General features: G+C 56.7%; 100 protein-coding genes and 5 tRNA genes (2 of these 105 cut by a window edge). 48 read left to right on the top strand and 57 right to left on the bottom strand.

Translation table 11 applies throughout. The features are described from left to right. Together dgcN and AACZ86_RS05725 are read right to left on the bottom strand one after the other, a co-directional pair. Window positions 1–807, bottom strand: partial view of an N-acetyltransferase DgcN gene (gene dgcN / locus AACZ86_RS05730; protein ID WP_339690181.1) — the 5' portion only. 231 nt of this gene lie to the left of the window's left edge; the window shows 807 of its 1,038 coding nt (coding positions 1–807); the start codon lies at window positions 805–807; the stop codon falls past the left edge of the window. Between the two features lie 302 nt (window positions 808–1,109). After that, window positions 1,110–1,186 (bottom strand) — tRNA-Met (locus AACZ86_RS05725). A gap of 177 nt (window positions 1,187–1,363) precedes the next feature. On the opposite strand from AACZ86_RS05725, the gene AACZ86_RS05720 reads away from it, so the two are divergent. Further along, window positions 1,364–2,599 carry an FAD-dependent oxidoreductase gene (locus AACZ86_RS05720; protein ID WP_339690178.1) on the top strand — a complete coding sequence of 412 codons (1,236 nt, stop codon included), beginning with the start codon at window positions 1,364–1,366 and terminating at the stop codon, window positions 2,597–2,599. Here AACZ86_RS05720 and AACZ86_RS05715 read toward each other — a convergent pair. Further along, window positions 2,596–3,087, bottom strand: coding sequence for a 2'-5' RNA ligase family protein (locus AACZ86_RS05715; protein WP_339690175.1), 492 nt, complete (start codon window positions 3,085–3,087; stop codon window positions 2,596–2,598). The genes AACZ86_RS05720 and AACZ86_RS05715 overlap by 4 nt on opposite strands. A gap of 102 nt (window positions 3,088–3,189) precedes the next feature. After that, the gene (locus tag AACZ86_RS05710) at window positions 3,190–3,741 is read right to left on the bottom strand and encodes a peroxiredoxin (RefSeq protein WP_339690174.1); all 552 of its coding nucleotides are present in this window, start codon (window positions 3,739–3,741) and stop codon (window positions 3,190–3,192) included. Window positions 3,742–3,911: 170 nt separating this feature from the next. Between AACZ86_RS05710 and AACZ86_RS05705 the strand changes: the two genes are divergently transcribed. Continuing rightward, complete coding sequence (locus AACZ86_RS05705; RefSeq protein WP_339690172.1) at window positions 3,912–4,343, top strand: sugar transporter; 432 nt, start codon at window positions 3,912–3,914, stop codon at window positions 4,341–4,343. A gap of 12 nt (window positions 4,344–4,355) precedes the next feature. Here AACZ86_RS05705 and AACZ86_RS05700 read toward each other — a convergent pair whose 3' ends face one another. Continuing rightward, on the bottom strand, window positions 4,356–5,087 hold the full coding sequence (locus tag AACZ86_RS05700) for a queuosine precursor transporter (RefSeq protein ID WP_339690170.1): 732 nt from the start codon (window positions 5,085–5,087) through the stop codon (window positions 4,356–4,358). Window positions 5,088–5,191: 104 nt separating this feature from the next. On the opposite strand from AACZ86_RS05700, the gene AACZ86_RS05695 reads away from it, so the two are divergent. After that, window positions 5,192–5,268, top strand: a tRNA-Arg gene (locus AACZ86_RS05695). Between the two features lie 163 nt (window positions 5,269–5,431). Here AACZ86_RS05695 and AACZ86_RS05690 read toward each other — a convergent pair. From AACZ86_RS05690 to AACZ86_RS05675, 4 genes are all read right to left on the bottom strand, one after another. After that, the gene (locus AACZ86_RS05690; protein ID WP_339690167.1) at window positions 5,432–7,375 is read right to left on the bottom strand and encodes a GtrA family protein; all 1,944 of its coding nucleotides are present in this window, start codon (window positions 7,373–7,375) and stop codon (window positions 5,432–5,434) included. A gap of 17 nt (window positions 7,376–7,392) precedes the next feature. Next, the gene (locus tag AACZ86_RS05685) at window positions 7,393–8,085 is read right to left on the bottom strand and encodes a class I SAM-dependent methyltransferase (protein WP_339690165.1); all 693 of its coding nucleotides are present in this window, start codon (window positions 8,083–8,085) and stop codon (window positions 7,393–7,395) included. Next, window positions 8,078–9,097 carry a glycosyltransferase gene (locus AACZ86_RS05680; RefSeq protein WP_339690164.1) on the bottom strand — a complete coding sequence of 340 codons (1,020 nt, stop codon included), beginning with the start codon at window positions 9,095–9,097 and terminating at the stop codon, window positions 8,078–8,080. Before AACZ86_RS05680 ends, AACZ86_RS05685 begins: the two co-directional genes overlap by 8 nt. 123 nt (window positions 9,098–9,220) lie before the next feature. Next, entirely contained in the window at window positions 9,221–10,045 is an 825-nt protein-coding gene (locus tag AACZ86_RS05675) for an NUDIX domain-containing protein (RefSeq protein ID WP_339690162.1), read from the bottom strand. Window positions 10,046–10,148: 103 nt separating this feature from the next. Between AACZ86_RS05675 and AACZ86_RS05670 the strand changes: the two genes are divergently transcribed. Beyond that, the gene (locus tag AACZ86_RS05670) at window positions 10,149–10,736 is read left to right on the top strand and encodes a DUF4126 domain-containing protein (protein WP_339690273.1); all 588 of its coding nucleotides are present in this window, start codon (window positions 10,149–10,151) and stop codon (window positions 10,734–10,736) included. Window positions 10,737–10,793: 57 nt separating this feature from the next. On the opposite strand, the gene AACZ86_RS05665 is transcribed toward AACZ86_RS05670, so the two are convergent. The 4 genes from AACZ86_RS05665 to AACZ86_RS05650 all read right to left on the bottom strand — a co-directional run bounded on the left by AACZ86_RS05665 (window position 10,794) and on the right by AACZ86_RS05650 (window position 13,904). Then, window positions 10,794–10,870 (bottom strand) — tRNA-Pro (locus AACZ86_RS05665). A gap of 105 nt (window positions 10,871–10,975) precedes the next feature. Beyond that, window positions 10,976–11,052: transfer RNA gene (locus tag AACZ86_RS05660), tRNA-Ile, on the bottom strand. A 112-nt stretch (window positions 11,053–11,164) separates the two neighbouring features. Next, complete coding sequence (locus tag AACZ86_RS05655; protein ID WP_339690160.1) at window positions 11,165–12,151, bottom strand: polysaccharide deacetylase family protein; 987 nt, start codon at window positions 12,149–12,151, stop codon at window positions 11,165–11,167. A 79-nt stretch (window positions 12,152–12,230) separates the two neighbouring features. After that, window positions 12,231–13,904 (bottom strand): histidine kinase dimerization/phospho-acceptor domain-containing protein, encoded by a 1,674-nt coding sequence (locus AACZ86_RS05650; RefSeq protein WP_339690157.1) that lies wholly within the window; start codon window positions 13,902–13,904, stop codon window positions 12,231–12,233. A gap of 180 nt (window positions 13,905–14,084) precedes the next feature. On the opposite strand from AACZ86_RS05650, the gene AACZ86_RS05645 reads away from it, so the two are divergent. Further along, window positions 14,085–14,558 (top strand): Lrp/AsnC family transcriptional regulator, encoded by a 474-nt coding sequence (locus AACZ86_RS05645; protein ID WP_339690155.1) that lies wholly within the window; start codon window positions 14,085–14,087, stop codon window positions 14,556–14,558. 47 nt (window positions 14,559–14,605) lie between these two features. Here the strand turns inward: AACZ86_RS05645 and AACZ86_RS05640 are convergent, their stop codons facing one another. Next, window positions 14,606–15,904: a hypothetical protein gene (locus tag AACZ86_RS05640; protein WP_339690154.1), complete on the bottom strand. Its 1,299-nt coding sequence runs from the start codon at window positions 15,902–15,904 to the stop codon at window positions 14,606–14,608. A gap of 187 nt (window positions 15,905–16,091) precedes the next feature. On the opposite strand from AACZ86_RS05640, the gene AACZ86_RS05635 reads away from it, so the two are divergent. The 4 genes from AACZ86_RS05635 (at window position 16,092) to AACZ86_RS05620 (ending at window position 21,341) form a co-directional block, all read left to right on the top strand. Continuing rightward, complete coding sequence (locus AACZ86_RS05635; protein WP_339690152.1) at window positions 16,092–16,850, top strand: YaaA family protein; 759 nt, start codon at window positions 16,092–16,094, stop codon at window positions 16,848–16,850. Next, the gene (locus AACZ86_RS05630; RefSeq protein WP_339690150.1) at window positions 16,847–17,551 is read left to right on the top strand and encodes an SDR family NAD(P)-dependent oxidoreductase; all 705 of its coding nucleotides are present in this window, start codon (window positions 16,847–16,849) and stop codon (window positions 17,549–17,551) included. The genes AACZ86_RS05635 and AACZ86_RS05630 overlap by 4 nt, the downstream gene beginning before the upstream one ends. A gap of 106 nt (window positions 17,552–17,657) precedes the next feature. Continuing rightward, window positions 17,658–20,408 (top strand): DNA gyrase subunit A, encoded by a 2,751-nt coding sequence (gene gyrA / locus AACZ86_RS05625; RefSeq protein WP_339690149.1) that lies wholly within the window; start codon window positions 17,658–17,660, stop codon window positions 20,406–20,408. 96 nt (window positions 20,409–20,504) lie between these two features. Beyond that, complete coding sequence (locus AACZ86_RS05620) at window positions 20,505–21,341, top strand: TauD/TfdA family dioxygenase (protein ID WP_339690147.1); 837 nt, start codon at window positions 20,505–20,507, stop codon at window positions 21,339–21,341. Here the strand turns inward: AACZ86_RS05620 and AACZ86_RS05615 are convergent. Next, complete coding sequence (locus AACZ86_RS05615) at window positions 21,332–22,012, bottom strand: lysoplasmalogenase family protein (RefSeq protein WP_339690145.1); 681 nt, start codon at window positions 22,010–22,012, stop codon at window positions 21,332–21,334. The genes AACZ86_RS05620 and AACZ86_RS05615 overlap by 10 nt on opposite strands. A gap of 97 nt (window positions 22,013–22,109) precedes the next feature. Between AACZ86_RS05615 and trmFO the strand changes: the two genes are divergently transcribed. Continuing rightward, window positions 22,110–23,462 carry a methylenetetrahydrofolate--tRNA-(uracil(54)-C(5))-methyltransferase (FADH(2)-oxidizing) TrmFO gene (gene trmFO / locus AACZ86_RS05610; protein WP_339690143.1) on the top strand — a complete coding sequence of 451 codons (1,353 nt, stop codon included), beginning with the start codon at window positions 22,110–22,112 and terminating at the stop codon, window positions 23,460–23,462. On the opposite strand, the gene AACZ86_RS05605 is transcribed toward trmFO, so the two are convergent. Both AACZ86_RS05605 and AACZ86_RS05600 read right to left on the bottom strand, forming a co-directional pair. Then, on the bottom strand, window positions 23,459–23,917 hold the full coding sequence (locus AACZ86_RS05605) for a hypothetical protein (RefSeq protein WP_339690141.1): 459 nt from the start codon (window positions 23,915–23,917) through the stop codon (window positions 23,459–23,461). The two genes, trmFO and AACZ86_RS05605, sit on opposite strands and share 4 nt — an antisense overlap. Before the next feature lie 29 nt (window positions 23,918–23,946). Continuing rightward, a complete protein-coding gene (locus AACZ86_RS05600) occupies window positions 23,947–24,618 on the bottom strand; it encodes a hypothetical protein (RefSeq protein WP_339690138.1) in 672 nt (223 codons plus the stop codon). A gap of 194 nt (window positions 24,619–24,812) precedes the next feature. Between AACZ86_RS05600 and AACZ86_RS05595 the strand changes: the two genes are divergently transcribed. From AACZ86_RS05595 to AACZ86_RS05585, 3 genes are read left to right on the top strand one after another with little or no spacing between them, the layout of a single operon-like run. Beyond that, window positions 24,813–26,834, top strand: coding sequence for a TadE/TadG family type IV pilus assembly protein (locus AACZ86_RS05595; RefSeq protein WP_339690135.1), 2,022 nt, complete (start codon window positions 24,813–24,815; stop codon window positions 26,832–26,834). Then, window positions 26,834–27,442, top strand: a complete 609-nt coding sequence (locus tag AACZ86_RS05590; RefSeq protein ID WP_339690133.1) for a TadE family protein — start codon at window positions 26,834–26,836, stop codon at window positions 27,440–27,442. The genes AACZ86_RS05595 and AACZ86_RS05590 overlap by 1 nt, the downstream gene beginning before the upstream one ends. Further along, complete coding sequence (locus AACZ86_RS05585; RefSeq protein WP_339690132.1) at window positions 27,433–28,137, top strand: TadE family protein; 705 nt, start codon at window positions 27,433–27,435, stop codon at window positions 28,135–28,137. Before AACZ86_RS05590 ends, AACZ86_RS05585 begins: the two co-directional genes overlap by 10 nt. A gap of 22 nt (window positions 28,138–28,159) precedes the next feature. Here the strand turns inward: AACZ86_RS05585 and AACZ86_RS05580 are convergent, their stop codons facing one another. From AACZ86_RS05580 to eno, 4 genes are all read right to left on the bottom strand, one after another. Then, window positions 28,160–29,542: a pyruvate dehydrogenase complex E1 component subunit beta gene (locus AACZ86_RS05580; RefSeq protein WP_339690131.1), complete on the bottom strand. Its 1,383-nt coding sequence runs from the start codon at window positions 29,540–29,542 to the stop codon at window positions 28,160–28,162. Further along, window positions 29,542–30,639, bottom strand: a complete 1,098-nt coding sequence (pdhA, locus tag AACZ86_RS05575; protein ID WP_339690130.1) for a pyruvate dehydrogenase (acetyl-transferring) E1 component subunit alpha — start codon at window positions 30,637–30,639, stop codon at window positions 29,542–29,544. Before pdhA ends, AACZ86_RS05580 begins: the two co-directional genes overlap by 1 nt. Window positions 30,640–30,757: 118 nt before the next feature. After that, a complete protein-coding gene (locus AACZ86_RS05570) occupies window positions 30,758–31,069 on the bottom strand; it encodes a septum formation initiator family protein (protein ID WP_339690129.1) in 312 nt (103 codons plus the stop codon). A gap of 101 nt (window positions 31,070–31,170) precedes the next feature. Then, window positions 31,171–32,445 carry a phosphopyruvate hydratase gene (gene eno, locus AACZ86_RS05565; RefSeq protein ID WP_339690126.1) on the bottom strand — a complete coding sequence of 425 codons (1,275 nt, stop codon included), beginning with the start codon at window positions 32,443–32,445 and terminating at the stop codon, window positions 31,171–31,173. Between the two features lie 205 nt (window positions 32,446–32,650). Between eno and AACZ86_RS05560 the strand changes: the two genes are divergently transcribed. Genes AACZ86_RS05560 through AACZ86_RS05540 form a run of 5 tightly spaced genes read left to right on the top strand, consistent with a single transcriptional unit; the run spans window position 32,651 to window position 34,732 of the window. Continuing rightward, the gene (locus AACZ86_RS05560; RefSeq protein ID WP_339690124.1) at window positions 32,651–33,187 is read left to right on the top strand and encodes a hypothetical protein; all 537 of its coding nucleotides are present in this window, start codon (window positions 32,651–32,653) and stop codon (window positions 33,185–33,187) included. A gap of 35 nt (window positions 33,188–33,222) precedes the next feature. Next, window positions 33,223–33,633 carry a phage holin family protein gene (locus AACZ86_RS05555; RefSeq protein WP_339690122.1) on the top strand — a complete coding sequence of 137 codons (411 nt, stop codon included), beginning with the start codon at window positions 33,223–33,225 and terminating at the stop codon, window positions 33,631–33,633. Between the two features lie 8 nt (window positions 33,634–33,641). Further along, entirely contained in the window at window positions 33,642–33,956 is a 315-nt protein-coding gene (locus AACZ86_RS05550) for a hypothetical protein (RefSeq protein WP_339690121.1), read from the top strand. A gap of 3 nt (window positions 33,957–33,959) precedes the next feature. Further along, window positions 33,960–34,499 carry a hypothetical protein gene (locus AACZ86_RS05545; RefSeq protein ID WP_339690119.1) on the top strand — a complete coding sequence of 180 codons (540 nt, stop codon included), beginning with the start codon at window positions 33,960–33,962 and terminating at the stop codon, window positions 34,497–34,499. Beyond that, window positions 34,496–34,732: a DUF4170 domain-containing protein gene (locus AACZ86_RS05540; RefSeq protein ID WP_339690117.1), complete on the top strand. Its 237-nt coding sequence runs from the start codon at window positions 34,496–34,498 to the stop codon at window positions 34,730–34,732. The genes AACZ86_RS05545 and AACZ86_RS05540 overlap by 4 nt, the downstream gene beginning before the upstream one ends. Here AACZ86_RS05540 and AACZ86_RS05535 read toward each other — a convergent pair. The 6 genes from AACZ86_RS05535 to carA form a co-directional block, all read right to left on the bottom strand. Further along, window positions 34,729–35,364: a rhomboid family intramembrane serine protease gene (locus tag AACZ86_RS05535; RefSeq protein ID WP_339690116.1), complete on the bottom strand. Its 636-nt coding sequence runs from the start codon at window positions 35,362–35,364 to the stop codon at window positions 34,729–34,731. The genes AACZ86_RS05540 and AACZ86_RS05535 overlap by 4 nt on opposite strands. An 11-nt stretch (window positions 35,365–35,375) precedes the next feature. Then, entirely contained in the window at window positions 35,376–35,849 is a 474-nt protein-coding gene (greA, locus tag AACZ86_RS05530) for a transcription elongation factor GreA (RefSeq protein ID WP_339690113.1), read from the bottom strand. A gap of 114 nt (window positions 35,850–35,963) precedes the next feature. After that, entirely contained in the window at window positions 35,964–39,299 is a 3,336-nt protein-coding gene (carB, locus tag AACZ86_RS05525) for a carbamoyl-phosphate synthase large subunit (protein WP_339690111.1), read from the bottom strand. Continuing rightward, a complete protein-coding gene (locus AACZ86_RS05520) occupies window positions 39,300–39,548 on the bottom strand; it encodes a hypothetical protein (protein ID WP_339690110.1) in 249 nt (82 codons plus the stop codon). After that, window positions 39,548–39,925 (bottom strand): ribonuclease E inhibitor RraB, encoded by a 378-nt coding sequence (locus AACZ86_RS05515; protein ID WP_339690108.1) that lies wholly within the window; start codon window positions 39,923–39,925, stop codon window positions 39,548–39,550. Before AACZ86_RS05515 ends, AACZ86_RS05520 begins: the two co-directional genes overlap by 1 nt. Then, window positions 39,925–41,118 (bottom strand): glutamine-hydrolyzing carbamoyl-phosphate synthase small subunit, encoded by a 1,194-nt coding sequence (gene carA / locus AACZ86_RS05510; RefSeq protein ID WP_339690106.1) that lies wholly within the window; start codon window positions 41,116–41,118, stop codon window positions 39,925–39,927. The genes AACZ86_RS05515 and carA overlap by 1 nt, the downstream gene beginning before the upstream one ends. Before the next feature lie 133 nt (window positions 41,119–41,251). Here carA and AACZ86_RS05505 point away from each other — a divergent pair, with 133 nt between their 5' ends. The 7 genes from AACZ86_RS05505 to AACZ86_RS05475 all read left to right on the top strand — a co-directional run bounded on the left by AACZ86_RS05505 (window position 41,252) and on the right by AACZ86_RS05475 (window position 49,066). Beyond that, window positions 41,252–41,704 (top strand): GatB/YqeY domain-containing protein, encoded by a 453-nt coding sequence (locus tag AACZ86_RS05505; RefSeq protein WP_339690104.1) that lies wholly within the window; start codon window positions 41,252–41,254, stop codon window positions 41,702–41,704. Window positions 41,705–41,809: 105 nt separating this feature from the next. Then, complete coding sequence (locus AACZ86_RS05500; protein ID WP_339690101.1) at window positions 41,810–42,217, top strand: DUF559 domain-containing protein; 408 nt, start codon at window positions 41,810–41,812, stop codon at window positions 42,215–42,217. Further along, window positions 42,214–44,082: a DNA primase gene (dnaG, locus tag AACZ86_RS05495; protein WP_339690098.1), complete on the top strand. Its 1,869-nt coding sequence runs from the start codon at window positions 42,214–42,216 to the stop codon at window positions 44,080–44,082. The genes AACZ86_RS05500 and dnaG overlap by 4 nt, the downstream gene beginning before the upstream one ends. Window positions 44,083–44,105: 23 nt before the next feature. Beyond that, window positions 44,106–46,115 carry an RNA polymerase sigma factor RpoD gene (gene rpoD, locus AACZ86_RS05490; RefSeq protein ID WP_339690095.1) on the top strand — a complete coding sequence of 670 codons (2,010 nt, stop codon included), beginning with the start codon at window positions 44,106–44,108 and terminating at the stop codon, window positions 46,113–46,115. A gap of 143 nt (window positions 46,116–46,258) precedes the next feature. Beyond that, window positions 46,259–46,918, top strand: coding sequence for a hypothetical protein (locus AACZ86_RS05485; RefSeq protein ID WP_339690092.1), 660 nt, complete (start codon window positions 46,259–46,261; stop codon window positions 46,916–46,918). A gap of 105 nt (window positions 46,919–47,023) precedes the next feature. Beyond that, on the top strand, window positions 47,024–47,869 hold the full coding sequence (locus AACZ86_RS05480; protein ID WP_339690089.1) for a MoxR family ATPase: 846 nt from the start codon (window positions 47,024–47,026) through the stop codon (window positions 47,867–47,869). Window positions 47,870–47,884: 15 nt separating this feature from the next. Beyond that, a complete protein-coding gene (locus AACZ86_RS05475) occupies window positions 47,885–49,066 on the top strand; it encodes a VWA domain-containing protein (protein ID WP_339690087.1) in 1,182 nt (393 codons plus the stop codon). Here AACZ86_RS05475 and AACZ86_RS05470 read toward each other — a convergent pair. Genes AACZ86_RS05470 through AACZ86_RS05460 form a run of 3 tightly spaced genes read right to left on the bottom strand, consistent with a single transcriptional unit; the run spans window position 49,063 to window position 51,138 of the window. Continuing rightward, the gene (locus AACZ86_RS05470) at window positions 49,063–49,365 is read right to left on the bottom strand and encodes a hypothetical protein (RefSeq protein WP_339690084.1); all 303 of its coding nucleotides are present in this window, start codon (window positions 49,363–49,365) and stop codon (window positions 49,063–49,065) included. The genes AACZ86_RS05475 and AACZ86_RS05470 overlap by 4 nt on opposite strands. Window positions 49,366–49,423: 58 nt before the next feature. Beyond that, window positions 49,424–50,620, bottom strand: a complete 1,197-nt coding sequence (locus tag AACZ86_RS05465) for a DUF1343 domain-containing protein (protein WP_339690082.1) — start codon at window positions 50,618–50,620, stop codon at window positions 49,424–49,426. Then, window positions 50,620–51,138: a DOMON-like domain-containing protein gene (locus AACZ86_RS05460; RefSeq protein WP_339690079.1), complete on the bottom strand. Its 519-nt coding sequence runs from the start codon at window positions 51,136–51,138 to the stop codon at window positions 50,620–50,622. Before AACZ86_RS05460 ends, AACZ86_RS05465 begins: the two co-directional genes overlap by 1 nt. Window positions 51,139–51,203: 65 nt before the next feature. On the opposite strand from AACZ86_RS05460, the gene tyrS reads away from it, so the two are divergent. Together tyrS and AACZ86_RS05450 are read left to right on the top strand one after the other, a co-directional pair. After that, a complete protein-coding gene (tyrS, locus tag AACZ86_RS05455) occupies window positions 51,204–52,433 on the top strand; it encodes a tyrosine--tRNA ligase (protein ID WP_339690077.1) in 1,230 nt (409 codons plus the stop codon). A 92-nt stretch (window positions 52,434–52,525) separates the two neighbouring features. Further along, window positions 52,526–52,843 (top strand): PilZ domain-containing protein, encoded by a 318-nt coding sequence (locus tag AACZ86_RS05450; RefSeq protein WP_339690075.1) that lies wholly within the window; start codon window positions 52,526–52,528, stop codon window positions 52,841–52,843. A 3-nt stretch (window positions 52,844–52,846) separates the two neighbouring features. On the opposite strand, the gene recG is transcribed toward AACZ86_RS05450, so the two are convergent. Then, window positions 52,847–54,904, bottom strand: a complete 2,058-nt coding sequence (recG, locus tag AACZ86_RS05445) for an ATP-dependent DNA helicase RecG (RefSeq protein ID WP_339690073.1) — start codon at window positions 54,902–54,904, stop codon at window positions 52,847–52,849. A gap of 59 nt (window positions 54,905–54,963) precedes the next feature. Between recG and AACZ86_RS05440 the strand changes: the two genes are divergently transcribed. After that, window positions 54,964–55,230, top strand: a complete 267-nt coding sequence (locus AACZ86_RS05440) for a succinate dehydrogenase assembly factor 2 (protein ID WP_339690071.1) — start codon at window positions 54,964–54,966, stop codon at window positions 55,228–55,230. 33 nt (window positions 55,231–55,263) lie between these two features. Further along, on the top strand, window positions 55,264–58,734 hold the full coding sequence (gene mfd / locus AACZ86_RS05435) for a transcription-repair coupling factor (RefSeq protein WP_339690069.1): 3,471 nt from the start codon (window positions 55,264–55,266) through the stop codon (window positions 58,732–58,734). On the opposite strand, the gene AACZ86_RS05430 is transcribed toward mfd, so the two are convergent. Beyond that, window positions 58,731–60,737, bottom strand: a complete 2,007-nt coding sequence (locus tag AACZ86_RS05430; protein WP_339690067.1) for a GGDEF domain-containing phosphodiesterase — start codon at window positions 60,735–60,737, stop codon at window positions 58,731–58,733. The genes mfd and AACZ86_RS05430 overlap by 4 nt on opposite strands. Before the next feature lie 164 nt (window positions 60,738–60,901). Between AACZ86_RS05430 and moaA the strand changes: the two genes are divergently transcribed. From moaA to AACZ86_RS05415, 3 genes are all read left to right on the top strand, one after another. Then, window positions 60,902–61,900: a GTP 3',8-cyclase MoaA gene (gene moaA / locus AACZ86_RS05425; protein WP_339690065.1), complete on the top strand. Its 999-nt coding sequence runs from the start codon at window positions 60,902–60,904 to the stop codon at window positions 61,898–61,900. Continuing rightward, window positions 61,897–62,670, top strand: coding sequence for an NAD kinase (locus AACZ86_RS05420; protein WP_339690063.1), 774 nt, complete (start codon window positions 61,897–61,899; stop codon window positions 62,668–62,670). Before moaA ends, AACZ86_RS05420 begins: the two co-directional genes overlap by 4 nt. Before the next feature lie 74 nt (window positions 62,671–62,744). Beyond that, a tRNA-Asn gene (locus tag AACZ86_RS05415) sits at window positions 62,745–62,819 on the top strand. 328 nt (window positions 62,820–63,147) lie between these two features. Here the strand turns inward: AACZ86_RS05415 and AACZ86_RS05410 are convergent. The 6 genes from AACZ86_RS05410 to AACZ86_RS05385 form a co-directional block, all read right to left on the bottom strand. Next, on the bottom strand, window positions 63,148–64,260 hold the full coding sequence (locus AACZ86_RS05410) for a GGDEF domain-containing protein (RefSeq protein ID WP_339690061.1): 1,113 nt from the start codon (window positions 64,258–64,260) through the stop codon (window positions 63,148–63,150). A gap of 482 nt (window positions 64,261–64,742) precedes the next feature. Further along, on the bottom strand, window positions 64,743–65,090 hold the full coding sequence (locus AACZ86_RS05405) for a sulfite exporter TauE/SafE family protein (RefSeq protein ID WP_339690271.1): 348 nt from the start codon (window positions 65,088–65,090) through the stop codon (window positions 64,743–64,745). A 599-nt stretch (window positions 65,091–65,689) separates the two neighbouring features. After that, window positions 65,690–65,965 (bottom strand): hypothetical protein, encoded by a 276-nt coding sequence (locus AACZ86_RS05400; RefSeq protein WP_339690059.1) that lies wholly within the window; start codon window positions 65,963–65,965, stop codon window positions 65,690–65,692. A gap of 57 nt (window positions 65,966–66,022) precedes the next feature. Beyond that, the gene (locus AACZ86_RS05395; RefSeq protein ID WP_339690058.1) at window positions 66,023–66,784 is read right to left on the bottom strand and encodes a sulfite exporter TauE/SafE family protein; all 762 of its coding nucleotides are present in this window, start codon (window positions 66,782–66,784) and stop codon (window positions 66,023–66,025) included. Window positions 66,785–66,816: 32 nt separating this feature from the next. After that, entirely contained in the window at window positions 66,817–69,549 is a 2,733-nt protein-coding gene (gene secA, locus AACZ86_RS05390) for a preprotein translocase subunit SecA (RefSeq protein ID WP_339690269.1), read from the bottom strand. A 105-nt stretch (window positions 69,550–69,654) separates the two neighbouring features. Further along, window positions 69,655–69,981 (bottom strand): hypothetical protein, encoded by a 327-nt coding sequence (locus AACZ86_RS05385; RefSeq protein WP_339690055.1) that lies wholly within the window; start codon window positions 69,979–69,981, stop codon window positions 69,655–69,657. A 59-nt stretch (window positions 69,982–70,040) separates the two neighbouring features. Here AACZ86_RS05385 and argJ point away from each other — a divergent pair, with 59 nt between their 5' ends. Together argJ and AACZ86_RS05375 are read left to right on the top strand one after the other, a co-directional pair. Beyond that, window positions 70,041–71,270 carry a bifunctional glutamate N-acetyltransferase/amino-acid acetyltransferase ArgJ gene (argJ, locus tag AACZ86_RS05380; RefSeq protein ID WP_339690052.1) on the top strand — a complete coding sequence of 410 codons (1,230 nt, stop codon included), beginning with the start codon at window positions 70,041–70,043 and terminating at the stop codon, window positions 71,268–71,270. Window positions 71,271–71,274: 4 nt separating this feature from the next. After that, entirely contained in the window at window positions 71,275–72,081 is an 807-nt protein-coding gene (locus tag AACZ86_RS05375; RefSeq protein ID WP_339690050.1) for an inositol monophosphatase, read from the top strand. On the opposite strand, the gene trxA is transcribed toward AACZ86_RS05375, so the two are convergent. The 7 genes from trxA to AACZ86_RS05340 form a co-directional block, all read right to left on the bottom strand. Beyond that, window positions 72,078–72,404 (bottom strand): thioredoxin TrxA, encoded by a 327-nt coding sequence (gene trxA, locus AACZ86_RS05370; RefSeq protein ID WP_339690048.1) that lies wholly within the window; start codon window positions 72,402–72,404, stop codon window positions 72,078–72,080. The genes AACZ86_RS05375 and trxA overlap by 4 nt on opposite strands. A gap of 75 nt (window positions 72,405–72,479) precedes the next feature. After that, on the bottom strand, window positions 72,480–75,932 hold the full coding sequence (addA, locus tag AACZ86_RS05365; protein ID WP_339690046.1) for a double-strand break repair helicase AddA: 3,453 nt from the start codon (window positions 75,930–75,932) through the stop codon (window positions 72,480–72,482). Next, entirely contained in the window at window positions 75,925–78,924 is a 3,000-nt protein-coding gene (addB, locus tag AACZ86_RS05360; protein WP_339690043.1) for a double-strand break repair protein AddB, read from the bottom strand. Before addB ends, addA begins: the two co-directional genes overlap by 8 nt. After that, window positions 78,917–79,633 carry a nucleotidyltransferase family protein gene (locus tag AACZ86_RS05355; RefSeq protein ID WP_339690040.1) on the bottom strand — a complete coding sequence of 239 codons (717 nt, stop codon included), beginning with the start codon at window positions 79,631–79,633 and terminating at the stop codon, window positions 78,917–78,919. The genes addB and AACZ86_RS05355 overlap by 8 nt, the downstream gene beginning before the upstream one ends. Continuing rightward, on the bottom strand, window positions 79,630–80,616 hold the full coding sequence (locus tag AACZ86_RS05350) for a phosphotransferase (RefSeq protein ID WP_339690037.1): 987 nt from the start codon (window positions 80,614–80,616) through the stop codon (window positions 79,630–79,632). Before AACZ86_RS05350 ends, AACZ86_RS05355 begins: the two co-directional genes overlap by 4 nt. Further along, complete coding sequence (gene tsaE, locus AACZ86_RS05345) at window positions 80,613–81,056, bottom strand: tRNA (adenosine(37)-N6)-threonylcarbamoyltransferase complex ATPase subunit type 1 TsaE (protein WP_339690267.1); 444 nt, start codon at window positions 81,054–81,056, stop codon at window positions 80,613–80,615. Before tsaE ends, AACZ86_RS05350 begins: the two co-directional genes overlap by 4 nt. 7 nt (window positions 81,057–81,063) lie before the next feature. Beyond that, window positions 81,064–83,415: an ATP-binding protein gene (locus AACZ86_RS05340; RefSeq protein ID WP_339690035.1), complete on the bottom strand. Its 2,352-nt coding sequence runs from the start codon at window positions 83,413–83,415 to the stop codon at window positions 81,064–81,066. 112 nt (window positions 83,416–83,527) lie between these two features. On the opposite strand from AACZ86_RS05340, the gene moaB reads away from it, so the two are divergent. Together moaB and AACZ86_RS05330 are read left to right on the top strand one after the other, a co-directional pair. Further along, entirely contained in the window at window positions 83,528–84,055 is a 528-nt protein-coding gene (moaB, locus tag AACZ86_RS05335) for a molybdenum cofactor biosynthesis protein B (RefSeq protein ID WP_339690032.1), read from the top strand. Window positions 84,056–84,103: 48 nt separating this feature from the next. Beyond that, window positions 84,104–85,201 (top strand): PA0069 family radical SAM protein, encoded by a 1,098-nt coding sequence (locus AACZ86_RS05330; RefSeq protein ID WP_339690030.1) that lies wholly within the window; start codon window positions 84,104–84,106, stop codon window positions 85,199–85,201. Here the strand turns inward: AACZ86_RS05330 and AACZ86_RS05325 are convergent. From AACZ86_RS05325 to AACZ86_RS05305, 5 genes are all read right to left on the bottom strand, one after another. Continuing rightward, the gene (locus AACZ86_RS05325; protein ID WP_339690027.1) at window positions 85,198–86,805 is read right to left on the bottom strand and encodes a long-chain fatty acid--CoA ligase; all 1,608 of its coding nucleotides are present in this window, start codon (window positions 86,803–86,805) and stop codon (window positions 85,198–85,200) included. The genes AACZ86_RS05330 and AACZ86_RS05325 overlap by 4 nt on opposite strands. A gap of 50 nt (window positions 86,806–86,855) precedes the next feature. Continuing rightward, complete coding sequence (dnaE, locus tag AACZ86_RS05320; RefSeq protein WP_339690024.1) at window positions 86,856–90,359, bottom strand: DNA polymerase III subunit alpha; 3,504 nt, start codon at window positions 90,357–90,359, stop codon at window positions 86,856–86,858. Between the two features lie 112 nt (window positions 90,360–90,471). Further along, a complete protein-coding gene (locus AACZ86_RS05315; protein WP_339690023.1) occupies window positions 90,472–90,945 on the bottom strand; it encodes a glutathione peroxidase in 474 nt (157 codons plus the stop codon). Window positions 90,946–91,043: 98 nt separating this feature from the next. Further along, window positions 91,044–91,730 (bottom strand): ABC transporter ATP-binding protein, encoded by a 687-nt coding sequence (locus tag AACZ86_RS05310; protein WP_339690020.1) that lies wholly within the window; start codon window positions 91,728–91,730, stop codon window positions 91,044–91,046. Next, entirely contained in the window at window positions 91,723–92,973 is a 1,251-nt protein-coding gene (locus AACZ86_RS05305; RefSeq protein WP_339690017.1) for a lipoprotein-releasing ABC transporter permease subunit, read from the bottom strand. The genes AACZ86_RS05310 and AACZ86_RS05305 overlap by 8 nt, the downstream gene beginning before the upstream one ends. Window positions 92,974–93,480: 507 nt before the next feature. Here AACZ86_RS05305 and AACZ86_RS05300 point away from each other — a divergent pair. Further along, window positions 93,481–93,960: an Hsp20 family protein gene (locus AACZ86_RS05300; protein ID WP_339690014.1), complete on the top strand. Its 480-nt coding sequence runs from the start codon at window positions 93,481–93,483 to the stop codon at window positions 93,958–93,960. Between the two features lie 168 nt (window positions 93,961–94,128). Here AACZ86_RS05300 and AACZ86_RS05295 read toward each other — a convergent pair whose 3' ends face one another. The 4 genes from AACZ86_RS05295 to tpiA form a co-directional block, all read right to left on the bottom strand. Then, complete coding sequence (locus AACZ86_RS05295; RefSeq protein ID WP_339690012.1) at window positions 94,129–94,788, bottom strand: Crp/Fnr family transcriptional regulator; 660 nt, start codon at window positions 94,786–94,788, stop codon at window positions 94,129–94,131. A gap of 168 nt (window positions 94,789–94,956) precedes the next feature. Further along, window positions 94,957–96,588 carry a CTP synthase gene (locus AACZ86_RS05290; RefSeq protein WP_339690010.1) on the bottom strand — a complete coding sequence of 544 codons (1,632 nt, stop codon included), beginning with the start codon at window positions 96,586–96,588 and terminating at the stop codon, window positions 94,957–94,959. Between the two features lie 177 nt (window positions 96,589–96,765). Then, window positions 96,766–97,164, bottom strand: coding sequence for a preprotein translocase subunit SecG (secG, locus tag AACZ86_RS05285; RefSeq protein ID WP_339690008.1), 399 nt, complete (start codon window positions 97,162–97,164; stop codon window positions 96,766–96,768). 200 nt (window positions 97,165–97,364) lie between these two features. Further along, window positions 97,365–98,111 (bottom strand): triose-phosphate isomerase, encoded by a 747-nt coding sequence (gene tpiA / locus AACZ86_RS05280; RefSeq protein ID WP_339690264.1) that lies wholly within the window; start codon window positions 98,109–98,111, stop codon window positions 97,365–97,367. 153 nt (window positions 98,112–98,264) lie between these two features. On the opposite strand from tpiA, the gene AACZ86_RS05275 reads away from it, so the two are divergent. The 3 genes from AACZ86_RS05275 (at window position 98,265) to AACZ86_RS05265 (ending at window position 102,699) form a co-directional block, all read left to right on the top strand. Beyond that, entirely contained in the window at window positions 98,265–100,208 is a 1,944-nt protein-coding gene (locus AACZ86_RS05275; RefSeq protein ID WP_339690005.1) for a SurA N-terminal domain-containing protein, read from the top strand. A 7-nt stretch (window positions 100,209–100,215) separates the two neighbouring features. Then, entirely contained in the window at window positions 100,216–101,766 is a 1,551-nt protein-coding gene (gene trpE / locus AACZ86_RS05270; protein WP_339690004.1) for an anthranilate synthase component I, read from the top strand. Window positions 101,767–102,006: 240 nt separating this feature from the next. Continuing rightward, window positions 102,007–102,699 carry a sulfotransferase family protein gene (locus tag AACZ86_RS05265; protein ID WP_339690001.1) on the top strand — a complete coding sequence of 231 codons (693 nt, stop codon included), beginning with the start codon at window positions 102,007–102,009 and terminating at the stop codon, window positions 102,697–102,699. Between the two features lie 95 nt (window positions 102,700–102,794). On the opposite strand, the gene AACZ86_RS05260 is transcribed toward AACZ86_RS05265, so the two are convergent. Together AACZ86_RS05260 and AACZ86_RS05255 are read right to left on the bottom strand one after the other, a co-directional pair. Next, on the bottom strand, window positions 102,795–103,097 hold the full coding sequence (locus tag AACZ86_RS05260; RefSeq protein WP_339689998.1) for a polyhydroxyalkanoic acid system family protein: 303 nt from the start codon (window positions 103,095–103,097) through the stop codon (window positions 102,795–102,797). 8 nt (window positions 103,098–103,105) lie between these two features. Then, window positions 103,106–105,187, bottom strand: a complete 2,082-nt coding sequence (locus AACZ86_RS05255) for a M13 family metallopeptidase (RefSeq protein ID WP_339689996.1) — start codon at window positions 105,185–105,187, stop codon at window positions 103,106–103,108. Between the two features lie 168 nt (window positions 105,188–105,355). Between AACZ86_RS05255 and AACZ86_RS05250 the strand changes: the two genes are divergently transcribed. The 7 genes from AACZ86_RS05250 to lexA all read left to right on the top strand — a co-directional run bounded on the left by AACZ86_RS05250 (window position 105,356) and on the right by lexA (window position 111,855). Next, window positions 105,356–105,940 carry an aminodeoxychorismate/anthranilate synthase component II gene (locus AACZ86_RS05250; protein WP_339689995.1) on the top strand — a complete coding sequence of 195 codons (585 nt, stop codon included), beginning with the start codon at window positions 105,356–105,358 and terminating at the stop codon, window positions 105,938–105,940. After that, window positions 105,937–106,923, top strand: coding sequence for an anthranilate phosphoribosyltransferase (gene trpD, locus AACZ86_RS05245; RefSeq protein WP_339689994.1), 987 nt, complete (start codon window positions 105,937–105,939; stop codon window positions 106,921–106,923). The genes AACZ86_RS05250 and trpD overlap by 4 nt, the downstream gene beginning before the upstream one ends. After that, window positions 106,920–107,711: an indole-3-glycerol phosphate synthase TrpC gene (gene trpC / locus AACZ86_RS05240; RefSeq protein WP_339689992.1), complete on the top strand. Its 792-nt coding sequence runs from the start codon at window positions 106,920–106,922 to the stop codon at window positions 107,709–107,711. Before trpD ends, trpC begins: the two co-directional genes overlap by 4 nt. Further along, window positions 107,708–108,178, top strand: coding sequence for a cyclic pyranopterin monophosphate synthase MoaC (gene moaC / locus AACZ86_RS05235; protein WP_339689990.1), 471 nt, complete (start codon window positions 107,708–107,710; stop codon window positions 108,176–108,178). Before trpC ends, moaC begins: the two co-directional genes overlap by 4 nt. Further along, complete coding sequence (locus AACZ86_RS05230) at window positions 108,175–109,359, top strand: molybdopterin molybdotransferase MoeA (RefSeq protein WP_339689988.1); 1,185 nt, start codon at window positions 108,175–108,177, stop codon at window positions 109,357–109,359. Before moaC ends, AACZ86_RS05230 begins: the two co-directional genes overlap by 4 nt. A 334-nt stretch (window positions 109,360–109,693) precedes the next feature. Continuing rightward, window positions 109,694–110,884: a GGDEF domain-containing protein gene (locus AACZ86_RS05225; protein WP_339689987.1), complete on the top strand. Its 1,191-nt coding sequence runs from the start codon at window positions 109,694–109,696 to the stop codon at window positions 110,882–110,884. Between the two features lie 278 nt (window positions 110,885–111,162). Further along, window positions 111,163–111,855 carry a transcriptional repressor LexA gene (lexA, locus tag AACZ86_RS05220; RefSeq protein WP_339689985.1) on the top strand — a complete coding sequence of 231 codons (693 nt, stop codon included), beginning with the start codon at window positions 111,163–111,165 and terminating at the stop codon, window positions 111,853–111,855. On the opposite strand, the gene AACZ86_RS05215 is transcribed toward lexA, so the two are convergent. Beyond that, window positions 111,852–114,074, bottom strand: coding sequence for a ComEC/Rec2 family competence protein (locus tag AACZ86_RS05215; RefSeq protein WP_339689983.1), 2,223 nt, complete (start codon window positions 114,072–114,074; stop codon window positions 111,852–111,854). The genes lexA and AACZ86_RS05215 overlap by 4 nt on opposite strands. 81 nt (window positions 114,075–114,155) lie before the next feature. On the opposite strand from AACZ86_RS05215, the gene gltX reads away from it, so the two are divergent. Then, a protein-coding gene (gene gltX / locus AACZ86_RS05210; RefSeq protein WP_339690261.1) for a glutamate--tRNA ligase crosses the window boundary here: on the top strand, window positions 114,156–115,343 show its 5' portion. The gene runs 216 nt beyond the window's last position; the window shows 1,188 of its 1,404 coding nt (coding positions 1–1,188); the start codon lies at window positions 114,156–114,158; its stop codon lies off the right edge, out of view.

Raw genomic sequence — 115,343 nt, 5'->3', positions numbered from 1 at the left:
GATAGTGCGCTCAAGGGAAGGCATCGGATAGTGCGGAAGTCCGCGCATATGCGGCCGCGTTGGTTCATGGCAGATAACGATCGCACTCGGCTGAGCGCCATGCAGAAGCCCCGTGGATACGCCGGCGAAAGACGGGTGGAAAAGTGACCCCTGCCCTTCAATCAAATCCCATCCCCCGTCGCTTCTTGCTGGCGCGAGCTGCTCTATCGCGCCGGAAATAAAATCGGCAATAACCGCGTCGACCGGCACGCCGGATCCGGCGATCATTATGCCGGTCTGCCCCGTGGCACGAAAGTCTGCAAGGTAGCCGCGCGCCTGCATCGCTTGTTCGATACAAAGCGTCGCCACCATCTTCCCAACCGAACAATCGGTACCGACGGTAAGCAGACGCAGCCCTCGGCGCGGCAATCCGTTTCCAACCTTCAAATTCGCGGCGGGATCGCGCACATCGATAAGCGTGCGTCCTTTCTGCACGGCCAGTTCAGCAAGTTTGGGAATATCGCGCAATCGGTTGTGCAGTCCAGACGCAATGTCCAGCCCAGCGTTCAGCGCGGCTTCTGTATCTGCTATAAGTTCGTCCGTGAGCAGGCCGCCTGCACTTGCGACCCCCAGGATAAGCGTCTTGGCCCCGGCTTGTACCGCTTGTGCGAAGCCCATTTGCGGTAAACCAAGGGTCAGAGTACTGCCCTCATGAACGAACTCGCCTACGCAATCGTCAGGGCGAAACATCGCGATGCCACGCGAAGTTTTGATCGACAAAGGATCTGATGTGGATCCGAGATATAGTAAATATGGAGTTTGTATCATAGCGCCGACCGTTGTTAGAGTTCGACCCTTGGTAGGCGATTGGGCTCCAGCGGTAATATCATATGCAGCACGAAAGGTATAACCGCAGCTTATAGTCGAGGAGGTAACACCCATCCCAAACTCGCCTTTCTATTCGGGGATGAGTATGGCCGTGTAGCCAGTGCCTGCACGGTCATGGCTTTGCTTGGCGATAAAACCGGAGAGCCGAGCCGCCTGAAACCAATCTACCACGATCGCGATGCCGCCTGCGTTTCAAACCGGTATGCCCGGTATATTCGCGACAACCCGCAATCGGGAATATTTGGTAGCGGAGGAGGGACTCGAACCCCCGACACATGGATTATGATTCCACTGCTCTAACCACCTGAGCTACTCCGCCATCGGGTCCCGGCGATTGTTTTAATCGCCACGAAACTCTCTCTGGACGGCGGCGCTATAGTCACAGCGTTCGGTCCGGTCAACAAGCTGAAGCGAGAAATACGCTAAAACTTGCACGGCCGATACAATCCGCGCTAACAGCGCCATCCAAGCCGGTAAGTGGCATCAAGGGGCAGGTATGAAAGCATTTTACGACATTTTGATTGTGGGCGCGGGCCACGCAGGTGCGCAAGCGGCCATTGCTTTGCGCCAGAAGAAATTTGAAGGCTCCATCGGCCTTGTCGGAAACGAGAAATATCCGCCCTACGAACGACCTCCCCTGTCCAAGGAATATCTCGCCGGAGAAAAGCCGTTCGAGCGCATTTTGTTGCGACCCGAAAGCTTCTGGGGCGAACGCGAAATCGACCTGTTGACCGGTCGCCGGGTATCGAAACTCGATCCGGTCGCCAAAAAGGTCATGCTCACCTCCGATGACGAAATCGGCTATAACAAGCTGATCTGGGCAACCGGCGGATCTCCGCGCATGCTCGATTGTCCGGGAAGCCAGGCACGCAATATTCACGCCGTCCGGTCGCGCGCAGACGTCGACAAGATCATGGCAGCATTGCCGACCGTCGACAAAGTCGTTGTCGTCGGCGGCGGCTATATCGGGCTGGAAGCAGCCGCTGTGCTCACGAAACTTGGCAAACATGTGACGATCGTCGAATCGCTTGATCGGGTCCTATCGCGCGTAGCCGGCGAACCGCTGTCGCGATTCTATGAGGCCGAGCATCGCCGTCAGGGCGTGACCATAGAATTGGAAGCAACTGTCGCCGGCTTCGAAACCGGTGAAGACGGAATTGCAACAGCCGTGACGCTCGCCGACGGACGCGTGCTGGAGGCCGACATGTTCGTAGTCGGCATCGGCATCATTCCCGAAACCGGCCCGCTGGTGGCGGCTGGCGCAGCGACCGGAAATGGCGTCGACGTTGATTCCCATTGCCGGACCAGTCTCGACGATATTTACGCGATCGGCGATTGCGCCGCGCACAGCAATGCCTATGCCGACGGCGCGATGATCAGACTGGAATCGGTGCAGAACGCCAATGACCAGGCGAAAGTGGCTGCCCTCGATATACTCGGCGAGGAAGCCGAATATGACAGTGTGCCCTGGTTCTGGTCGAACCAATATGATCTGCGGTTGCAAACCGTCGGACTGTCAACCGGCCATGACAGCCATGTCGTTCGCGGCGATCCGGATTCGCGCAGTTTTTCGATAATCTATTATCGCGACGGCAAGGTCGTGGCGCTCGATTGCGTCAATGCCACCAAAGATTATGTGCAGGGCCGCAAAGCCGTCGTCGAGGGATTGAATCTCGACAAGGACGAGCTCGCCAATACCGAGATTCCGATCAAGGAAGTCGGAGTCTACTAGCGCCCCCGGAAAGACCATGCGCCGATGTCCTGCCACAGGCCATCGGCATAATAATGCAGACCGATCCCGCGGATCGTGAACGGCCGCGGTTCGAATTCCCCGGATAGCTGTTCGAAAAGCAATTGCGCTTCTCCGGGGTTCACCTTGTTCTGGACGGTGATATGCAACCGGGGTGTTTGCTGGTCCTGCGCCACCAGCAGTCCGGCGAAACGGTCGGCTAGTTCCATCCGCAGATCAAGCAGTTCGGGCGCGTGCAGCCGATAGGCGACGCCATTGCCAAGATGGATCAAACCGGACAGCATCGCTTCCGGTTTCGGCATGATAGCGGTCAGCGTGACGACAGCGGATTTGATTTCATCCAGCGCTTGCGGCGGCAGATGGTGGAACAAGGTGATATGGGCGCCGATCCTGTTCCTGTCCGGCGGATAATGGCGACGGCGCAATCCGTCCGCCCAGGCCAGATCCTGCTTGCCCATAAGCGCCGTCATGATGATGGGTTTGTTGAGGCGCTCCATATGGTCAATCTATCGCACATAAAAAAACCGCGAGCAATTTCTTGCTCGCGGTTTCGTTGGGGGATGGGATCGGGCTTAAGCCGCTTTCTTTGCTGCTTCGCTGCTATCCAGCCAGTTCAGCAACTTTTCAGGGGTCGATTCGACATAAGGATCGGCATCGACGCCATCATCGTTGATGCCGGGCTCTTCGAACCAGGCGCTGACGACGCCATCATCGGCGATCATCGAATAGCGCCAGCTACGATCACCAAAACCGAGATGGTTTTTCTTGATCAACATGCCCATGCGGCGAGTGAAGTCACCCGAGCCGTCTGGCAGCAATTTGACTTTTTCGAGTCCGAGGGACTTGCCCCACTGGTACATCACGAATGCATCATTGACCGAGATACAATAGACCTCGTCAACGCCGCGCGCCTTGAACTCGTCATAGAGACGTTCGAAAGCCGGGCACTGCTCGTTTGAGCAAGTGGGGGTAAATGCACCCGGCAGGGAGAAGACAGCGATACGTTTGCCAGCGAACAGGTCCTTGGTGTTCACATCGAGCCAGCTAAAGGGATTTTCGCCGTCGACTGATTCGTCACGAACGCGGGTTTTCAGGGTAACTTCAGGGATATTTCTACCGATCATTATGGACTCCGTTTGTTTCAATGACCGCTCGCTAGCAGCCAAATATATATCGGCTAAATTGATTTAATCTTCCTGACTGATTTACATAATCAATCACCGGCCGGTTTCACTTGAAAGTCCGCCGTCAAAATATCACCATGGCGATCAATTTTCGGGGATGGGGATAGAATATGACGGAAACAACAAAAGCGCCGCTTTGGTTCTGGGTCATCGGCGTGATCGCCCTCCTCTGGAACATGATGGGTCTCGCCGCCTATTTTCAGCAGTTCATGATGAGCCCGGAGGCTTTCGCAACGCTCCGTCCGGAACAGCAAAACCTGCTGCTCGATCAACCGGTCTGGCTGACCTCCGCATTTGCAGTCGCGGTGTTCGCCGGATTTGTCGGCTCCATCCTGCTGCTTGCGCGCAAACGTCTGGCGGTAAGGATGTTCCTGCTGTCGCTGATCGCTGTCTTCATCCAGTTTGGCGGCCTGTTTCTGCTAAAGGGATATGCAGACGTGCTGACCGGTGGCGAATGGATAATGCCGATCCTGATTCCGGTTTTTGCAGCCGGACTTTACCTCTACGCGCGCAAGACGGAAAAAGACGGCATCCTGGCCTAGGTTCCGATCTCGCTAGGTTGAGGTGCTAAACGGCGTGAAATCGGTATCTTCGTCATAGATATCGACACCCTCGCGCCGCTTGAGCCAGCCGACCACCAGATAGGTCACCGGCGTCAGCACAGCCTCCCACAGCACTTTCAGCGCCCAGTTTGTCACCATCACGGCAAACACCACCGAAGGCTCCCACAGCCCCCAGAATGCCAGCGGATAGAAGATAAGACTATCGACACCCTGCCCCACCACCGTCGAACCGATGGTCCGGCTCCACAAGGCCTTGCCTTGCGTCCAGACCTTCATCCGGGCCATCACATAGCTGTTCACAAATTCACCGGCCCAGAAAGCAACGATAGATGCCGCAACGATGCGCGGAACCTGTCCGAAGACGCTCTCGTAAGCAGCCTGCCCTTCCCAGCCCTCGGCCGGCGGCAGCGACACCACCACCCAGCTCATGAAGGCCATGAACAGCAGCGCGGCAAAACCGGCCCAGATCACCCGCCTCGCCCGCGCATAGCCATAGACCTCGGTCAGTACGTCGCCGATCACATAGCCAAGCGGAAAGAATAATATCCCCGCGCCATATATCCACTGCTCGCCGCTGATCATGATGAAGGTCGGCTTGGCCGCACCGATGACATTGGACAGCAGCAGCACCGTGACAAAGGCCGCCATCACAAAGTCATAATAATGAAAACGGCGGCCGGACTGGCTGGAGGCGGAGGTCCGCTGGATCGAGCTGTTGGTCATAAACCGTTCTTACCCCACATCCGCGACAATTCAACATTTATGGCGGTCGATGCACAACACGGTTTGCAGCCGGTCAAAAGACGGCTAAAGCCCATCGAAATGACGCGCCCGTAGCTCATCTGGATAGAGCGCGAGACTTCTAATCTTGAGGCAGCAGGTTCGAGTCCTGCCGGGCGCACCATTTCCCCATATTTTGAAACCGCTATTGTTGCGCAGGCAACGCGATTACAATGGCGACGAATAAGGCAGCTTCACCTGTTCGCGTGTCAAACGAGCGATCGGAAAACTGCCATCACCATATTGATGCGGCTTATTCCGGGCTGATATCGCGCTACAGCGAATTGTTAGCCAAATTTGTCTTTCCCACGCGGCACTTTCCGGCGAGCCACGCAACCGTTTAACTCCAGCAGGAGCCTGGGAAATTCTGCTTGCAGAGCGGAAGTGAGCGAGGGATCGCAAGTGGCCACGATCGTGTTCGGAGATACTGACGCCACGCGGCTGACATCGCCGGTCTCTTCGACGCTCCGCCCGTTTTCGCGGGCGACCATGGCGTGGAAACGCAGTTCGGGCGCATAATGGCGATCGATGGAAATGGCTGTGCCCTTGTCCACCAGCAATATCGGTGCGCGCTCGGCTGCCAGGCCATCGAGCAGGACGCCATAGCGCGCGCCCGGATAATCCAGCCGTGGGTCGATCAAATTGAGGCGCATCTGCACGGACTGGGCCATCGCGATTGCTAGCAATATCACGGGAGCGATGCGCACGATTGAGGCGCGGCGAGAAGACATCGCGCCGGTTGCAGCAAGCGCCTTTATGTGGGTCAGGCAAGCATGGACCGCTAGCGCTGCGGCGATGGCGAGAAACGGATATGCCGGAAGATAATAATGTTGCAGCTTCGTGGCACTGATCGATACGATGACAAGCAAGCCGAACGCGATGCAGAGCGCATAGATTAGCGCAAATCGTGTTCTGCCGCGGGCGATCGTCAGTGCGAATGGCGCCAGTAAGGCTGCGGTGCCGAGGCTGAACAAACCGTTGACGAACGTAACCTGGAGATAAGCCCAGGGAGGTCCCGAATGATTGCCCAACGCTTCGCTGAAGCGGCCGGCGACATCATTATAGAGCGTCGCGCTCAGATATCCCGGCGCCGCATATTCGCGTAAAGCGAGGAAAAGAATTAGCGGCGCAAGCGCGAGCAGCCCGGCTAGGAAATAATTAGGCGTCGTAAATGGCCTACGCCAGCGTCCTGTTACCAAGATGTAGAGAAAAACGCCGGCAACCGGCGCGCCGCCGGCTACGCTCTTGGTCATCAAGGCGGCAGCTGCAAACAGGCCGGCGAGCAATATCCAGCGAAGTGGCGGGCTTTGCCGGTGCAGCGCAAAAAACAACAGCATCAGGTAACCGGTGGTTAAGAAGCAGAGCAATGCGTCATAATCACCCGTCCGCGCGCCATGTTCTCCGAAAAATCCGCCGCTGATCGCAAGCACCAGCCCGCCAAATGTCGCGATCCCAACCGAGCGCGTTATCCGGCGCAGGAAAAGCATGACGAGCAGGACTGTTCCGAGCGCGCTAATCAGCGACGGTAACCGAAGCGCGAATTCTGTTGGGCCGAATAGCGCCATGCTGCCCGTCATCAACCAGATGAGCAGCGGCGGCTTGGTATTCCAGAGATCGGGGGCAAAATTATAGGTCGTAACGAGACTGAGCCCGGTTTGCCGCATCTCCATGGCGTTGACTATGATCCGGCCCTCATCCCAGATAACAACCGGAATCGTTTTCCCGGTAAATAGAAGCAGAATGGCAAAGGTCGCGATTACGGCCAATATAAAGACCAGATGTCTGTCGACCAGCACGGTCGCGTTACTCCGCAACAGAATCAAGTCGGCTCTGCGGCGATGAAAGAATGATTGCGGATCCAGCGTAAAGCGACGTCCGTCGCCAAAAACGACGTAACGCGACAACAGATAGAATAGCGCAGAATAGACTATCAATCCTGAAAGATGGGCCAGAGGCTGATCTATATAGCCGGCGGCACGGAATGATGTCAGGACGAGTAAGTTCGCCGAATAGGCGACAGCAAATGCGCTGCCAAATAGCATCAATTCATTCAGTGATCGTGTGCCGTGGACAGAGAATGTCCAATAGCGATTCAAGCTATAGGATATTATCAGACCAAGGCCGTAGCCGAGCGCGTTGGCAGCATAGTCATTCAAGCCCGCGGATAGCGCGGCCAGAATGATGGCGAACCCGATGGCTGTGTTTAACAGTCCGACCAAACCAAATTTCACTACGGTCATCGTAACGACTATGAATTTGCTGTCAGCGAATATTGCGCACCAAATGGCACGCGAACAAGCGCTGGCTCCAGGGCTCTCAGCGCTCTGAGCGGGCCAGGGAAAAAAATCCGGAAATTCGTCTTTATCTGCGCAAAGCCTGCCGCAAGCATCCGCCTGCGCATTTCGCTCGCGCTGATCAGCACTGCATTTTCATCAAAAGGGCAATTGTTCACCGCATGGACCGTCAGCGGATTCCAGGGATTATGTTCAAACAGTATGAAAAGTCCGTCCGGGGCCAGGCGTTTGCGAATTTGGGAAAGCAGCGAGATGTGCAATTCTGCCGGGATATGATGAAACACGCAGGCGGTGAATATAAGATCATAATTACCGAGTTCATCGGGAATATGCTCACCATCATAGCTATGAAAGTCCACACGCTGCGATAATTGCTTGCGGCATAGATCGAGCGAACGCGTCGAAACGTCGAGGCAGCTGATATGGGCGTCTGGAAACTGCGTGCGGAGCGGCTTTAACGAATTGCCGATGCCTGCGCCAAAATCCATGATGCGATTGACATTCAGCTTCCGCCTGTCTGCTATTTTACGCATATCCTCAATCTTGTAGCGCGCGAAATATCCGACATCCTCACCGCTCAAGCGGATGGAGCGGGCGTGCTGCGCTTCATATTGCGAGGCTATTGCATCAAATTCTGCCTCAACCATTAACCGTCTTCCTGATTTGTCGCTGGATACGATGAACCGGATTTTCCATATCAGCCCCGTTTCGGCGGGAGCGGACTTCCTGCACAATGAACAGCGGCCGATGCTTTGATTCCATATACATGCGACCAAGATATTCGCCGAAAATACCGAGCATCAGCAGTTGCAGGCTTCCCAGGATTAGCACGAGGGCAGCGATACTGGCCCAGCCCCCTACCGTGTCGCCGGTAAGATAGGAAATGAACACCCAGCCCAGCGTCAACAGCCCGATCATCCCCGCTAGCAGGCCAAGATGGGCCGTGAACCGCAAAGGAATGGTCGAAAAACTCGTGACAGCATCAATGGCAAAAGAAATCATTTTCTTGAGCGGGTAGTTGCTTTCCCCCGCATGGCGCGCCTCTCGTTCATAAGGAAAGGCGGCTTGCGCGAAGCCGACCCAGCTCACCATCCCCCTGATGAAACGATAGCGTTCCGGCATGGCGTTGAGCTCTTCAACGACCCGTCTGCTCATAAGCCGGAAATCACCGGTATCGCGAGGAATTTGAACATCGACCAGCTTCTGCAGCGTGCGGTAGAATATGCTTGCTGACGCCCGCTTGAACATTGTCTCTCCGGCCCGGCTAAGCCGCTGACCATAGACAACGTCATAGCCTTCTTCCATCTTGTCCAGCATCGCGCCCAATAATTCTGGCGGATCCTGCAAATCAGCATCCATGACCATGACAATATCGCCACGGCATATCTGCAAGCCAGCGCTGAGCGCGAGTTGATGACCATAATTGCGTGCCAGATTGACCGCGACTATATGCTGAGAATTATCTGCAAAAGCTGCAATCATCGACCAGGTCTGATCCTTCGACCCGTCATTGACCAGAACAATTTCAAAACTGCCCGGAGCCACACCGGCGCAGGCCGCTTCGACGCGCTCAACGAGGTTTTTTACGTTATCTTGCTCGTTAAAGCATGGAATAACGACCGAGATCGCGGGAGTATGTTCGCCCTGGTGCTGATGCATTACACTCAATCCTTTGCAGGACCGTCTAATGGGACCAATTTAAGAAGTTATTAATGCTGTTTTGTAAGCTTTGAATAACACAACAGCTTGAACTTCTCCGGGGCGGCCACAGGCTCCAGTTTCCTATTTCTGAAAACCGCGCTGAACCGCATCCATGGGTTCCGAAGTGACCGGATAGCCAATGCCTTCCGGTATGCACAAATGGACCTGTCCGTTGCGTTTCTCGATACTCGGGGACACCATCACCGAGGGATGCGCCTTGCTATGGGCCAAAGCCTCGTCAAACGATCCGAATTGCGCCAGCCGTTCGAGATTGCGCTTGGTCGGGAAGATGATCTTCACCTCGCCCGCTTCGGCGCGATCGAGCACCGATTGCGCATTGCCCCAGAACAGATTGTAATTCTCGGTTTCGTCGACCGTCGCCTGCGCCTTGTGGTCATCATGCGAGATCATATAGAATCTTGTGTCGAACACGCGCTTTTCGGCGAAGGGCGGACACCAGCGCGAAAAGGGTATCAATTTCTCCAGTTCCAACTGCCAGTCGAACTGGTTGCAGATATCGGCCAGAACCGTCCCTTCGTGCAACGCATTTCTCGCCTCCAGAACCCGCTTGGCATCGAGATTTCCTTCCACCGCCACAGCGATCCCGGTTTCTTCGATCGATTCCCGGACGGCTGCGATGCGCGCGCCATATTCGTCAAAATCATCATGGCCGAGCGCCTTGGCATATTCAAAATCCGCGTCATCGATCCGGCCGCCCGGAAAAACCGCGGCACCGGCAGCAAATACCATTTTGGCGGAGCGCTCCACCATCAACAACTCCGGAGCATCGCTGCCCGGCTGGTCGCGGAATATCACCAATGTTGATGCAGGAATCGGTTTGGGCATCGCTTTGCCCGTAATCGCGTCCACGGCGGGCGCTGCGTTGTCGGTCTGTTTTTCGGTCATATTTCATATGAACAGCTAGCGACGGCTTTGCCAAGCCTTTTGATTGGCGATGACCGGCGCAAACGGATTTGCCAAAATTCCATCGCCGTGGCAGGATCATGTCATGGGAATAATCGAGCTATTGGGATTGGCCGGTAGCGTCAGCCTGATATCGGGCTGGCGGCTTTATCTGACGGTGTTTGTAACCGGCCTCGCCATGCGCCTCCAATGGATCAGCCTGCCGGAAAATCTGCAGGTTCTCGATGCCTTTGCCAACCCCTGGGTATTGGCAATTAGCGCGCTCGGTGCGGTAGCCGAATTTTTCGCCGACAAGATTCTCTGGCTCGATTCGATCTGGGACACCATCCACACCGCGATCCGGCCGCTGGGCGGTGCGCTGCTTGCGCTGGCCGTCGTCGATGCCAGCGATCCCGCCTGGCAGGTCATCGTCTTTCTCCTCGGCGGTGGCGCTGCCCTGATGAGCCACGGCGCCAAGGCCGGCGCCCGCGCGCTCGTCAACACCAGCCCCGAGCCGGTCAGCAACGCGGTCGTCTCTACCGGTGAAGATATCGCCACCGGCGGACTGCTCTTCCTCGCCTTCGCCAATCCGGTCGCGGCACTGATCATCGCATCGGTGATGCTGATCCTGTGCATCTTCCTGGTCTACAAAGGCTTCAGGCTGTGGCGGCAAATGGTGTCTGGCGGCAGCTAGCAAATAGACTGGCCGAAGCCAGTCTGAATATGAAGCGCAGGATACAGAGGGAAAAAATGGTCGGGGAGACAGGATTTGAACCTGCGACCCCCTGTACCCAAAACAGGTGCGCTACCAGGCTGCGCCACTCCCCGACGCGCGCTTCCCCTAGGCGGTGCTTTTGGGAAAAGCAAAGGGTTTTTACGCTTCTTTTTGCCGTTGCTCATCAAGTGAGCGATTTACGGCTTTGGAAAAAAATATGGTGGGCCCGGAGGGATTCGAACCCCCGACCTAGCCGTTATGAGCGGCCAGCTCTAACCAACTGAGCTACAGGCCCATATGAGCAGCTTTTTACAGGCAAGTCTCAATGGAAGGGTGCGATAGCGGAAGCGATAATGATTTGGCAAGACCGATCATCGCAATTCGTCAGACTGACGGTCAATGAGCGGCTATGAACCTGACGCAGCCCGCAACAATTCATCGATATCGACCGGCTTCACATTTCGGGCCTCGAGATGATCCAGCACCTCCCGCCACCAGTCGTAAAAGCCGTCGAGCTCATTCTGGTCGCGCACATAAGGCGTGTGGCCGGGTGACAGTGAAGGCGAATGAAAAGAGAAAACCAGCAACCGCAAATCATCGTCGAGCGCCACATCGATCGCCTCTTTGGTTTCGCGTGCGGAGATCCCTTCCGGTGTCAGCGGAATGCGTTCGAGCATTTTGCTGCGGGACAATAATGCGTTGGCCAAGGGTGATTTTTCCATGATCGTCGCCGCAAGACGATGTTGCTTGCGGAAAATACCCGAATAGACGGTCGTCAGTGGCACTTCGAGCAGTCGCTCGTCCTTCCCCCACCAATAGGGCCGGGAATCAACCGACAAGAAGTCCGGGCCGCCCTCGCCGCTATAATCAAAGCGCGGCCGGATACTGCTGTCCAGCGCGAAGCCGTGTTTCAGCAATAGCTCCACCGTATTCGGGCCGATGCCATATCGTCCGGCGCGATATGTATTCGGCGTGACACCAATTCTGTCCCGAATGGCATCGCGCAGCTTCACCAGCTTCTCTTCTTCCAGCTCTTTCGGCAAATTGCCGGCAAAGCTGTTGTGATCATTCACCCGCTCATCGAAAGGCGGATTGACCCAAGGGTGCAGATGCACGCCGATCGTGGCGCTTTGCTGTTCTGTCACCGTTCTCAGAAACGCGGTGGCCTTAGGGTCTTGAATGATTGCATAATCGACAAAATAGACCGGCTTGATCCCGTATTTCTCGACAAATTCCTGATATTTTTCCAGCATCGGCACCGTGATCGTCGTGTGACCTCGGCGCTCGAAAGGGGCATCCCAGTCAAATTCTTCTTCGGTGTCGATGGAAATCAGAAAACGCCTGCCGAATTCTTCCGGCCACAACACATGACTATCCGGTTTGTGGATTTTCATGAGCGAGGTCCCTGAACAATAATTTCCGACAGCTCCCTAATGCACATTATCTGGGAAAACTGCCTGGCGAGCCAGACGTCTATTCTGATTCCGTTTCCCGAATGTTAATTTTGCTAGTCGCCGCTGCGGGAAGGGTCAAGGCAATGTTGTCTTGGTTTATGGTGAGCGAGCCGCCCGCCGCTTGCGCGAGATTCCGCACCAGACGGAGGGAGAAGCCGAGCCCCAATAAAGATGATTCACCGACATCTCCGTCGATTCCCTGCGATGGATCGAGCAGCACGCTTTCGGCAATATCCTTGATCCGCGAGGGCCGGGAAAGAGTGAACTGGTTGGTTGGCTGCACTCCGATGCGTGTCCGCAACTCGCCCTTCAGCGTTTCGCCATTCTCGCAGGAGATGATTGCCGCCGACAATAATCGGGCAAAAATACGCTCGACGGATTCGCCGTCCAGCGCGAACGGCCGGACCGGTTCGGCCTTGCTGATGTTGAGATCAACCACCTTGCTATGAGTCAGTCCCTGGAGCCGCTGCGTCATCCGTTCAAATAGCCAGTCCGCTTTCGTGGTCCCGCTTGATTCCGGCAGTTGCCCGGAATCAACCTTCACGGCGATATCCAGATCCTCGAACCCCGCTAGCAGTCGCCGCGCTTCATCCATGATGTTGCGCGCCAAAGCGCGATATTCGAACGAAGCCGGTCCGAACAGTTGCTGCTCGATAATTTCGCTAAACCCGATGACAGCATTCAGCGGCGTGCGCAGCTCGTGGATCAGTTGCTGGAGCTGTTCGCGACGTTCGAGATCAAGGCTGCTATGCCCCGCATCCTCGGCAATATTCGGTCGCCTCATGATACCGCGATAACCTTCGAACCGTCCGGTTTCATCGCTGAAAAAGGGGATAGCACTCATTCGCCAGTCGCCGACGATGATCGATGCACCGCATAGCCGCATCCGGGCATTTTCCATCGGCATGCGCTGACGAAAGGCCGCTGCGCCATAAGCATCGGGGCCAGGCCCTTCATCAAAGGCCGGATGCGCGACCGTGACCCCGACAATAGCCCCAATCGGTGGCCCTTCGGTCCAGACTATGGTGCCGGATTCATCGGTTTCGAAGCGGATCGCTTCAAGCGGTTCGCCGAAAAAGCGTGTTCCCGAACCCTCGCCCGTTGCCGGGCGCGGTGATTCGGCCGTACGATTCTTCTGATAGTCGGCAATTTTTTCTACCAGCGCGCTGATCTGCGATCCTTCATCCTGTTCGACAGGCACGCCAGAAGCATCATTTGATATGCCGTCTTCCAGCCCGCCGACCGGACTGTCGCTGGCAGGAAGTGCCTCGCTGCCGTTTGACGAAGCCGCTTCCTCCGGCGTTCTATCGGCAATCTTGAAATCTTGCGATTGCAATCGCTGCTGCGCGCGTTCGGAAAGCCGCGGGTAAGCATCCGCGTAAATTTCCGGCGTCAGATCCGCAGCCGCCATCGCGGCATCGCAAACGGGATCACTGTCGGCGCTCAAATAGACTAGCAAAGGAGCCGAACGCAATCTACCGTTCAACGCCTGCACCGCTGCAACGCGGTCCGGTTCGGCCACCCGGTCGTGCAGATCGCGCAATCGGGTTAACCCTGCTTGTACATCCTGATTGGCCAGATTTCCGGGTTTTTGCGCCAACAGATCAATCACCTGCCGCCATTGCGTGGCAGCGGCTGGGCCTTCCGGCAGGCTCCCCTTGAGCACGGTGGTCAGGCGGTCATCGAAGCGCAAATTTTTTGATCCCGATAATCTTTGTTATTCACAACTGTTAACCGGGCAATAACCCTTTCCCGAGGCAACGGGAAGCTATGAAAAACTCACGTCACAATGTGGGACAACGGAGAAAGCATTGCTTGGCTGACTTATTATATTATACAGATCAAATGATTCTCGAACGGAAATTACATCACCATGGCTGATACAAACCTTGATGACATCGATCTGAAAATCTTGCAGCGGTTGCAAACCGATGGCCGGATTACCAATGTTGAACTCGCTAACAGTGTCGGTTTAACAGCTCCCCCCTGTCTTCGTCGTATGCGCGCACTGGAAGATGAAGGCGTCATCAAATCCTATCACGCAGCAATTGATCCTGCCAAAATGGGCTATACGATCACTGTCTTTGCGATGGTCAGCCTGAAAAGTCAGGCAGAAATCGATTTGCAAGCCTTCGAAGATCATGTGCAAAAACTGCCCGAAGTACGCGAATGCTACATGCTGAACGGCGAAATCGATTTCATGTTGAAAGTCGTCGCCAAAGATCTTCAGCAATTTCAAAGCTTTTTGACCAGCCAGCTAACCGCAGCTCCCAATGTAGCCAGCGTGAAGACATCGCTCACCATCCGGTCTGCCAAACATCAGCCTGGCGTTCCGATCGAACGCTAAAAAAAGGGCGCCAATGGCGCCCTTTCAATTTATCTATCAACCCCGAATCAGGTCGCTGGTTCAACCGGAGCAGCTGGCGCTGCCGGTGCTGCCGGAGCGGTTTGCTGATCAATCCACGTCTGCCACATATGCGCCAACGGAGCCCGGGTTCCGGAAACTTTCGCAAAAGCCTGACCTGCAGCGGCAAAATCACCCGCATAGGCTTCGGCTGTACCTATTCCCATGTACCCGCGATCCGTTTCGGCTCCAGGCTTGGAAAGACCAGCTTCATAAAAAGCCACGGCCTTGTCATAATCCTTGTAACCCAGCCATACGTCGGCAAAGTTCATCATTACCGAGCTGCTCCCGGATCCGCGCACACCGGATGGTGCGGAGGGCAGCGATTTCTGGTCAGCGCTCACTTCCCGCCGTGCCGGTGCAAGCACTTCGGCAATCAACGGACTGGTAGAGCTGACAATGCCCTTCTGCTGTCCTTCTTCCAGAATGGAAACGACTTCACCAAACAGGTTTTTGCGCTGCGCCTCTTCGGCAAATTCCTTATAATCACGAGATGTCTTGAGCGCGCCAGTCGCTTTCATAAACCGCAATACCTCGAGATTCTGGACGCTGTCAGCTTGCGATGTACGGCGACTTGCTGCGATAGCATCACCCCAAGAATCTCCGGACGGATATGCAGAAGCCCATTTTGCCGCCCACGCTGAATAGAGGCCTAAATCCTTGCTCGCCAGTGCGCGGTCACGGGCCAGCCGGTACCAGGATTCCGGCGCTTTGGTCTCGGAAGCATTGGCATTGTCGAGAATTTCAGTCCATTTCGCCAAGCCTTCTGGATACATGTTCCGCTTGAAGAAAGTCTCGGCCAGCAAAGGCTCGATGTTATTCGCGCGATAGCCAAGATCATAGGCAGCCTGGAACCTTTGAGCCGCGTCTGCCCAGCGTTCAGCGCCATAAGCGAAATTACCGGCGAAGAAGTTAAACGCGGGCAATTGCTCGGCTCCGGTCTTCCCGCTGTCGAGCGAGGCAATGATACCTTTTTCCTGCAAGGCGGTATCTTTCAACGCGCCGCCAAGCTGAATGGCCAACTGCCCTGCAATATAGCGATCATCGGGGATCTGGGTCTCAGCGAGCAGCGCTTCCACCAGCGGCTTCCCTGTAGCGGGAGTTTCTGACGCCATCGCCGCCTGAATTGCCGCGACTTGCGGAGCAATTTCTTTGCTAATTTTGACGCCGGAATCTTTTTCTTTTTTCTTCTTTTTCGCCGCCTGGGCGTCCTGCGGCAAAGCGGTTATCGCCAGTGTGCCGGCAGTCGCCAAAGCAACGGCCATCGAGAAATGAGATAAAAAACGCATGAATATCCTCCGGATGATTATTATTTGGGAGAAACGAGTTCCCCGGAATATGGTTGCACCACTCAGTCGTGGCCCTATTACCAAGCTTTCTTCGCTTTTCTAGAGTGAATCCGCTGAATAGAGGTTGAACGGCTGCCGTTTCGCGCCGTCGTGAAGCAATTCATATAGTATAATGAGGTAAAATCGCGTGCTTGCAATTATATCCCCCGCCAAATCTCTGGACTTCGATTCCGCCATTCCGCCGGTCTCGCCATCCGGAAACCGCTTTCCGGACGAAACCGAACGGCTGGCAAAGGCAATCGGAAATCTGACGACGAAAAAGCTGAAGGCGATCATGCCGGTTTCGGACAATCTCATCGCTTTGAACCGGCAGCGGTATAGCGATTTTTTCGCTCAACCCGAACGGCCAGCGATCTATGCCTATAATGGCGACGTCTATACCGGGTTCGAAGCGGGTAGTATCAGCGAGGAAGCGATGACCTTTGCCCAGGGTCACCTGCGAATCCTTTCCGGCCTATACGGATTGCTCCGCCCTCTCGACCCCATTCGACCCCATCGTCTGGAAATGGGTACGAGATGGGCGCCGCGCTACAATAAGCTGACCGATTTCTGGAAGGACAAGATTGCCGGCGCGCTGGCGGCGGATCTTGAACAGACTGGGAGCAAAACCATCGTCAATCTGGCGAGCAACGAATATTGGGCCTCGGTCAAACCATATGCTGCAAAACTGCCGGGTCGAATCATCGAGGTGGATTTTCGCAAGGACAGCCCCGACGGGCCCAAGTTCATCAGCTTCGAGGCCAAGCGCGCGCGCGGGATGATGGCGCGCTATATTTGCGAAAACCATCTGGCCGATCCGGAAGCGCTCAAGGGCTTCGACTATGACGGCTACCGCTATGATGCCGACGGCAGCACAGAAAGCAGCCTTCGCTTCCTTCGCACGTGACCGGAAAATCCGCCGTCATTTTTGGAGCGAGCGGCGGGATTGGCGTCGCGGTTTCCGATGCGCTGGAAGCAGACAGCCGTTTTGACCGGATCGTCCGCTTTTCCCGCTCCGCCGACAGCCCTGTATGCGTCGACCTGACGTCAGAGGCCAGCATCGCAGAAGCGGCTGCATGGGTGAAGGCCCAGGACATTTCACCATCGATGGTGTTCGTCGCCACCGGCCTGCTCCACGATGACGACAGAGGACCGGAGAAGAGCCTCCGCCAGCTCGATGCGGACTGGCTGATGAAAAATTACCAGATCAATGCGGTGGGCCCGGCTCTGGTCGCCAAATATTTTCTGCCGCTCATGGACCGGAAAGATATCATCAGATTCGCGGCGCTGTCGGCGCGCGTCGGCAGCATTTCGGACAATCGGCTCGGCGGCTGGTACGGCTACCGCGCATCGAAGGCCGCGCTCAACATGATGATCCGCAACCTCTCGATAGAATGGTCGCGCAAGAATGACCGCTCGATAATCGTCGCGCTGCACCCGGGTACGGTCGACACCGCGCTGAGCCGCCCGTTCCAGAGCAATGTAGCCGAAGGGAAGTTGTTCGACTCCGGTCGCGCCGCACGTCATCTGCTCGACGTTCTCGACGGGCTGGAACCGGCTGACAGCGGTAAAATTTTCGCATGGGACGGAGCGGAAATCCAACCCTGATTTCAGCACTGTATTATTATTGTAAAACTGGCCCGAAAGGCTGGCTTTTACCGGCCCGATCCCCTAGGAGAATCGACAAGAAAAAACCCATAAAAAAGGCCTGTTTGTGAACGAACAAACCACTCCACCGTCGCCATCCAATATCGAACCGATAGACATCGTCGACGAGATGAAAACCAGCTACATGGATTATGCCATGTCGGTCATCGTCAGCCGTGCGCTGCCCGATGTCCGCGACGGTCTGAAGCCGGTCCATCGTCGTATATTATATGCTGCACAAGAAGGCGGGATGGTCGCCGGACGTCCCTATCGCAAATGCGCGAAAATCGTCGGTGACGTGATGGGCAACTATCACCCCCATGGCGACAGCGCGATATACATGGCGCTGGCCCGGATGACCCAGGACTGGTCGATGCGGGTACCATTGATTGATGGTCAGGGTAATTTCGGCTCGATGGATCCGGATATGCCGGCATCCATGCGTTACACCGAAGCGCGGCTGAACAAGGTTGCCAATTTCCTGCTCAACGATCTCGACAAGGATACCGTCGATTTCGTACCCAATTATGACGGCAGCCTGCAGGAGCCAAGCGTGCTCCCTGCCCGCTTCCCCAATTTGCTGGTCAACGGCGCTGGCGGCATCGCGGTCGGCATGGCGACCAACATCCCGCCGCATAATCTAGGCGAAGTGATCAACGCCAGCCTCGCCTATATCGAAAATCCGGGAATCACTATCGACGAGTTGATCGAAATCGTCCCCGGCCCCGATTTCCCGACAGCACCGCTGATATTGGGGCAATCCGGCGCACGCGCTGCTTATAAGGATGGTCGCGGATCGATCATGATGCGCGCGCGCCATGTGATCGAGGAAGGACGCGGCGACAAACGCTCGATCGTCCTGACGTCGATCCCCTTCCAGGTCGGCAAATCCGGTCTGGTCGAAAAAATTGCCGAAGCGGCCAAGGACAAACGGATTGAGGGTGTCTCCGATATCCGCGATGAATCCAGCCGCGCCGGCGTTCGCGTGGTTATCGAGCTGAAACGCGATGCCACGGCAGATGTCGTGCTCAACCAGATCTGGCGCTTCACCCCTGCGCAATCGAGTTTCCCGGCAAACATGCTCGCCATTCGTGGCGGTCGGCCGGAAGTGCTCACTCTGCGCGACATCATCGAATCCTTCATCACCTTCCGCGAAGAGGTGATCACCCGGCGGACCAAGTTTGAACTGAACAAGGCGCGCGAACGGGCGCATATCTTGCTTGGCCTGGTTGTTGCGGTCACCAATATGGACGAAGTCGTTCGAATCATCCGTGGTTCCTCGACCCCGGCAGAAGCGCGCGAATCATTGCTGCGACGAGAATGGCCGATCGCCGAGATTGCCGCCTATATCCGGCTGGTCGAAGCGACCGAAACCGATGTCGAGGGCGACGTCTACAAATTGTCCCAGGTGCAGGTGAAGGCGATTCTGGATCTGCGTTTGCAGAAGCTGACCGCGCTCGGCCGCGAAGAAATCGGCGACGAGCTCAAGGAACTGGCTACCGCGATCGAGGAATATCTCTCGATCCTGGCAGACCGCGAAAAGCTTTATGCCGTGATGCGCGAAGAGCTCGAACAGGTGCGTGACGAATTCGCCACCCCGCGCATCTCGGAAATCACAGCAGCATGGGACGGTCTCGAAGACGAAGATCTGATGGAACGCTCCGAAATGGTCGTGACCGTCACCCATGGTGGCTATATCAAGCGGACACCGCTCGATACGTTCCGGGCCCAGCGCCGCGGCGGCAAGGGCCGCGCCGGCATGGCGACCAAGGATGAAGACGCGATCACCGAATTGTTCGTAACTTCGACTCATACGCCGGTCCTGTTCTTCTCGACCCACGGCAAGGTCTACCGGCTCAAGGTCTGGAAACTGCCGGAAGGCGGACCGCAGACCAAGGGCCGTCCTATGATCAACCTGCTGCCGCTGGCAGACGGGGAAGTAATTTCGACCGTTTTGCCATTGCCGGAAGACGAAGCGGAATGGGCAGCGCTGCATGTCATGTTTGCAACCGCCAAAGGCGGCGTCCGGCGTAACAGCATGGACAGCTTCACCAACGTGCCGTCGAACGGCAAATTTGCGATGAAATTTGACGAAGGCAGCGAAGATCGCCTGATCGGCGTGGAACTGCTGACCGACAATGACGACGTTCTGCTCGCGACCAGAAACGGCAAGGCGATTCGTTTCGCCGGCGATGCGGTCCGCTCCTTCCAGAGTCGGACTTCTACCGGTGTCCGCGGTATCGCGCTGAAGGGCGATGACGAGGTTATTTCGCTATCCGTCCTGCGCGGTTTTGAAGCGTCGACCGAGGAACGCGATCAATATCTGAAAGCCGCTCCATGGAAAGATAACGAGAACGCTCCCGAACTTTCCGCCGAACGCATGGCCGAATTCAGCGAGACCGAAGATTTCATCCTGACTGTCTGTGCCAACGGCTATGGCAAACGCTCGAGCGCTTATGAATACCGCCAGTCAGGCCGCGGCGGTCAGGGCATTCTCAATATCGACAATATCAAGCGCAACGGCACGGTTGTCGCCAGCTTCCGAGCTTCCGACGACGAGCAGGTCATGCTGGTCACCGACCAGGCCAAACTGATCCGCATGAAAGTTGCGGATATGCGGGTGATCGGACGGAATAGCTCGGGCGTCAAATTGTTCGACGTCGGCAAGGGCGAGCAGGTCGTCGGTGCTGCCAAGATTGACGAGGAAGAAGAACCGGAAAACGAAGCGGAAGAAGCCGTGGTCGAGGAAATGGTCGATCAGGGCGTCTCCGATGGTGATGTCGCGGTGCCTGAAGAACCTGAAGATTCAGTCGAATAAACCGAATGCATTCATACTGAGCCTGTCGATGGACATCTTGCAAAAAGATGCCGCGACAGGAACGGCGCAAACGGAATAAATCTTGGGAGAGAGCCAATGAAGATCAATCCATCCGGGCAAGCCTGCGGTGCCGAAGTGACGGGCATCGATCTGACGCAACCACTTTCTCCTGACAATATTGCCGCTATCCGGTCGGCATGGCTGGAACATCATGTTCTGTCCTTTCCCGATCAGGCGATGACCGATGACGATCTCGAGCGATTCACCCGCTATTTCGGCGACTTCGGCCATGATCCGTTTTTCGATCCGATCGAGGGCCGCAAACATATTGCCGCGATCCGCCGCGATGCCGACGAGAAATCGCCTTTATTCGCCGAAAACTGGCACAGCGACTGGAGCTTTCAGGCGCAACCACCGGCCGGCACCTGCCTGTTGGGGATCACCATTCCTCCGGTCGGCGGCGACACATTATTCGCCAATCAACATGCCGCGCTCGACGCGATGGCACCCGAAATGCGCGCGCAATATGAAGGCCTGACCGCGGTCCACAGCGCTGGACTCGCCTACGCCCCCGACGGCGCTTATGGCGAGAAGGACGAAGGCCGCAGCATGGCGATCCGTCCCGACGAATCAGCGCGCGCGGTCCAGACCCACTCGCTAATCCGCGAACATCCCGAGACCGGACGCCAGGGGCTGTTCAGCTGCATGGGCTATATCATCGGTTTTGAAAGCATTTCCCAGGAAGAAGCCCTGCCCTTGCTCCAGCAATTATACGTCTGGCAAAGCCGCGACGAATTTGTCTATCGCCACCAATGGCAGAAAAATATGCTGATCATGTGGGACAACCGCTCGGTGCTGCACTGCGCGACCGGTGGCTATGACGGCCACGACCGGTTGCTGCACCGCACGACGATTGCCGCTTATCAGGCGTGAACCGGATCGGCGCTGTCTGCAGCCATTTCGTGCCGCAGCGTCGCCACGATACCGGTCGCGATCATGAATTGGCCGAAATAATATAGGGGCCAGACCAGGAGATCGGGAATGGCACTGGTTTCCAATGGTCCCATCCGGGCAAATATCAGCAAGTCGGAAACCAGAAACAGCACCGCACCGATACCGACCTGATAGCGCGAGAATCGACTCGTCCAGGCCATTGCGGCCATCGCAGCGACGGACAGGCAATAGACTCCTATACCCGCTGCGGCAGACCGGTCCTCAGGCAGAGCCCAGGCGATCAGCACCGACAGCGGCACCAATATGATCGCAAAGGCTTTCTGGCTGAACCCCAGTTGATGGCGGCGGAACCGCGAATAGAAAGCGATCGCTAGCAAATGACCGGCCATGAACGCTACCGCTCCCATTATCAGGTCATATTCCAGAACCATGTCGCCAATCGCACCAAGAGCCATGATCCCGCCGACAATTTTGCCATCGAGGCGATGCAGGCGGACCAGCGCATAGATTGCGAGAAATCCGACGCCCGCTCCCTTCCAGGCCATCAGATATAAACCCGGAATATTGCTATCTTTAACAAAGAAATAGCTGATGCCGAACAGCAGGCTGAGCAACAGAAATGGTCTGGATTCGGCAAATGCGCTTTTCATCGGAATGACATGGTCCCCTCTTCTTGATTGTCTGTATCACGCAACAAGCGTTACTGCCAGATTGACATTAGAGTCTTACCACAACACTAAGGCGCCCATGACAGATGTACATATTATTGGTGGCGGACTCGCCGGGTCGGAAGCAGCATGGCAACTCGCGGAACAGGGCATAAAAGTCCGTCTTTCCGAGATGCGGGGGAGCGGGGAAATGACGCCCGCCCATCAGACCGAGGGGCTTGCCGAACTGGTTTGCTCGAACAGCTTCCGCTCCGATGATGCGGAAAAAAATGCCGTGGGGCTTTTGCATCAGGAAATGCGCGATCTGAACTCGATCATCATCGGCGAAGGCGACAAGCACCGGCTGCCCGCCGGATCGGCGCTCGCCGTCGACCGCGATCATTTCTCCGAAGGCGTAACCAAGCGACTGAGCGAACATCCCAATATCGAGATTGTCCGCGAACGGATCGATAAACTGCCCGAGAGCGGCCTGACAATTGTTGCCACCGGCCCCCTTACCGCAATGACCCTCGCAGAGAGCATCGGCGCCGCCACCGGCGAGGACTCGCTGGCCTTTTTCGATGCGATCGCTCCGATCGTCTATAAAGACAGCATCAATATGGACATCGCCTGGATGCAGTCGCGCTGGGACAAGGTCGGACCGGAAGGTGACGGCAAAGACTATATCAACTGTCCGATGGATCAGGAGCAATATGGGGCCTTCATCGAGGGCCTGCTCAACGGCGAAAAAACCGACTTCAAACAGTGGGAAAAAGACACGCCCTATTTCGAAGGCTGTATGCCGATCGAAGTCATGGCTTCGCGCGGTCCCGAGACCTTGCGCTTTGGACCAATGAAGCCGGTCGGCCTGACCAACAGCCACACTGGCGGCAAAGCCTATGCGGTCGTCCAGCTTCGGCAGGATAATGCGCTTGGCACATTATGGAATATGGTCGGTTTCCAGACCAAGCTGAAATATGGCGCTCAGGCCGATCTGCTCAAAACCATTCCCGGTCTCGAAAATGCCGAATTCGCCCGGATGGGCGGCCTCCACCGCAACACGTTCATCAATTCACCAAAGCTGCTCGACAAGCAACTGCGGCTCAAGAAAGCGCCGCATATCCGCTTCGCCGGCCAGATCACCGGTTGCGAAGGCTATGTCGAGAGCTCGGCAGTCGGATTGATGGTCGGCCGGATGGTCGCTGCCGAAATCCGCGGCGAACCCTTCACCCTGCCCCCGCAGACCACCGCTTTCGGCGCATTGCTGTCGCACATCACCGGCGGCGCCGATGCTCGCGACTATCAACCGATGAACGTCAATTTCGGTCTCTTCCCGCCGTTTGAACAGCGCGTGAAGAAGAAGGAACGCAAGGAAGCCTATACCGCTCGCGCACGGGAAGACTTTGCCCAATGGTTGCGACCCTTGTCAGCGCAAGGTCTGCAACTCGCCTAGCATTTGCACTTGGGCGCAGAGCGCTTGGGGCGCGTGCTTCTGAATTCGGTTCGGGTCAGCTGACTGTTGCCGTCCCGGTCTGCGCCCGCAAAGCGGTCGCTGGTCGAGACGGCCCACTCCTCGAAGGTCAAAAGATTATTGCCGTCCTTGTCGAGCTTCCGGAAAGCATCGGTTCGGCTGCTCATCATCTCCAGACGGGTAATAATTTCATCGCCATTGCGGTCATAACGATTGAACCGCATTTCTTCGCGAGAAGGCTTGTAAGCTTTCGGCGGTGCCGGCCCGATCGTTTCCGAATCAAGTTCCGCCTCCGGCAAAATCTCCGGATCGATCTTCTCGGGCGGCGGCGGCGCAGCGGGTAGCGGCACATCCTGCCCCTCCGCACCGATCCAGAGGAACAGACCTGCGGTCAACATCAGCATCATCCCGGCTGCACCGGCGGCAAATTTCTTCATAAGCGGATCCCGTGGATCAGCGGCTCGATCTAGCGACCAGCAATTCCATGCCAGATAATGCGCGCGGCGCTGGCCGGATTATATAGATCGGGAGCCAGTTGGCCCTTCCTAACATCACGCAACATCAGTTGGCAGAGGATTGAAAGCGGCCGTCCGCTTCTGTCAAAATCCACGCGCCGCTGCGATTTCAAGATTTGCCCGCAGCGGTCGAAAGCGGAAGCCCGCATATTCGCGTCCGAACAATGGCGGGCAAAATCCCAGAGCGCCCAAGCCTCGGCCTGTGCCGCCCGCTCCTCGGTCAATGCCGTTGTATCTGCCAAACCAAATTCGAAAAATCCACGACCGCGCGCGGCGGCATAATTTTCAAACTGACGGTCATCCCATGGAAAGTCATCGAGCATCGCCTCCCACCCATCAAGCAAGACCAAGAGCGGTGCCAGCTCTTCTCCTTTGGCTTCGATCAGATTGATCTGCTGGATCAGTGGTTCGCCCGTCGGCCGGGCCTCTGCGGGTTTGGTTAAAATGTCCCGCCACCAGGTTAACCGCATCTGTCCTATCAATATTTCCGAAGTAGAGCGGATAGTGTCCGCGAATCGCGCGTCGAGCGCAAATAATAGCGCATAGCGGTCACGATCCCCTGATTTTGCATAGGCAATGATCAATCTTTGTAATGGTTCGAGCTCGTTCTGCGCATAATTCATGTTGCTGCGGTCGCGAGTTTTCCGTGCGAAATCAAGGTAAAGATCGCTTTAACCACGCCTATTGCACCGCCGCTAACCCTTTTCTCCCTATCAGACATGCAGAAATGAAAATTGAACGGCGCAAGAATTCGCGCACAGATCATGGGGCCAGGGGCATGTTTGACCGGAACAGGACGAAATCAGCGAGATCATTCTTGCAAGAATTGCGCACCAATACCGCTGGTAATACTCTTGCGATGGCCGGAATGGCGCTCTTCCCGATGGCCGCCATGATCGGTGGCGGAGTTGATGTCAGCCGCATCTATCTGGTGCAGACACGTTTGCAACAGGCATGCGACGCCGGTGCTCTCGCAGGGCGCCGCCAAATGGGCGGTGGCAGCTGGACCGCGAATAGCAATGCGGCCCGCACGTCGGCCAATAATATGTTCCGGGCAAATTTCGACACCGATGCCTATGGGTCTTATCAGGGAACATCCACCTTTACCGAAAATGCCGGGACCGTCACCGGCGTTGCAACGGTAAAACTGGATATGGCCGTGATGCAGATGTTCGGCTACGGCACGAAAAGCATCACCGTCGAATGCGATGCCTCGATGAGCATTCCCAATACCGACGTCATGTTCGTTCTGGATACGACCGGGTCGATGAACTGCCCCGACACCGGATCCTCATATTGTAGCAATAACGGCAATAACGAAGCATCAAATGCCCGTATCCGCGGACTGCGCTCTGCGGTTAAATGTTTCTATGAAACATTGGCAAAACGTAACAGTGACGAAGATTGCGGATCAACGCCGTCGCCGGGCAGCGCAAATACCGCTCACCTGCGCTTCGGCTTCGTGCCCTATAGTACGAATGTGAACGTCGGCAAACTTCTGCCGAACGATTTTCTGGCCGACAACTGGACCTACCAGTCCCGCGAAGCCGTCACCAGATTGGAAAATGTGATTGTCGATTATACGCCAGGCACGCCATATCTCTATAACACCAACTATTATTATGACGGTAACTGGACCGGCACATCAACTATCGATACACATTATAATGTCCGCAACAGCAATGCGTGCGATGACCTCAAGCCCAATGACTATGACGATATGTCGGGTAACGAAGGGCCAAAATATAATGAATATACCTGGACCTCTGGCGGTCAGCAGATCACCCGCTGGTATGTCGATATATCCGGAACCAGATATGACTATAGCACCAGTTACAACAGCGGGCAGGACCGTTGCCGCATCCAGTTACGGACGCGGGGTCTTACCGAGCGACGGGAATATCGACAGGTAAACCAGCCGGTATACCAACAGCAACAAGTCTTTTCCCACTATGACTATAAGCCGGTGACGTTCAACGTCAGTGGCCTGAAAGCCGGCGGATCGACGTGGAACAATTCGATTGACCTTCCGGTCGGGAACCAGGGCCTGGATACAGGCGTGCGTTGGGATGGCTGTATCGAAGAACGCCAAACTGTAAGAACCAGCAATTTCGATCCGATACCTGCGGCCGCATATGACCTTGATATCGATCGGGTGCCGACCATCGGTGACCCGGCCACGCAATGGGGACCGCTACTCGATGAAGCCGTCTGGGGCCGGTATAATTCCAGCGGCAACCGGACGAGCTCGACGGTTTCATCCTCCAATAATCTAAGTCGGAACTATAGCTATACCTGCGCCAACGAAGCGAGCAAATTGCGGCGTTGGGACAATCCTGACAATTTTGACGACTATCTCGACAATCTCGATGCGATCGGCAGTACCTATCACGATATCGGATTGATCTGGGGCGCTCGCTTGCTGTCGCCAACAGGAATTTTCGCGTCAGAAAATGCTACAACGTCTACCGGCGGTGCCATTGACCGCCATCTGATCTTCATGACGGATGGCGACACCGTGACCAGCAGCTCGCAATATACTTCTTATGGCGTGGAATGGTATGATCGTCGCAGGACTTCATCCGGCAGTTCGCCATCAGACGGTGATCTCGAAACGCAGGTCAATAAACGCTTCCTGGCGATGTGCGGGGCGATCAAGAACCAGAATATCACCTTATGGGTCGTGTCATTCGGTAACGGCGTGAGCGCCAGCTCGATTACCAATCTGCAGAATTGCGCGACTTCCGGAAAATTCTACAACGCAAGCAACAGCGCGCAATTGCTGGAAAATTTCCGCACCATCGCGAATGATATCTCGCAACTGAGATTGACGAACTGATGCTGGGATTTATCAACAAACTCCGCTCGCTCAAAAGAGATGATGCCGGCGCAGCCCTCGTGGAATTCGCATTCGTCGCGCCGGTCCTCATCCTTTTGATCATGGGTATATTGGATGTCGGTCATCGCATTTATGCGACATCGATTCTGCAGGGTTCCGTGCAAAAGGCCGCGCGCGATGCCAGTCTCGACGATGGTGCCAGCAACGCCGGCGCAATCGATGCTCGGGTGAAGAACCTGATGCTGCCTGTACTTCAGCCGGAACCGATTTCGACATTTGATTTTACACGCCGGAATTACAGCAATTTCACGGATGTCTCGCAACCTGAAGATTTCACTGACACCAATAATGACGGTGATTGCAACAATGGCGAACCTTATGACGACCTCAACGGCAATGACAGCTGGGATGCTGACCGGGGCGCTACCGGGCAAGGTAATGCGAAAGACGCGGTATTATATACGGTCCGGGTTACCTATCCTCGGCTGTTTCCCATGGCGGGCCTGATTGGACTGCCGCAAGAGGAATCGATTGAAGCCAGCACGGTCGTCCGGAACCAGCCATTTGGCGAACAATCCGCACGCGGAGGGATAAAAAATTGTACCTGAGACAAAAGCCTAGCGGGCGCAAGCCTTTCGCATCGATCAAACGGATCTTGTCGGCACTCGCCGTCAATACGAGCGGCCTTGCACTTATCGAATTTGCCTATTCTTTGCCGTTGGTAATGGGCGTCGGAATGTATGGCGCCGAGATAGCAAATGTTGCGATGGTAAGAATGCGGGTCAACCAGGTTTCCATGCATGCTGCCGACAATGCTGCGCGCATCGGTGAAGGCGCTTTGTTGACTCAAAAGACGATTTACGAAGCTGACATTAACGACCTGTTCGTCGGCGCGGATCTTCAGGCCGGTCGATATGTCGACATATTCGAAAATGGTCGCATCATCATAAGCAGCCTCCAAAAGCATAGCGACGGTGATCAATATATCCATTGGCAGCGATGCAAAGGCAAAAAAATCTATGACTCAAGCTACGGAACCGAAGGTGAAAATGCTCCGGACCGGCCCGTCAACGGCATGGGTCCATCGGGCACCCGGGTATCGGCACCTGACGATGGGGCAGTGATTTTTGTCGAGGTTTCCTACGACTACAAGCCTTTGATTTCGAACACGTTTACGGATACCCGGACGATAACCACGCGAAGCGCCTTCAACGTACGCGACCGTCGTGATCTGACGCAAATCTACGACCGGACCGGAAGTGATCCAGTCGCCGATTGCGGTACATATGATGGTATCAGCTAGATCCTGCTAGACCAGCGAAACGCTATTTATAACAGACCTTCTGTACCGCCGCGATAATCCGGGGCACATCGATCAGAGCCGCTTTCTCCAGATTAGCCGCATAAGGCAACGGGACATCTTCGTTGGTCACCCGGGTCACCGGCGCGTCAAGATCGTCAAATCCGTGTTCCATGCACAAGGCAATAATCTCGCTCGCAATCGAACAGACCGGCCAGCCTTCCTCGGCCACAACCATCCGGTTTGTTTTGGAGAGGCTTTTCAGCACCGTTTCGGTATCCAGCGGTCGCAATGTCCGGAGATCGATAACCTCCGCTTCAATCCCCTCGCCTGCCAGCGTGTCCGCGGCTTCAAGCGCCATACCGACACCGATGGAATAGCTGACGATGGTGACGTCGCTGCCTTCGCGCATGATCCGCGCCTTGCCGATCGGAAGCGTATAATCCTCGATCTGCGGTATTTCGAAAGACCGTCCGTAGAGCAGTTCGTTTTCCAGAAACACAACGGGATCGGGCGACTGGATCGCCGCTTTAAGAAGACCTTTGGCATCTGCCGCATCATAAGGCGCGATCACGATCAGACCGGGAACGGCCGCATACCATGGCGCATAATTCTGGCTATGCTGCGCGCCCACTCTGGATGCCGCACCATTGGGGCCGCGGAATACAATCGGGCAGCGCATCTGGCCGCCGGACATATAATTGGTCTTGGCTGCCGAGTTGATGATCTGGTCGATCGCCTGCATCGCGAAGTTGAAGGTCATGAATTCGACGACCGGTTTCAACCCGCCCATCGCCGCACCGGCACCGATGCCGGCGAAACCATGTTCGGTAATCGGCGTGTCGATCACCCGCTTCGGACCGAATTCTTCGAGCAGTCCCTGGGTGACCTTGTAGGCGCCCTGATATTCGGCGACCTCTTCGCCCATCACAAAGATCGTCCCGTCCTTGCGCATTTCCTCTGCCATCGCGTCGCGCAAGGCTTCCCGGACCGTGATCGAGACCAGCTCGGTTCCCTCTGGCACGGATGGATCATTGGCCCGCGATATCGGAGCCGGCGGTGCGACTTCCGTGATATCGGGCGCCGCTTCCTTTTCCGGTTCCGCCTTGGCTTCTTCCTGCACGGCGCTGACCGGTTCCGCTTCAGTCGCAGGACTGGCCTCTTCGTCTTCGCCTGCCATTTCGGCAATAACGGTTCCGACAGCAACCTCGTCGGTCCCGGCTGCGATCAATATTTTCGTGATCACGCCTTCGTCAATCGCTTCAAATTCCATTGTCGCCTTGTCGGTTTCAATCTCGGCGAGAATATCGCCGGAGCTGACTTCGTCGCCTTCCTTGACAAACCATTTGGCCAATGTGCCTTCTTCCATCGTCGGAGAAAGGGCGGGCATTTTCAGTTGGATCGCCATCAATATTGCTCCACCAGCACGTTGGTATAGAGTTCGGACAGTTCCGGTTCGGGTGATGCTTCAGCAAAGTCGGCCGCTTCAACCACAATTTTGCGAACTTTCTTGTCCAGCGCTTTCAAATCTTCTTCCTTCACACCCTGTTTCAGCAAGGCCACTTTCAAACGCTCGATCGGATCGGATTTCTCGCGCACATCCTGGACTTCGTCACGGCTGCGATATTTGGCCGGATCGGACATCGAGTGGCCGCGATAGCGATAGGTTTTAAGCTCCATCAATACAGGACCGCCACCGCTGCGCACGTCTTTCAGGACTTCTTCCACCGCACCGCGAACAGCCAGAACATCCATGCCGTCCACCTGCACGCCGGGAATGCGAAAGCTTTCGCCGCGCCGGTACAGCTGGTCTTCGGCGGACGAACGGTTGACGCTCGTGCCCATTGCATATTGGTTATTCTCGATCACGAAAATCACCGGCAATTGCCAGAGTTCCGCCATGTTGAAACTCTCGTAGACCTGTCCCTGGTTGGAAGCCCCGTCACCGAAATAGGCCAGACAGACACCGCCATCCTCTTTATATTTATGGGCAAAGGCCAGACCGGTGCCGAGCGAGACCTGGGCCCCGACGATACCATGGCCGCCATAAAAGCCATGCTCGACCGAGAACATGTGCATCGAGCCGCCCTTGCCTTTCGAAATGCCGGAAGCGCGACCGGTCAGCTCCGCCATCACGATCTTCGGGTCAATCCCGCAGGCCAGCATATGGCCGTGATCGCGATAGCCGGTAATGACACTGTCCTTGCCCGGGCTGATCGCCGTTTGCAGGCCGGTTACGACCGCTTCCTGACCAATATAGAGATGGCAGAATCCGCCAATCAGGCCGAGACCATAAAGCTGACCCGCCTTTTCCTCGAAACGCCGGATGAGCAGCATTTGCTCATAGAAATCCATCATTTCCGCTTTTGTTGCGTTATAAATGGGTGCGGTCAGCCCGCCCGTCGAATGGACGGTAGCTTTTGCTTTTGCCGGGGCTTTGGCTGGCGCACGCTTGGGCGCCGCAGGTTTCTTGACGGGAGTGGTTTTCCGGGGAGATTTTGCCACGCGAGCGGGATCCTTTTTTTGACGAAGGATCAGCATAGCCAAAACTTTTGCGTTACCCAAGTATTTAGACTCAGTGACCGGTTAAATAAACGAGATCACGGATAGAAACGGCTGACCGCTATTTCAGCGGAACGATTATCTCGTCGGGATGGACAACATTCACCTTCTTGCGCAGCAGCTCGCCGATCAGATCCGGGTCAGCGCCACGGGGGTCAAGCAACCGCACCCGGTTGTCGAGAGCAGCCCGTTCGGCTTGCAGTTTTGCCAGTTCGATTCCGCGTGTTTCCAGCTTGGCCTGATATTCGCCCCAGGCCAATACGCCGGTCGGTCCGAGCACGGCATAGCCGGCGATGGCAAGCAGAGTCATCAACGCGAATCCCGGCCCGAGGGCCGCTCTGATCAGATCCGTAATTTTTTCGCGTTGCGCCATAGAACAGTCTTGAATCAGAAAAGTGATTCGCTGGCAAGAGCATTAATATTTAAATCGGACAAACAGCGCCCAGCCGCCTCATAATAACGAGGAAACAGGAGTCAGTTGAAAATGGAACGCCCCGCGTAACGGGCGACGCTTCCCAGTTCTTCCTCGATCCGGATCAGCTGATTATATTTGGCCAGCCGGTCCGACCGCGCCAGGCTGCCGGTCTTGATCTGACCGCAATTGGTCGCAACCGCCAGATCGGCAATGGTGCTGTCTTCCGTCTCGCCGGATCGGTGCGACATGACCGCGGTATAAGACGCATTTTGGGCCATCCGGACGGCGGCCAATGTTTCCGACAAGGTCCCGATCTGGTTGACCTTGACCAGCAGCGAATTTGCGAGGCCATCGGCAATGCCCATCGACAGGCGCTCCGGATTGGTCACAAACAGATCGTCACCGACCAGTTGCACCGTATCGCCCACCGCATCGGTGATCAGCTTCCAGCCTTCAAAATCATCTTCCGACATGCCGTCCTCGATCGACTTGATCGGATAGTCTTTGCAAAGCGCGGCGAGATAGTCCGACATTTCTGCCGGGCTGAGCACTTTGCCCTCGCCGGAAATATGATATTTACCGTCCCGGAAAAATTCGGTCGCGGCGCAATCCAGCGCCAGCACCACTTCGTCACCGATCTTGAACCCGGCCTTTTCGACCGATGCCATGATGAAATCGAGCGCTTCGCGGGTCGAGCCGAGATTCGGCGCGAAACCGCCTTCGTCACCCACGGCTGTTGCCAGTCCTTTTTCGGACAGACCCTTTTTCAACGTGTGAAAGATTTCGGAACCCCAGCGCACCGCTTCGGAAAGACTGTCAGCGCCAACCGGCATGACCATGAATTCCTGAAAATCGATCGGGTTGTCGGCATGTTCACCACCATTGATGATGTTCATCATCGGCACCGGAAGAACATGGGCCGAAACCCCGCCGACATAGCGGTAGAGCGGCAGACCGCGAGCGTCCGCTGCAGCTTTTGCAGCAGCCAGGCTGACGCCCAATATCGCGTTTGCGCCCAGTCGCGCTTTATTCGGCGTGCCATCCAGCGCGATCATCGCCGCGTCCAGTTCTTCCTGGTCTTCGGCGTCAAAGTCGGTCAGCGCATCCTTGATCTCTCCGTTGACCGCTTCGATCGCCTTGAGAACGCCCTTGCCGAGATATTTGCTTTGGTCGCCATCGCGCAATTCAACCGCTTCATAAGCACCGGTGGAAGCGCCCGAAGGCACCGCCGCGCGACCGAAACTGCCGTCTTCAAGCAGGATATCGACCTCTACCGTAGGGTTGCCGCGGCTATCCAGAATCTGGCGGGCATGAAGGTCGATTATTGCGGTCATTGATAGGGCTCCGATTGAAGGGAAATAATGACCGCGACCTTATCGCGATGGCAGGCTTCTGGCAATCCATTGCCACTCTTTAATCGTTGCTTTGCCCCTTGATTCATAAGCAAATGATACCATGTCGATAGTAAGGGAACCGCAAATGGAACGCTTTCGGTTTGCGGAGTGTTGATAAGGGACAAGTCAGGAAGGAATATTCATCATGGTAGAAGCCAAGAAAACGGCCGCGAAGCCGGCGACAAAAGCGACGGCAAAGAAGCCCGCCGCCAAGAAAGCCACAGCCGGAAAAGCCGCTCCGAAAAAAGATACATCGGAAAAGCGGACCGCAAAGGCGCAAAAAGCTGCTCCGCTGAAAGCCGGAGCCACCAAGGCAGCGGCATCGAAAACCGATACGACCAGCGATTTCAAGGAACGCGCGATGACCAAAGCCAAATCGGCAGCCACGCAAGGCAAGGAACGGACCGGCAATGCAATCGAGAATCTGAGCAAGATGATCGAGGACAGCGCCAAAACGCTAGACAGTAATGTCGGTGAAAAATATGGCGACTATGCGCGTTCGGCTGCAGACGCCGTTTCCTCCTTCGCCGAAAAACTGAACGGCAAGGAAATCGACGACATGGTCGAGGACGCCCGCGGTTTCGTGCGGAAAAGCCCGGCCGTCGCCATTGGCGCAGCCGCAGTGGTCGGATTTCTTGTATCCCGTCTGATCAAATCAGGGATGGATGATCGCGACGCATGAGTGTAGCGTTGCGCCACCATATCGACGGGTGACGGATGCTGCAGAACAAGGATATCCCAGTTTTGGATGACGAGCGACCACCCGAAGAGACCGCGTCTGCCGTCGGCGACGAAGCTGAATCCAGAACTCTGGCGGCACAGCTGACCGGTCTGGTCGAAGATGTTCGGATATTGGCCCATGCCGAAGTCGAATATTATCGCACCAAATTGTCGGTCAATCTGGCGGCGACCAAGCGTGTCTTGCTGCTGTTCGGCATCGGACTGGTGGTTGGCATCATGGCAATTATCGCTCTTATCTTGGGGCTTTTGCTGGTCCTTTCGCAGCATGTCGGTCCTGTGGCGGCTACCGGCATCGTGACCGGATCGGCGCTGCTAATCGCTAGTGTCGCGATGGGAATGGCGATAAAACGGGCCAGGAAACTGCCGCTTGATGAAAATGATTCGTGAGAATATTGATGGCAAGAAATAACGACGAGATATTCAGCCTGCGAAGCCTGTCGATGGACCGGGATCAGGCGCGGGAAAATCTGAAGCAGGATACGGCCGCCACCAGAGAGCGGTTGAAACCGTCCAACCTGATGGCAGAAGCGAAAAGCAAAGCCGCGACGCGCGTCCGCAAGGCAGGCGAAAGCGCCATTAGCGGAGTCAGGGCCCACCCGGGCATTACCGCAACCGTTGCCGCAACCGCGACCCTGATCGCGATGCGCAGACCCATTGCCAGACTGATCGCCAACCAGAAGAAATCCGCGCCGGATCAAACCGAGGAATAGACTATGAACAAACTGACCGACAATATCGACAAAGCCCGCGCAGCGTCGCGGGAACGGCTTGAAACGGCAAAGGAAATCGCGGCCGAAAGCTCGATCGTCGCGCGCGAGAAAATGTCCGAAAGCAAGGCGCGGGCTGCGGCTCTGCTCGGCGAAGGACGCGAGAAAGCGGCCGAGAGCGTTGCGGCAACCAGAGACGCGGCGAAAAAGGCCGTGGCGAAATCCGAAGAAACAATATCCAGCAGCCCGCTCGCAATTGTCGCCGGTGGTGCCGCTCTGGGCATATTGATCGGGGCGCTGCTGCCGAAAAGCAAAGCCGAAGGCAAATATGTCGGTGGCGCAGGACGCAGGATCAACGAGACCGCGAGGACCGCCTATCAGGCAGCCAAGGAAGCAAGCCGCGACCAGATCGGCGAGATGGGACTGAGCAACGACAATATGCGCGCGCAGTTTAAAGATCTCTTTGGCAAAGCCATCGAGGCTGCTAAGACCGCGATGGCCGCAGCGCAGGATGCGGTGAAAGAAGAAAATCAGGGCAAAAAATGAACGAAGAACGCAGTAAAATTCATCTGGTCATGGGCGGACGGGTCAAGGATCCGCGCGGCATGGAATTTGTCAATCTCGACAAGATGGATCTCGTCGGAGTCTATCCCGACTATGAGGCAGCAGAGGACGCCTGGCGTTCAAAGGCCCAGATGACGGTTGACGATGCCGAAATGAAATATGTTGTCGTCCATCTGCACAAGCTGCTCGAACCGGACGTTCCGCTCGAAGCCTAGGCGCTTCGGAACCGCCATTCGAGCAAGGGTCTGGTCAGCACCAGACCGGCAACAAATCCGCCGATATGCGCAAAGATCGCGATGCCCTGAAGGTTGCCGCTGGTCGCCAGTCCGACCATCAGCTGGATGCCGATCCACGCCAGCGTCAGCCAGACGATGCGGACGACATAGCCGGGAACCGGGCCGACCGGATTGACCTTGTTTCGCGCGAACAGCAGCGCATAAGATCCCAATACCGCCGAAATAGCGCCGCTCGCGCCGATCATCGGAACCATCGAATCGCTCTCGACCGCATATTGCGCGAAAGCCGCCGCATAGGCGCCGACCACATAGAGGATCGCCATCAACTGTGGCCCCAGCGCCTGCTCGACAAAGCGGCCGCAGAACAGCAGCATTACCATGTTGAAGCCGAGATGCAGCAGGCCACTGTGCAGAAAGGCCGACGACAAAGGCGTCAGCCAGGCCGGTACCAGCCAGCCATAAGCGGACACATCAACAAGCTCTCCGCTCAGCCGGATCGGGAACATCCCGCCGCGCAGCAACGCATCCTGCTGCCAGCCAAAAATCCAGATCACCAGATAGATCAACACATTGGCGATGATCAGGCCATTGGTCAGTTTTCCGGCGGGCATGTTCATCTGGTTTAGATGAACTCGATCTTTTCGAGCAGAAAATATTTGTCGCCCGACGGCACCGTCACTTCGATATCGTCGCCGACGCTGCGGCCGATCAAGGCGCGGCCAATCGGTGAATTATAGCTGATCTTGCCAGCCTTGGCATCGGCTTCCGCCTGTCCGACCAGCTGATATTTTACCGGCTTGTCATTCTCGTCGAGCAAGGTCAGCGTCGCACCGAACACAGCCTTGTCACCGGACAGGGTCTTCGGATCGATGACCTGGGCGCGCGACAACTTGTCCTCGAGATCGCCAATCGTCGCCTCGACCTGGCCCTGGCGTTCCTTGGCCGCGTGATATTCGGCATTTTCCGACAGATCGCCGTGGGCACGCGCGGTTTCGATCGCGTCGACGATGATCGGACGCTCCAATTTCAGCGCCTTGAGTTCGGCCTCCATTTTAACATGGCCTTCGGCGAGCATTGGTACTTTTTCAACAGCCATTAGATTGGCCTTTCCTTACTGATACGCTGCCGATTTCTGCCGTGCAGCGTCTAAAACAGTTTTCCGGCGCCCCGCTTGGAAGGAACGCCCGCAGTGTGACAAAATGTCGGAAAATTAAGTCTGCGAAGCCTTATAATAGGACTGTAGCGCACGAACTTCAAGAGTCTGATCGCGCATCGCCTCAATCGCCTGCATTACCGCATTGCTGGCGGTGGCCGTCGTATAGATCGGAATCTTCCCGACCAGCGCCGCCGCCCGGATCGATTTGGAGTCCTTGAGCGACTGCCAGCCCTCGGTCGTGTTGAAGATCAGATTGACTTCACCGTCCTTGATCCGGTCGACAATATGCGGACGCCCCTCGGCGACCTTGTTGACTTTCTCGACCTTGATACCCTTCTCGGCCAGATAGTTTGCGGTTCCCGAGGTAGCGATGAGTTTGAAGCCCAGCTTCTCCGCCAGACGCGCCGCCGGTTCGATCACTTTCTTGTCGGTTTCCTTGACCGAGATGAAGATCGTCCCGCTGTCGGGCAATATCGCGCTGGCACCCAGTTGCGATTTGGCAAAGGCAATCGGGAAGCCCTGGTCGATGCCCATGACTTCGCCGGTGGATTTCATTTCCGGCGACAGGATCGGATCGACACCGGGGAAACGGTTGAACGGGAACACCGCCTCCTTGACCGCGGTATAATCGATATGCCGGTTGATCACGGGCAGGTCCTTCAGTTTCTCGCCGGCCATCACGCGGGACGCGATCTTGGCAATCGGCACGCCAATCGCCTTGGCGACGAAAGGAACCGTCCGGCTGGCGCGGGGATTGACCTCGATCAGATAGACTTCATTATTCTTGACCGCGAACTGGATGTTCATCAGCCCGCGAACCTTCAGGCCGAAAGCCAGCGCCTCGGTCTGCCGTTCCATTTCCGCAATAATCTCGTCGCTCAGACTGTATGGCGGGATCGAGCAGGCGCTGTCACCCGAATGGACGCCGGCTTCCTCGATATGCTGCAGCAAGCCGCAGACCACGACTTCGTCGCCGTCGCAAATCGCATCGACATCGACTTCGACCGCATCGCGCAGATATTGGTCGACCAGCACCGGACTGTCGCCCGACACCTGCACCGCCGTATTGATATAATTTTCCAGCTGGGCCGGTCCGTCGACGATTTCCATCGCCCGGCCACCGAGCACGAAGCTCGGCCGCAGCAGCACCGGATAGCCGATCCGGTCGGCGATTTTCACCGCTTCGTCGCGGGTCCGCGCCATGCCGTTTTCCGGCTGCTTGAGTTTCAGCTTGTGGACCAGCTTGGCAAAGCGCTCGCGGTCTTCGGCGAGATCGATCGCATCCGGCGAGGTGCCGAGGATCGGAATACCCGCGTCTTCCAGCGCCTGCGCCAATTTCAGCGGTGTCTGTCCGCCAAATTGCACAACCACACCGACCAGTTCGCCCGACTGCTGTTCGACGTGCAGGATTTCCAGCACATCTTCAGCGGTCAGCGGCTCGAAATAGAGCCGGTCGGACGTATCATAATCGGTCGAGACGGTTTCCGGGTTGCAGTTGACCATGATCGTTTCATAGCCCGCTTCGGACAGGGCGAAACAGGCGTGGCAGCAGCAATAGTCGAATTCGATCCCCTGCCCGATGCGGTTCGGTCCACCGCCGAGAATGACGATTTTCTTGCGTTCGGTCGGCTGCGATTCGCATTCCGGCGCGCCGAAGATCGGCGCTTCATAGGTCGAATACATATAAGGCGTCTTGGCTTCAAATTCCGCCGCGCAGGTATCAATCCGCTTGAACACCGGCCGCACGCCGAGCTTGTGGCGAAGGGCCCGCACATCGGCTTCGGTTGTCGCGCCCGCCATGGCGGCAAGCGCGTCATGAACCAGCCCGTGGCCACCGGCGACCGCGCGCCCTGCTCCACCGGCGACATGAACCGAATCGATCGCCAGCTTGGCCAGCCTTTGGTCGGAAAAGCCCATGGACTTCAGCTTGCGCAAAGGCTCCGCCTCGTTCGGCAGGCCATTGTCGAGTATGTCCTGCTCGACGTCGATAATCTCGCGAATTCTGGCGAGGAACCAGAGATCAAAACCGGCAATGTCGTGGATTTCCGCGTCGGTGAAGCCTTCGCGCATTGCCTGCGCCGCGACCAGCAGCCGGTCGGGCGTCGCCCGCGCCAGTTCTGCGGAGATATCTTCACGTGATGCACCGATCAGCGCCTCGACCCGGTTGAAGCCGTCGAGACCGGTTTCCAGACCGCGCAGCGCTTTCTGCATCGACTCGTGGATATTGCGGCCGATTGCCATGACTTCACCAACCGACTTCATTGCGGTCGAGAGCAAAGGCTCTGCGCCCTTGAATTTTTCAAAGGCAAAGCGCGGGATCTTGGTGACGATATAGTCGATGGTCGGCTCGAACGACGCCGGGGTCGCGCCGGTGATGTCGTTGACGATCTCGTCGAGCGTATAGCCGACCGCCAGTTTCGCGGCGACGCTGGCAATCGGGAAGCCGGTCGCCTTGGACGCCAGAGCGGAAGACCGCGAAACCCGCGGGTTCATCTCGATGACCACCAGTCGCCCGTCCTTCGGATTGACTGCGAACTGTACGTTCGAACCACCTGTTTCCACGCCGATTTCGCGCAGCACCGCGATGCTGGCGTTGCGCATGATCTGATATTCCTTGTCGGTCAGGGTCAGCGCCGGAGCGACCGTAATACTGTCGCCGGTATGCACGCCCATCGGATCGACATTCTCGATCGAGCAGATGATGATGCAATTGTCCTTTTTGTCGCGGACAACCTCCATCTCATATTCTTTCCAGCCGATCAGCGATTCATCGATCAGCACCTCGTTGGTCGGCGAAGCGTCGAGCGAGGTCCGGACATAATGGATGAATTCTTCGCGATTATAAGCGACGCCGCCGCCGGTGCCGCCCATCGTGAAGCTGGGCCGCATGATCGCCGGCAGTCCGATTTCCTCAAGAATTTCGAGCGCCTGCGCCTCGCTGTGCGCCACCGCGCTGCGCGGGCTTTCCAGACCGATCTTGTCCATCGCCCGCTTGAACTTCTCGCGGTCCTCGGCCTTGTCTATCGCCTCTGCGTCGGCGCCGATCATCTGAACCCCATATTTCTCGAGCACGCCCCGCTTGTTCAGCGTCAGCGCTGTATTCAGCGCCGTCTGCCCGCCCATCGTCGGCAGAATCGCATCGGGACGTTCTTTCTCGATGATCTTTTCGACAATTTCCGGTGTGATCGGCTCGACATAGGTCGCATCCGCCATTTCCGGATCGGTCATGATCGTCGCCGGGTTGGAATTGACCAGGATGATCCGGTAACCCTCCTCCTTCAACGCCTTGCACGCCTGCGTGCCGGAGTAATCAAACTCGCAGGCCTGTCCGATAACGATCGGGCCAGCGCCAATGATGAGGATGGATTTTATGTCAGTTCTTTTGGGCATTTAGGAAAAAAGTCCTCGACTTGAGCGTTCAAGATAATCGACTACTGCCATCTTTGCTGGTTCATCCAGCATCACTGGATCCAGATTCTTCAGTTCCCGACGAATGCCGTCAAGAATTTCTCCGCCAGTAGATCCGGCAGCTTTTGTTTCTTCAAGCGACCGAATTGCGGCTTTTAAATTCAAACGACTCAACTGACTCAGCACCGGTTCCAAATCAGACAGGTAATCACCGTCGAAATTCCACGCCATCACGCTGGATTCTCGTCAGAAATTTCGCCATTCTCGTTGCAGGCGAAGCAGCCCCAACCATCATGGTCGATGTCATATTCACTTTCGATCTCGAGGCATTTGCGGGTCAGTTCGCGGATCGTTTCGCGTTTGGTGTCGAGGTCAATCTGCAGTTCGACCACCCACTCGTCATCCTCGTTGGTGACCAGCGCCGAGCGAAAGCCCCATTTGGCCGCATCGTTCTTCAGTTTGTTGAGATCGGAGACCGCGCCGACAAATTGCACGTTAATTTCGCGCACAACATGCGACAAATCGCCGCCCGCTGCCATATTCTGCAGGATTTCGTCATCAATTGCCCATTCTTCGGCAAGGTGTGCTGGATCAATTGGGCCGCTCATTAGCTGAGACCTCCGACAAATTTCTCGAACAGATAGAAACTGTCCTGCGGGCCGGGGCTGGCTTCGGGGTGATATTGCACGCCGAAGGCGCGCTTGCCGATGATTTCGATGCCGCAATTGCTGCCGTCAAACAGGCTCTTGTGGGTTTCGTGAATATTGTCGGGCAGACTGTCACCGTCGACCGCAAAGCCGTGGTTCATGCTGGTGATCTCGACCAGACCTTCGGTCTTGGCCCAGCCGCCGCCGATCCGCTGCACCGGATGATTGGCACCGCGATGGCCCTGGTGCATCTTGACGGTCTTGGCACCTGCCGCCAGCGCCAGCATCTGGTGACCGAGGCAGATACCGAACATCGGCATATCCGCTTCCAGCAGCTGTTGGATCACCGGAACCGCATAGACGCCGGTCGCGGCCGGATCGCCGGGTCCATTGGACAGAAACACGCCTGCCGGCTTCAACGCCATAATTTCTTCATAAGAAGTTTCAGCAGGAACTACAGTAACTTTTGTGCCAGCCTTCACAAGGTTTCTGAAGATATTCCGCTTCGCACCATAATCGATCGCCACCACATGCGGGCGGCTAAAAGATGCTTCCAAATCTTCCAATGGTGCATAGCCATGGCCCAGTCGCCACATGCCACCCTTGTCCCAAAGCTGCGTCTGGTGCCCGGTCACTTCCTTGGCCAGATCCATGCCTTCCAGACCCGCCCAGGCCCGCGCCTGACCAAGCAATTCGTCGATATCGAACTTGCCCTCGGGATCATGAGCGATCACCGCATTGGGAGCGCCAGCTTCCCTGATCCGCCGGGTCAAAGCCCGCGTATCAACGCCGCTGATCCCGATCCGGCCCTGTTCGGCCATCCACTGGTCAAACGGCTTCTGGTCGCGGAAATTGGACGGTGCGGTAATATCCTCGCGGACGATACAGCCCAGAGCATGCGGGCTGTCCGCCTCGACATCCTCGTCATTTGTGCCGGTATTGCCGATATGGGGAAAGGTGAAGGTCACGATCTGCCCGGCATAACTGGGATCGGTCATCACTTCCTGATAGCCGGTCATCGCGGTGTTGAAGCAGACTTCACCAACCGCAGAACCGGTGGCACCAAAGCCCCTGCCCCAGATTATCGTGCCGTCGGCCAATACCAATATCCCTGTTGCACCCTCTGGAGCGGCGGGATTATGGTCATGGGTCATGGGCTGTTCCTTTGGGTCCGTCTTAGGCGCAAAATTTCATGGGACCTAGAACCAGATTTCTGGCGCCACAATCTATGAAAAATATTATCTTCCCGCTATAGTGGTCGCTTATTCCAAAAATATGAGGAACGCCATGATTCGCGATACCGTGAAAGCCGCGCAAATTGCCGCCATGAAGGCCGGTGACAAGGATCGCACCGCCGCGACCCGCAGCATATTGGCGAAGATCAAGGACAAGGACATCGAACTGCGCACCAAGGAAGATGGTCGCGACGACAATACTATCCTGATCGACGTGCTGCAAAAGATGGCCAAGCAACGCCGCGAATCGATAGACATGTTCGAATCCGGCGGCCGCACCGAGCTGGCCGCAGCGGAAAAAATGGAACTGGCAGTGATCGAGGAGTTCCTCCCCGCGCAGTTGAGCGACGAAGAAACCGCTGCGCTGATCGACGGCATCAAGACCGAACTCGGCGCCGACGGCATGAAAGACATGGGCCGGGTGATGGGCGAACTGAAAAAACGCCACGGCACCGAAATCGACATGAGCAAAGCCAGCGCGCTGGTGAAGGCAGCTTTGAGCTGAACTAAAAATCCCCCTCCCGCCTGCGGGAGGGGAGTTTGGTGGCCCTCGGCTTAATCCGGGGGATTAAGCTGCCAACAAACTGGGTGGGACTGAAAAGAAATAGAAGTGCCAGTTTTCAAACCAAGAAATACCAATCGCGCAAAATCCCTGCGCAACGCAGCCACACCGGCTGAACGAGAGCTTTGGAAATATTTATCGAGACGGCAGGTCGGCGGGCGCAAATTCAGCCGACAATTGCCCGTTGGGCCTTATTATGCTGACTTCCTGTGCCGCGAGCTGGGATTGATTATTGAAATTGATGGATATTCGCATGAAACGCAGCAAGACTATGAAACGCAGCAAGACTATGATGCGAAGCGAACAGGTGATCTTGTCGAGCATGGGTATAAGGTTATTCGATTCACAAATGATGATGTTTTGAGCAATATTGCGGGTGTAGTCGGGGAGATCGAGCGTGTGCTCGCTGATATCCCCACCCCTAACCCCTCCCGCAAGCGGGAGGGGGACCAATGACCCTCACCCCGCAATGGCTGGAAGAACTGCGATCGCGCGTCACCCTTTCCACGCTGATCGGGCGCACCGTCAAAATCCAGAAAGCGGGTCGCGAATATAAAGCCTGCTGCCCGTTCCATAACGAAAAATCGCCCAGCTTCACGATCAACGACGAAAAGGGCTTCTACCACTGCTTCGGCTGCGGAGCGCACGGCGACGCGATCAGCTGGATGACCGAACAGCGCGGTCTTGGCTTCATGGACGCGGTCAAGGACCTCGCCGCAGAAGCGCAGATGGAAGTCCCTGCCCCCGATCCCCGCGCGGCACAGCGTCAGGAGACCCGGGCAACCCTGCATGACGTCATGGCGGCAGCACAGGACTGGTTTGTCGCGCAATTCCAGGGAAGCGACGGCGCTGCAGCACGGGATTACCTGAAAAATCGCGGCATATCGGAAAGCACGATCCGCGAGTTCGGCTTCGGCTTTGCCCCCGATTCCCGCGGACGGCTAAAGGAGGCCCTTTCTGTCCATGGCGTGGACCAGCTGATCGAGGCCGGCCTACTAATCAAGGTCGACGGCAAAGATCCCTATGACCGGTTCCGCGGTCGCCTGATGATCCCGATCCGCGATCCGCGCGGCCGGGTGATTGCCTTCGGTGGCCGGATATTGGGCGATGGCGAGCCAAAATATCTCAACTCCCCCGACACGCCCTTGTTCGACAAAGGTCGCACGCTCTACAATCTCGACAAGGCATCCCCCGCCTCTCGCCAGACTGGCCGGATTTTGGTCGTCGAAGGCTATATGGACGCTATCGCTTTGGCCCAGGCCGGTTTTGCCGATGTCGTCGCTCCGCTCGGCACGGCGCTGACCGAGCATCAGATCGAACGCATCTGGAAGATGGTCGAGGCGCCAATCCTCTGCTTCGACGGTGACAATGCCGGACAGAAAGCCGCGATGCGCGCCGCCCTGCGCGCCTTGCCGATATTGCGGCCTTCGCACAGCCTGCACTTCATTTCCCTCCCCGCCGGTCAGGACCCCGATGATCTGATCCGTTCCGACGGTGCCCATGCTTTCGCCTCCCTGATCGCCAAGCCGCAGACGCTGGACGATAAAATCTGGCAGGTGGAATATGACGCCGAACCGCTCAACACCCCGGAAACCAAGGCGGGCCTGAAAAAACGCCTCTCCGATCATGTCCGCGATATTGCCGATCAGGATATTGCCCAGCATTATCGCCAGGAATTTCACGAACGCTATCAGGCCGCCTTTTTCGCCCAGAAAGACAATCGGTCCGAAGGGCGGTTCACCCCGAATAAAGGCCGCAAGTTCCCGTCCAAATTTGTCTCGTACAAACCGCTGGAGGAAACAAAGAGCTTTTTGATCGAAGGTTATGACCTGCAGATTGCCAAGGGCATATTGGGTGGTTTAATCCGTCATCCGTGCCGGATTTCCAGCCATTTCGAAGAGTTGAACGCAATCAAACTTGCCGATTCGCAGCTGCAGATGTTGCTCGGCGAATTAATCAATGTCGCAATGCGCAAAGAAACGCTTGATATGCAGGGCCTTCTTACCATATTGGAAAAGACAGATTGTTATAATGTCGCAAAAGGGCTGTTACGGGCCGACGCGCTGAATTTCACTTTCAACCGCAAAATGCCAGACGATGCCCCTTCGCTTTTGATCGAACGGGCGCATAAGGATCTGGCAGAAGCGATAAAAGTGGTGACAGCGCGCCCCGGACTGGAAGCAGCTCTGGCAGAGGCAACGCGGCGGTATATGGATGAACTCACGGAAGAGAGCCAGGCCGAGCAGCAGCGCCTCCGGGAAGCGAAGCAGTTATTTCACGAGCGATTGGTCGAGCTGACCCAGATCGACGACGCAGTATAGTTTTAAATTAGGGGCCTGAGCCATTGGCAAGTAAAGCGAAAAATTCCAAAGCCGAAGACGAACCGTTGATTGACCTCAACGATAGCGCCATCAAGAAACTGATCGCCCAGGGCAAGAAGCGCGGCTATCTGACGATTGACGAGCTGAACGAAGCTTTGCCCCAGGACCAGAACGAGCAGATCGAGGACGTCATGTCCGCCATCTCCGAAATGGGCGTCCGGATTGTTGAAAATGACGAAGAAGTTGCCGAAGAACTGGGCGGCGATGAAGTTGAATCGATTGACGGCAAGGACAAAGAGAAGAAATCCTCTGCCGCCGTTCCGAAAAAAGCGGCAGCCGACCGCACCGATGATCCGGTGCGCATGTATCTGCGCGAAATGGGCGCCGTGGAATTGCTCAGCCGCGAAGGCGAGATTGCCATTGCCAAGCGTATCGAAGCTGGCCGCGACACCATGATCTGGGGCCTGTGCGAAAGCCCGACAACATTTAACGCCATCATCGAATGGTCGACAGCGCTCAACGACGGCGAAATGCAGTTGCGCGAAATTCTCGATCTCGACGCCATGCTCTCCAAGGATCCTGTCCCGGAAAACCTGGAAGAAGACGACGATGATGACGGCGAAATCAGCGAGAAGACCGCTGGCCCGTCGTTCAAGGATGATGATGAAGTCGAGGACGAAGAATCGGCCGACGGCGAAAATGATGACGAAGCCGAACTGACCGAACGCCGCACCAAGCGCGTGGTCGAAGAGGAGGAAGAAGACAACACCCTCTCACTCGCGCAGATGGAAGAAGCTCTGAAACCGGACGCGCTGGAAAAATTCGCGCTGATCACTTCAGTGTTCAAGAAATTTTCCAAATTGCAGACGACCCGGCTGGACTCGCTGGCTGCGGGCAAGGATTTCCCGACAGCTTCCGAGAATAAATATCACGATTTGCGCGAAGAATTGACCGCGCTGGTCGAAAGCGTGCAATTTCACGCCAACAAGATCGAATTTCTCGTCGACCAGCTTTACTCGTTCAATCGCCGGCTGACCACATTGGGCGGGCAGATGCTCCGTCTGGCCGAGCGGCACAAGGTTCCACGCCGTGCATTTCTGGAAAGCTATGTCGGCAACGAACTCGACGACGGCTGGCTCACCGGCATGGCCAAGACCGACAAGAAATGGGCGGCCTTCGTCGAAAAAGAAGCCGAAGCGGTTGACCGCATCCGCGCAGAGATTTCCGACATCGCCAATGCTACCGGCACCTCGCTGGTCGAATTCCGCCGCATTGTGAACATGGTCCAGAAAGGCGAACGCGAAGCGCGTATTGCCAAGAAGGAAATGGTCGAGGCCAATCTCCGTCTCGTAATTTCGATCGCCAAAAAATATACCAACCGCGGCCTGCAGTTTCTCGATCTGATCCAGGAAGGCAATATTGGCCTGATGAAAGCGGTCGACAAGTTCGAATATCGTCGCGGCTACAAGTTCAGCACCTATGCGACATGGTGGATTCGCCAGGCGATCACGCGGTCCATCGCCGATCAGGCGCGGACCATCCGTATCCCGGTTCATATGATCGAAACGATCAACAAGCTGGTCCGCACAAGCCGTCAGTTCCTCCATGAGCAGGGCCGCGAGCCGACTCCGGAAGAAATGGCCGAACGGCTCTCCATGCCGCTGGAAAAAGTGCGCAAGGTGATGAAAATTGCCAAGGAACCGATTTCGCTCGAAACCCCAATTGGCGACGAAGAAGATTCGCATCTCGGTGATTTCATCGAAGATAAAAATGCGATCATTCCTGTCGATGCGGCAATTCAGGCGAACCTGAAGGAAACCGTGACTCGCGTTTTGGCCAGCCTGACCCCTCGGGAAGAACGCGTGCTGCGCATGCGCTTCGGAATCGGCATGAATACCGATCACACGCTCGAAGAAGTTGGCCAGCAGTTCAGTGTTACGCGCGAACGTATCCGGCAGATTGAAGCCAAGGCATTGAGAAAGCTGAAACATCCTAGCCGCAGCCGTAAAATGCGCAGTTTCCTGGATCAATAGCCATAGGTTTTGGCGCTGATCATCATGGTTTGTAATTCCCTAACGGCCAATAAACCGGCTCTTTAGGAATAGCCTGTATACCCGAAATCTGACGAAGGTGCCCAACGCATATTCGTGACAATTCTGGGGATATCGGACACACGATGCTAGGACATAAAGCACATTCTACAACAGCGCACAGCTTCGCTGAGCATGTTGGCGCTAATGGCAGTGACACAACACCCTATGTCCGGTTGATCGCCGAAGATTTCTCGATTCTATCCGGTGCCGATATTGCCGATATTGCCCATTTTCTATGCGTTTTGCACGGGCGCCATCCGGGTGTAATCGATCAAGCTGCCACCAAAACGGCTGACGATGCCGCTCGCTCATGGCTGATTCAGGCAACGGATGGATTTGCGGCCGAGCGATCATTTCTGACCAAATTGACGGTAGCTGCCGGACCGATTTCGGGCGTTAGCGCGACCGACCAGAGCAACGCGGCAGTCTTTGGTCAACGCAAAGCGCTGGATATGCTTTCCCAATCCGATCGCAACGGATGCGCGATCGGAGCAGCCATTGCACTGGTTTCCGACTGGCATTCGATAAGGAAGATTCTGGAACGGATCGCGCTGCGTGTCGGCGTTGAAGCCCGTTCGTCCTCACTGCCGGATCTAACCATGACTTCAATTCTCAAAGACCAGTTATCGGAATCTCCGGCAGTCGAGCGGGCTTTGAATTTCGGAGCCGAACAGTTGTTCAACCAGCACCGCGGCCTTTGGCAACTGCTGGAAGCACGCCGAAACACACGCCTTTCCCAATAATCACGTGCAATTTTTCTCTGTTCTTAACTAAATGATTAACTTGCCTACATTCCGGCTTTTCCCTATCGCCTGTGCTTTGACGTTCACGGCAAGGAATAGAAAATCATGCGTTTTGACGGTACCAAGGACTATGTTGCAACCGATGATCTGAAGGTTGCTGTCAATGCTGCCATGACCCTCCGCCGCCCGCTGCTCGTCAAAGGCGAGCCTGGCACCGGCAAAACGGTACTGGCCTACGAGATTGCCAAAGCAATGGGGACGCCACTCATCGAGTGGAATGTAAAATCCACCACAAAAGCGCATCAGGGCCTGTATGAATATGATGCGGTGGCCCGTCTTCGTGATGGCCAGCTGGGCGATGAACGCGTGCATGACATTTCCAACTATATCCGCAAGGGCAAGCTGTGGGAGGCCTTTACCGCTCCCGAACTGCCCGTGCTGTTGATCGACGAAATCGACAAAGCGGACATCGAGTTTCCAAATGATCTCCTTCAGGAACTCGACCGCATGGAATTCCATGTTTACGAAACCAAAGAGACGATCAAGGCGGTCGAACGGCCAATTGTGATCATCACCTCGAATAACGAGAAGGAACTGCCCGACGCATTCCTGCGCCGTTGTTTCTTCCACTATATCAAATTCCCGGATCGCGAGACGATGCAGGAAATCATCAACGTCCATTTCCCCGACATCCAGGGCATATTGGTCAAAAAGGCGATGGATATCTTTTACGATGTCCGTGACGTCCCCGGCCTCAAGAAGAAACCGAGCACCAGCGAATTGCTGGACTGGCTGAAGTTGATCCTCAACGAGGATATGCCGCTCGAAGTGCTCCAATCGAAGGATAGCAGCAAGGCGATCCCGCCGTTGCACGGTGCGCTGCTGAAGAACGAGCAGGATGTGATGCTGTTCGAACGCCTGGCATTTATGGCAAAACGCGAAGCGCGCTAGGCAAAGGCACAGAAGATGTTCTTTAACTTCATGGACGAACTCAGAGCCGCCGGCATTTCGGCTTCGCTCAAGGAACATCTGGTGCTGCTCGAGGCGCTTGAAAAAGACGTGATCCGGCGCAGTCCGGAGGAATTCTATTATCTGTCCCGCGCTACCTTCGTGAAGGACGAAGGTCTGCTCGATCGCTTCGATCAGGTTTTTTCAAAAGTCTTCAAAGGCATAGAAACTTCCTACGGCACGCAGGAAGAAGATATTCCGCTCGACTGGCTGAAAGCGGTCGCCGAGAAATATCTGTCCGAAGAGGAAATGGAAAAGATCAAGTCTCTCGGCAGCTGGGACGAGATCATGGAGACGCTGAAAGAGCGGCTCGAAGAACAGGAAAAGCGGCACGAAGGCGGTAGCAAGTGGATCGGCACGGGCGGTACCTCTCCCTATGGCAATTCGGGTTATAATCCAGAAGGCGTCCGGATCGGCGGCGAAGGCGGGCAGAAAAAGGCAATCAAGGTCTGGGACAAGCGCGAATTCCAGAATCTCGACAACACCAAGCTGCTCGGTACGCGCAATATCAAGGTTGCACTCCGCCGCCTGCGGAAATTTGCCCGCGAAGGCGCCGCTGACGAGCTGGACATTGACCGGACGATCAACGGTACCGCCAAACAGGGCTGGCTCGACATCCATATGCGGCCAGAACGGCACAATGCGGTAAAATTACTACTTTTTCTGGATGTGGGTGGCTCGATGGATCCGTTCATCAAGCTCTGTGAGGAATTGTTCAGCGCGGCGACCACCGAGTTCAAAAATCTCGAATTTTTCTATTTCCACAATTGTCCTTATGAAGGGCTGTGGAAGGATAACCGTCGGCGCTTTTCCGAACGCACCAACACGTGGGATGTCCTCCACAAATATGGTCATGACTATAAGCTGATCTTCGTCGGGGACGCGTCGATGAGTCCCTATGAAATCACCCACCCGGGCGGTTCTGTCGAACATTTCAATGAAGAAGCCGGGGTGACGTGGATGCAGCGGCTGACCAACACCTACCCTGCGGCAGCGTGGCTCAATCCGGTGCCGGAAAAGCAATGGGGCTATTCACAGAGCGTCAAAATCATTCGCGAACTGATGAACGACCGGATGTACCCGCTGACGGTTGATGGTCTGAGCGATGCGATGAAGGAATTGACCCGGAAGCAGGGTTAGGCTTCTACCGCCAATAATGTCGTGCCGTCATATTTTTCGGCGGCCGGTTCGAAGATTTCGGACTTTTCGAAATGCAGGTCTTCCACGCGAACATCTTTCAAACCCGAAAGTTTGAACGTTCCGATCTTGATCTCTTTCGGCGGCAGCCCGTCTTTCTCTAGCGGCACAGCATCGACGTACATTTCGTCATGCCGGGTATAGAGAATATGCGGCGCCAGCTTGAACGTCGTATTATTATAGGTCGCGGCCACACATTTTTTCAGTGCGACGCCTTCGAAGATTTCTTTGCTCGGTAACATTGTGGCAAATTACCAGATTTTCGGTCAAATGCAATAATTATGTTGCAGTGCAGCATTATTAATAGAGGAGGAAATCTCCCAGCATCTGCACCCAAGCGCGTTCATCAGGCGCGGCGATGGCATCAAGATCATTGGCGATTGCCGATGGATTTTCGATCCACTCGCGCAACGCCGTTCCCCCGTTTATCACGTCGAATGCCAGCCTGCCTTCTTCATATTCATAAGGAAAGTCCCGCCATAATTCATATCCGGGATAGAGTTTCCCAATTACTTTCAGAGCCAGCGCCTGAAGCCGCCAGGGACGAAAAGATCCATGGTCATAAAATGGGCCCTCGGCGTGAATCTGGACCCCGTTGCACAACTTTGCCTGATGCTTGTGGAATGTCGGTTCAAACCAGATTTCCCGCAGCGCACAGCCTTTCAGCCATTGTGGTGCTTTCCGCTGCATCTCGGCAATGACCGCGCGGGCGTCGATATCCGGCGCGCCAAATAGCTCCAGCGGTCGGGTGGTGCCGCGCCCCTCGGAGAGATTGGTCCCTTCCAGCATCACGGTTCCTGCATAGGCTCTCGCCATATTGACGTTCGGTGCATTGGGGCTGGGATTGATCCAGATACGATCAACCGGCCAGCCGTAACCAGGGCCTCCCGGCTGCCACCCCTGCATCTCGATAACCTGATAATCGACATTGAGGTTAAAATGACTGATCATCCAACGCCCCATTTCGCCCATAGTCAGTCCGTGCCGCATCGGCATCGGCCCTGCCCCGACAAAACTTTCCCATCCCTCCTCGAGGAGCGTGCCTTCGATAGGCCTTCCCGCCGGATTGGGCCTGTCCAGCACCCATACCGTCTTGCCGTGCTCCGCTGCCGCTTCCAGCATATATCGCAGAGTGGTGATGAAAGTGTAGATTCGGCAACCGAGATCCTGAAGATCAATCAGGATGACATCGAAAGTGCCCATTGACTGACCTGTCGGTCGCCGGACTTCGCCGTAGAGACTGAAGACCGGAATGTCGTGAACCGGATCATTATAGTCGGGCGATTCGATCATATTATCCTGCTTGTCGCCGCGCAGGCCGTGTTGCGGACCGAAAGCCGCCGTCACGTTAATGCCGTCAATCGCCGATAATGCATCGAGGCTATGAACAAGATCCTGTGTCACCGAAGCCGGATGCGCAAGCAACGCAACCCGCTTGCCGGCCAATGGCCGTCGCAGATCCGCGTCTTCAATCAGCCTGTCTATTCCAAATTTCATCAACGTTCCGCTGCCTCCATTTTGAGCGTAAAACCATTCCGGTGATGGAAATCCGGATTAGCGGCAGGATGCGCCAAAGCCCAGAGTGATTTCTCGCCATTTTGCATTTCGATAACCGCAGACAGGCCCGCATCGAATTCTTGGCCCACCCGCATATCGGGCAATCCGAAGGTTACTTCGAGAGCCATATGTGTGTCGCTGAAATCCATATATATTTCGGGTGGTTGAGCCAGTGCGAGCGGATTCATTCCGTCTCGGTAATGATCAAAGCCGTAAGCCGCCCAATTGCCGGACGGAGAAAAATTGAACTCGCTGTAGCGCTCGGTTCCCGGCTCACCGAGGAAGAGTTCGAAACAGGTATTTTGCCACAAATCATCCATTCGTCCGGACTGATCCAGATCGTCTGGCAAGCGGACTTCCCCGACATTCCCGTCGGCGTGATATCTCAGCCATATGACACCAGTCTCGGACATCGACCATTCAACCGTGATTTGGTCGATCGCCGATTGCGGAGTCATCGGATGGCATTGCAAGTTCAAACGCATATTGCGACTTTCGTTGTCCCCATGTAACGCACCATTCCATGACCAATTATCAATCTGATCTGCTGCGTCTACTGAATGATCGCGGCTATATCCACCAGTTAACCGATGCCAAGGCATTGGACACTCTTGCCAACAAGAGCATCATTCCCGGCTATATCGGATTTGATGTCACGGCAGACTCCCTTCACGTCGGTAATCTGGTCCAGATCATGCTCCTCCGTCGATTGCAGCAGTCGGGACACAAGCCCATTGTTGTGATGGGTGGCGGTACCACCAAAATTGGTGATCCGTCCGGCAAAGACGAGATGCGTAAAATACTCGATGATGAGGGAATCGCATCGAATTTTGCAAAAATTCGCGGCTGTTTCGAGAATTTCCTGACATTCGGCGATGGCCCGACCGACGCGATAATGGTCAATAATGACGACTGGCTCGGCGAACTCGAATATATCCCGTTTTTGCGCGATATCGGTCGCCATTTCACCATCAACCGCATGCTGACTTTTGATTCTGTCAAACTCCGGCTGGAACGCGAGCAACCGCTGACCTTCCTCGAATTCAACTATATGATCCTGCAGGCCTATGACTTTGTAGAGTTATCCCGCCAACATGGTTGCAAATTACAGCTTGGCGGTTCCGATCAATGGGGCAATATCGTCAACGGGATTGAACTTGGCCGCCGGATTGATGGAGCCGAACTGTTCGGCGTCACCACGCCCCTGATCACCAAGGCGGATGGTTCGAAAATGGGCAAATCCGTTGATGGCGCCATCTGGTTAAACGCCGAACGCCTCTCGCCATATGATTACTGGCAATTCTGGCGCAATACCGACGACCGGGATGTCGGCAAGTTCATGCGCCTGTTCACCGATATCGATCTGGACGAGATTGCCCGCCTGGAATCGATGCAAGGATCCGATATCAACGAGGCCAAAAAGGTCCTGGCCGATGCAGCCACCAGCATGGCTCACGGTGAGAAAGCGGCGAAAGAAGCCGCCGCCACGGCTCAGCAGGTGTTCGAACAAGGCGGGGCCGGCGGCGATTTACCGGTCCATCTTGTTGAATCGGACGAGATATCCATACTTGATGCTCTGGTTGGCATCGGTTTTTGTGCATCCAAAGGCGAAGCAAAGCGGATGGTCGCTGGCGGCGGTGCCCGTATAGGAGATGAACCGGTCAAGGACGCGGGATATATGATCGCCGTTTCCGATCAGGATATAAAAATATCGGCAGGGAAAAAGAAACACGGTCTGCTTCGAAGACCTTGATTTTCGGCCGTTCCTGAAGGTTTACCAACGTTTACCTTTTATTCTTAGTCACCGGTTATAGTTGCGAGGAAGTATTTTGGAGCTCGCAGGACATGACCAGTGTACCATATCAGACAACGCCCGACCCGCGCCGTGCGACGCGTTTCCCTGTCGATTTTGAAACCATTTGCGAATTTCATCCCGACCAAGAAATCCGGATCCGGATTACCAATATTTCGGCTCATGGCATAATGGTGGGTGACGTACTGGATATGGCAAAAGGTGACAGAGTGACTGTCCGCTTGCCCGTCACCGGTCGTATCGAAGCCTATCTCGTCTGGTCCCATCAGGGGCGCTGCGGTTTTGAATTCGAGCGCGTTATCCGGGAGCCCGATTTCGTCGCCATGCTCGACAAGATCAACAACCTTTAGGCGCTATCCGCTGCGCAACAGGCTGACGCCCCAGTCACGCTCGAACAGATAGAGCGCTACCCGCGCTGCCTGCCCTCTTTCGCTGTCCAGCCCGCCGTCGCGGTCGAGCAACAACCGCGCATCATCGGTGGCTGGCCCGATCAGTTCATTGACCTGCGCAGGCGTGGCAACGCGAAAGCCCGCATCTCCCGATTGGCGCGTACCCAATAGCTCCCCGGCACCGCGCAAACGAAGATCTTCCTCGGCGATACGAAAGCCGTCATTAGTCTCGCGCATCAGCGTGAGCCGGGCACGCGCCGTCTCGCTCAGCGTGTCGCCGCGAATCAGCAGGCAATTGGATTTGACGCTCCCCCGGCCGACCCGGCCCCGCAGCTGGTGTAACTGGGCAAGACCGAAACGATCAGCCGCTTCGATGATCATCAGGCTGGCGTTGGGAACATCGACACCGACTTCTATGACCGTGGTAGCCACGAGAACCTTGATTTCGTCCCGCTGGAACCGCCCCATCACGAGATCCTTCTCGGGCCCTTTCATCCGGCCGTGGACCAGGCCTACCTGGTCACCAAATCGCGCTTGCAAGCCATCGGCCCGTTCTTCCGCCGCAGCAAGGTCACTTTTCTCGCTTTCTTCGACCAGGGGACAAACCCAATAGGCTTGACCCCCAGCAGCGATATGACGCGCAAGACCGTCAACTATGTCTGACATACGCGCTCCGGAGACCACACTGGTATCAATAGTCTGCCGTCCCGGGGGAAGTTCATCGATGCGCGACACATCCATTTCCCCATATTGGCTGAGCGTCAGGGTCCTCGGTATCGGCGTTGCGGTCATGGCCAGAAGATGCGGGGTTCTCTCGGCTTTTTGTGTCAGCATGAGCCGCTGGGAAACCCCGAATTTATGCTGCTCGTCGATGACCGCGACAGCGAGATTCTTGTACCGCACCTGCTCCTGAAAAATTGCATGGGTCCCGATCAGGATATCGATCGAACCATCCATCAGCCCCATCAGCGTCGCTTCGCGAATCTTGCCCTTGTCACGCCCGGTCAGGATCGCGAGGTTGACCGGCAAGCCGGCCAGAAGTTTCTGCAGACCTTCAAAATGCTGACGCGCCAGAATTTCCGTCGGAGCCAGAAAGGCACCTTGATATCCCGCTTCCACGGCAGAGAGCAGCGCCATCAACGCTACCAGCGTCTTGCCGGAGCCGACATCACCCTGAAGCAGCCTCAGCATCGGCGCAGTCTGCGCAAGATCACCGTCAATCTCGCCGATACAGCGTCTCTGGGCATTGGTAAGCTCAAACGGCAACTTCAACTGATCGCGAAGCCTTCCATCACCCTCTATGGGGATACCCCGCTTGCTGCGGTTGCTGGCACGGACCAGCATGAACGCAAGCTGGTTGGCAAAAACCTCGTCATAGGCCAACCGGTCATTGGCACTCTCACCTTCAGCGCTATGAAGAGCGGTGATACTATCCTTCCAATTCTTCCATTTCTTAGCTGCAAGCTGACTTGGCTCTATCCATTCAGGCAATTCCGGTGCGAGCGCGAGCGCTTGGGCAGTCAATTGCCGCATCCGCACATTCCCCAATCCGTCCGACAAAGGATAAATGGGCTCCAACAGCGCAATGCTGTCGGCTTGTTCCGGTTCAAGTATCTGATCAGGGTGGACGATCTGCAGTTCGTCACCATATCGCTCGAGCTTGCCGGAAATGACTTTGGGTTCGCCAAGCGGCAATAATTTTTTCGGCCAACCCGGGTTCCGCCCGAAAAAGGTCAGGCTGATATAATTTCCGGCCTGATCCGTTGCGTGCACCCGCAGCGGGCTGCGCGGACCGCCGCTGCGATAGTCGACCGGCGTTACCTGAACAATGATGGTCTCGCCGACATCAATTTCATCCAGTTCTTCGACCCGTTTCCGCTGCATCCAGTAGCTCGGCTGATGATAGAGCAAATCCTTGATCCGCGTCAGCCGCAACTTCTCGAGCGGCTTGGCCAATGCCTTGCCGACGCCCTTGAGCGACTGGGTTTCGCCAAATAATGGATTGAGTATCTCGGGCCGCATGTCTATCCGCCTTTATACCGTCGCTGGTACATTATACCAGCCAAGTTGGAGCAGCAATTATGGATCGCGAAACAAAGCTGAAAAGGCTGCAATTTCGCGCATGGCATCGCGGAACCCGGGAAGCCGATTTTTTGATTGGTGGTTTTTTTGATCGCTACAGTCAAGGCTGGTCAGACGAAGAGATCGGCTGGTTTGAAAACCTGCTCATCGAAGATGATGTGGATGTCATGGCCTGGGCCATCGGAACATTGCCCGTTCCGGACGTTTTTTCCGGCCCGCAAATGGATGTCATGCAGCGACTCGATTATATTGACGCGACAAAATAGTCCCCCTCTCCCATTTCCAAAAGCCCATTGAACATGTCTTATCTAGATAGATTATCATCCTCAGAAAAAGGCATGACGCTCGCAGGTATACCCGCTGGCTATCGCCCGTTGTTCCTGTCCGAAATTGCAGCCAATTCGGGACAGCGGACGATGTTCATCGCGACCGATGACGCAGCGATGAGCGCAGTGGCCGAAGCGGCCCGCTTTTTCGAACCCGGTCTGGAAATCATCGAGTTCCCGGCCTGGGACTGCCTCCCTTACGACCGCGCCTCTCCAGCCCTGCACACAACGTCAGACCGGCTCGCCGCTCTGGCGAAACTGGCGCTGCCCGGCTCGAACGGGCAACTGGTTGTCACGACGGTCAACGCCGTAACCCAGCGGGTTTTGACGCCCACGCGGATCAAGGAATTTGTCACCCATCTTGCGCCCGGCACGATCGTCGAGCAGGAAAAGCTGATCTCCTTCCTCTATGCCAATGGATTTGTTCGGGTCGACACGGTCGCGGACAGCGGCGAATTTGCGGCCCGTGGCGGTCTGATCGATCTGTTCCCGCCGGGCGCCGAAATGCCGATCCGGATCGACCTTTTCGGCGACGAGATTGAAACCTTGCGCCAGTTCGATCCCGCTGACCAGCGCACCGTCGGAAATATTGAATCGCTCGATCTACTCCCGGTTTCCGAATTTTTGCTCGATCCGGACAGTATCACCCGCTTCCGTACCCGCTATCGCGATCTTTTCGGCGCGGTCTCAACCGGTGATGCACTCTATCAATCGATTTCGGACGGGCGGCGCTTGGCCGGTATGGAGCATTGGTTGCCGCTACTCGAAGAGCGGCTGGCGACTATTTTCGATTATGTCGGAGATGACTGCATCATTCTACAGGACTCTGCCGGTTCCGCTGCAGCAGAAGCGCAATTTGCTTCGATCACAGATTACCACAAGAACCGGCTTGAAGCCGACAAGGCCAATCTGTCGAGCTACCGCCCGCTAGAGCCGTCATCGCTTTATCTCACGCCCGAAGAATGGCGGTCACGCGAGCAAGATGCGCCGGTCCATATTCTGTCCGAATTTGACGAGCCCGAATCCGCAACGGTGATTTCGATGTCGGCGTCTTCGCCCCGCGATTTTGCGCCGGAACGAGCGCGCAACGAGAATATCTATCAGGCCCTGGGTGCCCATCTAAACAATCTGGCCAAGTCCGGAACCACCGCGATTGTCGCGAGCTATAGCAAGGGATCGCGGGCCCGCATCTTTGACTTGCTCAAGGATCATGGCGTCGAGACGCCGGTGCTCTGCGATGACTGGAACTCCTGCATGGCAACCGGTGCAGCGGTGGCCTTGACGATATTGCCATTATCTTCGGGTTTCCGGACTGAAAGCCTGTCGCTGCTCACCGAACAGGATATTTTCGGCGACCGTCTGGTCCGAAAATCCAAACGCCGCAAAAGCAGCGATGCATTTATCGAAGAGCTGTCCGCACTCAGCCAGGGCGATCTTGTTGTCCATCTTGAACATGGCATTGGCTTATACGAAGGCATCGTCTCGATCCCGGTCGGCGAAAGCCCGCATGACTGCGTCCATTTGAAATATGCCGGTGGTGACAAGCTTTATGTCCCGGTCGAAAATATTGATGTTCTCAGTCGTTATGGCGAAGGCGGCGAAAGCGTTGTGCTCGACCGGCTCGGCGGCGAAGGTTGGCAACGACGCAAATCCAAACTGAAAGAACGCATCCGCGCAATTGCGCATGAATTGCTCCGAACAGCCGCGGCGCGGGCATTGCAACCGGCAACCCCTGCCCGCGTCGAAGCCACGGAAATGGCGGGTTTCGTGGATCGTTTTCCCTATCAGGAAACCGATGATCAGCAGCAGGCAATCGAGGAAGTGCTCGCCGATATGGCTTCGGGTAAAGCGATGGATCGTCTGGTCTGTGGTGACGTTGGCTTCGGCAAGACCGAAGTCGCGATGCGGGCCGCTTTTGCCGCCGCCATGGCCGGCATGCAGGTAGCGATCATCGCGCCAACGACCTTGCTCGCCCGTCAGCATTTTAACAATTTCGAAGAGCGCTTTCGGCCGTTCCCGATCAAAATCGGCCGGCTATCGCGGCTAGTTCCGCCAGCAGAAGCCAAAAAAACCAAAGAAGGCTTGGCCAGCGGCGAGGTCGACATCGTCATCGGAACCCACGCCATTCTCGCCAAGTCCATCGAATTTCAACGGCTCGGCCTGATCATTATCGATGAAGAACAACGTTTCGGCGTGACCCACAAGGAACGGCTCAAGGCAATGAAGGCGGATGTGCATGTCTTGACACTGACCGCCACGCCGATTCCGCGGACCCTGCAGATGGCGATGACCGGGATGCGCGAATTATCCGTGATCCAGACTCCTCCGGTAGATCGCCTGGCCGTGCGCACTTACGTCATGCCGTGGGATCCGATCCCGTTGCGTGAAGCGCTGCTGCGGGAACATTATCGCGGGGGCCAGTCGTTCGCCGTCGTGCCACGCATCGCGGATCTCCCCGACATCGAAGATTTTTTAAAAAAACATGCACCCGAATTGACCTATGTTGTTGCCCACGGCCAAATGGCACCGGCGACGGTGGAAGAGCGGATGTCCGCTTTTTATGATCGAAATTATGACGTGCTGCTCTCAACCACGATTGTCGAAAGCGGTCTGGATATCCCCAGCGCGAACACCCTGATCATATACCGCGCAGATCGCTTCGGTCTGGCCCAGCTATATCAACTCAGAGGCAGGGTCGGTCGATCGAAAACGCGCGCTTACGCCTATATGGTCACGCCAAAAGACCGTGTCATCACCGAAAAGGCCGAGAAACGCCTCAAAATTCTCGGCGATCTGGACAGTCTCGGTGCCGGTTTTGAACTCGCCAGCCACGATCTGGACATTCGTGGTGCCGGCAATCTTCTTGGCGACGAACAATCGGGACATATCAAGGAAGTCGGTTTCGAACTTTACCAATCGATGCTGGAAGACGCGATTTTGGAAGCGAAAGCCAAAGGCTCTGGTCTGCAAACCAGCACCGACAGTTTCTCTCCGCAGATCACAGTCGATGCCCCGATCCTCATACCGGAAGCCTATGTCCCCGACCTTTCACTCCGAATGGGTCTCTACCGCCGCATGAACGGACTCAAGACGCTTCCCGAGATAGAATCCTTTGCGGCGGAAATGATCGACAGGTTCGGAGACCTGCCGATCCAGACAGACAATCTGCTCAAGCTCATGCATATCAAAATGAACTGCGTGAACGCGCAGATTGCAAAAATCGAGATGGGACCGCGCGGTGCGTTGGTTACCTTTCACAACGACAGTTTTCCGAACGTTCAGGGCCTGCTCGATTATGTAGACCGGCTCAAGGGAACCGCCAAAATCCGGCCTGACAACAAGCTGTTCATCGAACGCAAATGGCGCGATCCCAAGTCCCGTCTGCACGGCCTGACGCAACTGACAACGGGACTTTCGAAACTGGCACAACGCGTTGCCGCTTAGTTGCTTCGCAAGGAGAATGCTTCGAACTCGTCTGGCGAAAGTGGTCCCGAACGCACGAAACCCTGGAAATATTCGCAGCCGAGTTCCGCCAAGGCCTCGAGCTGCCCTTCCGTTTCAACGCCTTCGGCAATCACGCTGAGATCAAGGCTATGCGCCATATCGATGATTGACCGGACCACGACCTGATCTTTGGCTGATCCGCTGATATCGCCCGTCAGCCCGCTGTCGATCTTCAAATAGTCGACCGGCAACTTCTTGAGATAAGACAGGCTGCTGTAACCGGTACCAAAATCGTCAATTGCGATACGAACGCCGGCCGCCCTCAATCTCTGCAACATGGCCGCCGATGCCGTTAAATTGCCGATCAATTCTGATTCCGTTATTTCGAGAGTCAGCCGATGCGGTTCAAAACCGGCATTCGCGACCTGTTTTTTCATCTTGTCATCAAATGCGGAAAAAGCCAAATCTCCGGCCGTAACGTTGATCGACAAACGCAAAAATCCAAGGCTTTTTGGCCAACCGGCAGCGAGCGTCAATGCCTGTTTGTGAATTTGCGCCGAAAGCGATTCCATCACCCCGGCCCGCTCCGCCACGGCGAAGAGAGTTGAAGCACCCAACAGCCCATATTCGGGATGTTCCCATCTAGCCAAGGCTTCAGCACCCACGAGCTGCCCCGTATCGACTTTGATTTGCGGCTGGAATGCGATGACGATTTCTCCCCGACCCATCGCCCCGGTCAATTGATCCTCCAACATTTCTTCCAGATGTACATCAGCTTCAGTAACAGTGCTAAAATTGATCGGCAGAGCATCTGCAGCGGTTGCTTCTGCCAGCGCCAGAACGGCCTTTCTGATCAATGTCTTTTCACTGGAATCCTCACTCCCGATGGCGATCCCGGCGCGAGCAACGGGGTTGATCGGCCGTCCCTCCAGTTGCAGGCCAAGAAAAACGCTGTCGATCAGATCATTCGCAAAATCCGAAATCTTGCTACTCTCCAGATCGGCTAGCGCGATTAGAAAATTCTGCCCATCCAGGCGTGCGACCAGCTGGGACCCAGCATATTGACGCTGCGTCTGATCCATCAGCCGGTGACCGACAATGCGCAGCAGCTGATCCCCGGCATGGCGTCCGAAAGCGGCATTGATCATCCGGAAGTTCTTGATGCCGATCGCAATGAGGGTCGGCTTACTTCCCGCTTCCAGTTTTTTCCGAACCCAGGAACGCGCGGCTCCAGCATTTCTCAATCCCGAAAGCAAATCCCTTCCCGTCCAGTCGTCAACGTCCTCGCTGCTGGCGAGATATTCGATCCTGCCGAAAATCCGGCCAGCCTCTTCGTGCAGGTGATGAAGCACCGCACGCCCGTTGAGCTGATGCGGAACCGCTGCCTGTCGGGCACCGTCACGCAAACGCCCCATAGCGCCGCGAACGCGCTTGCGTTCTTCGTCTGAAAGTTGGCGGTAGATTCCGGTGGCGGGATATCGTTTAAAATCAATCTGCCCGGCCACTTCCGAGAGACTGTCGCTAACCCAGGATTCGTCGACGGAGTCCAACGCCATCGACCATTGTAAATCCGCGCTGATCAACATCGATTGTTCGTGACTCGCGCGTTCGGCGCCTCCCCGAAAATTCTCGACATAACGATAGGCATATTTGATCGACAATGCGAGATTCGCTCCTGGATCTGCGAAATCTAGATAATGGGTCGCACCCGAATCATAGCATTGCTCAACTATCCAAGAGTTCTCGCTGCTATCAATCAAAGCCAGTATCGCTATTCCACCCTCGGTCGCGGAAGTTGAAAGTTGGACAATGGCTTTCAAAGCCTCATTTGCGGCCCCGCGAACATCAATAACGGCGATCATCGCCCCGGCTGAGAAAAACCGGGCGCTCAGATTATCCGATCTCCGGGCGGAATGGACCCGCCAACCGAAGGACGCAATTTCTGCGGCCAGAGGATCGCGTTCTTGGAACGAAAGCAGAAACAGATTTCTGAATTCAGCCAAATGCGCAGTCGAGATGGATATTTCGGAAACCTCAAAACTCCTTAAACGGGACCAGCGGAACGCCAATTTACCAGCGACCGACTATCTTTTTCCGTAGCAGCAAAACCTTTATATGGCGTTGCCTGCCTATCCGGAAAGCGCTAGCTCTATAGCATTGAATCAACATGAGGCGCCCTATGCAAGACGGTTTCGGACGCAAAATTGATTATTTACGGATATCGGTCACCGACCGATGCAATTTCCGCTGCCAATATTGCATGTCGGAGAAAATGACCTTCATGCCGAAGTCCGAGCTACTGACGCTCGAAGAAATCACCCTGATCGCGGAACGGTTCATCGGGCATGGCATCCGGAAAATCCGGCTTACCGGCGGTGAACCATTGGTCAGAAGGGATATGAAAGACGTTATCCAGCGGCTCGGCAGAAAAGTGGCCTCTGGTGAACTGGAAGAATTGACCCTGACCACCAACGGATCGTTGCTGACCGAATATGCCGATCATCTCGCTGCCCACGGTATGCGGCGGATCAATGTCAGCATGGATACGCTGGACCCCGCCCGCTTTTCCGAGATCACCCGCGGCGCCGATTTGAATGTTGTACTGGATGGTATCAAGGCCGCCAAGGAAGCTGGCATCCGGGTCAAGATCAATATGGTTGCGGTTCGCGACTTCAACGAAGCCGATCTTCTTCCAATAGCCGAATATTGCGCTGAAAATGGCCATGATCTGACGATCATCGAGAGCATGCCTTTGGGTGATGTCGGTGCGGATCGCAAACTCGCCCATATTTCCGCCGATGAATTTCTGGCTCCGTTGCGAGACCATTATACTATCCTTCCTATTCCCCATCGCAGCTCCGGGCCGGCGCGCTATGTTTCGGTCGAACCGCTCGGCCTCCGGCTGGGCCTGATCACGCCGCTCAGCAATAATTTTTGCGATGATTGCAACCGCTTGCGTCTGACCACCGACGGCAAGATATATATGTGCCTTGGCCACAACGCGCATGTCGATCTGCGCGCAGCCGTTCGCAAGGATGGCATCGCTTCCGTTGACCAACTGCTCCAACAGGCTCTAAAGCTCAAACCGCTGCGCCATGATTTCAATGCGCAGCTCGATGGGTCCGCAGAGATATTGGAGCGTCATATGAACGTCACGGGCGGATGAGCGATAAAAAATGGGCACTGATCGTGTCACCTACGCAACCGGCGCAGGAAGCAGCCGAAAAGCTGAAACCACTGATCGACTGGGTGCCGGTTGAAGAAGCCGACCAGGCCGTTGTACTTGGCGGTGACGGCTTCATGCTGCAAACGCTGCACCAGATGCTCAATCGCCGGAAAATCATGCCGGTCTATGGCATGAATCTCGGCACTGTCGGCTTCCTGATGAACAATTGGCATATGGAAGACTTGGAAAAACGCCTGCGCAAGGCCCGGGCGTTCAAGGTCAAGCCGCTCAAGATGGAGGTGGAAACCATCTCCGGAGCCAAGTTCACGCTGCCCGCCATCAACGAGGTCTCGCTTCTGCGCGAAACCCGCCAGACGGCAAAGCTCGAGATCGAAATCAACGGTCGGATCATGATGGAGGAGCTGGTCTGCGACGGCGTGCTGATTGCGACGCCCGCTGGCTCCACTGCCTATAATCTTTCTGCCAATGGTCCGATCCTGCCGCTAACCTGCAATCTCCTGGCGCTGACACCGATCAGCCCATTCCGGCCGAGACGCTGGAAAGGCGCGATTTTGCCAGACAAGATGGAAATCACCATCCGGGTGCTGAACCCCGAAAAACGGCCCGTCAGCGCCGTTGGCGACCAACAGGAAGTTCGAGATGTCAGCTGCGTCAAAGTCGCGATAGACCGCGCTCAGGCGCTGACAATGCTGTTTGATCCCGAGCATGCGCTCGACGATCGTATCGCTATGGAACAATTTGTCGTTTGATGGCTTGCGGCCCTCAAATGTCGTTGCTATAGGCGCGCTTCACTACAAACATCTCGGTCCAGAATCGAGGTTGTTCCCCGATAGCTCAGCGGTAGAGCGTTCGACTGTTAATCGAAATGTCGTAGGTTCGAATCCTACTCGGGGAGCCATTTTTCATGGCTCTATTTTCCACCAGATCCGGCAGTTTCGTAAAAGATGCTGACCATTGGTGCATTTCTCGAGATATATCCGTTCAGATAAGTCTCCTTTTTCCTGATAAACTTTACAACCTTTACAGGGTTATAAAATATAATCTTCTCGGCCCTGTAACAGGCGGAAACGGGATATTATTCCATGCGCGTAATGCCCTGGGAGCGTGCTGCACGCAAATGCGAGACTATATGGGCCCTGATCCATCATGAAATGAATCTATCACGCGAGAGCAGCTGTAGGAAAGCCACCCGATAAGGGCGGCCCTGTACCAGCTCGTAAAGCTGTTCAGGCGGCTTTGGCCAATGCGACCTGGTTGCGCCCGTTTTGCTTGGCGTGATACAAGGCCTTGTCAGCCCGATCCATCCCGGCGTGCAACGAATCGGTGTCGCTCAATATCGCCAGTCCGAAACTCGCGGTCACCTGGTGATTGGAATCCAGTTCCGGGTGCACGACGAAGCGCAATGAATCGCAAATATTCTGGGCTAGAAATTGCGCAGTTTCGACCGGCATCCACTTGGTCAATACGGCGAACTCCTCACCGCCGGTTCGCGCTACCTGACCATATTCCTGACACAGGTCCATCGCCGTATCCGCGATTCTTTGCAGCACCTTGTCGCCAACAGCATGGCCATATTGGTCATTGATCTGCTTGAAATGATCGATATCGAACAGGATGATCGTCCGGACAAAAATAGCCCCCTGTTTTTCGTCAGTGCGCGCGGCGAACAATCCTTTCAGACCGCGCCGGTTCAGCAGGTCCGTCAACGGATCGCGATGGGACTGGGCGTGAAAATGCAAAACCATGTCATGACCGGCAGCGACCAGCAGCACGATCGCCAGCGCCAGAGCCGCGATGCCGTTTGTCAGCTGGAACAGCCAGACATAGGTCGACTCCGTATAGCTCTGTTCGGTGAGAGGATGGCCGAGCACGATATTGATGGCTACAACCCGGATGACGAACGTGGCAGCTACGGTCGCGACGACACCGAATAATGCCCCGTCAATCAGCTTGGTGCCCGCCTTCCACAGCGGCCACAGCGACAAAGACAGCAAAAGCCCTGCTCCGCCATTGACCAGCAATGTTCGTGCGTAAATATCCGGCGCGACAAAGCTTAGCCAAATCAGGTAGACAGCCGCAATCGCGAGGCCGAACCCGACCAGCTTTACCGGGAAGGTGGCGTTGCACCGGATGTAAATCGCCCTGGAAATCGCCAGACTGAATATCCAGAACATGCCGGTCGAGAGAAAGATGAGCCCCATCGGCGTCGAGGGCGTTCGCGTACTGGCGAGCATATAGGCGATGAAAGCCGCAACATAGGCAAGCCCGACCCATCCGGAAAATTTCTGGCTCTTGACCGAAAAATGGAGGACCCCGAAAACAAGTGCAAATAAAGCCAATATTATGGCTGTTAATATATGAAAATCAGAATTTCCGGACATTAACCGCTGTCTAGCAGGCAACCTTCAATTAAGAGTTAACCGGACCGCTGAGGTAGAGAATCCATATCTGGAATAACAGGCCAAACTTGGCGGCTTTTGCCTTTGCGGGAGCCCGACTGTTTCGGTGCCGCGCCCAAACTTTACACAAACAGAATGTTTTATTTTCTGTAACCTTTGCCCGAAACACGCGAAATTCCTGCCTTTATCGAACACTCCCCTACCGTCGAGTGTAACCTTTCAGATTACCTGCCAAAACGGTCGGGTGAAATATGCGGACAACAGCCAGCGGCGTTATTTATCCAGATTATCAAAGAGCATGTCCCGCGTGTATTGCAAGAGCGGTAGTAACAATAAGCAAGCGGAACGGGTGTAGGACAGGGTTTTATTCATTCTTGCTCAAGGGCGTAGGAAAGCGAGGATGCTGCAACTGGCACCTCTATTCAAACCCACAAAATCCGCACCGCCACATAGAGTATCAGCAACGCCGTCAGCCGCCTGATCCATATCTCCGGCAGGGCCTTGCTCGCCAATATACTGCCTATCTGCCCGCCCAGCAGCACGCCGAGGAATACAGGCCAATAGGCAAGGATCGCCTCTCCGCCGCTACTCCATCCCGACTTCATCAGCTGTCCAGCCAGACCGGCGATCGAGTTTACCAGAATGAAGACGCTGGCGGTCGCCGCGATGCGGCGACTGTCGGCCCAACGGGTGAGCAGCAGGATCGGCGCAAGGAAGATGCCCCCGCCGATGCCGACCATGCCGGACAGGAAGCCGATGCCGGGGCGCAGAACGGCGAGCGCGTGGCTGGGTGTGAAGCGGCATTGTCATGGGAACAGTTTATCAGATCGGGGATGCTGTAGGAAAGAGCGGATCGGGTCATATTACAGGCTGAGGCATCTTCTCCCGTGCGGGAGAAGGATATGAAATCTTACCGCCGAAGCGTCAGCGCCGACGGCTAGATGGAGTTGGAAAAGGGTGTTCCGAGAGTGGGTTGCTGAGCCACTCAGGTCCAGCCACCCTCACCCAGCTGCGGCTGGCAGCAAGCTGTCAAGTCTGCACATCCCTCTCCTTCACGGGAGAGGAAAAGCACAGATGCTGCAACCGGAGCGATCATATATCCAACGGACTCACGCGAAGCCGCGAAGGCGCAAAGTGAATGCGCACTGTCTTCAGGCCTTGGTGACTTCGTGTCTTCGTGCGAGCCGGAGCTTTGCCGCGCTGGGTCACATGGTGCGGGATATCAGGCAGGACAACAGGGGCAAGGCGGGCCATAGGATGTGGATATGACAGGAGCAGTGCGTGGTAACTGGCGGGAGCTTGTCAGTTTCAGTCAGGAAATTAGTGCACTGTCACCGTAATTACGTAATTAGTAAATTGTCACTGTGATTCAAACACCTTTCTCCTCTTTCATCCTCTCCCATTGAGCGGATGAGGAGTATATTTTATTTGCTACGTTGAGATCAAAATCCTCGATAATTCGGACGGCTATTATCCCAATATTGACACTCTTTAGGAGGCCCAAGTCAGAAACTTCCCCTTCTTCAAACTGAATTAAAAAATTCAATTGTTCAATCAGAGTTGATTTATGATTATCATATGACGATGGAATATTCAGACTATTTACTGCCTGCAACGCATCTTGAAAAACCTCTATTCTGTTCATTGTCCTAGAACTCTCACAATGTAGAAATTACGCCGACAGCACCCCAATCCAACCACCTCAAACCCACAAAATCCTGACCGCCACATAGAGTATCAGCAACGCTGTCAACCGCCTGATCCAGATCTCCGGCAAAGCCTTGCTCGCCAATATACTGCCTATCTGCCCGCCCAGCAGCACGCCGAGGAATAAAGGCCAATAGGCAAGGATCGCCTCTCCGCCGCTACTCCACCCCGACTTCATCAGCTGCCCGGCAAGGCCGGCGATCGAGTTGACCAGAATGAACACGCTGGCCGTCGCCGCGATACGGCGGCTGTCGGCCCAGCGGGTGAGTAGCAGGATCGGCGCGAGGAAGATGCCGCCGCCGATGCCGACCATGCCGGACAGAAAACCGATACCGGTACCGGTCGCGGGAGCGAACAGCCGGTGACCGGTCCATTGCCCTCTGGGAGCCCCTGCCCGCTTGATAAATGGTTCGATGATCAGCAATATACCCGCGGCGGCCAGCGACAGGCCGAGCAGCAGCATGAAACTGTCCTGCTCCAGAACCATGCGCCCGCCCAGCCATGCAGCCGGTACGGACAGCAGCAAGATCGGCCAGATTTTGTGCCAGTCGATCAGGCCGCGCGACTGGAAGCGGACAGTTCCGCCGGTCACTACGATGATATTGCACAGCAACGCGATTACCGGCAGCGCCCGGTAATCGAGCGCGGCCAGTGCCAGCAGGGCGATATAGGTGGAACCACCGCCGAAACCGACGCTGGCGTAGAGCGCGGCGGTTACCGCGAACAGCAGCGCCAGGCCGAGAATTGAAAAATCCATCTCAGTTCCCGCCTGGCCCGCTGCGTTTCAGATCAGAACTTGCCGTGGCAATGCTTGTATTTGCGTCCCGAACCGCAAGGGCATGGAGCATTGCGGCTGACAGTGGCGCCCTCTGCAAGATTTTCCAGCTGTCCCGATTGCCGTGGCGGCAAGGACGTGGAAACCGTTCCCAGCGTGCCGCCATCGATATCATTGCTATTATCTTCGCCGGTTAACGGATCGATATGCGTGGTCAGGAAATCCGGCAATTCGGGCAAGTCCGGCACCGTAAGTTCATCCTGCCGGTGGAATTCGCTGACCGCGATGGTCTTGGTCACGCCTTCGCGGATAATTTCCAGCATCCGTTCGAACAGGCCAAAAGCTTCCTGCTTATATTCGTCGAGCGGCTTTTTCTGGGCATAGGCGCGCAGGAAAACCACCTGCCGCAGCGCATCGAGGGTGGCCAGATGTTCTTTCCAGTGATGGTCGAGCAATTCGAGCAGGATCGATTTTTCGATTTGCGCCCAGACACCGGGTTTGTCGCCTTCGACCTGTGCCACCTTGGCTTCAAATTCGGCATCGGCCATATCGGAGAGACGGGTTTCGATGATTTCCGGCTCGAGCGCATCTTCCTGCATCCAGCTGGCAAAATCAGGCTTGAGATTCAGCACTTCCTCGACGCGGGTTTTCAGACCCTCGATATCCCATTGTTCCGGATAAGTGCCCGGCGGGCAGGCATCGGCAACAATCGCATTGACGGTTTCATGCCGCATATCCTCGACGACATCACCGACCGTGTCGGCATCCATGATTTCCGAGCGCTGTTCGTAGATCACCTTGCGCTGGTCGTTCATCACGTCATCATATTCGACAACCTGCTTGCGCGCTTCATAGTTGCGCGCTTCAACCTTTTTCTGTGCGGTTTCAATGGCCTTGGACAGCCATTTGCCGCCGATTGCTTCACCATCTTCGAGATTTTTGTTCATCATCTTGGCGAACATCGTTTCGGTGCCGAAAATGCGCAGCAGATCGTCCTCGAGACAGAGATAGAAGCGGCTCAGTCCGGGATCGCCCTGACGACCGGAGCGGCCGCGCAGCTGGTTATCGATCCGGCGGCTTTCGTGCCGTTCGGTGCCGAGAACGAACAGACCGCCGGCCTCTCTCACCGTTGCGCGCAGTGCCCGCACTTCTTCCTCGATCTTGGCAATGGCCTTGTCTCGTTCCGGCCCCTCTTCCACGTCGGCAAGTTCTTCCTCGATTCGAAAATCGATATTGCCACCAAGCTGGATATCGGTACCGCGGCCAGCCATGTTGGTCGCGATTGTGACGGCGCCGGGAGAACCGGCCTGGGCCACGATATGCGCTTCCTGTTCATGGAAACGGGCATTGAGAACATTATGCACCACGCCTTCCTTGTTCAGGAAGTCCGAGAGCAGTTCGGATTTCTCGATCGAGACGGTGCCGACCAATACTGGCTGCCCCTTGTCGCTATGCTCCTTGACGGTTTTTGCAATGGCGGCAAATTTGTCGAGCGTATTTTTGTAAAACTCGTCATTTTCGTCGATCCGCAGCACCGGCTTGTTGGTCGGAATGGTGACGACATTCATTTTGTAGATTTCGAAAAATTCTGCCGCTTCGGTTTCGGCGGTGCCGGTCATGCCGGACAATTTGGGATACATGCGGAAATAATTCTGGAAAGTGATCGAAGCCATGGTCTGGTTTTCGGGCTCGATCTGGACGCCTTCTTTGGCTTCAACCGCCTGGTGCAGGCCGTTGGACCAGCGTCGTCCTTCCATCATCCGGCCGGTAAATTCATCGATGATGATGACCTTCCCTTCCTTGACGATATAATCGGTATCACGCTTGCGCATGACATTGGCCATCAGAGCCTGGTTCAGATGGTGGACTACCTGGGTATTCTCGAAATCATAGAGATTGTCGCCAACCAGCAGACCGGCTTCCTCGAGCAGACGTTCCGCCTTTTCCGTGCCCTCTTCTGTCAGCGAGATATTGCGCGTCTTCTCGTCTTTTTCATAATCGTCTTCGGTGATATTCTGAACCACTGCGTTGACCTGCAAATAGAGGTCGGACTTGTCATCGGTCGGTCCTGAAATAATCAGTGGTGTCCGGGCTTCGTCGATCAGGATGGAGTCGACTTCATCGACAATCGCGAAGTTGAACGGACGCTGGACCATCTGGGCGCGCTCGTGCTTCATATTGTCGCGCAGATAGTCGAACCCGAATTCATTGTTGGTGCCGTAGGTAATGTCGGCCGCATAAGCTGCCCGGCGTTTGTCCTCGCCAAGGTTGGGGACGATCACGCCGACTTCCAGGCCGAGGAAATTATAGACCTGACTCATCCATTCCGCATCGCGGCGGGCCAGATAGTCATTGACGGTGACAACGTGCACGCCCTTGCCGCCGATTGCATTGAGATAACAGGCGAGCGTCGCGACCAGGGTCTTGCCTTCACCGGTCCGCATTTCGGCGATTTCGCCGCGATGGAGCACGATACCGCCGATCAGCTGCACATCATAATGGCGCTGTCCCAATGTCCGTTTGGCCGCTTCGCGTACGACCGCGAAAGCTTCCGGCAATATGTCGTCGAGCGATTCACCGCCAGCGGCCCTTTCCTTGAAAGACAGGGTTTTTGCAGCAAGCTCTTCGTCGGAAAGGGGTTCGATTGCCGGCTCGAACGCGTTGACCGCGTCGACCACTTTTTGCATCGATTTTACATATCGGTCATTGGCTGAACCGAAGAGAGATTTGGCAATACCGCCGAGCATGATGTTTTCCAATTTGTATATTTTTCCGGCCGATAGACGGCCGCGAACAGGATGAATTTGGGAAGAATTTCTTGCCGTTCAATAGCGGCAAGGCCGGAAATGGCGCTAGGGCGCGCCTTCTTCATGTTCCAGCTTGTCGCCATCTTCGGCACGCATCGTGGCGACGGTCCAGACTGGCGTCTTGCTGCCGGCTTTGACGATGGTGAGTGGCGCCGTAACGCAGGCTGCCGCCACCGCGCAGGATTGATGATCCGGTGAGACAAATCCTGCAACTTCGATGACCGACGATGAATCGACGATCGCCGCTTCCGACAGGTTGGCGGCGCTGCCCAATTCCGGCACCATGCGTTCTGCAGCCGCAGCCGACGCAGGCACGGCCAGGCCGACAGCGTTGAATAGCAGCAACATAAAACTTGCAAAATATGCGTTCATGGACAAGGCCTCGTCAATATCAGCGCGTTCTATCAAAACATTGTATAAAGGCAAGTTAAGTGTCAGACAAACTTTCGCCTCTGGCCCCAGCAATATCCCCCGCATTACCCGATATTGCGGGCGTAACCACCCGCATAGCCCGCGCTCGTTACAAGGATTGGGATCGCTGCGATCTGACCTTTGTCGAACTGGCAGCGGGAACATCGGTCGCCGGGGTGCTGACGCAAAGCAAATGTCCCTCGCCCGAAGTCGAATATTGCCGGGAAGCGCTCAAGGGCGGCAATGCACGCGGTCTGGTCGTCAACGCCGGCAATGCCAACGCTTTTACCGGCGCGCGGGGCAAGGCAGCGGTCCAGAAAATATTGTCGCTGGCCTCGGCCCATCTCGGGTGCGAGGAACATGAGATATTCGTGTCCTCGACCGGCGTGATCGGCGTGCCGCTGCCGCAGGACAAGGCCGAAGCGGGCCTGAAAGCGGTGTTTGAAGCTGCCCCATGCAGCTGGGAAGACGCGGCGGCAACGATCATGACCACCGATACGTTCCCCAAGATGGCGACCACGAGCGCTATCGTCGGCGGTCAGACAGTCCATCTCAACGGCATCATCAAGGGTTCGGGCATGATTGCCCCGGATATGGCGACGATGCTCGGTTATATTTTCACCGATGCAACGGTGGACGCGGGCCTGCTGCAGCAAATGCTGAGCGCGGCAACCGGCAAGAGCTTCAACTGCATCACTGTCGACAGCGACACATCGACCAGCGATACGGTGCTGGCCTTTGCCACGGGGCAGAATTCAGCCCCTGCCCTGAGCTCGTTCGATGATGATGGCGCCGATGCCTTTCAGGCCGCGCTGAGCGATCTTTGCATGCAACTGGCGCATCTGGTCGTCCGCGACGGCGAAGGCGCGAGCAAATTTATCGAAATTGCGGTGACCGGAGCGGAAAATGACGACAGCGCCAAGCGCATTGCTCTTTCGATCGCCAATTCTCCTCTGGTCAAGACCGCGATAGCCGGCGAGGACGCCAATTGGGGCCGTGTCGTCATGGCGGTCGGCAAGGCGGGCGAACCGGCGGATCGCGACAAGCTGGCAATCGGATTTGGTGGCGTCACCGTCGCCCGCGACGGTCTGGTCGTACCGGATTATGACGAAGCACCGGTGGTGTTGCACCTACAAGGCAAAGAGATCGATATTGCCGTCGATATCGGCCTTGGCACCGGCAAGGCAACGGTCTGGACCTGCGACCTTACGCACGGCTATATCGAAATCAACGCCGACTACAGGAGCTAAACCCATGCATCGCCTCTATCAGCCCGTTCTCGACATCATCGAAAACGCGTCGCGCGATATCGTGATGCCTTATTACCAGAATCTGAAATCGCACCAGATCGATGAAAAAACACCCGGCGATCTGGTCACCGTCGCCGACAAGCTCAGCGAGGAATATATCGCCGGGGCGCTGTCGGCATTGCTGCCGGAAACCAAGATTGTCGGCGAGGAAGCCTTCGCCGCCGATGAATCGGTGCTGGACCAGCTGGCCGACGGCCAGGTCTGTATCATTGATCCGATCGACGGGACCGGCAATTATGCCGCCGGACGGGGCCCGTTCGGGATCATGATTGCATTGGTCGAGGAGAATGAAACCGTTGCTGGCTGGCTATACGATCCGCTGACCGGGCGCGTTTGCCATGCCGACAAGAATGGCGGTGCCTTTATAAACGGGGAACGGGTCACCGTTCCCGAAGATCATCCGGAAAGACCCGTTGCTGCGCTGGCGACCGGGTTCATGACACCGGAAGAGCGGGACACTCTGCTCGCTTCAGCAGAGCCTTTTTACGAGATTGTCGATATCCCCCGATGCGCCGCCGAACAATATCCGCGGCTGGTGGAGGGAACTAACCATATTTCGGTATTCCAGCGCACCCTGCCGTGGGACCATGCTTCGGGAGTGTTATTCCTAAACGAAGCCGGTGGAAAATGTGCGCGCTGGGATGGTTCGGACTATCGTCCGGCGGACCGCAGGAAAGGGCTACTCGGCGCTTCGTCACCGAAACTCTGGGACGAAGCAGCCGAGCGGCTCGGGGATATTTTCAAGACTTAAGCAGGCAGGCTGGACTCGAGCCAGGATTTAAGCTGGCTTTTCGGAGCCGCGCCGACCTTGGTTTCGACCGCGACACCGTTGTTGAACAATATCATGGTCGGAATGCCGCGCACGCCATATTTCGCAGGTGCATCAGGGCTGTCATCGATGTTGAGCTTGGCAATGGTCACCTTGCCGACCAGTTCATCGCTGATTTCTTCCAGCGCGGGGCCGATCATTTTGCAGGGGCCGCACCATTCTGCCCAGAAATCGACGAGCACGGGGCCGTCAGCCTTCAGGACATCGCCTTCAAAACTTGCGTCGGTAATTGCTTTGGTAGCCATAACGAATCTCCAATTGTTCAGAACCTATTTAGGTATGGTCGGGCCTCGGCTCAAGCGCGGTAGCGGAAAGCTTTTTCATATCGGCTCAAAGCCGGGCTTGTGCCGCTCGATCAGATCCGGGGCAAGCTCCAGCATTTGCGGCCCGTGCGAATAGAGCAGACCGACCTTGATCGGACGATCCGGGAAAATTTTCTCCAGCGCGGCGACATAGGCCGCCATCTGACGGAGATAGGCAACGGGCGCCTGGTCGGCATTGTCGGGCACCCGCCGTCCGGTCTTGAAATCGACGACATAGATATGATCGTCGGTGATCAGCAGGCGGTCGACCGTACCGGAAATGACATGTTCGCCGACGACCGCCGCTATTGGTGCCTCCGCGAGACTTTTCGGTGCGAATAAAGCCGACCATATCGGATTGTCCATGACCGCCAGAACCGTCTTGATAATCTCTGCACGGCGGGCCGGGTCGGCGATCTGCTTCTGCTTTTCCAGCCAGCGGTCGGCGACATCTGTACGGCGTTCCGGCTCGATATTCGGCAGGCGCTGGAACAGGCTGTGCAGCAATATGCCGCGTTCGGCGGCATCGCGCATGGTCAGGTCCGGCGGCGGGTTGCTGGCATCGTCGGGACCGAGATGCGAGGGGGTCAAGGGCCGCGGCGGGCGCGATTCTTCCGGTGCCGACCGGAATAGCCAATCCGGCGGCGGCGCTTTGCCGACATCCTGACTGCTACCAGCGTCGACAGCAGACGCTATCGCAGGTTGGTTCTGGCTCTCCGTCCGATATTCCCGTACCGCATGCCAGTCCGGGTCTTCCCGCCAGTCGCTGCCCAGAGCGATCAGGCCGCGTTCCATCGCGCCATACCAGCTCAGTTCCGGCACTTCGCCTTTCGCTCTTGGCCCGAGAACGCCAGCTACCACGAGATGTTCTTCCGCCCGGGTCATGGCGACATAGAGCAGCCGCCAATGTTCTTCCATCGCGACCTTGTCGGCATAAGCGGCATGTTCGGCCAATATGCCGACACGCTCGGCCTTGCGGACCGGCACCACCGGATATTCCAGTTCGCGATCTGTCCCTTCACCCAGTTTGATGCTGAAACCCCCGCTTTTCTTGCTTGCCGGATCAAAGGTCGCATTGGCGAGAATCACCAGCGGTGCCTGCAATCCCTTTGCGCCATGGACAGTCATCAGCCGCACTTCATTGCCGCCCTCGACCTGCTCCCGCTTGATTTCGACATCACCGCGGTCGAACCAGTCGAGAAAACCCTGCAAGGTCGGGATATGGTCTCGCTCGAAAGCCAGGGCGGTCGCTAGCAGCTCGTCCAGCGGATCGACCGCCGCATGGCTGAGCCGCGCCAGCAATTTGCGCCGCCCCTGCATCGGCCCAGACAGAATTGTCTCGAGAAACTGGTACGGCGTGTTGAAATCGGCCATCGCCAGCAATTGCTGCAACGGCTTTATCTGCTCGCCCAGCCCGTCCTGCCGGCGCAAAAATTCCCAAAGGCTCTTCTCGCCATTGGCCTCGCCGCGATGACCGCGCGCCAGCAAATCCTCTTGCGTCCAGCCGAGCAAAGGCGAAACCAGCAGGCTGGCGAGATTGAGATCGTCATTTGGCTGCAGCACGAAGCGGATGGCGGCCAGCAGATCCTGCACAACCAGCGGCTGGTTCAGACGGATACGGTCAATACCGGCAACGGGAACCTTCTCGGCAAACAGACGGGCGACGATCAGCGCGCTCAACTCGTCGCGCTTGCTCACCAATATCAGGATGTCCTTGGGTTGCAGCGCCCGGTTTTGCCGGTCCAGCCAGAGCGGATTTTCCGGCGACAGCCATTGCTTGATCTGCACCGCAAGCCGCTGGGCAAAAACCCTTTTCTCTTCACTGGCCCAGGATTCCTCATCCTCGTCATCACCGTCGCTCGTATTGGCAATCGGCTTCCACAAAGTCACGCTGCCGCTGGAATCGAGATAATTGCTGCGATGTTCGGGGATTTTCTGGTCGAGCCCCAATTGTTCGTGGCTAAGCTGTTCCAGCGTCGCGTCGACAACCTTCAATATCGGCGGCGTCGAGCGGAAACTACGGTCCAGCGACAGGTCTCCGAACGGCTTTTCCGATGCCTCTGCCAGAGCGAAAAATTCGGTTCGCGCATTGGCATAATTATGCGGGCTGGTGCCCTGAAAGCCGAAGATCGCCTGTTTGAAGTCGCCCACCGTGAACAGGGTCCGGTGCCGCTCGGGTTCCACGCCCATGCCGGCAAAAAACTCGCCGGCCAGCGCCCGGACAATATCCCATTGCGCGACATTGGTATCCTGCGCCTCGTCGATCAAAATATGATCGGTACGCTGGTCGAGCTTGTAACGGATCCACGCCGCCATATCGCTTTTCTGCAACAGCCGGGCGGTCATCCGGATCATGTCGTCAAAATCGACGACGCCGTGCAGCCTTTTGGCGTCGGCATAGCGATGATAGAAAGCGCGACCCGCTTCCAACGCGCCCGCGAACAGATCGGCATATTCGAACAGCACCGCTTTTTCGAGCAGGCCGTTGCTCCACTCAAACAACGAACCGGCAATGAAATCATAGTCCGGCAGAGCTTTTAACAGGCCTTTTGTAGGCTTTGGCGGTGCGCCGGTGGTCTTGGTCGCCCAGGCCAGGTGGACATCGGCCAAACCAGCAGCGCGCTCCTGCGGATTGAGGGTCAGCCAGAGGCGGATCGCCAATTGCCGTTCCTGCTCCTTCTTGCCACCAGATTCCGCCATTGCATCGCGCAACAGGGTGATCGAGCGAAGGTCGATCGCTTCATCGCTGCAGCGATCCGCCAGCCACGACTGCGCATCGCCGTCAATCGGCAGGCCCAGAAGCCCGCGGACGAACGGCAATATACCAGAGGCCAGTCCCTCCATCGCATCCGCCTTGGCCGCGCAGGCCATCAAAAATTGTTCGGTCGCCTCTTCGCCCATCCGGACGCTCAGGCGCTGGATTGCCTCGATGATCTGCGGACGCCCGGCCTGCTCTTCCTCGAGCAGCAGTTCGCCGAGAGCCTCACGCGCCAAAATTTTCTGGTCGCGCGCCTCAATCGGCTTGAACATCGAAGCGATGCCGGCCTCTTCAGGGAATGAAGCTAACAAGGACTGGCAGAAGCCGTGGATTGTCATGATCCTGAGGCCGCCGCCCTGCGCATCGAGTACGCGGGCAAACAAAGTCCGCGCGCGATCTCTGGTTTCCGGCGCGGTCGATGCGCCGATGGCAGCCAGATCGCTGGCCAGTCTGACATCATCCATCCGCACCCAGGCGGCCAGTTGCCGGTTGATCCGTTCCGCCATTTCGGCGGCACCCGCCTTGGTGAAGGTCAGGCAGAGAATATGCTCGGGGTCGACTTTTTCCGTCAACAGCAGGCGAAACACCCGCGCTGTCAGGACCTGGGTTTTGCCGGTACCAGCCGAAGCGCTGAGCCAGATATTGGTCTCGGGCTCGACCGCATCGATCTGCCGGTCTTTCAGCGGAAAGATTTTTGACTTTTCGCTACTCATGATCCGGAGCCTCCGCCGGTGCGCGACCGTACCATTCCTCGAGCCGCATCAGCTGGTCATAGTCGGCATAGCGGGCATATTCCGGATGCAGCTTGGCAGTCATCGGCTCGGTGCCCTTGAGATATTGGTCGGCCGCCTCGTTGAACCGGGCCACCGCGTGGTCGACCATCGCGTCCGCCGGGATGATATTGTCGCCGCGCCCTTTTGTAGGTGAGCGGACATAGCCGAAATCGTCGGTGCCGCCCTTTTTCGCCAGCGCCCAATATTCGAACGCAACCGCCTCGCCTTCAATATCCTTGAAGCCGCCCAGTTCGGCGATGGCAGCGAGCAGGCCAAGCTGCAGATTATAGCCTTCGGCCACCGCCTTGTTGCTCGGCGCGCCTCCGGTCTTGTAATCGACAATACCGATACCGCCATCGAGCATCCGGTCGATGCGGTCGGCGATGCCGGACAGTTCTATACCGGCAATCTCGGCCTTGCCGTATATTTCCGAGACCAGCGGTTCACGGCCACTCTTGCGGCCCTCCGCCAGCGTCGCGGCAATCCAGTCCAGCCCTTCCAGCAAGCGCGGCGCCCAGAGACTGCGCATCAGCGGGTGCAGGCCGGGGTCATCCAGAAACGCCTGCGCTCTTTCCCGCAACGCAGCCGGGGCATAATCGTCCTGCTTGGCCCATTGTTCGAGAATATCGTGGATGATGGTCCCGCGCCAGGCCGCGCTCGGATCGGCGTCGATCATGTCGAGCGCGGCAAAGCCCATGATCTTTTTCGCGTAAAAGGAATATGGATCGGCGATCAGGCTGTCGACCTGGGTGACCGAAATCGGGATATGGCGCTGCTCTTTGCTCGGCAACGGAGCGGGGCGTGCATATGGCGCGGGTTCGCTTTCCGGCTGGTCGATCGCCGAGAGCCACGCGCGGGCCTGCGGATGTTCTTTCAGGTTATCGCCGCACATGCCCTTTAGCCGCAGCAGAAAGCGCGAGGCAATGGCCGGGCCGGAATCATCGCGGTGCGCACGGGAGAGAATGACTTTCTTTGCTCCCATCGCGCCGACCAGATCATGTGCTGACAGGCCGATCTGCCGTTCCTGCGCCGGCAGACCAAGCGATTTGCGGATCATCGGCGCGAGCCACGGATCGGGCGTTATCGCCTGCGGCCAGCTGCCCTCGTTGAGGCCGCAGCAGATCACCAGTTCGGACTGTTGCAGACGCGCTTCCAGCAAGCCGTATAGCGCGATGCGCGGGTGGCCGCCGTAGGGCGGGCGCACGGAAATATCGGCCATCAGAGTCTCGAAATAGCCGGGCAGTTCATTTGCCTTGATGCGGATCGGTCCCATTTCCGCGCGGATTTGCAACTTGGCCAACAAATCAGCGAGTTCCCGGCCGCCCGGACCGGCCCAGATCGCGCCATCGGTCAAAGTCTCGGCCAATTGCCGCAACTGATCGAGGAGTTTCGGCCAGTCGAGCGGCGATGCAAAAAGCGTCGCGATCGGCTCGAACGTTGTGCGGGTTGATTTCCACCACGGAATGATCGCTTCCCGCAGCTTCTTCGTCCGGTAATTGTCCGCCTTGAGCAGCGCGTCGATGCCCGTGAGCCCTGGCGCCGGGCGCGGGCCGCGGAGCAGCAGGTCGAGCCTGCGGACATGTTCGAGCCATTGCAGCCGCCCCTCGCCGCGCTGCACCAGCGGATGCTTGAGCAAAGCGAGAAATTCGGCCGGCGGAAAACCGTCGGCAACGGCCGCCAGCAGGTTCAGAAAGAATACGCCCTCCGGCAGCTTCGCCAAAGGTTGGCCTGCGGTATCATCGACCTGGATATCCCAACGTTTCAAATGGGCGGAAATCCGCGTGGCCAGAGACCGGTCCGGCGTGACAATCGCCACCCGCTGATCCGGGTCTTCCAGCGCTTCGCGCGCCAGCAGCGCGATGACCTGTGCTTCCTCGGCGCTGTTACGCGCCTCGACCGTCTGCACCCCGGCGAGGCTGCGCTCGCTGCTGTCCAGCGTCTGCCAGCGCACCGTCAGTTTCGGGATCGCGAAGGCATTGCTCAGCGCCCGGCTGCGTTTGGCTGCCGCGCCGCTTTCGCCGGTGCGCGGCCAGCGCAATATTTCGCCGCGCGCGATCGACATGCGGTCGAGCAGTAATTTCATATGATATTGCGGATGGGTTTCCTGCGCGCGCTTGGCGTAACCGCTGTCCGGGTCGGGCTGGAACGGGCCGAGCAGGTCCCATTCCTCGTCCGGCATGATCAGGTCGAGGTCGGGCAGAACCACCAGCCCTTGAGGCATGAACGATATCGTTTCCAGAAAACGGGCAATGGCCGGAGCGGAGGTTGTGATGCCCGCGGCAACGACGAAATGATCGGGTGGCGATGTCTTCCAGCTCTTGGCAATATGGCCGAACAAGGCGTTGCGGCGGACCGCCTGATCCACCCGCTGCCATTTTTCCAGCTGCTGCCGCCACTTCTCGGCGATGATCAGGAAGAAGCGATAGGAATCCTGCCAGTGGCTGGACAGGTCGAGGCTCTCCGGCTCCGTCTTCATCAGGTCGGCCAGCGAGATTTCCTCGACATTCAGCTGGTCAAGCGTGCTGGCGAACTCGCGCGCCAGCCGCAGCGCGTCCTTGGCCAATATGGTGTCGTCACGCAGCCGGATTTCTTTCTGGATCAGTTGCGCCAAGGTGAGCAGCCGGTCCATCGGATCGACGGCGGCCGGAATATCCAGCGCCAGTTCGCCGGAATCGAGCGCCACGCCGATGGATTCATCCAGATCGAGATCGCCGATCACCGCCATTTGCGGGAGCAACAGCCCGTCTTCACTCAGCCGCACGAAGGCTTCCTGCAAGCCCCGCTGGGCGCGGTTGTTGGGCAGGATAACGAGGCCGCGGGCTAGCCCGAAGGCGTCCTTGGCAAAGCGGTCGATCAGTCCTTGGGCAAGTGCATCGGCGAAGCCGCCATGCGCGGCGATATTGTAAATGGATGGCCGGCGGCGGTCAGACATTCGCCAGCGCGGCTTCTGTCGGCGCTATCGCTTGCGGCGAGCCGACCTCGAACCATTGGCCTTCGTGAACCGCGCCGAACAGGCGCCCCTCGCCGATGGCGCGCTCCCAGAAAATATTGGTCGAGAAAGGACCGGTGGGCGCATCACGCAGCAGCCGTTTTGAAATCAGCTGGATGCCGGAGTAAATCAATGGCGCTTTCTGGTCCGGAAGTTTGCGCGAAATCCGATTCTCGTCATCAAGATGGAAGTCGCCATCACCTTTGTAATTGTGAGCCGCTTCCCTCGGTATCAGCAGCAGCAGAGCGTCCATCCTGTCTCCGTCCCATGCTTGCGCCAGTTGCTGCAGGCTGTTTGTCGGCCCGTCGGTCCAGAGATTATCGCTGTTGATGCAGAAGAAAATATCTTCATCGATCAGCGGCTCTGCCTGCACCAGGCCGCCGCCGGTCTCTAACAACTCAGACCGTTCGTCGGAGACCCGGATATCGATCGGGTAGGGCAAGGCCGCGAGATGCGCTTCCATCATGTCGGCGAGATAATGAACATTGACGACAGCCTTGCCGATTCCGGCTTCTACGAGCTTCTCGAAACAATGATCGATCATCGCCTTGCCAGCCACTTCAACCAAAGGCTTCGGACGGCTTTCGGTAAGCGGGCGCATGCGCTTCCCCAGTCCGGCGGCCATGATCATCGCGGTGTCGACCTTCGTCATTTGCTTGCTTCCGCCATCGGCATCGGCTTGCTCCGGACTTCCGCAGGAATATTCCGGTCAAACCACTGTTTCATCGGTCCAAGCGCCGGATGACGCAGGTCTTTCTCCAGCAAGCGCCACATTCTGGGCAGGAAATCCAGATAGCGCTGCTTGCCGTCCCGCATGCAAAGACGGGTAAAAATGCCGATGATCTTGGTGTTCCGCTGCGCGCCCAAAATAGCATAGTGACCGCGAAATTCGGCGGCCGCTTCGTCGCCGTGATCAGCCAGATAATATGTGAGCATGGTTGCTTCCAGCTCGTCCGACACATCGCGGCGGGCATCCTGCAACATCGACACAAGATCGTAAGCAGGATGGCCGATCAGCGCGTCCTGAAAATCCAGCAAGCCAAGCCGGTCGCCCTCGAGGAGCATGATATTCTCGGCATGATAATCGCGCATCACCGTGACCGGCGGGTTTTGCGCAGCGATGACCGGTGCAAGAATTTCTCGCCAGATCGCTTCGAAACCCTCTGTATCCACGTCCAGTTGCTGCGCCGGACAATACCATTCGGTCAGCAAATTCACTTCCCGCAAATATTGCTGCTCGTCATAAGCGGGCAGTTCCGCAGCCGGTACCCGATGCAATGCCTGCAACAGATCGATGACCTGACGGTAGATCGGCTCTTCGTCTTCCGGCTTGTGGTCGAGATGCTCGCGCATCCGCTGATCACCGAAATCCTCCAGAAGGACGAGGCCCTGCGGCAGGTCGCGCGCAAAAATCTCGGGTGCAGCAAAGCCGGAACCCGTCAGATATTCGGCAATCGCGATAAACGGTTTCGGGTCTTCATGCGGTGGCGGCGCGTCCATCAGGATCGCCTTGCGGCCTCCTGCCTCGACACGGAAATAGCGACGGAAAGACGCATCCCCGGCGACCGGCGAAATCCGGGCATTCTCCCACCCGTTTTGGGTCAAAAATTCTGCCGCTGCTACGGGCGGTTTCATGTCAGTGGCCATCGATCTTTCCAAGCGTCCCCGGCTGTCCAAGTCAACCGACGATTGCCGTCTCCCGTTATTTCAAGTTCAATCCTGAGTGCATCATGCCAGAAACTGTCGGGCATCCGGTCCGGCCACTCGACAATCATCGCGCCAAATTCCAGCGCCTCCTCGAGACCAAGTTCCGGAATTTCCTCCTGATCCTCGATCCGGTACAGGTCGACATGCGCAACCGGAATTCTGGTTTCCGGCGGTTCATATTGCTGCACAATCGCGAAAGTCGGGCTCGGCACTTCATCGCCATAGCCCAGCCCTTCCAATATGCCTCTCGCCAGCGTGGTCTTGCCGGCGCCCAGCGTGCCGCTCAGCGCAAGCTTGTCCCCCGTACGCAGCAACGCGCCCAGTTTTCGCCCAACATCCAGCGTCGCTTGCTCGCTTTCCAGCAACATCATATCATCATTGTCTCGGCAGGCGCAGGGTTACCAGCGTGCCCTGCCCCGGTTCGGATGTCAGCGTCAGATCGCCGCCGTGCGCCATGATCAGCTGGCGCGCCAGAGGGAGGCCGAGGCCGCCCACTTTGTCCGTCGCCTTCTGATCACGCGAGCGCGCGAAACTGTCAAAAGCCTTTGATTGCTGCCCCGCGGTCATCCCCGGGCCATCGTCGGAAATATGGATTATCGCCTGCTTCACATTTCCGGAACCGTGAATGAGAACCCGCCCGCCGTCGCCGGTATATTTGATCGCATTGTCGACGATTTGCGAGATAGCCTGGCTGAGCCGTTTCTTGTCGGCCATGGCGGAACCGAGCGTCGCATCCAGCTGCAATTCCACCTCGATAGATTTGGCCTTTGCGTCGTCGGCAAAATGGCCGGCAATATCCTCGATCAACTTGTTGAGATTGACCTTGTCCTTGGCGATCGGCAGCGCGCCAGCTTCGCTTTGGCTCAGGTCGAGAACATTGTCGATCTGGGTACCAAGGCGTTTGACGGACTGGAGAATCGCCCGCACATATTCATGGCCCTGATCCGTCAGCGGTCCGGCAATCCCCTGATCGAGAAGCTCCGCGAAGCCTCCGATCGACGTCAGCGGAGTCCGGAACTCGTAACTCATGTTGGACAGGAAACTGCCCTTGATCGAATCCGCTTCCACCAGCGCCTCGTTACGCTCGCGCAGCGCCTGTTCGATCCGGTAGCTGTCCGAGATGTCCAGCATGGTAAAAAGCGCATTGCCGTCGGGCAGCGGGATGGCGGCAAATTCATAGCGGCGGCCGTCGGCAAAATTGATCCGCCCGCCTCTTTGTTCGCGCTCGGTCGTCGCGCTGCGTACCATCTCACGCACTTCCGAAATCCGGGCGGGCTGCTTCAATTGCTGCGCCATATTTTGCATCAGCCGGTCAACCCGCGGATGCTTGCCGAGCTCGTCTTCATCCAGACCCCAGTTTTTCGCGAATTGATGGTTCCAGATATTCAATTTTCCATCGGCGGCAAACACGGCAAGGGACTCGAACAGATTGTCAAAGGTCGCGGTCCTGACCCGTAGCAATGTATCGCGCGCGCTCGCCAGTTGCACCTGTTCGGTCCGGTCCTCGAATATAACCAGCAATCCGCCATCCGGTGTCGGATTGGCCAGCACTCTCAAATGGGTGCCATCGGCGAGAAGCCAGTTTTCCTCGGTTCCGTTCGTCGACTGGAACCAGCCCGTCCGTTCTTCCCGCCATTCGGGAAAATCGCGGACTTCCGGGATACGGTTCATTTCGCGCATCCGGTCCAGTACCCGCGGAAATTCGGGTCGTTCCGCTATCCACTGCTGACGCATCGAGAAAATCCGCTGGAATGGCAGATTGCAGAATTTCAGCGATCTATCGGCATCGAACTGGACAACACCGGCAGAAATCTTGTCGAGCATGTCGCGCTGCGATTCACCGAAGCGCCTCTGCTCCCGCCGCGCGTCTTCCAGTTCCTGAATGTCGATGGCATAGCCGGCGATTCCGGATTTCCCGAGGGGGACATCGACCACCTGCGTCATCCGCCGCTCGCCGCCGATGGTCGTCGCGACGATCCTCTCCAGCGGCGCACCCTGCGTTTTCGCCTTTTCAGCAGCATCAGCCGGGCGGAAACCGTCGATGGTTTCCACCAGCTCGATACCATTGGCGATCACTTGCGCTCCGTCCTCTGCATCAACGGCGGCAACATAGGCACTGTTGACCAAAGTCAGACGCAGGTCGGGCGAGCGGTGCCACATCGGAACCGGGGCCGCTTCTATCAAGGCGGAGAGCGCATCAAAGGCCGCGCGGGCCGCTTCATTCTCGTCGCGCAGCTTCTCGATCTGCCCTTCGCTGTCGGTCGCATCAAAAACCCATAGCAATGCGCTGCCATTGGGTGCGATTTTCTGATCAGCCAGACTGCCACGGATCAGCAGCGCCTTGTCCGAGCCAGCAACCTTGATCGCGCGAACAAAATTGCTGCCAGTTTTCTGGGCAAGATTGACGTCCTGCATCAGATCTTCGAGGTCTTTCCGACCGATGCCCCGGTCGTTATCATGCAATTCGGATATATGCGCTGGCAGATGATCGAAACCAAGCCAGTGCATCAGTCGCTGCGACGCTTCCAGTTTTCCGTCGGATCGCACCAGCAACGGCAATGCAGGCGAGGTTTCAAGCAAACGTCCCAGCCGTCCCGACTGGCGCAACGTCGCGTCCGCCTTGTTCTTCATCGCCAGGCCAGTCCAGATCGCCCAAGCAGCAGCCCCCAGCCAGGCGGCAAGGATGAGGCCTAAGATTACAGCAGTAAGATCCGGGACATTAGACATTAACCCATCGATTAGACGGATAGTTAACCTGCGCAAACCCCTATTCTTTATGTCTTGGAAAAGCAAAGCGGACTAAGCTATTCTCGGCGGGGAAATAACGCGGAGAGCGACGATGCCAATTGACGAAAGCCGGACCTTCAAACCGATCAACATCGCGCTGTTGACCGTTTCCGATACGCGCACGGCAAAAGAAGATACATCGGGCGATATATTGGCCGGCCGGATCGGGAAAAAGGGCCACAAATTAATCTATCGCAATCTGCTGAGAGACGACAAATCCATTCTTGTCGCTCAACTCCACCAGTGGATTGACGACGAGCAGGTCGATGTCATCATCACCACCGGCGGAACCGGCCTGACCGGGCGCGATATTACACCGGAAGCGCTGGATGCGGTCAAGGACAAGGATATACCCGGATTCGGCGAATTGTTCCGCTATCTGAGCATCGCCAAGATCGGCACCTCGACGGTGCAATCCCGCGCCTGCGCCGTGGTTGCACGAGGCACTTATATATTCGCCCTTCCCGGATCCAACGGCGCGGTCAAAGACGGCTGGGACGGCATATTGGACACCCAGCTCGATAGCCGTCATCGCCCCTGCAATTTTGTCGAGCTTATCCCGAGACTGCTTGAAAAATAGCGATTCAATCTATTTGTTCTTTATATGTTCTCATAGTATGAAGAACGAATGGACGACAAAAACACAATCCATCCTGCGCCACGAAAGGGCCGGGGAGCAACATCCAACGCGGTTCCGCAACGGTTCAATCTCCAGGATCGGGAGATTGACGGCGATTGGCTGGACGAGAGAGCCCTCATCGACGACATTGGCTCCAGGCTGAGAACCACCGTCACAGCCGAATTTCCCAAATCGATCATCAATTACAACAAGTCACCCGATCTGCCGTTCGACCGCTCGATCAACGCCTATCGCGGCTGTGAACATGGCTGCGTCTATTGCTATGCCCGACCGACCCACGCTTATCATGATCTGTCCCCGGGGCTTGATTTCGAAAGCAAACTGTTCGCAAAGCCGAATGCCGCCGACCTGCTCCGCCAGACATTAGCAAAACCGAATTATCAGCCAGCAACCCTCGCGATCGGCACCAACACCGATCCTTATCAGCCGATCGAGAAACGCTACCGGATCACACGGCAAATATTGGAAGTGATGCTGGAGGTGCGGCACCCGGTGGTCATCACCACAAAATCCAACCGGGTGGTCGAAGATATTGATCTGCTGGTCCAACTGGCGGTTCAACAGCTCACCGCTGTCGCGATTTCAGTCACAACGCTCGACTCGACGACCGCGCGTTTGCTGGAACCCAGAGCCCCTGCTCCCGCGCGGCGGCTGGATGCTGTACGAAAGCTCAGCGAAGCCGGCATATATGTGCACGTCAATATCGCGCCCGTCGTCCCGGGCATTACCGATCACGAGATTGAAGCGATTGTTGCTGCGGCAGCGGACTGCGGTGCCAGCAGCGTCTCCTTCATTCCCATGCGCCTGCCGCACGAAGTCGCGCCGCTGTTCGAACAATGGCTGGAAAGCCATTATCCGGAGCGCAATTCAAAGGTAATGAGCATCGTCCGGCAGATGCGCGGTGGCAAACGCAACGATCCGGAGTTCCACAGCCGGATGCGCGGTCAGGGACCGTGGGCAGACCTCATTCGCACCCGGATCGGCATCGCGTCGCGCAAGGCCGGGTTGAACAGGGGCAAAATCAAACTCAGGACCGATCTGTTCCAGCGCCCGATAATCACGGGCAGCCAGATGGAACTGTTCTAGGCGTCCGCCAGACTCTTCAGCTTATAGTCCTTATATTCATCACGAAGTGACCGTTTGAGGATTTTTCCGGTGGCGGTGTGGGGCAGCTCTTCCACGAATATCACTTCATCGGGAAGCCACCATTTCGCGACCTTGTCGCCGAGATAATCAATCATATCGGCTTGCGAAACATCGCTGCCCGGTTTGCGCACCACCAGCAGCAGCGGCCGCTCGTCCCATTTGGGATGATAGACGCCCACAGCAGCCGCCTCGGCAACACCGGGGCAACCGACTGCGGCATTTTCCAGCTCGATCGAGCTGATCCACTCGCCGCCCGACTTGATCACATCCTTGGCCCGGTCGGTAATCTGCATCGTGCCATCGGGATGAAGAACGGACACGTCGCCGGTATCAAACCAGCCTTCATCTTCCACCGCATCCTCGTCCGCACGATAATAGCGCTTGATGATCCACGGCCCCCGGATTTCCAGCGTGCCACTGGTCTTGCCATCGCGGGGCGCGACATTGCCTTCTTCGTCGATGACGCGCAGTTCCACGCCAAAGGGCGGCCTGCCCTGCTTGCAGATCACATCAACCTGCTCGTCAAAGCTCAGTTCATCCCAATTGGCGGGAAGCGAACCGGCGGTGCCGATCGGCGACGTCTCGGTCATGCCCCAGGCATGGGCGACGCGGATACCATTTTTCATTAGTCGCTCGATCATCGAGCGCGGACAGGCCGAGCCGCCGATCACGACAACGCCCAGTTTGCCATAATCGCCACCGTTTTCATCCATGTCGGCGAACATCGACAACCAGACGGTCGGCACCCCTGCACTGTGGGTCACACCCTCGTCCCGGATCAGTTTCCACAAAACCGACGCCTCGTTGCTGGCGGAAAAGACCATTTTGGCTCCAACCGCAGCGCAGGCGAACGGTAAACCCCAGGCGTTAGCATGAAACATCGGCACGACTGGCAACATCACCGAGCGGGTCGCGAGATCCATCACATCCGGCTGCACCTCGGTGATAGCATGAATGACGTTCGAACGATGCTCGTACAACACACCCTTCGGGTTGCCGGTGGTGCCGCTGGTATAGCAAAGGCCGCAAGGATCATTTTCATCGACATCGACCCATTCGAAATCACCGTCTTCCGCATCCAGCAATTCGCGGAAGGTAGTATAATCACCTTTCTCGCCGTCAAACTGGATATAATGTTCCACCGTTTTGAGTTGTGGCTTGATCATTTCGACAATCGGGGCAAACATTTTATCGAACAACAGCACCCGGTCTTCGGCATGGTTGATCACATAGACCAGTTGCTCCTCGAACAGGCGCGGATTGACCGTGTGGAGGATACCACCGATGCCGGCTGATCCATACCAGCTGATCAGATGATGGGCATGGTTCATGGCGATGGTGGCGACCCGGTCGCCTTTCTTCATGCCGAGGCGCTGCAATGCTTGTGAGAATTTGCGCGAATCAAGCCCGACCTCGGCCCAATTGCTGCGGGTGATGTTGCCGTCCGCCCAATAGCTGACGATCTCGCGAGCGCCATGTTCTCTCGCAGCATGATCGATCAGATTGGTAATCTTGAGTGCGCTAGCTTGCATTGCACCGGCCATATTGTCTCTCCAAACAGGTTATCTTTGGCCGGGTCCTGAAATGTTTAGCGCTAGCTGACAAGCCTTAATTTGGGTTTCGCCACCCGCATGGGTCGGGCCGCGCCCAGACGGACGCCGGAGATTCCATTGACCCGTTCCAGCATCTCGACGGTTTCTGCATCCAGACGGAAGGACCGACCCAGACAGACTGTCACCGGATCACCATCGGGTCCGGCCATGGTTGCGACCAGTTCACTATGACCGCCAACCAATGGTGCCACCAGATTGGTCAGTTCGTGCAATCCTGCAATATCATGCACTTGCAGCTCCATACATGTTCGCGTTGTTTTCTCCAGCCCTTCGAGCGGCTGAGCCCGCCGGATCGCAACGCGCGGATTTTCGTCTTCGGACTGCTGGTCGAGCTCGACATTGAGCAAGGCGCAACCGCCCTGATCCGCCAGTTCTGCCAATATCTTGCACTGGTCCTCGTCGAAACAACTGCCGGAAAACTGACCGCTGCTGTCGGACAGGTCGGCGAGCGCAAAGCGCTTGCCTCTGCGGCTGTCACGCCAGCGTACTTTTTCTACGAGTGCCGCCATGACCGCTGGTTTGCGTACCCCTTCCCCGATCGGACCTTCGCTGCACAAGGCGGCGTAGGTCAGCGCGCCCAATGACGTCGTAACGGCCTGGAACTGTGAAACCGGATGGGCTGAAAAATAAAAGCCGAAGGCATCGCGTTCGTGGACCATGATTTCGTTGAGTGACCAGTTGCTGCCCTCCGGCAATCTGATCGCCTGCATGTCGCCGCCAGCGCTACCTTCGCCGAACAGCCCGCCCTGCCCGCTTTCGCGCGCATCGGCTGCGCTGTTGGCGACCGACAAGATCATATCCGCGCCGTCATAAACCGCCGCGCGATTGGGCTCCAGTTCGTCAAATCCACCCGCCGAGGCCAGACTTTCCAGCTGCCGTTTGTTGAGGCCGTGCGGATCAATGCGATTGGCGAAATCCTCGATCGACGAAAACGGACCTTCAGCGGCGCGTTCCGCGACCAATGACTGCATCGCTTTTTCACCGACATTTTTCAGTCCGGCGAGCGCATATCGGACGGCAAGACCGCCGTCAGGCTGTTCCTCAACCGAGAAATTGGGCCGGCTTTTGTTGATTGCAGGCTGCAACACCGCCACGTTCAGTCGCTTCATATCATCGACAAAAATGCTGAGCTTGTCCGACTGATGCATATCGAAACACATGGAAGCGGCGTAAAATTCATGCGGATAATGGGCTTTCAGCCAGGCGGTTTGATAGGCGAGCAGCGCATAGGCCGCCGCGTGGCTTTTGTTGAAACCATAGCCGGCAAATTTATCGATCAAGTCGAACAGCTCGTTGGCTTGCCCGCTGTTCAAGCCTTTTTCCGCGGCGCCTGAAACAAACCTGCTGCGCTGCACATCCATTTCCGCCTGGATCTTCTTTCCCATGGCGCGGCGCAGCAAATCTGCTTCACCGAGCGAATAGCCGCCGATGATCTGCGCGGCCTGCATCACCTGTTCCTGATAGACAAAAATCCCGTAAGTCTCTTTCAGGATGCCCTCCAGCAACGGATGCGGATAGGCAATTTCGGCGCGACCGTTTTTACGGTCCCCAAACAGCGGAATATTGTCCATCGGACCAGGACGATAGAGCGACACCAGCGCAATAATATCGCCGAAATTTGTTGGTTTCACGGCAGCCAGCGTGCGCCGCATGCCTTCCGATTCCAGCTGGAACACACCCACGGTGTCGCCGCGCTGGAGCAGATCGAAGACGCCCTCGTCTTCCCAGCTCAACCCATCCAGATCGACTTTCACCCCGCGTTCGGCGAGCAGCTGGACGCCCTTTTTCAGCACCGACAGCGTCTTCAGGCCTAAAAAGTCGAATTTCACCAGACCGGCTTTTTCGACAAATTTCATGTCGAACTGGGTCACCGGCAGGTCAGAGCGCGGATCGCGGTAAAGCGGCACCAGCTGATCGAGCGGACGGTCGCCGATCACGACACCGGCAGCATGGGTCGAACTGTGCCGCGGCAGACCTTCGAGCTGCATCGCCAGATCGAACAGCCGCTTCACATCCGCCTGTTTATATTCCTGCGCCAGTTCCGAGATGCCGTTGAGCGAGCGCTTCAAATCCCATGGATCGGTCGGATGGTTGGGCACCAATTTTGTCAACCGGTCGACTTGCCCATAGGGCATTTGCAGCACCCGTCCGACGTCGCGCAGCACGGCGCGGGCCTTCAATTTTCCGAAGGTAATAATCTGGGCAACTTGCCGGTCGCCATATTTTTCCTGAACATAGCGAATGACTTCGCCACGGCGCGTTTCGCAGAAATCGATATCGAAATCCGGCATTGAGACACGTTCGGGGTTGAGGAAACGTTCAAACAGCAGACCGAGTTTGATCGGATCAAGATCGGTGATGGTAAGCGCCCAGGCGACAACCGAGCCGGCACCCGAACCACGACCAGGCCCGACCGGAATATCATGATCCTTCGCCCATTTGATAAAATCGGCAACGATCAGGAAATAGCCGGGAAACCCCATGTTGACGATGACATCAAGTTCGAATTCCAGCCGGTCGAAATAGCCTTTCCGCTCGGCCTCGTCGGCAAGGTCGAGAACCGCCAGCCGCCGTTCCAGACCGGCGGTAGAATCGCGCCGCAATTGTTCGATTTCTCCCGCGAGATCGCCAGCCAGACTGGGAAGGATCGGATCTCTCTTTGGCGGGGAAGTCGCGCATCGCTGCGCAATAACCAGAGTATTCTCCAACGCTTCCGGAATATCCGAGAACAGCTCTTCCATCACGAGGCCGCTTTTCATCCACAGATGTTTGGACGGTTTCTCACGGTCGTTATTTTCGACATAAGCGGACTGCGCGATACATTTCATCGCGTCATGCGCTTCGTGAAAACCGGGTTCGGAAAAACAGCTCGGGTTGGTCGCGACCAGCGGAATGTCGCGATCAATGGCCAAAGTGATCAGACCGGCTTCGGCTGCCATTTCAACCGGGTCCTCGCGGCGGGAAAGCTCGATATACAGTCGCCCCGGGAAAAGCTGTTGCAACAATGACAAATATGCTTCGGCTTCGCTTTGCTGCTCTTCCGCGATCAGTCGCGCCAAAGCGCCTTCGCCGCCACCGGTCAGGGCCAGCAGGCCGTCGCTGTGACTGGCCAATATATCCATCCCGACATGGGCGTCGAGTTCGCTGGGTCGATCGAGATGCGAAGCGGACACCAGTTTGCAGAGATTTTCATATCCCTGCGCGTCCTGCGCATAGAGCGCTATCCAGTCCAGAACCGGCTTGTCCTTTTCGGCACCGCCGGGACGCGCCACGCGCAGGAAACAGCCGGTAATCGGCTGCACGCCTTTGGAACGGCAACCGTCATCGAAGGCCATCGAAGCAAACAGACCGATACGGTCGCACAGCGCCACAGCCGGAAATCCGCGCTCTTTGGCGGCCGCACCAATGGCTGCCGGCTCCATGGCGCCATCCAATATTGTATAGGCGGAGAAAGCACGAAGATGGACGAACGGAATATGGGCCATGATGTCAGACTAACGCAGCAATATGGTCTTGCATATGGTGAGGATCACCAAGCACTCAACTATCGACCATTTGTCCACAGCTATTTAAGCAGATCACACCGAAAAGCGGTTTTTACAGAAGAGCTTCAATCTCGCTTTTCAACTGCTCCGGCTTTACCGCCGGACCGTAACGCGCGACGACATTGCCTTCGCGATCAACCAGAAATTTGGTGAAATTCCACTTGATCCGGGACCCCAAAAGACCTGATTTTTCGGATTTTAGATATTTCCACAACGGGTCGGCACCGTCGCCATTGACGTCGATTTTTTCCATCAACGGAAAGCTCACATCATAGTTTAGCGAGCAGAAATTCTTGATTTCGTCGGCATTTCCAGGCTCCTGGTGGCCGAATTGGTTGCAGGGAAAAGCCAATATCTCGAGGCCCCGGTCTTTATATTCCTGATGAAGTTTTTCGAGCCCTTCATATTGCGGCGTAAAACCGCATTTGGAGGCGGTGTTTACGATCAAAAGCACCTTGCCCTTGTGCGCGGACAAATCCTCGATGGATCCATCCGCCTGTTTCACCTGAAAGTCAGTAACCGTCATATGCGCCCCGCATTGTTTGATTTTTTCGTTCGGTATGGCCTTCAGTTTGATACTCAAGCCGGAAAAGTCAAAGCTAATCTCGTTTCAAATTGAAAAGACTAGGTTAAAACCCCTTCATGGAGCCGGACAACCCGGTCCATTTTGGCGGCCAGGCGCTCGTTATGCGTAGCGATCAACGCAGCGCTGCCTTCCTGCCGGACGAGACTGATAAACTCCGCGAGCACCAGTTCGGCCGTGGCTTCGTCAAGATTGCCGGTCGGTTCATCCGCCAGCACCAGCTTCGGCGCATTGGCCAGCGCACGCGCGACGGCTACCCGTTGTTGCTCACCGCCCGACAATTTGCTCGGCGTGTGGTTCAGACGATCGCCCAGTCCAAGACTGCGCAAGAGTGTCTCGGCTCTTTCTTCAGCCGCTTTTTGGGCTACACCCGCGATCAGCTGGGGCATCACGACATTTTCCAGAGCCGAAAAATCGGGCAGCAAATGGTGGAACTGATAGACAAAACCCAGCAAATCGCGCCGAATCCGCGTATGGCCGCTGGCAGGCAATTGTGCGGTTTCCTCGCCATTCAGCTTGATCGAACCTTCAAATCCTCCTTCGAGCAATCCGACCGCCTGCAACAGCGTGGATTTTCCCGAACCGGAAGGGCCAACAAGCGCCACGATTTCGTTCGCATCGATGTCGAGATTGACCCCGCGAAGCACCTCTATCTTGACGTCCGCCTGCACAAAGCTACGCCGGACATCACGCAATTCCACCGTTTTCTGATTCACCTGATCACTCATAACGAAGCACCTGAACCGGATCGGTACTGGCGGCCTTATAGGCGGGATAAAGCGTGGCGAGGAAACTGAAGAGCAGAGCCAGCCCCGCGATCCCCACGACTTCCATGGGGTCGGTTCGTGCCGGAAGCTCGGTCAGAAAGCGAATCGACGGGTCCCACAGATTCTGTCCGGTAATCAACTGGACGAAATTGATTACATTCTGGCGGAAATAAATCGCAATCAGACCAAGGCCGATGCCCGCGGCTATGCCCAGCATCCCGATCGAGGTCCCGACGGTGACAAAAATCCTGAGCAGCGACGCGCGCGACGCGCCCATCGTTCGTAGTATGGCTATGTCCCGGGTTTTGGCGCGGACCAGCATGATCAGCGAAGACAGGATATTGAACACGGCCACCAGGATGATGATCGACAGGATCACGAACATCACCACGCGTTCGACCTGCAGCGTTTCGAAAAGGGAGGCATTCATCGTCTGCCAGTCGGTTATGACACCGCGATCCGCCACCTTCGGAATCAGGGGCGCTATAATATTGCTCACATTATCGGCGTCATTGGTCTTGATTTCGATCATCCCGATCTGGTCACCGAGCAGCAGCAATGTCTGCGCATCTTCCATCGGCATGATGACAAAGGCCTTGTCATAATCATAGACCCCGACCTCGAAAATCGCGGCCACTTCATAGGCAATCTCTCGTGGCACCGTTCCGAAAGGCGTCGAGCGCCCTTGCGGGTTGATCACGGTGATCCGGCTGCCCACCTGTGCGCCAAGCGTTGTCGCCAGTCGGCTGCCGATGCCGACACGCCCTGCCCCCGGCTCGAGAAGCGCCAGGTCGCCGGCTACGGTTTTCCCGTCCAGCGTTTCATTGTTCAATATATCGGGAACCAGCATCCCCCGGACCAATACGGCTTCGACCCGCCCGTTGAACGTGGTCAGCAACGGCTGCTCGATCAATGGCGAGGCCGAGACAACGCCTTCGGTATTCCGGGTGTCCTCCAGCAAATCGCGCCAATCGGGCAGACGACCACCATAGCCCTGGATCACCGCATGGCCGTTAAGGCCGACAATTTTGTCAAAAAGTTCGGCGCGGAAACCGTTCATAACGCTCATCACCACGATCAACGCGGCGACACCCAGCATGACCGCAACCAGACTGATACTGGCAACGAGAAAGATAAACCCTTCCCCCTTGCCGGGTAATAAATAGCGTTTTGCGATTACCCATTCATAACGGGACAGGAGCATGATTTGCGAAAACTTCCTTGGATCAGGTTTTGCCACCTTTACGGTCGCTGGCTGGGGCAAGCAAGCGTCATAGTCGTAAATCTGCTGTTGCCGATATGACACAAGCGGTCATCAATATGACGAAACCGTCAATTTTGTCATGACAAATTTATGTCAGTCGATCAGAGATGGAAACAGAATCAAACATCTCGATTAACGGGTCATGGTTCAGGGATCCTTTCAGGTTCCGCCAAATGTTGGGGGACACGCGGCGTTGAATATGAAGGGAAAACAGGGGGCGATTTAATTCGTCACCATTTTCGCCCGGGTGCTGATTGGCATCCGGGCGTTTTTTTTGGCCTCAAAAAATTTCCAAACTACTGTTAATCCGTGTTTTTCTTTCTCTTGAAATATCGCGATTTGAACATATCTTTATTGATGTGAGACGCCATTCGGGTTTCACAGCAGCGAACCGGATGCCGCTTTGCGGGTCCAGATTTACATTGCTCAATATAAGAGGATATAGATATGAATCGTTTTGACTTTACCCCCTATCGCCGGTCCACCGTAGGATTCGACCGGCTGTTCGACCTTCTTGAAAATAATGCCCGCGCGCAGCAATCCGAGAATTACCCGCCGTTCAACATCGAACGCAGCGGCGAAGATCAATATCGGATCACGCTAGCCGTCGCCGGTTTCAAGGATGAGGAAATCGAAATTACCGCCCAGCAGAACTTACTGCTCGTCGCCGGCAACAAAAAAGCCGAAGATCAGGAAGGCAAGCAGTTCCTGCACATGGGCATAGCCAACCGCAATTTTGAACGGCGCTTCGAACTTGCCGATTTTGTCCGTGTCGAGAATGCAGCACTGGCCGACGGCCTGCTGGAGATCGATCTGGTCCGCGAAATCCCGGAAGCGATGCGACCGCAGACGATCGCCATCAACAAGGCGGATAATGTCACCAAAATTGCGCACAAACAGAAAAAGGAAGAAGATAAAGCCGCTTAAGCTGGCTCTCTTCCGTTAACAATCGGGCAGCCAGAGCGATCTGGCTGCCTTTTTTTGATCAATGATAGAATGAAATGGGGCAGCCGGATGAGGATCCGACTGCCCCTGACACCCGCTCGGTGTCACTCTTGACGACAATTAGCCCGGGTCGCAAATGGCCAATTTCCGTCAAGAATCTGCTTCGGCAATATGGGATAGCATCGCATGGTCCAATATTCTGACCTTCCCGCTTTCCACTGCCACGATCTCGCTTTCGGACCAGGCTGACAGTTGCCGATTAATATGTTCACGCGACATCCCGGCAAAGTTGCCGAGTTCGCTCTGGCTCAAATCCAGCTTCAGTCGACCTTCTTCGGCGCCAACGACAGAAAGTCTCAACAGATAGCGTGCCAGACGTGGTCCGGACGTATAGGCGCGGTCGCCCTCGATCATGCTGTTCGCCATCCGGATGCGGCTCGCCATCACTTTCAGCAGACGCAGAGCCATATTCTTGTGCTTCGCCAGAATCTCTTCAAAAGCTTCGCGGGTGATAGAAAGGGCCGACGTCGGCTGAATGGCCGTCACGCTGGCGGTCCGCTCGCCGCCATCCAGCAAAGCGATTTCGCCCAGAACCTGGCCCGCTTCGGCATAATCGAGCACAACTTCATAACCATTGCTGGCGATCATACTGGTGCGCGCATTACCCGACAATAATATCAGGAGCGAGTTTCCAGGATCGCCTTGCATGATCAATTCATCCCCTTTCTTATATTGCACGAAATGCCCGCGCAATATCAAGTCAGCCAGTTCGGCTTCGTCACAATCAGCAAACAGGCTGTGTTCAGCCAATATATTTGCCAGTTCCTCCGCTTTCACTGTTTCATTCCCTCGACCCTGTTCAGAAGCTTTTGCTAGCTCTCTTATACGGCATTTGGATGACAATAGTCACATTCTGTAAATTGAATTGGATAAATTCGACATGCGATCAAAACTATTGAATTTTCGGTATTTTAAAGCTCAGACTAGGCGGCTCTGCTGCAAAGCGGCGGCGATGAAGGACGCAAAGAGCGGATGTGGATCGAACGGCTTGCTCTTCAGTTCGGGATGATATTGCACACCGACGAACCAGCTGTGATCCGGTCTTTCCACGATTTCCGGCAGCTCGCCATCCGGTGACATGCCCGAGAATATCAATCCGGTTTTTTCCAGCCGTTCGACATAGCCCTTGTTCACCTCATAACGGTGACGGTGGCGTTCGTTGATTTCGCGACTGCCGTAAATTTCGCTGATTTTCGAGCCTTGCTGCAAAACAGCGTCATAAGCGCCGAGTCGCATCGTGCCACCCATATCCCCGCCGGCTTCCCGCTTTTGCAAACCTTCCTCGGTCATCCATTCGGTGATCAGGCCGACAACCGGTTCTTCGGTCGCGCCGAATTCGGTGGTCGAGGCGGTGTCGATACCGGCCAGATTGCGGGCCGCTTCGATGCAGGCCATTTGCATGCCCAGGCAGATGCCAAAAAACGGGATGTCATTTTCGCGGGCGAATTTGACCGAGCCGATCTTGCCCTCGCTCCCGCGTTCACCAAAGCCGCCGGGCACGAGGATCGCGTGAAGCGGCTCCAGCTTGGCAGCGAGATCCTCGTCATTTTCGAATAATTCCGCATCCAGCCAGCGGACCTGCACCTTCACCCGATTCGCCAGTCCGCCGTGGAAGAGGGCTTCCTGAAGCGATTTATAGGCATCCTGCAGACCGACATATTTGCCGACCACGCCGACAATGACTTCCCCTTCAGGATTATCGATTCGTTCCATGACATCATACCAGCGCGACAAGTCGGGCTCGGGCGCGTCGTCAATGCCGAAAGCGCGGAGCACTTCGGTATCCAGACCTTCGTTATGATATTGCAGGGGCACGTTATAGATATTGCTGGCGTCCAGCGCCGGTATCACCGACTCCTTGCGGACGTTGCAGAATTGGGCGATTTTGGCGCGTTCGGTATCGGGCAACGGATGTTCGCAGCGACAAAGCAGGATATCCGGCTGAATTCCCAGCGACGTCAATTCCCTGACGCTATGCTGGGTCGGTTTGGTTTTCAGTTCACCAGCGGCAGCAATATAGGGCACCAGAGTGACATGCACGGAAATCGCATTGTCCCGGCCGACCTTGTTGCGCAGCTGCCGAATCGCTTCGATAAACGGCAGGCTTTCGATGTCGCCGACCGTTCCGCCTATTTCGCACAACACGAAATCAATGCCGTCGAGCTTGTCTTCGGCAAATTCCTGAATCGCGTCGGTGACATGCGGAATGACTTGCACGGTGGCGCCAAGATAGTCCCCGCGACGCTCTTTCGTGATGATCGACTGATAGATTCTGCCCGAGGTGACATTGTCGGATTGCAGTGAAGGAACGCCGGTAAAGCGCTCATAATGGCCGAGATCGAGGTCGGTTTCCGCCCCGTCGTCGGTGACATAGACTTCGCCATGCTGATAAGGCGACATCGTGCCTGGATCAACGTTAAGATAGGGGTCGAGTTTCCGGATTCGCACGGAATATCCGCGAGCCTGCAGAAGAGCACCGAGGCTCGCCGCCATCAGACCTTTGCCAAGAGAGGAAACCACACCGCCGGTAATGAAAATATATCGCGCCATGGGAGGAGAGGCTTAAGGCGTTATCACCGCATATGGCAATCCCGCGAATCCGGAAAAGTGAAATAAATATTATTTTACTTTGGTCAGCCGCCGATCATTTCTGAACTCGAATCGATACGAACGCTCTATCGGCGCGATGATCCGGCTATCAATGTCAGTAGAGGTCTTTGGTAGAGCCTATTGGTCCAGCGGAACGGTGGCATCCGAATTGGTAGCAGGAGCCTGGTCATCCGCAGTTGCGGCAGCCGCTGCAGCCAATGGATCGTCACCGGCCAGAGGCACATCGTCAGCAGGCGCTGAAACCGGTGCGCTGTTGTCGCGTTGCAGACTCTGGTCAATAGTATCGGTTTTGCCTTCCGCAGCAGCCAGAACCGCCAGCGAGATTGACAATGACACAAACAAGACCGCCAGAACCGAAGTCGACCGGGTCAGTAGATCCGCTGCACCGCGCGCCGACATCATACCGGATGGAGATCCGCCAACACCCAGTCCGCCGCCTTCGGATTTCTGCATCAATATAACGCCGACCAGCATGGCGGCAACAATGGCTTGAAGGACGGTAAGAAAAAGAAACATGAGTTTTCCGAACTAATAAGGGGAGCATCCGCTCCAACGTGCAGCGCACATAGCGATTGAGCCGTCCGAGTTCAAGCGATGAAAATCGCCGACCCCCGATAGGCTTGCGCCAAAAGACCGCGGAATTTCGTCAGCATAGGCTTGAGCAGGAACAAATGGGGTAAATCATTTTGCCGCGCCCTGCTGCGACGCGGATCTGTTCAAGCGTCCGCGGCAGCCTCGATAATCGGTCCGAATTTCGCTGCTGTCAGACTTGCGCCGCCGACCAGCCCGCCATCGACATTGGGCACCGCCAGCAATTCCGCAGCATTGCTGCCATTCATCGACCCGCCGTAGAGAATTCGCACGGCATCGCTGCCATGACCCATTAATTCTCCGAGTTTCTTGCGAATGGCCGCATGCATTTCGGCGACATCGCCCGTCTCCGGAACCCGGCCGGTACCGATCGCCCATACCGGCTCATAAGCAATGGTCAGCCATTCCGCGCTGGCGCCTGCGGGGAAGGATCGGGCGAGCTGGACCGTAACAATTTCAATGGCCTGCCCGGCGTCGCGTTCATCTTCGGTTTCGCCGACGCAGATAATCGCGCCCATGCCGGCTGCGTGAACCGCCTCGGCCTTGGCCTTCACTTCGGAATCGCCTTCCTGCTGATCAGCACGGCGTTCGCTGTGCCCGAGAATCGAGTAAGTGGCACCCGCTTCCTTGAGCATGGCGGCAGAAAGGCATCCGGTATGCGCGCCATTTTCGGCAAAATGGCAATCCTGCGCGCCAATGGCAAAGCCCGGATTGGCCTGCACGGCAGCGGCGATCAATGTCGCTGGCGGACAGATGCCGACATCCGCGCCTTCATGGCTGGATGCAATTGCCGCAATCGCGGCGATGTCCGCAAGCTGCGCCCGCAACCCGTTCATTTTCCAGTTGCCGACAATATATTTGCGGTTTGCCATGATGCGTTCTGCCTTTTCTGTTTTTCTGTTGGCCATCCGCTATCAAATATCCTTCACCTTGCCAATTTTCTTCCGCAGTCTTTTGCTTGAACCACAAAGCCAAGCCGCCTAAAGCAAGCGCAAATCCAACTCCCGCAATGGAACATATCTTTTATGATCAGTTTTTTCCGCCGCATTTTTTCTTCGAAACTCGGTCTTTTCCTGACCTTATGTTTCGTCGGCCTGATCGCCATTGCCTTCGCCACGGCCGACGTGTCGAGCAGCGGCACATTCGGCGGCGTTACCGGTTCGGGAACGGCGGCCAAAGTCGGCGACAGCAAACTGACCAGCGCGGAGCTCAGCCAATCCGTAACCAACGCCTTTCGCGGCGAGCAGCGCGAGAATACCGGGCTGGATCTCAAAACCTACATCAACGGCGGCGGCTTCGACGACGTATTGGAACGACTGATCAACAGCTTTGCCATTGCAGATTTCGGTACGAAATATGGCATGGCAGCGGGCAAACGTCTGGTCGATAGCGAAATCGCAAGCATTCCGACCTTTCAGGGTGCCGACGGGCAGTTTAGCGAAGAAAATTTCCGGCGCGCCATGCAGCAGCAAGGGATAAACGAGTCCCAGTTGCGCAACGATTTCACTCGTAACCTGCTGGCTGACCAGCTGTTGACGGCAGCCGGCTTCGGCGCAGCGGTACCGCAGAAACTCGTCGTTCCTTATGCCTCGCTGCTGCTCGAATCGCGAGAAGGCCAGATCGCAACAATTCCGTCAGTCGCCTTCATCGAGAACGTCAAGCCGGCCAAAGCCGCGGTCGAAGCCTTTTATGCCAAGAACGCGTCCCGCTACACGATTCCCGAACGCCGGACGATCCGCTATGCATTGTTCGAAAAGTCCCGGTTCAACGACAAGATCAAACCGACCGAAAAGGAAATTGCGGGCTATTATAATCTTAACAAGTCCCGCTATTCGGCCAGCGCGACCCGCAATCTAAAGCAGGTCATCGTACCGACAGAAGCCGCCGCGAAGACGTTGGCAGCCAAGATCAGTGGTGGCACTTCGATTGATCAAGCCGCCAAATCGGTCGGCTTGTCCGCTGCTGACGTGGGATCAATCAACAAAACCGACTTTGCCAACTTGGCGTCGCAGGCGGTTGCCAATGCCGCGTTTTCGGCCCAGTCGGGCGCTGTCGCCGGCCCCGCACAAAGCGCACTCGGCTGGCACATCGTGAAGGTCGAGGATATCAAGCAAATCCCCGGTCGCACGCTGGACCAGGTTCGTACAGAGATTGTCAGCGAACTGACCCGAACAAAAACCGAAGAAGCAATGTCTGAACTGACCGTCCGCCTGGAGGATGAATTCGCCGACGGCGCGACGCTCGGCGACATCGCCAAGGCGGAACAGCTGAAAGTGGAAGCAACCCCTCCTCTGCTCGCCAATGGCCAGAACCCGAATGACCAAAATTACAAGCCGATCCCCGAGATGCAGCGGCTATTGCCGATAGCCTTTGCGGTGGACGAAGATTCCGATCCCCAGGTCGTCGAAATCATTCCCGGCCAGCAATATGCTGTGGTCGACGTGTCCGAAATTACCGAGGCTGCTCCGCCACCATTGGCGCAGATCGAGCAATTGGTAACGCGCGACTATATGCTCGATCAGGGATCGAAAAAGGCCAAGGCGGTCGCCGAGAAGATTGCAAAAGCAGTCGGCAGCGGCACATCATTATCCAAAGCGATTGCCGATGCGGGGGTCAAATTACCCGGAATCCAGAAGATCAGCTCGACCAGAGCCGAACTTGCCCGGCAGAGCCAGCAGGGTCAGGTACCTGCGCCGCTCAGCCTGATGTTCAGCATGGCACAGGGCACCGCGAAATCCCTCGCGGCACCGCGTGATCAGGGTTGGTTCGTGGTCGTACTCGACAAGCTCAATCGTGGCGATGCGTCCAAACGCGACGATCTGCTGAAAGCGACTCAAGCCCAATTCAAGCAGGTCATCGGCAATGAATATACCGCGCAGTTCATCAACGCGATGAAGGCGGATATTGGCGTCGAGCGCAACGAGACTACGCTGACCGTGCTGAAAAAACAGCTGCTCGGCGGCAATTGATTCCAATATGGCGGGCAGTTTCGGAATAGAAGCGGCACGCGCGGCACTGGACAGCGGCAAACCGGCGCTGGTCTGGCGACGGCAGGTTGCCGACACCGAAACGCCGGTGTCCGCTGCGTTGAAGCTGATGCAAGATGGCCGCGGCGACTATTTGCTCGAATCGGTTGAAGGTGGCGAGACCAGAGGACGCCACAGCATGATCGGCCTTGCGCCCGATCTGGTATTCCGGGCCGATGGCGACAAAGCAGCGATCAACCGGAAATGGCTGCAGGACCGTGAGGCTTTTGCGCCGGAAAGCGGCGACAGCCTCTCCGCCTTGCGCAATCTGGTCAAGGCCTGCCAGATGGACGTGCCGGAAGAACTGCCGCGCGCCCTCGCCTGTCTGGTCGGCTATTTCGGCTATGAGACCATCGGACTGGTCGAGAAGCTCCCCCGCGCTCCGCAATCCAAGCTGGACCTGCCAGACATGCTGTTCGTCCGGCCCACAGTCATCCTGATCTTTGACCGGCTGGCCGACGAGCTGTTTCTGGTCGCGCCCGTGTGGCCCGAAACCGATGGCGATAGCGAAGCCAAGATTGCTGCGGCAAAGGAACGGCTGGACGAGGCGCAGCGCGGACTGTCCGCCCCCGTTCGTCCCGAACTTGTCGAAGGACGATTGTCAGGCGACGGACAGGCCGGCTTGGAAGGACTCAGCCCGAACGAAGTAGAATTCACGCCACAAATCTCGGCAGAAAAATATGGCGAGATGGTGCTGCGCGCCAAGGATTATATCGAGGCCGGTGACATCTTCCAGGTGGTGCTGGCGCAACGCTTCACCACGCCCTTCACCCTGCCCCCGATCGAACTCTACCGCGCATTGCGCCGGATCAATCCTTCACCTTTCCTGTTCTTCCTCGACCTGCCCGGCTTTGCTTTAACCGGCTCCAGCCCCGAAATCCTGGTCCGCGCGCGCGATGGCGAGGTCACCATCCGGCCGATTGCCGGAACCCGCCCGCGCGGCAAGAATGCTGCCGAGGACAAGGCGAATAAGGAAAGCCTGCTCGCCGATCCCAAGGAACGGGCCGAACATCTGATGTTGCTTGATCTCGGTCGCAACGATGTCGGCCGGGTGGCGAGCGCGCACAGCGTCGAGGTCACCGACAGCTATACCGTCGAGTTCTATAGCCATGTCATGCACATCGTCTCCAACGTCGTCGGCGAACTGGCCCCGGACAAGGATGCGCTCGACGCCCTGTTCGCCGGCTTCCCCGCCGGTACGGTCAGCGGCGCGCCGAAAGTCCGCGCCTGCCAGATCATCGCCGAACTCGAACCCGAAACCCGCGGCGCCTATGCCGGCGGCGTCGGCTATTTCTCTCCCGATGGCAGCATGGACAGCTGTATCGTCCTGCGCACCGGGATCGTGAAGGACGGAATGCTGCACGTTCAAGCGGGCGCAGGGATCGTGGCGGACAGCGATCCGGCTTATGAATTAGCCGAATGTCGGGCGAAGGCTGGTGCTTTGCTGGCGGCTGCTAAAGAGGCGGTTAAGCGGGCGCAGGATGCCGGCTTCGGGCAGTAGCTTAAAAGCTTCGCTATTGCCGCAGAAGAGGCATGGCGCGTGCAGTTTCAATCCGTCGACTTGCGCACCAAAACAGCCCTTCAACCGAAGCGAAGCGGGCGTCATCAGTCTAAACTATCTCGATGCCGGCTCCGTCCAGTATTCCCTGGCAGAGACGATAGCGTTCCTGCTGCGCCGCTTGCAAACAGAGAATGTGTAAGCCATAGTTTGAAAAAGGACAGCAGCACAGGGACATAACTGATGGCATTGGACGTAATTGGTGTAGGACCGGGGCGCACTGCCACCTTTTCAATGAAATTCGCGCTTGAACATATCGGCTTCGGGCCATGCTACCATATGGTGGAAGTGTTCCGCAGCGCCCGCCGCAATATCCCGCTTTGGCAAAATGTTGTCGACGGCAACCCGGACTGGGACGCCATTTTCGACGGCTATAGCTCCGTTACGGATAATCCGGCCTGTGTCTATTGGCGCGAACTGGCCGAATTTTATCCGGAAGCGAAAATCCTGCTGACAGTACGCGACGCTGACGCCTGGGTCGAATCGTGCAACGAGACGATCAATTCGCAGCGCATGCTAGCTTCTCTTGAAGGCAGCGACCTGTTGCAGATGCTGCAAGGCACTTATCTTCGGCAATTTGGCGAACATATCAACGATCCTGAATGGATGGCCAACTGGTATCGCGCCTATAACGAGGAGGTCATAAGCACGATCCCGTCCGAACGGTTACTCGTGTTCCATCCGAAGGACGGGTGGGAGCCCTTGTGCAATTTCCTTGATGTGCCAGTTCCGCCTGAACCATTTCCGCGGGTCAACAGTCGCGACGAGCTTGGCGGCGCATCGGACGAACAGGGCGGATTACCTTCCGATCCCGAACAGCTTGAGGCGTTCGCTGTCGATTATATAGAAGGGCTTCGCAAAAAAGCGTTTAGCTAATCGAGGAGCTCTGCCTTCTTCCCGACCAATGGCTGACGTTAGAATGATTAACGTTCTCGACCACTTACGGCTGAAGCCAATCCGGACCAACCAGCCTATTCCAGCATCTTCGGCGCTTCCTTCTGCAGCTTTTCCTTAATCTTGTTGGCGAACATCGCCAGAATCGGCGGCAGATCGAAAATCGCGTAGACCTCGTCCTCCCGAATCTGCATTTCGCTGCCGATGCGCTGGCCGACGGCCTCGAGGGTGAAGTGGAGATGATCGCCTTCCCAATGATGGTCGGTCAGGCTGGCGCCCGGGATGATATCGCCCAGCGTATGAATGCCACTGCCGACACGGTTTTTGGCTTCGGTCAGTCCCAGTTTGTGCGGAATGTTCACGGTTACAGGTTCGCTCATGACATTGCCTACCAGATCTTCACACGTTTTTCGGGCGGGATATACATGGCGCTGTCTGGCGTGATATTGAATGCAGCATACCAGGCATCGATATTGGGGACGACACCGTCGACCCGATATTCCGTCGGACTGTGTGGGTCAGTGAGCAATTGCTCGCGCAACGCGTTTTCGCGGGACTTGCCGCGCCAGACCTGCGCCCAGGACAGGAAGAAGCGCTGGTCGCCGGTCAGTCCGCCGATCACTGGCTGCTCGCCATGGCTGGCGACGTATCGGCGATAGGCGGAATAGGCCATTTCAAGCCCCCCCAGATCGCCAATATTTTCGCCCATCGTGAGCTGGCCGTTGACGTGAACGCCGGGAACCGGCTCAAACTTGTCATAGGCATCCTTCAGCAATTTTGTCCGCGCTTCGAACTTCTCGGCGGATTCCTTAGTCCACCAGTCGCGCAGCTTGCCGCTACCGTCAAACTGGCGTCCCTGATCGTCAAAACCATGGCCGATTTCATGCCCGATCACGCCGCCGATCGCGCCATAATTGACAGCGGGGTCGGCGTTGGGGTCAAAAAATGGCGGCTGCAATATGGCCGCTGGAAAGGTGATCTGGTTGAGCAGCGGATTATAATAAGCATTCACGGTCTGCGGATTCATTTCCCACAACTCGCGATCGACCGGATGAGGCAAACGTGCCAGATCAACATCGAACGCAAATTTCGCGGCGCGCTGCACATTGCCGAGCACATCATCCGGCTTCACGACAAGCGGAGAATAATCGATCCATTTGGACGGGTAACCGATCCGGGGTTCGAAAGCGTCAAGCTTCTTTTGCGCTTCGCCGCGGGTCGCTGCATCCATCCAGTCGCTCTTGCTGATTCTTTCGCCCAGCGCGGCCGTCAGATTATTGACCAGTTCGGTCATCTGCCGCTGGCTTTCAGCGGGATAGTGGCGATCCACATATTTCTGGCCGATTGCCTCGCCCATATTGCTGTTGACCAGATCGACACCCCGCTTCCAGCGGTCTTTCTGGACCGGAATGTCGCGCAGGGTCTTGCTGAAGAAATTGAATTTTGCCTCGTCGAACGCCTTCGGCAGATAGGCCGCATTGTCGCTGATGAAATGCGCCGCCAGATAGTCTTTCCAGGTGCTGACCGGGACAGTTTCGAGCAGCTTGCCACTCGCGGTGATTGCGGTGGTTTCGGCGGCGATGATCGTATCGACCTCGCCAAAGCCGCTAGCTTCCAGCCAGCTAGTCCAGTCGAACTCCGGCGCCAGTTCCATCAACTGCTCGCGGTTCATCGGATTGTAAATCTGCTTGATGTCGCGCTGCCGCTCGGGTTCCCATTGCGATTTCGCGAGGGCGGTTTCGAGTGCAATGATCCGGTCGGTTTTGGCGGCAGCATCGCTGATCCCCGCCAGTTTCTGAATCTTTATCAAATAATCCCGATAGGCCGCACGAAACTTGTCATATTCCGCACCTTCCTTGAGATAATAGTCGCGGCTGGGCATGCCCAGACCGTCCTGACCCGCGGCCACAATATAGCGGGTGGGATTGGCCGGATCAGGCAAAGTGCCGACCCCAACCGGCGAGGCATAGCCGACAGTCCCGAACAGTTTCAGTAATCCCGCACGGTCGCTGACGGCCTTTATCTTCGCGAGATAGGGCTCAAGTGGCTTGGTCCCCAGCTTTTCGATGGCAGCCTGGTTCATCCATGCAGCGTAAAACGCACCGACTTTCTGATCCAGTGCATCGGCTCCGTCACCGCGTGCGGCGAGATCGTCGAGGATCGCGTGGACCTGATCGTCGGATCGCTCCCGCAAGATGTCGAACGAACCATAGCGCGACCGGTCCTCGGGAATCTCTACGGTGTCCAGCCAATGTCCGTTAACATAGCGAAAGAAATCCGCGCCGGGTGTCACCGACATATCCCGCGCGGAGAGATCAATTCCCCAGGTACCAATTTCCGCTTTTTCTGTGTTCGCAACACTTCCATCTGTCGTCACTTCGGCGGCGGCGTCCTTTGCCAAGCCCGGTGCACTGACCGAGAGGGCGAGCAAAGATGCAGCTGCGGACAGGAAAACATGACTGGTTCTCATTGGAAGATCCTTTGGTTTCAATTGATAATATTGTGGACGCTCGGTGAGCAAAACACAATTGCTGATCGTCGAAAAAATTGCGCTGTCCGCTCGGCCTTCGAGGAACCCCAAGCAGCAGAAAGAACGAAATTGCTTGGCCGGTCAAACGCGGCCCGTTAGACGCGGTTCATGATTCTGGTTATCGACAATTATGACAGCTTCACCTTCAACCTGGTCCATTATCTGATGGAACTGGGCGCGGAGGTGCGGGTGGAGCGCAATGATGCGCTGACCGCCAGCGAAGCGCTGGCCACCGGCGCACAGGCCTTCCTGATTTCACCGGGTCCCTGCACCCCCAATGAAGCGGGCATATCGCTCGATCTGGTCGCGGCCTGCGCCGATGCGGAAAAGCCGTTGCTCGGTGTCTGTCTTGGCCACCAGAGCATCGGCCAGCATTTCGGCGGCAAGGTTGTGCGCGGCGGGCTGATGCACGGCAAGACATCGCCGGTCACCCATGACGGCAGCGGCGTCTTCGCCGGCCTGACCTCGCCTTATACCGCGACCCGGTACCACTCGCTGATCGTCGAGGATATTCCGGGCAGCCTGCCGGTCAACGCCACCGCCGACGATGGTTCGGTGATGGGCTTCCGCCATGAAAGCCTGCCAATCCACGGCGTACAATTCCACCCCGAGAGCATCGCCACGGAACATGGCCACAAGCTACTGGCCAATTTCATGGCAATTGCGGGGATCGAAGCGAAGGAACGGGCATGAGCTTGCCCGATCCGGCGAATGCCCTGTCCGAAGCAGCGGCCCGCGAAGCCTTTTCCGCGATACTGGACGGATCCTGTTCGGCAGAGGAAATTACCGCCTTTCTGGTCGCGCTGGCCGACCGCGGCGAAACGGCCACCGAGGTCGCCGCAGCCGCTATCGAAATGCGCGCCCGGATGATCGGCGTGGATGCACCCGCCAATGCGATTGATGTCTGCGGCACCGGCGGCGATGGCAGCCACAGTCTGAATATTTCCACCGCCACCGCGCTGGTGGTCGCCGCCTGCGAAATCCCGATGGCGAAGCACGGCAACCGTGCCGCATCGAGCAAGTCTGGTGCGGCAGACACGCTGGAGGCGCTCGGGCTGAATCTGGCCAAAGCCGCTACCAACGGGGAGCAGAGCCTGCGGGAGATCGGCATCGCCTTTTTCTTCGCGCCCAACCATCATCCGGCACTCGGCGCGCTGGCGCCGATCCGCAAGGCAATCGGTCGCCGGACGATCTTCAATCTGCTCGGTCCCCTGTGCAATCCCGCGAATGTCAAACGCCAGCTGATCGGCGTTGCCTCGCCCGACCTGGTCGAAAGCTATGCCGAAGCGGCGCTGCAACTGGGCTATGACAAGGCGATGATCGTCTCCGGCGAAGAAGGACTCGACGAGCTCAGCATCTCGGGGCCAAGCCGCGTTGCCATCATCAGCGATGGCAGCGTCACCATCAGCCGGATCACCCCGGAAGATGCGGGCCTGACTCGCCATCCGGCGGAAGCGATCAAGGGCGGCGATGCGCTATATAATGCCGCTGCTCTGAAATCGCTGCTGCAGGGCGAAAAATCCGCCTATCGCGATGCCGTGTTGCTGAACAGCGCCGCCGCGCTGATGGTTGCGGGCGAAGTCGACAGCTGGGAGGAAGGGGTCGAGGAAGCGGCAGAGGCGCTCGACAAGGGCCTTGCCAATGCCATGCTCAATTGCTGGATCGCCAATCAATGAACAAGCTTGAAGAGATCTGCGCGACCACGCGGGAATATGTGCGGCAGCGGAAGGCTGATGTTCCGGCGTCGAAGCTGAGCGAGAACATCGCTTGCCAGAGCGCGCCGCGAGGCTTTGCCGCAGCGATCCGCGCAAAATCGGCCGACGGCTTTGCCCTGATCGCGGAAATCAAGAAAGCCAGCCCGTCCAAGGGCCTGATCCGGGAGGATTTCGATCCCCCTGCCCATGCCCGGGCCTATCAGGCCGGCGGTGCGGCCTGCCTGTCGGTTCTGACCGACCAGCCTTATTTCCAGGGCGCGGACGAATATCTGATGGCCGCGCGCGCTGCGGTCGACCTGCCCTGCCTGCGCAAGGATTTCATGGTCGACCCCTGGCAGGTCGCGGAATCGCGGGCGCTGGGTGCGGACGCGATCCTGATCATCATGGCGGTGCTGGACGACGCTCTGGCAGCGGAGATCGAGGCGGAAGCGCTTTCGCTCGGCATGGACGCGCTGATCGAGGTGCATGACGAAGCGGAGCTGGAACGGGCGTTGAAACTGCAATCGCCGCTGCTCGGCATCAACAACCGCAATCTCAAGACCTTCGAGACCAGCCTCGACCAGACCGAGCGGCTGGCGAAACTGGTGCCCGACGACCGGATCATGGTGTCGGAAAGCGGCATATTCACCCATGAAGACTGCCAGCGATTGTCGCAATCCGGCGCCCGCGCCTTTTTGGTAGGTGAATCTTTGATGCGACAGGATAATGTCGAGGCCGCAACCCGCGAGCTTTTGACAGGAACCCCATGAGCAAATTGACCCATATCGACGGCGACGGCGCGGCCCATATGGTCGATGTGGGGGGCAAGGCCGACACGGTCCGCGAGGCCCATGCCGAGGGCCGGATCGCGATGAAACTGGAAGTATTGGACGCTATAAAAGCGAATGGCATGAAGAAGGGCGATGTGCTGGCGACGGCGCGCATTGCCGGGATCATGGCGGCGAAGAAGACCAGCGGCCTCATCCCCCTTTGCCACCCGCTGGCGCTGACCAAGGTGGCGGTGGATTTCACCTTTATGGGTGACGGCATCAAGGTCTCGTCCATGGCCCGCCTCACCGGCAAGACCGGCGTGGAAATGGAAGCTTTGACAGCCTGTTCTGTCGCACTTCTCACAATCTATGACATGTCCAAGGCGATGCAGAAGGATATGGTAATCAGCGATATCCGCCTGCTCTCGAAAAGCGGCGGCAAGTCGGGAGACTGGACGGCGAAATGAGCAGCTTGCTGCCACTGGACGAAGCGCAGCAGCGACTGATCGCGCTGGCCTGCCGCCTGCCCGCCGAAACGCTGTCCGTCCATGATGCGCTCGGCCGCTATCTCGCCGGAGACCTAATCGCAAAGCGCGAGCAGCCGGCAGCCAATATGTCGGCGATGGACGGCTATGCGATCCGCTTCGAAGACCGGGACGGACCGTGGACATTGATTGGCGAATGCCCCGCTGGCAGCCCGCCTTGCCGCGCGCTGAAAACCGGAGAAACTGCGCGCATTTTTACCGGAGCGCTGCTGCCCGAGGGCGCCGATACCGTGGTCATGCAGGAAAATGTCGAGGCAGTCGGCGACACCATCCGCCTGACCGCAGAGCCTTCACCCGAGAGAGGTCGCCATGTCCGGCATAAGGGCGGCGATTTCAAGCAGGGCAGCATCGGCTTGCCCGCAGGCAGCCTGCTCAACGCCGCCGCCCTCGGCGAAGCGGTTATTGCCGGCTATGGCGAGCTGTCGGTCGGCAGACAGCCCCGCGTGGCGGTGGTTTCGACCGGCGACGAACTGGTCGCGCCGGGCAGCGACACCCTGCCCCACCAGATACCCGCCAGCAATGACGTCATGCTGTCAGCGATGCTGTCCGGCCTGACCGCCGAAACCCGCAGCCTGAGCCGGATTCCGGACGATATGGATGTTCTGTGCGCGGCGCTAAACAGCGCAAAAGACTGCGATATCATCGTCACCATCGGCGGCGCATCAGTCGGCGATCATGATCTGGTCGGCCCCGCCTTCCGCAAGCTCGGCGCGAAAATCGACTTCTACAAGATCGCAATGAAACCGGGCAAACCGGTGATGGCAGGAAAGCTCGGCAAGACGGTGATATTGGCGCTACCCGGGAACCCCGCGTCCGCCTTTGTCGCGGCCACCCTGTTCCTGCTGCCGCTAATCCGCTTCATGGCCGGAGCCGCCCGCTATCTGCCCGAATATCAGAGCGCCCCGACCACCGAAGCCCTGCCAGCCAACGGCCCCCGCGCGCAATTTCTGCGCGCCAAGGTCGATCAGGCCGGGATCACGCCGTTTGGCAGCCAGGACAGCGCCAAGCTTTCGGTGCTGGCGGCGGCGAATGCGCTGCTTTGCCGGCCGGTTGGAGCTGATGCAGCTGATATCGGCGAGATGGTGCCTTTTATCGCGATATAGGCGGAAGAATCCGGAAAGAGACTTCATGAAATCAGTATTTTATGATTATTTTCTTAGACCCTTTCATATCATCTTGCCGCAGTAGGCACTCTGGTAGCGTCCTGAACGGCTGAACTTCGGTACCCTTCAAGCATATCTGACGTGAATAAAAAATACCGTGCGCAGATCGAGCGTCTGATGGCGCTAGGCAAAGCGGGTCCGCCGAGACGACCAATTGTGTGAGACAATTACAAATCCACTGTCAAAGTCCGATTTCGAAACGTGCCATTAACCTTATGGGACTAAACCACGGGAAAAGGGGCATAAAGGGCCGATGCAAACGCAAATTCTCGGAATGGTAACACCGCTCATGGTGCTATTTTTCGCGGCGACCTTCGCGGTTCTTTGGCGAGTAGGACGCATGAAGCGTCACGTGTTAGGCTACGGTATTGCCTTCGCCCTTTCTGCGGTGGCATTTCTGATCACCCACTTGCTGCCTGCTGATGCCTTCTACCTCTTTCATTTGACGCAGTTGTTCTACACTCTGGGCACGACGGTGATGCTGGTATCGGTCTGCGAGCGTGCCGGGCAGCGACTTCATCTGGGAAGCATGGCGGTCGTTTATCTCATTAGCGCATTGTTCCTCGGACTGGCTGTAAGCTTTTCCAACGAAGTCGCTTCGCGGCTGGTCATCGTCAATATGGGCTATGGTGTCATGTTCGCCATGGGCGTCACGACGCTACTCAGCGCGCGGGGCCGCAGCTTGATCGATGTCGCGATCATCGGGGTCATGGCGCTTCATGCCGTCGATTTTCTCGTCAGGCCAACCTTGACCCTGTTGTTCGAGCAGGCGATTCCGGCGGAGATCTATCGGGACTCTATCTACTATTCCCTGATCGGACTGGTTCTCGGGGTCAAAGGCGTGACCACCGCCACGGTCCTGATCGGTGCAACGATCGCCGAATGGACGACCTCGCTGCGCGAAAGCAGTGAGCGTGATGCCCTAAGCGGCCTGTGCAACCGGGGTGCGTTTGAAGAATCGATGCGAAATCTTCTGCCGAGAGCGCAGACGGAAGGACGCCCGCTCAGCCTGGTGGTGGTCGATATCGACCACTTCAAGAAGGTGAATGACATTTGGGGTCACCAGGCGGGCGACCAGGCGATCGCCGCCATTGGCAGGCTCATCGGAAAGATGGTGCGTGGAAGCGACACGGCCGGCCGAATCGGCGGAGAGGAATTCTGCGTCGCGATCTGGAATTGCCCTAATGACGCTGCTGAGCAGTTGGCTGACCGGATCAGACAGGCATTCGAAGGTCTCAAGCATTCTGGCCTGAGCAACGATGTCCGTCTGACTGCCAGTTTCGGCGTGGCCACAGCGCGCCATGGGGAGACCTATGAGCAGTTGTTCGCACGCGCCGATTCTGCGCTCTACAGGGCCAAGTCAAGTGGCCGAAACCGTGTCGAGAATGCCGAGGAACGCCATCCGGAAGAGCCCTCGCCCCAACCGAAATCAGAATTGATCGAATTCAAGCGCGCATTGGGCTGATCGATAGTCCGCCGGGCAATGCTCGGCGCCCCGCTTGGCAGGCTGCGCATACACAATATATCCCCGCGCTCCGCGCCACTCCGTTGGCTGAGCTTACACCAGATCCATGAAAATCCGATGCATCGGACGCGGGTCTGACCAAGCCTTGGAAGGCGATCCGCTGCCGCTACCAGGATTATCGTTGCGCTCCGACTGTCCGCCCCTTCCACTTCCCGCTTGACTTCCCCCGTTTTGTTTCTTAATTGTTCCGTATTCGTTCCCAGAACAGGATCCTGGACATGCTCACGCAAAAGCAACATGAACTCCTCTGTTTCATTGATGAAAAACTCAAGGATAGCGGCGTTTCCCCCTCGTTCGAGGAAATGAAGGAAGCGCTCGGGCTCAAGTCCAAGTCCGGCATTCACCGGCTGATCAGCGCGCTCGAGGAGCGCCACTTCATCCGCCGCCTGCCCAACCGGGCGCGCGCTTTGGAAGTGTTGAAACTGCCCGAGGGCGGCTTGCACGAAGCGGAGCCTTCCAATGTTGTCTCGCTGCATCCGGAAACGCCGGTGCGCGAGGTGATCTCCAATCCTGCACCTGCTGCGAACAATGACGTTATAGAAATTCCGTTGCACGGCCGCATCGCCGCTGGCGCACCGATCGAGGCAATGGAAGGCCAGTCGGCGCTCAGCGTTCCGGCCGCCCTGCTCGGACCCGGCGAACATTATGCGCTGGAAGTGTCCGGCGATTCGATGATCGACGCCGGCATTCTCGACGGCGATTATGCGCTGATCCAGAAAACCGAAGTCGCGCGCGACGGCGAGATTGTCGTCGCCTTGATCCACGACGAAGAAGCGACGCTGAAATATCTGCGCAAGGATGGCCGAAGCATCCGCCTCGATCCCGCCAACGCAGCCTATGAGCCACAGATTTACGGCGAAGGCGAAGTCCGCATCCAGGGCAAAATGGCCGGATTGTTGCGCCGCTATTAATCGGGTTTCCTGACGTCAGCCTTTCGCGCATTGACCTTCCTCGCGTCATCCTCTCTGGATCGATAGCGGGTCCATATATGCCTGCCGGTCCATGCCAGTGCGGTGGATATTTTCTGCTGTTCCAGATCAATCGTCATGCCTCCCACCCGAGACAGCAGATCCCGGTCTGCCTTGATCCAGCGCGGCTGGCAGCTTGCCGGTAACCACCGGTCGCTGACGACGATATCGGCGCGGCGACAGACGGCAGACAGAGCGAGGGCAGAAATATAATGCGAGCCGCGGGTGGCCAGAAGCACCCATTTCCGCCCCTCATTTTCGATGGTAACAAGACAGGCATCGCTATTGCACTGCGCATTGGGCCAGTCTTCGAGCGCCTGCGATTCCCCCTCCACTCCGGCATTTTCGCGGATCATGTCGCGAATGAAGTCTCCGCCGCTGGTGCGCAGCATCGCCAGTTCGCCCTGTTGGTTGCGGATGCCTACATGGCGGCCGTCGCCGGTGATATAGATATCCGGCGCACGGTTGGTGATGATCAGCAAGGCCCCGACAATTGCGGGAATCAAGCCGAAATAGCGCCATCGCTCCCGCCACAGGCAAATCCACAGACCCGCCAATATCACCAGTCCGAACGCCACGACCGGCATCGACGGCAGCATTGTCACCGCCCCGGGTCGGCTAGAGACAAAATGGGCGAGCGCGATCAGGCTGCTCAAGGCCTGTTCGCAGAGCCACCAGACGGGTGCGCCTAGGCCGATACTGTCCAGCACCAAGGCCAACGCCTCCAGCGGCATGATCACGAATGTTGTCAGCGGGATAGCGACGATATTGGCCAATGCGCCATAAAGGCCTGCCTTGTGGAAATGGTAGAGCGCAATCGGCATCAGCGCGATTTCTACCACCAGACCGGTCAGGAATAGCGAAAATATAAAACGGGCGATACGGCGGATCAAAGGTTCGTCGCGCAATATCACCAGCGCCTTGATCTGCGGATGTTCGTGCAGCGCAATGATCGCGGTTACCGCCGCAAAGCTGAGCTGGAAGCTCGGCCCGACCAGTGATTCCGGCCAGAAGACCAGCACGAATAACGCGCCCGCCGCTACCATCCGCAAGGTGATCGCACTGCGCCCCATCATCAGCGCGACCAGAACCAGCAAGGCCGCAACGCAGGCCCGGATCGTCGGCACCTGCGCCCCGGTCATCAGCGTATAGGCGACTGCCGCTAGTGCCGCGCAGGCTGCCGCAACGATTGGCAAGCGAAAGCGCAGCGCCAGCGCTGGCGACAAGGCGAGCGTCTTGAGCACCAGCAAATATATTGCGCCGACCACCGCCGTGACATGCAGCCCGCTGATCGACAGCAGATGCGCCAGCCCGCTACGCCGCATCGCTTCGGCATCCGCTTCATCGATGGCACCCCGATCCCCCGTGGCCAGCGTTGCTCCGATCGCGCCGGCAGCGCCCGACATCTGCGACTGAACATGGGCCGAAAGCTGTTGGCGGTATCGGGACAGCGCGAACAACGGGTCAGCGGACCGCAATATCCTGATTTCTCCCAACGCCTGCCCGGTCGCGCCAAGCCCCTGAAACCACGCCCGTTCGGAAAAATCATAGGCTCCGGGCAGCGCCGGCATCGCCGGTGGCATCAAGCGTGCGCGCAGCTGGATCAGGGCACCATCCTGCAAACCCGGATGGGCCTGATCAAGCGGCACATTGACGCGGACCGTCGGCGGCAAATCGGAATTTTCACCGGTGCTCAGCGTCAGCCGGACCATATTGCGCGCCAATACCGGTTCGACCCGCTCGATCCCGGCATTGAACGTAGTGACAATGGGCCGCTCCAGTACCGGCGCAGCGACGCTCCACGAACGGAACCCGATCAAGGCGCAGCCAATGGCCGCCAGCAGCGCGAGCCAGAAGAATGCCTGCCCGGCCCTCGTATCTCGTCCCGTCATGACGGCAAACAGGGCAGTCCCGCCGCACAGGCTGATGAACGCCAGCGACCATGCGGCATTGGCCAGAACATACCAGGACGCGATGCCGCAGCCGAGCGCCACCGGCACCCACAAGGGAAGCTGGTCCCGCTCCTGCTCGAGCTGCATTTCAATCAATTTGGAGAGTTGCGCACCACGCCATGAATCAGACAATTGTCGCGGATGAAACAGCGTGCTAAGGGCGGTGCCGATCGAACCGGTACCGGTGCCTGTGGTGCTATTCGGGCTCAATCCATCCCGCATTTCAAAAATCTATCACAGGGACCATCAAGCGTGAATTCAAATGATGCTGAACAGCCGAAAGAGACAAATATGGTCGTAACCCGCTTTGCCCCCTCCCCGACCGGATTTCTGCATATCGGCGGTGCCCGTACCGCGATGTTCAACTGGCTGTTTGCCCGGCACCATGGCGGAAAAGCGCTGCTGCGCATCGAAGATACCGACAAGGCCCGCTCTACCCAGGAAGCGATTGATGCGATTTCCGAAGGGCTCGAATGGCTAGGCCTCGACTGGGATGGCGAAACGGTCTTCCAGTCGGAACGCGCCGGACGCCATGCCGAGGTCGCCCATGAATTGCTGGCATCGGGCAATGCCTATAAATGTTTTGCGACCCCCGAAGAACTGACCGAAATGCGCGAGAAGCAAAAGGCCGAGAAAAAGCCGATGCGCTATGACGGCCGCTGGCGCGACCGCGATCCGTCGGAAGCTCCGGAAGGCGCGCCGTTCGTGATCCGCCTGAAAACCGAAACCTCTGGCAAGGTCACCATCGCCGACATGGTGCAAGGTGATGTCTCGGTTCAGAATAGCGAGATTGACGACTTCATCCTGCTGCGCTCTGACGGTTCTCCAACCTATATGCTGGCGGTCGTGGTCGACGATCATGACATGGGCGTCACCCATTTGATTCGCGGCGATGACCATCTCAACAACGCTTTCCGGCAGCTGGCGCTGATCAAGGCAATGGGCTGGGCCGAACCGGTTTACGCGCATATCCCGCTGATCCACGGCAATGACGGCGCGAAATTGTCCAAGCGCCACGGCGCGCTGGGTGTCGACGCCTATCGCGACATGGGCATATTGCCGGACGCGATGTTCAACTATCTGCTGCGCCTCGGCTGGGGCCATGGCGATGACGAGATCATCTCCCGGGAACAGGCAATCGAGTGGTTTGCGCTGGAAGGCGTCGGCAAGTCGCCTTCGCGTTTTGACACCAAGAAACTGCAAAATCTCAACGGCCATTATATGCGGGAGGCCGCTGACGCCGACCTCGTGCGGCTTGCGACCCCCTGGATTGAACAGGATTTGGCCGCGCCATTATCCGCTTCGGACAGCGATTTGCTGGGCCAGGCGATGCCGGTTTTGAAAAGCCGGGCGAAAAATCTGATCGAATTGGCCGGATCCAGTCTTTTTCTCTTTAAAAAGAGACCACTTGGCCTCGACGAACGGGCAGAAAATCTGCTAGACGCTGACGCACGGACACTGCTTAAATCGATTCACCTT

Source organism: uncultured Parasphingorhabdus sp., from assembly GCF_963975735.1.
GTDB lineage: Bacteria > Pseudomonadota > Alphaproteobacteria > Sphingomonadales > Sphingomonadaceae > Parasphingorhabdus.
Note: the sequence above shows the minus strand (reverse complement) of the source record. Positions and strands in the feature narration are given on the sequence as shown.

Excerpts from the sequence above, each read along its gene's own strand:
- AACZ86_RS05720 (WP_339690178.1), top strand. The coding sequence starts at position 1,364 with ATGAAAGCATTTTACGACATTTTGATTGTGGGCGCGGGCCACGCAGGT.
- AACZ86_RS05715 (WP_339690175.1), bottom strand. The coding sequence starts at position 3,087 with ATGACGGCGCTTATGGGCAAGCAGGATCTGGCCTGGGCGGACGGATTG.
- AACZ86_RS05710 (WP_339690174.1), bottom strand. The coding sequence starts at position 3,741 with ATGATCGGTAGAAATATCCCTGAAGTTACCCTGAAAACCCGCGTTCGT.
- AACZ86_RS05705 (WP_339690172.1), top strand. The coding sequence starts at position 3,912 with ATGACGGAAACAACAAAAGCGCCGCTTTGGTTCTGGGTCATCGGCGTG.
- AACZ86_RS05700 (WP_339690170.1), bottom strand. The coding sequence starts at position 5,087 with ATGACCAACAGCTCGATCCAGCGGACCTCCGCCTCCAGCCAGTCCGGC.
- AACZ86_RS05685 (WP_339690165.1), bottom strand. The coding sequence starts at position 8,085 with ATGGTTGAGGCAGAATTTGATGCAATAGCCTCGCAATATGAAGCGCAG.
- AACZ86_RS05680 (WP_339690164.1), bottom strand. The coding sequence starts at position 9,097 with ATGCATCAGCACCAGGGCGAACATACTCCCGCGATCTCGGTCGTTATT.
- AACZ86_RS05675 (WP_339690162.1), bottom strand. The coding sequence starts at position 10,045 with ATGACCGAAAAACAGACCGACAACGCAGCGCCCGCCGTGGACGCGATT.
- AACZ86_RS05670 (WP_339690273.1), top strand. The coding sequence starts at position 10,149 with ATGGGAATAATCGAGCTATTGGGATTGGCCGGTAGCGTCAGCCTGATA.
- AACZ86_RS05655 (WP_339690160.1), bottom strand. The coding sequence starts at position 12,151 with ATGAAAATCCACAAACCGGATAGTCATGTGTTGTGGCCGGAAGAATTC.
- AACZ86_RS05645 (WP_339690155.1), top strand. The coding sequence starts at position 14,085 with ATGGCTGATACAAACCTTGATGACATCGATCTGAAAATCTTGCAGCGG.
- AACZ86_RS05640 (WP_339690154.1), bottom strand. The coding sequence starts at position 15,904 with ATGCGTTTTTTATCTCATTTCTCGATGGCCGTTGCTTTGGCGACTGCC.
- AACZ86_RS05620 (WP_339690147.1), top strand. The coding sequence starts at position 20,505 with ATGAAGATCAATCCATCCGGGCAAGCCTGCGGTGCCGAAGTGACGGGC.
- AACZ86_RS05615 (WP_339690145.1), bottom strand. The coding sequence starts at position 22,012 with ATGAAAAGCGCATTTGCCGAATCCAGACCATTTCTGTTGCTCAGCCTG.
- trmFO (WP_339690143.1), top strand. The coding sequence starts at position 22,110 with ATGACAGATGTACATATTATTGGTGGCGGACTCGCCGGGTCGGAAGCA.
- AACZ86_RS05605 (WP_339690141.1), bottom strand. The coding sequence starts at position 23,917 with ATGAAGAAATTTGCCGCCGGTGCAGCCGGGATGATGCTGATGTTGACC.
- AACZ86_RS05600 (WP_339690138.1), bottom strand. The coding sequence starts at position 24,618 with ATGAATTATGCGCAGAACGAGCTCGAACCATTACAAAGATTGATCATT.
- AACZ86_RS05590 (WP_339690133.1), top strand. The coding sequence starts at position 26,834 with ATGCTGGGATTTATCAACAAACTCCGCTCGCTCAAAAGAGATGATGCC.
- AACZ86_RS05580 (WP_339690131.1), bottom strand. The coding sequence starts at position 29,542 with ATGGCGATCCAACTGAAAATGCCCGCCCTTTCTCCGACGATGGAAGAA.
- AACZ86_RS05570 (WP_339690129.1), bottom strand. The coding sequence starts at position 31,069 with ATGGCGCAACGCGAAAAAATTACGGATCTGATCAGAGCGGCCCTCGGG.
- eno (WP_339690126.1), bottom strand. The coding sequence starts at position 32,445 with ATGACCGCAATAATCGACCTTCATGCCCGCCAGATTCTGGATAGCCGC.
- AACZ86_RS05560 (WP_339690124.1), top strand. The coding sequence starts at position 32,651 with ATGGTAGAAGCCAAGAAAACGGCCGCGAAGCCGGCGACAAAAGCGACG.
- AACZ86_RS05555 (WP_339690122.1), top strand. The coding sequence starts at position 33,223 with ATGCTGCAGAACAAGGATATCCCAGTTTTGGATGACGAGCGACCACCC.
- AACZ86_RS05550 (WP_339690121.1), top strand. The coding sequence starts at position 33,642 with ATGGCAAGAAATAACGACGAGATATTCAGCCTGCGAAGCCTGTCGATG.
- AACZ86_RS05545 (WP_339690119.1), top strand. The coding sequence starts at position 33,960 with ATGAACAAACTGACCGACAATATCGACAAAGCCCGCGCAGCGTCGCGG.
- AACZ86_RS05540 (WP_339690117.1), top strand. The coding sequence starts at position 34,496 with ATGAACGAAGAACGCAGTAAAATTCATCTGGTCATGGGCGGACGGGTC.
- AACZ86_RS05535 (WP_339690116.1), bottom strand. The coding sequence starts at position 35,364 with ATGCCCGCCGGAAAACTGACCAATGGCCTGATCATCGCCAATGTGTTG.
- greA (WP_339690113.1), bottom strand. The coding sequence starts at position 35,849 with ATGGCTGTTGAAAAAGTACCAATGCTCGCCGAAGGCCATGTTAAAATG.
- carB (WP_339690111.1), bottom strand. The coding sequence starts at position 39,299 with ATGCCCAAAAGAACTGACATAAAATCCATCCTCATCATTGGCGCTGGC.
- AACZ86_RS05520 (WP_339690110.1), bottom strand. The coding sequence starts at position 39,548 with ATGGCGTGGAATTTCGACGGTGATTACCTGTCTGATTTGGAACCGGTG.
- AACZ86_RS05515 (WP_339690108.1), bottom strand. The coding sequence starts at position 39,925 with ATGAGCGGCCCAATTGATCCAGCACACCTTGCCGAAGAATGGGCAATT.
- carA (WP_339690106.1), bottom strand. The coding sequence starts at position 41,118 with ATGACCCATGACCATAATCCCGCCGCTCCAGAGGGTGCAACAGGGATA.
- AACZ86_RS05505 (WP_339690104.1), top strand. The coding sequence starts at position 41,252 with ATGATTCGCGATACCGTGAAAGCCGCGCAAATTGCCGCCATGAAGGCC.
- dnaG (WP_339690098.1), top strand. The coding sequence starts at position 42,214 with ATGACCCTCACCCCGCAATGGCTGGAAGAACTGCGATCGCGCGTCACC.
- AACZ86_RS05485 (WP_339690092.1), top strand. The coding sequence starts at position 46,259 with ATGCTAGGACATAAAGCACATTCTACAACAGCGCACAGCTTCGCTGAG.
- AACZ86_RS05480 (WP_339690089.1), top strand. The coding sequence starts at position 47,024 with ATGCGTTTTGACGGTACCAAGGACTATGTTGCAACCGATGATCTGAAG.
- AACZ86_RS05475 (WP_339690087.1), top strand. The coding sequence starts at position 47,885 with ATGTTCTTTAACTTCATGGACGAACTCAGAGCCGCCGGCATTTCGGCT.
- AACZ86_RS05470 (WP_339690084.1), bottom strand. The coding sequence starts at position 49,365 with ATGTTACCGAGCAAAGAAATCTTCGAAGGCGTCGCACTGAAAAAATGT.
- AACZ86_RS05465 (WP_339690082.1), bottom strand. The coding sequence starts at position 50,620 with ATGAAATTTGGAATAGACAGGCTGATTGAAGACGCGGATCTGCGACGG.
- AACZ86_RS05460 (WP_339690079.1), bottom strand. The coding sequence starts at position 51,138 with ATGACTCCGCAATCGGCGATCGACCAAATCACGGTTGAATGGTCGATG.
- tyrS (WP_339690077.1), top strand. The coding sequence starts at position 51,204 with ATGACCAATTATCAATCTGATCTGCTGCGTCTACTGAATGATCGCGGC.
- AACZ86_RS05450 (WP_339690075.1), top strand. The coding sequence starts at position 52,526 with ATGACCAGTGTACCATATCAGACAACGCCCGACCCGCGCCGTGCGACG.
- recG (WP_339690073.1), bottom strand. The coding sequence starts at position 54,904 with ATGCGGCCCGAGATACTCAATCCATTATTTGGCGAAACCCAGTCGCTC.
- AACZ86_RS05440 (WP_339690071.1), top strand. The coding sequence starts at position 54,964 with ATGGATCGCGAAACAAAGCTGAAAAGGCTGCAATTTCGCGCATGGCAT.
- mfd (WP_339690069.1), top strand. The coding sequence starts at position 55,264 with ATGTCTTATCTAGATAGATTATCATCCTCAGAAAAAGGCATGACGCTC.
- moaA (WP_339690065.1), top strand. The coding sequence starts at position 60,902 with ATGAGGCGCCCTATGCAAGACGGTTTCGGACGCAAAATTGATTATTTA.
- AACZ86_RS05420 (WP_339690063.1), top strand. The coding sequence starts at position 61,897 with ATGAGCGATAAAAAATGGGCACTGATCGTGTCACCTACGCAACCGGCG.
- AACZ86_RS05400 (WP_339690059.1), bottom strand. The coding sequence starts at position 65,965 with ATGAACAGAATAGAGGTTTTTCAAGATGCGTTGCAGGCAGTAAATAGT.
- AACZ86_RS05395 (WP_339690058.1), bottom strand. The coding sequence starts at position 66,784 with ATGGATTTTTCAATTCTCGGCCTGGCGCTGCTGTTCGCGGTAACCGCC.
- secA (WP_339690269.1), bottom strand. The coding sequence starts at position 69,549 with ATGCTCGGCGGTATTGCCAAATCTCTCTTCGGTTCAGCCAATGACCGA.
- AACZ86_RS05385 (WP_339690055.1), bottom strand. The coding sequence starts at position 69,981 with ATGAACGCATATTTTGCAAGTTTTATGTTGCTGCTATTCAACGCTGTC.
- AACZ86_RS05375 (WP_339690050.1), top strand. The coding sequence starts at position 71,275 with ATGCATCGCCTCTATCAGCCCGTTCTCGACATCATCGAAAACGCGTCG.
- trxA (WP_339690048.1), bottom strand. The coding sequence starts at position 72,404 with ATGGCTACCAAAGCAATTACCGACGCAAGTTTTGAAGGCGATGTCCTG.
- addA (WP_339690046.1), bottom strand. The coding sequence starts at position 75,932 with ATGAGTAGCGAAAAGTCAAAAATCTTTCCGCTGAAAGACCGGCAGATC.
- addB (WP_339690043.1), bottom strand. The coding sequence starts at position 78,924 with ATGTCTGACCGCCGCCGGCCATCCATTTACAATATCGCCGCGCATGGC.
- AACZ86_RS05355 (WP_339690040.1), bottom strand. The coding sequence starts at position 79,633 with ATGACGAAGGTCGACACCGCGATGATCATGGCCGCCGGACTGGGGAAG.
- AACZ86_RS05350 (WP_339690037.1), bottom strand. The coding sequence starts at position 80,616 with ATGAAACCGCCCGTAGCAGCGGCAGAATTTTTGACCCAAAACGGGTGG.
- tsaE (WP_339690267.1), bottom strand. The coding sequence starts at position 81,056 with ATGTTGCTGGAAAGCGAGCAAGCGACGCTGGATGTTGGGCGAAAACTG.
- AACZ86_RS05340 (WP_339690035.1), bottom strand. The coding sequence starts at position 83,415 with ATGTCTAATGTCCCGGATCTTACTGCTGTAATCTTAGGCCTCATCCTT.
- moaB (WP_339690032.1), top strand. The coding sequence starts at position 83,528 with ATGCCAATTGACGAAAGCCGGACCTTCAAACCGATCAACATCGCGCTG.
- AACZ86_RS05330 (WP_339690030.1), top strand. The coding sequence starts at position 84,104 with ATGGACGACAAAAACACAATCCATCCTGCGCCACGAAAGGGCCGGGGA.
- AACZ86_RS05325 (WP_339690027.1), bottom strand. The coding sequence starts at position 86,805 with ATGGCCGGTGCAATGCAAGCTAGCGCACTCAAGATTACCAATCTGATC.
- dnaE (WP_339690024.1), bottom strand. The coding sequence starts at position 90,359 with ATGGCCCATATTCCGTTCGTCCATCTTCGTGCTTTCTCCGCCTATACA.
- AACZ86_RS05315 (WP_339690023.1), bottom strand. The coding sequence starts at position 90,945 with ATGACGGTTACTGACTTTCAGGTGAAACAGGCGGATGGATCCATCGAG.
- AACZ86_RS05310 (WP_339690020.1), bottom strand. The coding sequence starts at position 91,730 with ATGAGTGATCAGGTGAATCAGAAAACGGTGGAATTGCGTGATGTCCGG.
- AACZ86_RS05305 (WP_339690017.1), bottom strand. The coding sequence starts at position 92,973 with ATGCTCCTGTCCCGTTATGAATGGGTAATCGCAAAACGCTATTTATTA.
- AACZ86_RS05300 (WP_339690014.1), top strand. The coding sequence starts at position 93,481 with ATGAATCGTTTTGACTTTACCCCCTATCGCCGGTCCACCGTAGGATTC.
- AACZ86_RS05290 (WP_339690010.1), bottom strand. The coding sequence starts at position 96,588 with ATGGCGCGATATATTTTCATTACCGGCGGTGTGGTTTCCTCTCTTGGC.
- secG (WP_339690008.1), bottom strand. The coding sequence starts at position 97,164 with ATGTTTCTTTTTCTTACCGTCCTTCAAGCCATTGTTGCCGCCATGCTG.
- tpiA (WP_339690264.1), bottom strand. The coding sequence starts at position 98,111 with ATGGCAAACCGCAAATATATTGTCGGCAACTGGAAAATGAACGGGTTG.
- AACZ86_RS05275 (WP_339690005.1), top strand. The coding sequence starts at position 98,265 with ATGATCAGTTTTTTCCGCCGCATTTTTTCTTCGAAACTCGGTCTTTTC.
- trpE (WP_339690004.1), top strand. The coding sequence starts at position 100,216 with ATGGCGGGCAGTTTCGGAATAGAAGCGGCACGCGCGGCACTGGACAGC.
- AACZ86_RS05265 (WP_339690001.1), top strand. The coding sequence starts at position 102,007 with ATGGCATTGGACGTAATTGGTGTAGGACCGGGGCGCACTGCCACCTTT.
- AACZ86_RS05260 (WP_339689998.1), bottom strand. The coding sequence starts at position 103,097 with ATGAGCGAACCTGTAACCGTGAACATTCCGCACAAACTGGGACTGACC.
- AACZ86_RS05255 (WP_339689996.1), bottom strand. The coding sequence starts at position 105,187 with ATGAGAACCAGTCATGTTTTCCTGTCCGCAGCTGCATCTTTGCTCGCC.
- AACZ86_RS05250 (WP_339689995.1), top strand. The coding sequence starts at position 105,356 with ATGATTCTGGTTATCGACAATTATGACAGCTTCACCTTCAACCTGGTC.
- trpD (WP_339689994.1), top strand. The coding sequence starts at position 105,937 with ATGAGCTTGCCCGATCCGGCGAATGCCCTGTCCGAAGCAGCGGCCCGC.
- trpC (WP_339689992.1), top strand. The coding sequence starts at position 106,920 with ATGAACAAGCTTGAAGAGATCTGCGCGACCACGCGGGAATATGTGCGG.
- moaC (WP_339689990.1), top strand. The coding sequence starts at position 107,708 with ATGAGCAAATTGACCCATATCGACGGCGACGGCGCGGCCCATATGGTC.
- AACZ86_RS05230 (WP_339689988.1), top strand. The coding sequence starts at position 108,175 with ATGAGCAGCTTGCTGCCACTGGACGAAGCGCAGCAGCGACTGATCGCG.
- AACZ86_RS05225 (WP_339689987.1), top strand. The coding sequence starts at position 109,694 with ATGGTAACACCGCTCATGGTGCTATTTTTCGCGGCGACCTTCGCGGTT.
- lexA (WP_339689985.1), top strand. The coding sequence starts at position 111,163 with ATGCTCACGCAAAAGCAACATGAACTCCTCTGTTTCATTGATGAAAAA.